106 protein-coding genes, 6 tRNA genes and 7 pseudogenes (2 of these 119 running past the window's edge) are annotated in these 111,162 nt (G+C 72.6%); 56 read left to right on the top strand and 63 right to left on the bottom strand.

Translation table 11 applies throughout. The features are described from left to right. Positions 1–819 carry the final stretch of a glycoside hydrolase family 9 protein gene (locus H1D33_RS15740; RefSeq protein WP_181572416.1) on the top strand. 2,061 nt of this gene lie to the left of the window's left edge, so only the last 819 of its 2,880 coding nucleotides appear in the window; its start codon lies off the left edge, out of view; the stop codon is at positions 817–819. A gap of 213 nt (positions 820–1,032) precedes the next feature. Then, a complete protein-coding gene (locus H1D33_RS15735) occupies positions 1,033–3,474 on the top strand; it encodes a non-reducing end alpha-L-arabinofuranosidase family hydrolase (protein ID WP_181572417.1) in 2,442 nt (813 codons plus the stop codon). Positions 3,475–3,519: 45 nt separating this feature from the next. Here the strand turns inward: H1D33_RS15735 and H1D33_RS15730 are convergent, their stop codons facing one another. From H1D33_RS15730 to bioB, 3 genes are read right to left on the bottom strand one after another with little or no spacing between them, the layout of a single operon-like run. After that, the gene (locus H1D33_RS15730) at positions 3,520–4,026 is read right to left on the bottom strand and encodes a GNAT family N-acetyltransferase (RefSeq protein WP_181572418.1); all 507 of its coding nucleotides are present in this window, start codon (positions 4,024–4,026) and stop codon (positions 3,520–3,522) included. Positions 4,027–4,029: 3 nt separating this feature from the next. After that, positions 4,030–4,281 carry a biotin synthase auxiliary protein BsaP gene (bsaP, locus tag H1D33_RS15725; protein ID WP_246412080.1) on the bottom strand — a complete coding sequence of 84 codons (252 nt, stop codon included), beginning with the start codon at positions 4,279–4,281 and terminating at the stop codon, positions 4,030–4,032. Between the two features lie 4 nt (positions 4,282–4,285). Continuing rightward, complete coding sequence (gene bioB, locus H1D33_RS15720; protein WP_181572419.1) at positions 4,286–5,281, bottom strand: biotin synthase BioB; 996 nt, start codon at positions 5,279–5,281, stop codon at positions 4,286–4,288. A gap of 120 nt (positions 5,282–5,401) precedes the next feature. Here bioB and H1D33_RS15715 point away from each other — a divergent pair, with 120 nt between their 5' ends. From H1D33_RS15715 to H1D33_RS15700, 4 genes are all read left to right on the top strand, one after another. Beyond that, complete coding sequence (locus H1D33_RS15715) at positions 5,402–6,538, top strand: 8-amino-7-oxononanoate synthase (RefSeq protein ID WP_181572420.1); 1,137 nt, start codon at positions 5,402–5,404, stop codon at positions 6,536–6,538. Beyond that, a complete protein-coding gene (bioD, locus tag H1D33_RS15710; protein WP_181572421.1) occupies positions 6,535–7,263 on the top strand; it encodes a dethiobiotin synthase in 729 nt (242 codons plus the stop codon). Before H1D33_RS15715 ends, bioD begins: the two co-directional genes overlap by 4 nt. A 137-nt stretch (positions 7,264–7,400) precedes the next feature. Then, a complete protein-coding gene (locus H1D33_RS15705) occupies positions 7,401–8,966 on the top strand; it encodes a sensor histidine kinase (protein ID WP_246412082.1) in 1,566 nt (521 codons plus the stop codon). Next, complete coding sequence (locus tag H1D33_RS15700) at positions 8,963–9,640, top strand: response regulator (protein WP_181572422.1); 678 nt, start codon at positions 8,963–8,965, stop codon at positions 9,638–9,640. The genes H1D33_RS15705 and H1D33_RS15700 overlap by 4 nt, the downstream gene beginning before the upstream one ends. Positions 9,641–9,661: 21 nt before the next feature. Here the strand turns inward: H1D33_RS15700 and H1D33_RS15695 are convergent, their stop codons facing one another. From H1D33_RS15695 to H1D33_RS15685, 3 genes are all read right to left on the bottom strand, one after another. Beyond that, positions 9,662–10,483, bottom strand: coding sequence for an ABC transporter permease (locus H1D33_RS15695; protein ID WP_181572423.1), 822 nt, complete (start codon positions 10,481–10,483; stop codon positions 9,662–9,664). Next, on the bottom strand, positions 10,480–11,412 hold the full coding sequence (locus H1D33_RS15690; protein ID WP_181572424.1) for an ABC transporter ATP-binding protein: 933 nt from the start codon (positions 11,410–11,412) through the stop codon (positions 10,480–10,482). Before H1D33_RS15690 ends, H1D33_RS15695 begins: the two co-directional genes overlap by 4 nt. Before the next feature lie 188 nt (positions 11,413–11,600). Further along, a complete protein-coding gene (locus tag H1D33_RS15685) occupies positions 11,601–12,269 on the bottom strand; it encodes a class I SAM-dependent methyltransferase (RefSeq protein WP_181572425.1) in 669 nt (222 codons plus the stop codon). Positions 12,270–12,449: 180 nt separating this feature from the next. Between H1D33_RS15685 and H1D33_RS15680 the strand changes: the two genes are divergently transcribed. Then, positions 12,450–13,289, top strand: a complete 840-nt coding sequence (locus tag H1D33_RS15680) for a hypothetical protein (RefSeq protein WP_181572426.1) — start codon at positions 12,450–12,452, stop codon at positions 13,287–13,289. Between the two features lie 6 nt (positions 13,290–13,295). On the opposite strand, the gene H1D33_RS15675 is transcribed toward H1D33_RS15680, so the two are convergent. Next, on the bottom strand, positions 13,296–14,645 hold the full coding sequence (locus H1D33_RS15675) for a glycosyltransferase family 2 protein (protein ID WP_181572427.1): 1,350 nt from the start codon (positions 14,643–14,645) through the stop codon (positions 13,296–13,298). Positions 14,646–14,931: 286 nt separating this feature from the next. On the opposite strand from H1D33_RS15675, the gene H1D33_RS15670 reads away from it, so the two are divergent. Beyond that, positions 14,932–16,146, top strand: coding sequence for an alkane 1-monooxygenase (locus H1D33_RS15670; RefSeq protein WP_181572428.1), 1,215 nt, complete (start codon positions 14,932–14,934; stop codon positions 16,144–16,146). Here the strand turns inward: H1D33_RS15670 and H1D33_RS15665 are convergent. Next, positions 16,067–16,669 (bottom strand): TetR/AcrR family transcriptional regulator, encoded by a 603-nt coding sequence (locus tag H1D33_RS15665; RefSeq protein WP_181572429.1) that lies wholly within the window; start codon positions 16,667–16,669, stop codon positions 16,067–16,069. The genes H1D33_RS15670 and H1D33_RS15665 overlap by 80 nt on opposite strands. A gap of 277 nt (positions 16,670–16,946) precedes the next feature. Between H1D33_RS15665 and H1D33_RS15660 the strand changes: the two genes are divergently transcribed. The 3 genes from H1D33_RS15660 (at position 16,947) to H1D33_RS15650 (ending at position 17,210) form a co-directional block, all read left to right on the top strand. After that, positions 16,947–17,019, top strand: a tRNA-Gly gene (locus H1D33_RS15660). Positions 17,020–17,053: 34 nt separating this feature from the next. Next, positions 17,054–17,124, top strand: a tRNA-Cys gene (locus H1D33_RS15655). 11 nt (positions 17,125–17,135) lie between these two features. Continuing rightward, positions 17,136–17,210, top strand: a tRNA-Val gene (locus H1D33_RS15650). Positions 17,211–17,260: 50 nt separating this feature from the next. Here the strand turns inward: H1D33_RS15650 and H1D33_RS15645 are convergent. Continuing rightward, the gene (locus H1D33_RS15645; RefSeq protein ID WP_220138754.1) at positions 17,261–18,241 is read right to left on the bottom strand and encodes an ArsR/SmtB family transcription factor; all 981 of its coding nucleotides are present in this window, start codon (positions 18,239–18,241) and stop codon (positions 17,261–17,263) included. Positions 18,242–18,310: 69 nt separating this feature from the next. Between H1D33_RS15645 and H1D33_RS15640 the strand changes: the two genes are divergently transcribed. After that, positions 18,311–19,129 carry an isocitrate lyase/PEP mutase family protein gene (locus H1D33_RS15640; RefSeq protein WP_181572719.1) on the top strand — a complete coding sequence of 273 codons (819 nt, stop codon included), beginning with the start codon at positions 18,311–18,313 and terminating at the stop codon, positions 19,127–19,129. Between the two features lie 89 nt (positions 19,130–19,218). Here the strand turns inward: H1D33_RS15640 and H1D33_RS15635 are convergent, their stop codons facing one another. Then, positions 19,219–19,467 (bottom strand): DUF6458 family protein, encoded by a 249-nt coding sequence (locus H1D33_RS15635; protein ID WP_181572431.1) that lies wholly within the window; start codon positions 19,465–19,467, stop codon positions 19,219–19,221. Between the two features lie 149 nt (positions 19,468–19,616). On the opposite strand from H1D33_RS15635, the gene H1D33_RS15630 reads away from it, so the two are divergent. From H1D33_RS15630 to H1D33_RS15620, 3 genes are all read left to right on the top strand, one after another. Continuing rightward, a tRNA-Gly gene (locus H1D33_RS15630) sits at positions 19,617–19,689 on the top strand. A gap of 13 nt (positions 19,690–19,702) precedes the next feature. Beyond that, positions 19,703–19,774, top strand: a tRNA-Val gene (locus H1D33_RS15625). A gap of 176 nt (positions 19,775–19,950) precedes the next feature. Next, entirely contained in the window at positions 19,951–21,594 is a 1,644-nt protein-coding gene (locus H1D33_RS15620; RefSeq protein ID WP_181572432.1) for a PKD domain-containing protein, read from the top strand. A gap of 53 nt (positions 21,595–21,647) precedes the next feature. On the opposite strand, the gene H1D33_RS15615 is transcribed toward H1D33_RS15620, so the two are convergent. Next, the gene (locus H1D33_RS15615) at positions 21,648–22,193 is read right to left on the bottom strand and encodes a hypothetical protein (RefSeq protein WP_181572433.1); all 546 of its coding nucleotides are present in this window, start codon (positions 22,191–22,193) and stop codon (positions 21,648–21,650) included. A 1,169-nt stretch (positions 22,194–23,362) separates the two neighbouring features. Between H1D33_RS15615 and H1D33_RS15610 the strand changes: the two genes are divergently transcribed. Continuing rightward, complete coding sequence (locus tag H1D33_RS15610) at positions 23,363–24,364, top strand: NAD-dependent epimerase/dehydratase family protein (RefSeq protein ID WP_307755196.1); 1,002 nt, start codon at positions 23,363–23,365, stop codon at positions 24,362–24,364. Positions 24,365–24,383: 19 nt separating this feature from the next. Here the strand turns inward: H1D33_RS15610 and H1D33_RS15605 are convergent, their stop codons facing one another. Then, the gene (locus tag H1D33_RS15605; protein ID WP_181572434.1) at positions 24,384–25,358 is read right to left on the bottom strand and encodes an Acg family FMN-binding oxidoreductase; all 975 of its coding nucleotides are present in this window, start codon (positions 25,356–25,358) and stop codon (positions 24,384–24,386) included. A gap of 182 nt (positions 25,359–25,540) precedes the next feature. On the opposite strand from H1D33_RS15605, the gene H1D33_RS15600 reads away from it, so the two are divergent. After that, positions 25,541–26,179, top strand: coding sequence for a response regulator (locus tag H1D33_RS15600; RefSeq protein ID WP_181572435.1), 639 nt, complete (start codon positions 25,541–25,543; stop codon positions 26,177–26,179). A 2-nt stretch (positions 26,180–26,181) separates the two neighbouring features. On the opposite strand, the gene H1D33_RS15595 is transcribed toward H1D33_RS15600, so the two are convergent. After that, on the bottom strand, positions 26,182–27,849 hold the full coding sequence (locus tag H1D33_RS15595) for a sensor histidine kinase (protein WP_181572720.1): 1,668 nt from the start codon (positions 27,847–27,849) through the stop codon (positions 26,182–26,184). 92 nt (positions 27,850–27,941) lie between these two features. Beyond that, a complete protein-coding gene (locus tag H1D33_RS15590) occupies positions 27,942–28,952 on the bottom strand; it encodes an Acg family FMN-binding oxidoreductase (protein WP_181572436.1) in 1,011 nt (336 codons plus the stop codon). A 168-nt stretch (positions 28,953–29,120) separates the two neighbouring features. On the opposite strand from H1D33_RS15590, the gene H1D33_RS15585 reads away from it, so the two are divergent. Further along, the gene (locus H1D33_RS15585) at positions 29,121–31,460 is read left to right on the top strand and encodes a heavy metal translocating P-type ATPase (RefSeq protein WP_181572437.1); all 2,340 of its coding nucleotides are present in this window, start codon (positions 29,121–29,123) and stop codon (positions 31,458–31,460) included. Between the two features lie 47 nt (positions 31,461–31,507). Here H1D33_RS15585 and H1D33_RS15580 read toward each other — a convergent pair whose 3' ends face one another. The 6 genes from H1D33_RS15580 to H1D33_RS15555 form a co-directional block, all read right to left on the bottom strand. Then, the gene (locus H1D33_RS15580) at positions 31,508–32,371 is read right to left on the bottom strand and encodes a universal stress protein (RefSeq protein WP_181572438.1); all 864 of its coding nucleotides are present in this window, start codon (positions 32,369–32,371) and stop codon (positions 31,508–31,510) included. A 3-nt stretch (positions 32,372–32,374) separates the two neighbouring features. Further along, complete coding sequence (locus H1D33_RS15575) at positions 32,375–34,768, bottom strand: phosphoketolase family protein (protein ID WP_181572439.1); 2,394 nt, start codon at positions 34,766–34,768, stop codon at positions 32,375–32,377. Positions 34,769–34,864: 96 nt separating this feature from the next. Then, positions 34,865–35,695 (bottom strand): universal stress protein, encoded by an 831-nt coding sequence (locus tag H1D33_RS15570; RefSeq protein ID WP_181572440.1) that lies wholly within the window; start codon positions 35,693–35,695, stop codon positions 34,865–34,867. Between the two features lie 66 nt (positions 35,696–35,761). Continuing rightward, on the bottom strand, positions 35,762–36,586 hold the full coding sequence (locus H1D33_RS15565; RefSeq protein ID WP_181572441.1) for an oxidoreductase: 825 nt from the start codon (positions 36,584–36,586) through the stop codon (positions 35,762–35,764). Further along, positions 36,583–37,146, bottom strand: a complete 564-nt coding sequence (locus H1D33_RS15560) for a TetR/AcrR family transcriptional regulator (RefSeq protein ID WP_181572442.1) — start codon at positions 37,144–37,146, stop codon at positions 36,583–36,585. Before H1D33_RS15560 ends, H1D33_RS15565 begins: the two co-directional genes overlap by 4 nt. A 64-nt stretch (positions 37,147–37,210) precedes the next feature. Then, positions 37,211–38,011 carry a PP2C family protein-serine/threonine phosphatase gene (locus tag H1D33_RS15555; RefSeq protein ID WP_181572443.1) on the bottom strand — a complete coding sequence of 267 codons (801 nt, stop codon included), beginning with the start codon at positions 38,009–38,011 and terminating at the stop codon, positions 37,211–37,213. A gap of 103 nt (positions 38,012–38,114) precedes the next feature. Between H1D33_RS15555 and H1D33_RS15550 the strand changes: the two genes are divergently transcribed. The 7 genes and pseudogenes from H1D33_RS15550 to H1D33_RS15525 all read left to right on the top strand — a co-directional run bounded on the left by H1D33_RS15550 (position 38,115) and on the right by H1D33_RS15525 (position 43,387). Beyond that, positions 38,115–38,351 carry an HTH domain-containing protein gene (locus H1D33_RS15550; protein WP_181572444.1) on the top strand — a complete coding sequence of 79 codons (237 nt, stop codon included), beginning with the start codon at positions 38,115–38,117 and terminating at the stop codon, positions 38,349–38,351. After that, positions 38,351–38,554: pseudogene (locus tag H1D33_RS30410) on the top strand (Clp protease N-terminal domain-containing protein); the annotation flags it as partial. The gene H1D33_RS15550 and the pseudogene H1D33_RS30410, both read left to right, overlap by 1 nt. Positions 38,555–38,725: 171 nt before the next feature. Next, positions 38,726–38,926 (top strand): annotated as a pseudogene (locus tag H1D33_RS30405) (Clp protease N-terminal domain-containing protein); the annotation flags it as partial. A 92-nt stretch (positions 38,927–39,018) separates the two neighbouring features. Continuing rightward, positions 39,019–40,026, top strand: coding sequence for a diacylglycerol/lipid kinase family protein (locus H1D33_RS15540; RefSeq protein WP_181572446.1), 1,008 nt, complete (start codon positions 39,019–39,021; stop codon positions 40,024–40,026). Next, entirely contained in the window at positions 40,019–41,020 is a 1,002-nt protein-coding gene (locus H1D33_RS15535) for a YihY/virulence factor BrkB family protein (protein WP_181572447.1), read from the top strand. Before H1D33_RS15540 ends, H1D33_RS15535 begins: the two co-directional genes overlap by 8 nt. A 76-nt stretch (positions 41,021–41,096) precedes the next feature. After that, positions 41,097–42,587 carry a phosphatase PAP2 family protein gene (locus H1D33_RS15530; protein ID WP_181572448.1) on the top strand — a complete coding sequence of 497 codons (1,491 nt, stop codon included), beginning with the start codon at positions 41,097–41,099 and terminating at the stop codon, positions 42,585–42,587. A gap of 5 nt (positions 42,588–42,592) precedes the next feature. Further along, positions 42,593–43,387 carry an endonuclease/exonuclease/phosphatase family protein gene (locus tag H1D33_RS15525; protein WP_181572449.1) on the top strand — a complete coding sequence of 265 codons (795 nt, stop codon included), beginning with the start codon at positions 42,593–42,595 and terminating at the stop codon, positions 43,385–43,387. Here the strand turns inward: H1D33_RS15525 and H1D33_RS15520 are convergent. Both H1D33_RS15520 and H1D33_RS15515 read right to left on the bottom strand, forming a co-directional pair. After that, entirely contained in the window at positions 43,384–44,019 is a 636-nt protein-coding gene (locus H1D33_RS15520) for a GAP family protein (protein ID WP_181572450.1), read from the bottom strand. The two genes, H1D33_RS15525 and H1D33_RS15520, sit on opposite strands and share 4 nt — an antisense overlap. Before the next feature lie 177 nt (positions 44,020–44,196). Next, entirely contained in the window at positions 44,197–45,159 is a 963-nt protein-coding gene (locus H1D33_RS15515; RefSeq protein ID WP_181572451.1) for a TIGR03557 family F420-dependent LLM class oxidoreductase, read from the bottom strand. A gap of 261 nt (positions 45,160–45,420) precedes the next feature. On the opposite strand from H1D33_RS15515, the gene H1D33_RS15510 reads away from it, so the two are divergent. Together H1D33_RS15510 and H1D33_RS15505 are read left to right on the top strand one after the other, a co-directional pair. After that, positions 45,421–46,827 carry a cellulase family glycosylhydrolase gene (locus H1D33_RS15510; protein WP_307755195.1) on the top strand — a complete coding sequence of 469 codons (1,407 nt, stop codon included), beginning with the start codon at positions 45,421–45,423 and terminating at the stop codon, positions 46,825–46,827. Between the two features lie 527 nt (positions 46,828–47,354). Further along, positions 47,355–47,924, top strand: coding sequence for a hypothetical protein (locus H1D33_RS15505; RefSeq protein WP_181572453.1), 570 nt, complete (start codon positions 47,355–47,357; stop codon positions 47,922–47,924). 93 nt (positions 47,925–48,017) lie between these two features. On the opposite strand, the gene H1D33_RS15500 is transcribed toward H1D33_RS15505, so the two are convergent. From H1D33_RS15500 to H1D33_RS15475, 6 genes are all read right to left on the bottom strand, one after another. Continuing rightward, the gene (locus H1D33_RS15500) at positions 48,018–49,262 is read right to left on the bottom strand and encodes an RNA polymerase sigma factor (RefSeq protein WP_220138781.1); all 1,245 of its coding nucleotides are present in this window, start codon (positions 49,260–49,262) and stop codon (positions 48,018–48,020) included. 2 nt (positions 49,263–49,264) lie between these two features. Continuing rightward, on the bottom strand, positions 49,265–49,657 hold the full coding sequence (locus tag H1D33_RS15495; protein WP_246412214.1) for a YciI family protein: 393 nt from the start codon (positions 49,655–49,657) through the stop codon (positions 49,265–49,267). Positions 49,658–49,760: 103 nt separating this feature from the next. Beyond that, on the bottom strand, positions 49,761–51,938 hold the full coding sequence (locus tag H1D33_RS15490) for an alpha-galactosidase (protein WP_181572456.1): 2,178 nt from the start codon (positions 51,936–51,938) through the stop codon (positions 49,761–49,763). Beyond that, the gene (locus tag H1D33_RS15485; RefSeq protein ID WP_181572457.1) at positions 51,935–52,819 is read right to left on the bottom strand and encodes a carbohydrate ABC transporter permease; all 885 of its coding nucleotides are present in this window, start codon (positions 52,817–52,819) and stop codon (positions 51,935–51,937) included. Before H1D33_RS15485 ends, H1D33_RS15490 begins: the two co-directional genes overlap by 4 nt. Further along, positions 52,816–53,772: a carbohydrate ABC transporter permease gene (locus H1D33_RS15480; RefSeq protein ID WP_181572458.1), complete on the bottom strand. Its 957-nt coding sequence runs from the start codon at positions 53,770–53,772 to the stop codon at positions 52,816–52,818. The genes H1D33_RS15485 and H1D33_RS15480 overlap by 4 nt, the downstream gene beginning before the upstream one ends. Positions 53,773–53,794: 22 nt before the next feature. After that, positions 53,795–55,126, bottom strand: a complete 1,332-nt coding sequence (locus H1D33_RS15475) for an ABC transporter substrate-binding protein (RefSeq protein ID WP_181572459.1) — start codon at positions 55,124–55,126, stop codon at positions 53,795–53,797. A gap of 228 nt (positions 55,127–55,354) precedes the next feature. Between H1D33_RS15475 and H1D33_RS15470 the strand changes: the two genes are divergently transcribed. The 3 genes from H1D33_RS15470 (at position 55,355) to H1D33_RS15460 (ending at position 59,268) form a co-directional block, all read left to right on the top strand. After that, on the top strand, positions 55,355–57,364 hold the full coding sequence (locus H1D33_RS15470) for a beta-galactosidase (RefSeq protein ID WP_181572460.1): 2,010 nt from the start codon (positions 55,355–55,357) through the stop codon (positions 57,362–57,364). 37 nt (positions 57,365–57,401) lie between these two features. Next, entirely contained in the window at positions 57,402–58,181 is a 780-nt protein-coding gene (locus tag H1D33_RS15465; RefSeq protein ID WP_181572461.1) for a DeoR/GlpR family DNA-binding transcription regulator, read from the top strand. A gap of 109 nt (positions 58,182–58,290) precedes the next feature. Next, positions 58,291–59,268 carry a sporulation protein gene (locus tag H1D33_RS15460; protein ID WP_181572462.1) on the top strand — a complete coding sequence of 326 codons (978 nt, stop codon included), beginning with the start codon at positions 58,291–58,293 and terminating at the stop codon, positions 59,266–59,268. 63 nt (positions 59,269–59,331) lie between these two features. Here H1D33_RS15460 and H1D33_RS15455 read toward each other — a convergent pair whose 3' ends face one another. Then, positions 59,332–59,709, bottom strand: a complete 378-nt coding sequence (locus tag H1D33_RS15455) for a hypothetical protein (protein WP_246412087.1) — start codon at positions 59,707–59,709, stop codon at positions 59,332–59,334. A 273-nt stretch (positions 59,710–59,982) separates the two neighbouring features. On the opposite strand from H1D33_RS15455, the gene H1D33_RS15450 reads away from it, so the two are divergent. Then, positions 59,983–60,405 carry a hypothetical protein gene (locus H1D33_RS15450; protein WP_181572463.1) on the top strand — a complete coding sequence of 141 codons (423 nt, stop codon included), beginning with the start codon at positions 59,983–59,985 and terminating at the stop codon, positions 60,403–60,405. A gap of 55 nt (positions 60,406–60,460) precedes the next feature. On the opposite strand, the gene H1D33_RS15445 is transcribed toward H1D33_RS15450, so the two are convergent. After that, positions 60,461–62,677, bottom strand: a complete 2,217-nt coding sequence (locus H1D33_RS15445; RefSeq protein ID WP_246412216.1) for a HelD family protein — start codon at positions 62,675–62,677, stop codon at positions 60,461–60,463. 241 nt (positions 62,678–62,918) lie between these two features. After that, entirely contained in the window at positions 62,919–64,043 is a 1,125-nt protein-coding gene (locus H1D33_RS15440) for a LolA family protein (protein ID WP_181572465.1), read from the bottom strand. Positions 64,044–64,138: 95 nt separating this feature from the next. On the opposite strand from H1D33_RS15440, the gene H1D33_RS15435 reads away from it, so the two are divergent. Both H1D33_RS15435 and H1D33_RS15430 read left to right on the top strand, forming a co-directional pair. After that, a complete protein-coding gene (locus H1D33_RS15435) occupies positions 64,139–64,795 on the top strand; it encodes a response regulator transcription factor (protein ID WP_181572466.1) in 657 nt (218 codons plus the stop codon). Next, positions 64,792–66,240: a sensor histidine kinase gene (locus H1D33_RS15430; protein ID WP_181572467.1), complete on the top strand. Its 1,449-nt coding sequence runs from the start codon at positions 64,792–64,794 to the stop codon at positions 66,238–66,240. Before H1D33_RS15435 ends, H1D33_RS15430 begins: the two co-directional genes overlap by 4 nt. Positions 66,241–66,244: 4 nt before the next feature. Here the strand turns inward: H1D33_RS15430 and H1D33_RS15425 are convergent. Further along, positions 66,245–67,791 (bottom strand): annotated as a pseudogene (locus H1D33_RS15425) (tetratricopeptide repeat protein). 93 nt (positions 67,792–67,884) lie between these two features. Further along, complete coding sequence (locus tag H1D33_RS15420) at positions 67,885–68,355, bottom strand: MarR family winged helix-turn-helix transcriptional regulator (RefSeq protein ID WP_220138782.1); 471 nt, start codon at positions 68,353–68,355, stop codon at positions 67,885–67,887. Between the two features lie 50 nt (positions 68,356–68,405). Here H1D33_RS15420 and H1D33_RS15415 point away from each other — a divergent pair, with 50 nt between their 5' ends. Both H1D33_RS15415 and H1D33_RS15410 read left to right on the top strand, forming a co-directional pair. Then, on the top strand, positions 68,406–68,927 hold the full coding sequence (locus tag H1D33_RS15415; protein WP_181572470.1) for a VOC family protein: 522 nt from the start codon (positions 68,406–68,408) through the stop codon (positions 68,925–68,927). Between the two features lie 48 nt (positions 68,928–68,975). Next, the gene (locus tag H1D33_RS15410; protein ID WP_181572471.1) at positions 68,976–69,875 is read left to right on the top strand and encodes a hypothetical protein; all 900 of its coding nucleotides are present in this window, start codon (positions 68,976–68,978) and stop codon (positions 69,873–69,875) included. Here the strand turns inward: H1D33_RS15410 and H1D33_RS15405 are convergent. Together H1D33_RS15405 and H1D33_RS15400 are read right to left on the bottom strand one after the other, a co-directional pair. Further along, complete coding sequence (locus H1D33_RS15405; RefSeq protein WP_181572472.1) at positions 69,841–70,359, bottom strand: potassium channel family protein; 519 nt, start codon at positions 70,357–70,359, stop codon at positions 69,841–69,843. The genes H1D33_RS15410 and H1D33_RS15405 overlap by 35 nt on opposite strands. Before the next feature lie 117 nt (positions 70,360–70,476). Continuing rightward, positions 70,477–70,650, bottom strand: coding sequence for a DUF4236 domain-containing protein (locus H1D33_RS15400; RefSeq protein ID WP_064498970.1), 174 nt, complete (start codon positions 70,648–70,650; stop codon positions 70,477–70,479). A gap of 182 nt (positions 70,651–70,832) precedes the next feature. On the opposite strand from H1D33_RS15400, the gene H1D33_RS30315 reads away from it, so the two are divergent. The 7 genes from H1D33_RS30315 (at position 70,833) to H1D33_RS15370 (ending at position 76,316) form a co-directional block, all read left to right on the top strand. Beyond that, the gene (locus H1D33_RS30315) at positions 70,833–70,973 is read left to right on the top strand and encodes a putative leader peptide (RefSeq protein WP_396767362.1); all 141 of its coding nucleotides are present in this window, start codon (positions 70,833–70,835) and stop codon (positions 70,971–70,973) included. 141 nt (positions 70,974–71,114) lie between these two features. Next, a complete protein-coding gene (locus H1D33_RS15395; RefSeq protein ID WP_181572473.1) occupies positions 71,115–72,146 on the top strand; it encodes an ABC transporter substrate-binding protein in 1,032 nt (343 codons plus the stop codon). Beyond that, positions 72,143–72,958 (top strand): ABC transporter ATP-binding protein, encoded by an 816-nt coding sequence (locus tag H1D33_RS15390; protein WP_181572474.1) that lies wholly within the window; start codon positions 72,143–72,145, stop codon positions 72,956–72,958. The genes H1D33_RS15395 and H1D33_RS15390 overlap by 4 nt, the downstream gene beginning before the upstream one ends. Beyond that, entirely contained in the window at positions 72,951–73,802 is an 852-nt protein-coding gene (locus H1D33_RS15385) for an ABC transporter permease (protein ID WP_246412089.1), read from the top strand. Before H1D33_RS15390 ends, H1D33_RS15385 begins: the two co-directional genes overlap by 8 nt. An 11-nt stretch (positions 73,803–73,813) precedes the next feature. Then, complete coding sequence (locus H1D33_RS15380) at positions 73,814–75,148, top strand: LLM class flavin-dependent oxidoreductase (RefSeq protein WP_181572475.1); 1,335 nt, start codon at positions 73,814–73,816, stop codon at positions 75,146–75,148. After that, entirely contained in the window at positions 75,145–75,708 is a 564-nt protein-coding gene (locus tag H1D33_RS15375) for a flavin reductase family protein (protein ID WP_181572476.1), read from the top strand. The genes H1D33_RS15380 and H1D33_RS15375 overlap by 4 nt, the downstream gene beginning before the upstream one ends. Then, positions 75,702–76,316, top strand: coding sequence for a malonic semialdehyde reductase (locus H1D33_RS15370; RefSeq protein WP_246412091.1), 615 nt, complete (start codon positions 75,702–75,704; stop codon positions 76,314–76,316). Before H1D33_RS15375 ends, H1D33_RS15370 begins: the two co-directional genes overlap by 7 nt. Here H1D33_RS15370 and H1D33_RS15365 read toward each other — a convergent pair whose 3' ends face one another. Then, a complete protein-coding gene (locus tag H1D33_RS15365; protein ID WP_181572477.1) occupies positions 76,317–76,772 on the bottom strand; it encodes an RrF2 family transcriptional regulator in 456 nt (151 codons plus the stop codon). A gap of 7 nt (positions 76,773–76,779) precedes the next feature. Further along, a complete protein-coding gene (locus H1D33_RS15360) occupies positions 76,780–77,694 on the bottom strand; it encodes a helix-turn-helix transcriptional regulator (protein WP_181572478.1) in 915 nt (304 codons plus the stop codon). 159 nt (positions 77,695–77,853) lie between these two features. Between H1D33_RS15360 and H1D33_RS15355 the strand changes: the two genes are divergently transcribed. After that, the gene (locus H1D33_RS15355; protein ID WP_181572479.1) at positions 77,854–78,630 is read left to right on the top strand and encodes a glucose 1-dehydrogenase; all 777 of its coding nucleotides are present in this window, start codon (positions 77,854–77,856) and stop codon (positions 78,628–78,630) included. A gap of 78 nt (positions 78,631–78,708) precedes the next feature. On the opposite strand, the gene H1D33_RS15350 is transcribed toward H1D33_RS15355, so the two are convergent. After that, complete coding sequence (locus H1D33_RS15350; protein WP_007457244.1) at positions 78,709–79,140, bottom strand: SsgA family sporulation/cell division regulator; 432 nt, start codon at positions 79,138–79,140, stop codon at positions 78,709–78,711. A gap of 273 nt (positions 79,141–79,413) precedes the next feature. Between H1D33_RS15350 and H1D33_RS15345 the strand changes: the two genes are divergently transcribed. After that, positions 79,414–79,914, top strand: coding sequence for a TIGR02611 family protein (locus H1D33_RS15345; RefSeq protein WP_246412093.1), 501 nt, complete (start codon positions 79,414–79,416; stop codon positions 79,912–79,914). A gap of 50 nt (positions 79,915–79,964) precedes the next feature. After that, positions 79,965–80,036: transfer RNA gene (locus H1D33_RS15340), tRNA-Val, on the top strand. A 496-nt stretch (positions 80,037–80,532) separates the two neighbouring features. Here the strand turns inward: H1D33_RS15340 and H1D33_RS15335 are convergent. Further along, positions 80,533–80,822: pseudogene (locus H1D33_RS15335) on the bottom strand (SMI1/KNR4 family protein); the annotation flags it as partial. A gap of 144 nt (positions 80,823–80,966) precedes the next feature. Here H1D33_RS15335 and H1D33_RS15330 point away from each other — a divergent pair. After that, complete coding sequence (locus H1D33_RS15330) at positions 80,967–82,193, top strand: RNA polymerase subunit sigma-70 (RefSeq protein ID WP_246412095.1); 1,227 nt, start codon at positions 80,967–80,969, stop codon at positions 82,191–82,193. 277 nt (positions 82,194–82,470) lie between these two features. Here the strand turns inward: H1D33_RS15330 and H1D33_RS15325 are convergent, their stop codons facing one another. The 4 genes from H1D33_RS15325 to H1D33_RS15310 form a co-directional block, all read right to left on the bottom strand. Then, complete coding sequence (locus H1D33_RS15325) at positions 82,471–83,055, bottom strand: dihydrofolate reductase family protein (protein ID WP_181572480.1); 585 nt, start codon at positions 83,053–83,055, stop codon at positions 82,471–82,473. A gap of 418 nt (positions 83,056–83,473) precedes the next feature. Beyond that, positions 83,474–84,712, bottom strand: coding sequence for an RNA polymerase sigma factor (locus H1D33_RS15320; RefSeq protein WP_181572481.1), 1,239 nt, complete (start codon positions 84,710–84,712; stop codon positions 83,474–83,476). Between the two features lie 64 nt (positions 84,713–84,776). Further along, positions 84,777–85,148 carry a YciI family protein gene (locus H1D33_RS15315; RefSeq protein WP_181572482.1) on the bottom strand — a complete coding sequence of 124 codons (372 nt, stop codon included), beginning with the start codon at positions 85,146–85,148 and terminating at the stop codon, positions 84,777–84,779. Positions 85,149–85,190: 42 nt separating this feature from the next. After that, positions 85,191–85,832 carry a DUF998 domain-containing protein gene (locus H1D33_RS15310; RefSeq protein ID WP_181572483.1) on the bottom strand — a complete coding sequence of 214 codons (642 nt, stop codon included), beginning with the start codon at positions 85,830–85,832 and terminating at the stop codon, positions 85,191–85,193. A gap of 149 nt (positions 85,833–85,981) precedes the next feature. On the opposite strand from H1D33_RS15310, the gene H1D33_RS15305 reads away from it, so the two are divergent. Continuing rightward, on the top strand, positions 85,982–86,407 hold the full coding sequence (locus H1D33_RS15305; RefSeq protein ID WP_181572484.1) for a hypothetical protein: 426 nt from the start codon (positions 85,982–85,984) through the stop codon (positions 86,405–86,407). A 273-nt stretch (positions 86,408–86,680) separates the two neighbouring features. Here the strand turns inward: H1D33_RS15305 and H1D33_RS15300 are convergent, their stop codons facing one another. Then, the gene (locus H1D33_RS15300; protein ID WP_181572485.1) at positions 86,681–87,040 is read right to left on the bottom strand and encodes a cyclic-phosphate processing receiver domain-containing protein; all 360 of its coding nucleotides are present in this window, start codon (positions 87,038–87,040) and stop codon (positions 86,681–86,683) included. A 128-nt stretch (positions 87,041–87,168) separates the two neighbouring features. Here H1D33_RS15300 and H1D33_RS15295 point away from each other — a divergent pair, with 128 nt between their 5' ends. The 3 genes from H1D33_RS15295 to H1D33_RS15285 all read left to right on the top strand — a co-directional run bounded on the left by H1D33_RS15295 (position 87,169) and on the right by H1D33_RS15285 (position 89,105). Beyond that, positions 87,169–88,053, top strand: coding sequence for a tyrosine-type recombinase/integrase (locus H1D33_RS15295; protein WP_220138756.1), 885 nt, complete (start codon positions 87,169–87,171; stop codon positions 88,051–88,053). A gap of 91 nt (positions 88,054–88,144) precedes the next feature. Beyond that, the gene (locus H1D33_RS15290) at positions 88,145–88,603 is read left to right on the top strand and encodes a hypothetical protein (RefSeq protein ID WP_246412097.1); all 459 of its coding nucleotides are present in this window, start codon (positions 88,145–88,147) and stop codon (positions 88,601–88,603) included. Positions 88,604–88,685: 82 nt separating this feature from the next. Beyond that, a complete protein-coding gene (locus H1D33_RS15285; RefSeq protein ID WP_181572487.1) occupies positions 88,686–89,105 on the top strand; it encodes a hypothetical protein in 420 nt (139 codons plus the stop codon). Here the strand turns inward: H1D33_RS15285 and H1D33_RS15280 are convergent. Together H1D33_RS15280 and H1D33_RS15275 are read right to left on the bottom strand one after the other, a co-directional pair. Further along, on the bottom strand, positions 89,098–89,409 hold the full coding sequence (locus H1D33_RS15280) for a hypothetical protein (protein WP_181572488.1): 312 nt from the start codon (positions 89,407–89,409) through the stop codon (positions 89,098–89,100). The genes H1D33_RS15285 and H1D33_RS15280 overlap by 8 nt on opposite strands. An 82-nt stretch (positions 89,410–89,491) precedes the next feature. Next, a complete protein-coding gene (locus H1D33_RS15275; RefSeq protein ID WP_307755194.1) occupies positions 89,492–90,052 on the bottom strand; it encodes a hypothetical protein in 561 nt (186 codons plus the stop codon). Positions 90,053–90,233: 181 nt separating this feature from the next. Here H1D33_RS15275 and H1D33_RS15270 point away from each other — a divergent pair, with 181 nt between their 5' ends. Next, positions 90,234–90,641, top strand: coding sequence for a YfbM family protein (locus tag H1D33_RS15270; protein ID WP_246412099.1), 408 nt, complete (start codon positions 90,234–90,236; stop codon positions 90,639–90,641). Positions 90,642–90,873: 232 nt separating this feature from the next. Here the strand turns inward: H1D33_RS15270 and H1D33_RS15265 are convergent, their stop codons facing one another. From H1D33_RS15265 to H1D33_RS15255, 3 genes and pseudogenes are all read right to left on the bottom strand, one after another. Beyond that, the gene (locus H1D33_RS15265) at positions 90,874–91,854 is read right to left on the bottom strand and encodes a hypothetical protein (protein ID WP_246412101.1); all 981 of its coding nucleotides are present in this window, start codon (positions 91,852–91,854) and stop codon (positions 90,874–90,876) included. A 502-nt stretch (positions 91,855–92,356) separates the two neighbouring features. After that, positions 92,357–92,782, bottom strand: a pseudogene (locus H1D33_RS15260) (tyrosine-type recombinase/integrase); the annotation flags it as partial. 215 nt (positions 92,783–92,997) lie between these two features. Next, positions 92,998–93,213: a hypothetical protein gene (locus H1D33_RS15255; RefSeq protein ID WP_246412103.1), complete on the bottom strand. Its 216-nt coding sequence runs from the start codon at positions 93,211–93,213 to the stop codon at positions 92,998–93,000. Positions 93,214–93,498: 285 nt separating this feature from the next. Between H1D33_RS15255 and H1D33_RS15250 the strand changes: the two genes are divergently transcribed. Continuing rightward, entirely contained in the window at positions 93,499–94,260 is a 762-nt protein-coding gene (locus tag H1D33_RS15250) for a DUF6928 family protein (protein ID WP_181572491.1), read from the top strand. Positions 94,261–95,406: 1,146 nt separating this feature from the next. Here H1D33_RS15250 and H1D33_RS15245 read toward each other — a convergent pair. Continuing rightward, entirely contained in the window at positions 95,407–95,592 is a 186-nt protein-coding gene (locus tag H1D33_RS15245; RefSeq protein WP_181572492.1) for a hypothetical protein, read from the bottom strand. A 458-nt stretch (positions 95,593–96,050) separates the two neighbouring features. Here H1D33_RS15245 and H1D33_RS15240 point away from each other — a divergent pair, with 458 nt between their 5' ends. After that, positions 96,051–96,617 carry an NUDIX hydrolase gene (locus tag H1D33_RS15240; protein ID WP_181572493.1) on the top strand — a complete coding sequence of 189 codons (567 nt, stop codon included), beginning with the start codon at positions 96,051–96,053 and terminating at the stop codon, positions 96,615–96,617. Positions 96,618–96,620: 3 nt separating this feature from the next. On the opposite strand, the pseudogene H1D33_RS15235 reads toward H1D33_RS15240, so the two are convergent. From H1D33_RS15235 to H1D33_RS15225, 4 genes and pseudogenes are all read right to left on the bottom strand, one after another. After that, positions 96,621–96,947, bottom strand: a pseudogene (locus tag H1D33_RS15235) (XRE family transcriptional regulator); the annotation flags it as partial. 6 nt (positions 96,948–96,953) lie between these two features. Beyond that, the gene (locus tag H1D33_RS30310) at positions 96,954–97,958 is read right to left on the bottom strand and encodes a hypothetical protein (protein ID WP_414685418.1); all 1,005 of its coding nucleotides are present in this window, start codon (positions 97,956–97,958) and stop codon (positions 96,954–96,956) included. A gap of 81 nt (positions 97,959–98,039) precedes the next feature. Beyond that, the gene (locus tag H1D33_RS15230; RefSeq protein WP_181572494.1) at positions 98,040–98,897 is read right to left on the bottom strand and encodes an RNA polymerase sigma-70 factor; all 858 of its coding nucleotides are present in this window, start codon (positions 98,895–98,897) and stop codon (positions 98,040–98,042) included. A gap of 9 nt (positions 98,898–98,906) precedes the next feature. Further along, the gene (locus H1D33_RS15225; protein ID WP_220138757.1) at positions 98,907–99,827 is read right to left on the bottom strand and encodes an NAD-dependent epimerase/dehydratase family protein; all 921 of its coding nucleotides are present in this window, start codon (positions 99,825–99,827) and stop codon (positions 98,907–98,909) included. 310 nt (positions 99,828–100,137) lie between these two features. Here H1D33_RS15225 and H1D33_RS15220 point away from each other — a divergent pair, with 310 nt between their 5' ends. Further along, positions 100,138–100,839, top strand: coding sequence for an SDR family NAD(P)-dependent oxidoreductase (locus H1D33_RS15220; protein WP_181572495.1), 702 nt, complete (start codon positions 100,138–100,140; stop codon positions 100,837–100,839). A 151-nt stretch (positions 100,840–100,990) separates the two neighbouring features. On the opposite strand, the gene H1D33_RS15215 is transcribed toward H1D33_RS15220, so the two are convergent. The 6 genes from H1D33_RS15215 to H1D33_RS15190 all read right to left on the bottom strand — a co-directional run bounded on the left by H1D33_RS15215 (position 100,991) and on the right by H1D33_RS15190 (position 104,889). Continuing rightward, positions 100,991–101,350, bottom strand: coding sequence for a nuclear transport factor 2 family protein (locus H1D33_RS15215; protein WP_181572496.1), 360 nt, complete (start codon positions 101,348–101,350; stop codon positions 100,991–100,993). 186 nt (positions 101,351–101,536) lie between these two features. Next, on the bottom strand, positions 101,537–101,983 hold the full coding sequence (locus tag H1D33_RS15210) for a group II truncated hemoglobin (protein WP_181572497.1): 447 nt from the start codon (positions 101,981–101,983) through the stop codon (positions 101,537–101,539). Positions 101,984–102,073: 90 nt separating this feature from the next. Continuing rightward, positions 102,074–102,736 (bottom strand): MOSC domain-containing protein, encoded by a 663-nt coding sequence (locus tag H1D33_RS15205; RefSeq protein ID WP_181572498.1) that lies wholly within the window; start codon positions 102,734–102,736, stop codon positions 102,074–102,076. 62 nt (positions 102,737–102,798) lie between these two features. Further along, positions 102,799–103,296, bottom strand: a complete 498-nt coding sequence (locus tag H1D33_RS15200; RefSeq protein ID WP_181572499.1) for a hypothetical protein — start codon at positions 103,294–103,296, stop codon at positions 102,799–102,801. Beyond that, on the bottom strand, positions 103,296–103,997 hold the full coding sequence (locus H1D33_RS15195; RefSeq protein WP_181572500.1) for an HAD family hydrolase: 702 nt from the start codon (positions 103,995–103,997) through the stop codon (positions 103,296–103,298). The genes H1D33_RS15200 and H1D33_RS15195 overlap by 1 nt, the downstream gene beginning before the upstream one ends. 133 nt (positions 103,998–104,130) lie before the next feature. Continuing rightward, on the bottom strand, positions 104,131–104,889 hold the full coding sequence (locus H1D33_RS15190) for a helix-turn-helix domain-containing protein (protein ID WP_181572501.1): 759 nt from the start codon (positions 104,887–104,889) through the stop codon (positions 104,131–104,133). Positions 104,890–105,066: 177 nt separating this feature from the next. On the opposite strand from H1D33_RS15190, the pseudogene H1D33_RS15185 reads away from it, so the two are divergent. Further along, positions 105,067–105,324: pseudogene (locus H1D33_RS15185) on the top strand (helix-turn-helix domain-containing protein); the annotation flags it as partial. 247 nt (positions 105,325–105,571) lie between these two features. On the opposite strand, the gene H1D33_RS15180 reads toward H1D33_RS15185, so the two are convergent. Together H1D33_RS15180 and H1D33_RS15175 are read right to left on the bottom strand one after the other, a co-directional pair. Beyond that, entirely contained in the window at positions 105,572–105,826 is a 255-nt protein-coding gene (locus H1D33_RS15180) for a hypothetical protein (protein WP_181572502.1), read from the bottom strand. 47 nt (positions 105,827–105,873) lie between these two features. Beyond that, complete coding sequence (locus H1D33_RS15175; protein WP_181572503.1) at positions 105,874–106,797, bottom strand: AEC family transporter; 924 nt, start codon at positions 106,795–106,797, stop codon at positions 105,874–105,876. A gap of 191 nt (positions 106,798–106,988) precedes the next feature. Between H1D33_RS15175 and zwf the strand changes: the two genes are divergently transcribed. Continuing rightward, positions 106,989–108,482 (top strand): glucose-6-phosphate dehydrogenase, encoded by a 1,494-nt coding sequence (zwf, locus tag H1D33_RS15170; RefSeq protein WP_181572504.1) that lies wholly within the window; start codon positions 106,989–106,991, stop codon positions 108,480–108,482. A gap of 27 nt (positions 108,483–108,509) precedes the next feature. On the opposite strand, the gene H1D33_RS15165 is transcribed toward zwf, so the two are convergent. Continuing rightward, on the bottom strand, positions 108,510–111,162 hold the 3' portion of the coding sequence (locus H1D33_RS15165) for an AfsR/SARP family transcriptional regulator (protein ID WP_181572505.1). 221 nt of this gene lie beyond the right edge of the window; the window shows 2,653 of its 2,874 coding nt (coding positions 222–2,874); its start codon lies off the right edge, out of view; the stop codon is at positions 108,510–108,512.

Here is a 111,162-nt window from a genome sequence, read left to right as displayed (position 1 = left end):
GGCGGCAGCGGCCTGGCCGGCTACGAGGTGACCCGGACCTCGACCGGCACCGATCCGGTGGTCACCGCGGCCACCGGCGCCACGCTCGCCGTCACCGGGCTGACGCCGGAGCGGACGTACCAGTTCACCGTGCGCGCGCTCGACGGCGCCGGCAACCGGTCGGCGGCGTCGACGGCGCTGACCGTCACCACGCCCGCCGCCCCGGCGCCGGACACCACCGCGCCCACCGCGCCCGGCACGCCCACCGCCTCCGCGGTCGGCGCCACCGGCCTGACCCTGGCCTGGGGCCCGGCCACCGACGCGGTCGGGGTCACCGGGTACCGGGTCTACCGGGGCGGGACAGCGCTGGTCGGCTCCACCACCGGCACCACGCTCGCGGTGACCGGGCTGACCGCGTCCACCACCTACACCTTCACCGTGGTCGCGGTGGACGCGGCCGGCAACGTCTCGCCGGCCTCGCCCGGCGTCACGGTCACCACCACGGCCGCCCCGACCGGCGGCGGCTGCGCGGTGACCTGGACGACGAACAGTTGGGACACCGGGTTCACCGCGAACGTCACCGTCACCAACACCGGCACCACGGCGCTCAACGGCTGGACGCTGGCGTTCACGTTCGGCAACGCCGGGCAGAAGGTCGGGCAGGCCTGGTCGGCGAACGTCACCCAGACCGGCACCGCGGTGACCGCCTCGAACCTGTCCTACAACGGCACCCTCGCCGCGGGGGCGTCGACGAGCTTCGGCTTCAACGGCACCCACACCGGCGCGAACCCGAGGCCGACGGGCTTCACCCTGAACGGGGCCGCCTGCACCGTCTCCTGACCGCCGATCGTCGGCGTGGCGAGGCCGGTCGCCCGAGTGCGGCGACCGGCCTCGCTACGCCCTCCGGTCCCAAAAAACATTTCCGAAACTTTTCCGAAACTCTTTGTCCGGGCCGAGGCCCGATGTAAGCATCGACACAGCTAGATATTCCAACCACGACGTCCAGTCGTCCTCGCCCAGACGGCTCGGGTGTTGGCCAGCAAGGAGGCCAAGATGGCAAGGAGCCCATCCGTCCAGCGCGGCGGGAGTTGGCGTCGGCGGTCGCCCGCCGTGCGAGCGGTGCTCGCCGGCGCGGTCAGCGCCGTGACCGTGGCCGCGGTGGCGGTGATGATGCCGTCCGCGAACGCCGCCGCGAGCACGCTGGGCGCGGCGGCCGCGCAGTCCGGTCGCTACTTCGGCACCGCGATCGCGGCCGGCCGGCTCGGTGACTCCACCTACAGCACCATCGCGGCGCGTGAGTTCAACATGATCACGGCCGAGAACGAGATGAAGCCGGACGCGACGGAACCCCAGCGGGGTCAGTTCAACTTCAACTCCGGTGACCAGATCTACAACTGGGCGACCCAGCGTGGCCTGAAGGTCCGCGGGCACACGCTGGCCTGGCACGCCCAGCAGCCGGGGTGGATGCAGAGCCTGAGCGGGAGCAACCTGCGGCAGGCGATGATCGACCACATCAACGGCGTGATGGCCCACTACAAGGGCAAGCTCGCCGCGTGGGACGTGGTGAACGAGGCGTTCAACGAGGACGGCAGCCGTCGTAACTCGAACCTGCAGGGCACCGGGAACGACTGGATCGAGGTGGCGTTCCGCACCGCGCGGGCGGCGGATCCGTCGGTGAAGCTCTGCTACAACGACTACAACATCGAGAACTGGTCGTACGGCAAGACGCAGGGTGTCTACCGGATGATCCAGGACTTCAAGTCGCGTGGCGTGCCGATCGACTGCGTGGGGTTGCAGACCCACTTCACCGGCGGTAGTTCGTTGCCGAGCAACTTCCAGACCACGCTGTCCAGCTTCGCCGCCCTCGGCGTCGACGTGGCGCTCACCGAGGCGGACGTCACCAACGCCTCCACCTCGCAGTACGCCGGGCTGACCCAGGCCTGCGTGAACGTGCCGCGCTGCATCGGCATCACGGTGTGGGGGGTGCGGGACAGCGACTCGTGGCGCTCCGGCGAGAGCCCGCTGCTGTTCGACGGCGGCGGCAACAAGAAGGCCGCGTACACCTCGGTCCTCAACGCCCTCAACGCCGCCGCCCCGACCTCGGGACCGACCTCGGGGCCGACCACCGGGCCGCCGCCGTCCGGCGGCAACGGCCGGATCGTCGGCGTGCAGTCGGGCCGGTGCGTCGACGTGCCCAACGCCACCCAGACCAACGGCACCCGGGTCCAGCTCTACGACTGCAACGGCCAGTCGAACCAGCAGTGGACGTACACGTCGAGCAAGCAACTCATGGTCTACGGCAGCAAGTGCCTCGACGCGAACGGCGCGGGCACCGCCAACGGCACCGGCATCATCATCTGGGACTGCAACGGCCAGGCCAACCAGCAGTGGAACCTCAACTCCAACGGCACCATCAGCGGCGTGCAGTCCGGCCGCTGCCTCGACGTCTGGGGCACCGGCAACGGGCAGCAGATCCAGCTCTACGACTGCCACGGGCAGACCAACCAGCAGTGGCGGACCGACTTCGGCGGCGGCACCACCTCGCCGTCCCCGACCACCTCGCCGACGTCCTCGCCGCCGCCCAGCGGCTGCGCGCTCCCGTCGACCTACCGGTGGTCGTCGACCGGCGCGCTGGCCAACCCGGCGAACGGGTGGGTCTCGGTCAAGGACTTCACCAACGTCGTCTACAACGGCAAGCACCTGGTCTACGCGTCGAACGTCAACAGCGGCGGCTCGTACGGCTCGATGAACTTCGGCCTGTTCACCAACTGGTCCGACATGGCCTCGGCCAGCCAGACCGGGATGAGCCAGGGCACCGTGGCGCCCACCCTGCTCTACTTCGCCCCGAAGAACATCTGGGTGCTGGCGTACCAGTGGGGGCCGACGTCGTTCAGCTACAAGACGTCGAGTGACCCGACCAACGCCAACGGCTGGTCCGCGCCGCAGACGCTCTCCACCGCCACCCTCCCCGACGCGCCGTACGGCGTCATCGACCAGACGCTCATCGGCGACGACCAGAACATGTACCTCTTCTTCGCCGGGGACAACGGCAAGATCTACCGGTCGAGCATGCCGCTCGGGAACTTCCCGGGCAGCTTCGGCTCCAGCTACACGACGATCATGACCGACTCGACGAACAATCTGTTCGAGGGCGTCGAGGTCTACAAGGTGCAGGGCCAGAACCAGTACCTCATGCTCGTCGAGGCGATCGGGAGCCAGGGGCGGTACTTCCGCTCCTTCACCGCCACCAGCCTGGGCGGCACCTGGACCCCGAACGCGGCCAGCGAGAGCAACCCCTTCGCCGGCAAGGCCAACAGCGGCGCGACGTGGACCAACGACATCAGCCACGGTGACCTGGTCCGCAACAACCCCGACCAGACCAAGACCGTCGACGCCTGCAACCTCCAGTTGCTGTACCAGGGCAAGAACCCCAGCGCGGGCGGCGACTACAACCTGCTGCCCTGGCGGCCGGGTGTGCTGACCCTCCAGCGCTAGCCGACCGGACGTGCCCGGCACCGCACGGTGCCGGGCACGCCCGACTCAGTCGGGCAGGTCCTCGGCGAGCAGGTCCATCAACAGGCCGTCGTGCCAGCGCCCGTCCGCGCCGCGCTCGTAACGGCGCATGATGCCCACCGGCCGGAACCCCACCTTCGCGTACGCCCGGATCGCGGCCGTGTTCGCCGCCGCCGGGTCGATGGTGAACCGGTGGTGGCCGTACTCGTCGGCCAGGTGCCGGACCAGCGTGCGGATGGCGTCCCCGCCCAGCCCGGCGCCGCGCGCCGCCGGGTCGAGGAAGACGTCCAGGCTGGCGTGGCGGTAGTCCGGGTCGGTCTCGGCGTACCACTGGATCGCCCCGACCAGCCGGTCCTCGTGCTCGATCACGTAGACGGTCAGCGAGTCGTCGGCCAGGTCGGCGCGGACCGCCCCGGCCAGGTCGTCGTCACCGCGCCACCAGCGGCGTACCTCCGGGGTGGCCCGGATCGCGGCCAGCGCCGCGACGTCGGCGTCCGTCGCCGGCCGCAGCGTCACCGCCCGTCCCCGCAGCACCGCTCAGCCCCGCCGCTCGCCGTGCTCGACGCAGACCGCCGACCAGCCGGCCGGCACGACCTGCACCTTCATCCGCCGCCGGCAGGACGGGCACCAGCGCGGCGGCTCCAGCGCCCGGGCCGCCGCGCACGCCGCGTGCGGGCCGTCGGCCACCGACTCGCCGCACCTGTCGCACCAGCGCGCCACCGGCTGACCGCCGTCGGCGGGCGCGGCGGGTCGGGTCAGCTCGGCGGGTCGGGTCAGCTCGGTCACCATCGCCTCACAGGGTCGCGGAGAGCGCCTTCACCGGCATCTTCAGCTCGGTCAGCAACTTCAGGTCGTCCGTTGCCGGCCGGCCCAGCGTGGTCAGGTAGTTGCCGACGATGACCGCGTTGATGCCGCCGAGCAGGCCGTCGCGGGTGCCGAGGTCACCGAGGGTCAGCTCGCGCCCGCCCGCGTAGCGCAGGATGGTGCGCGGCATGGCCAGCCGGAACGCGGCGATGGCCCGCAGCGCGTCCTTGCCCTCGACCACCGGGCGGTCGCCCAGCGGCGTGCCGGGGCGCGGGTTGAGGAAGTTCAGCGGCACCTCGTGCGGGTCCAGCTCGGCGAGCTGCGCGGCGAACTCGGCCCGCTGCTCCACCGTCTCGCCGAGCCCGAGGATGCCGCCGCAGCAGACCTCCATGCCGGACTCGCGGACCATCCGCAGCGTCTCCCAGCGCTCCTCCCACGAGTGCGTGGTGACCACGTTCGGGAAGTAGGAGCGGCAGGTCTCCAGGTTGTGGTTGTAGCGGTGCACGCCCATCTCCACCAGCTCGTCGACCTGCTCCTGGGTGAGCATGCCGAGCGACGCGGCGACCTGGATGTCGACCGCCTCCCGGATGGCCGCCACCCCGTCGCGCATCTGCTTCATCAGCCGGGCGTCCGGGCCGCGCACGGCGGCCACGATGCAGAACTCGCTGGCCCCGGCCGCGGCGGTCTGCTTCGCGGCCTCCACCAGCGCCGGGATGTCCAGCCAGACGGAGCGCACCGGCGAGGTGAACAGGCCGGACTGGGAGCAGAAGTGGCAGTCCTCCGGGCAGCCGCCGGTCTTCAGCGAGACGATGCCCTCCACCTCGACCTCCGGGCCGCACCAGCGCATCCGCACCTCGTGGGCGAGCTGGAGGGCGGCCGGCAGGTGCTCGTCCGGCAGGTTCAGCACGGCGAGGATGCCGGCCTGGTCGAGGCCGACGCCGTTCTCCAGCACCCGGGTCCGGGCCTGGTCGAGGATCTCTGGCATGGCCGTAACCTAACCCGGCGAGCCGGCACCGCGCCACGCCGGGGCTGCCTGGCCGGGTGGTAACTTCGCCCCGCGGAAGCGCCCGGGCGGGGCGGGAGGTCGGCGGGAGGGGACGGCACGGTGGCGGACTGGCTGGCGGCCCTGGACCGGGGCGCCGAACTGCGCGCCGAGGCGGGCCTGACCCGCACGCTGCGCCCGCGCGCCGCCGACGACGCCGTGGTCGACCTGGCCGGCAACGACTACCTGGGCCTGGCCGCCCACCCGGAGGTCACCGCCGCCGCCACGACGGCCCTGTCCCGGTACGGGCTGGGCGCCACCGGGTCGCGCCTGGTGCGCGGCTCCACCGACCTGCACCACGCGCTGGAGGACGAGCTGGCCGACTGGCTCGGCGTCGACCGGGCGCTGGTCTTCTCCTCCGGCTACCTGGCCAACCTCGCCGCGGTCCGGGGCCTGACCCAGCCGCGTACGCTGCTCGTCTCCGACGCGCACAACCACGCCTCGCTGATCGACGGCTGCCGGATCTCGCGGGCCGAGACGGTGGTGACGCCGCACGGCGACGTGGCCGCGGTGGCCGCCGCGCTGGCCGCCGCGCCGGGCCGCCCCGCCGTGGTGGTGACCGAGTCGGTCTTCTCCGTCGACGGCGACCTGGCCCCGCTCGCCGAGCTGCACGAGGTGACCCGCCGGCACGGCGCGCTCCTGCTGGTCGACGACGCGCACGCGATCGGCGTGACCGGCCCGGCCGGGGCCGGCGGGGTGGCCGCCGCCGGGCTGGCCGGCGAGCCCGACGTGGTGGTCACCGCGACCCTGTCCAAGGCGCTCGGCGGGGCCGGCGGCGTGGTCGCCGGGCCGGCGGAGTTCGTCCGGCACCTGGTGGAGACCGGCCGCACGTTCATCTTCGACACCGCCCCGCCGCCGGCGGTGGTGGCCGGGGTGCACGCCGCGGTGCGGCTCGCCCGGGCCGGTGACGCGCTGCGCGCCGAGCTGGCCGACCGGGTCGCGCTCGCGGTGCGCCGCCTCGGCGCGGCCGGGCTGTCCGTCTCCGCCCCCGACGCGGCGGTGGTCTCGGTGACCGCGCCCGGTCCGGAGGAGGCGACCGCCTGGGCGGCCGCCTGCCGGGACCGGGGCGTGGCGGTCGGCTGTTTCCGCCCGCCGTCCACGCCCGACGGCCGCTCCCGGCTGCGGCTGACCGTCGGCGCCGGGGTGGACCGGGCGGAGTTCGCCCGCGCGCTGGACGTGATCGTGGAGTGTGTCTCATGAGTGACGGCTGGACCGGGGCGGTGCTGGTGACCGGCACCGACACCGAGGTCGGCAAGACCGTGGTGACCGCGGCGGTGGCCGCCGCCGCGCAGGCGGCCGGCCTGCGGGTCGCGGTGGTCAAGCCGGGCCAGACCGGCACGGCCACCGGCGAGCCCGGCGACGTCGACTCGGTGACCCGGCTGGCCGCCCCGCTCACCGGCCGCACCCTGGCCAGCTATCCGGACCCGCTCGCCCCGCTGGCCGCGGCCCGGGTCGCCGAGCTGCCGCCGCTGGAGCTGTACAGCGCGGTCGACGCGATCCGCGAGGAGGCCGACAAGCACGACCTGGTGCTGGTCGAGGGCGCCGGCGGGCTGCTCGTACCGATGGGACTGCGCCCGTCCGGCGAGCCCTGGACGGTGGCCGACCTGGCGGTGTCGCTGGGCGCGCCGGCGGTGGTGGTGGCGCGGGCCGGGCTCGGCACGCTCAACCACACCGCGCTGACGCTGGAGGCGCTGGAACGGCGGGCCGTCCCGGCCGGCGTGGTGATCGGCGCCTGGCCGGCGGAGGCGGAGCTGGTGCACTGGCTCAACCTGTCCGAGCTGGTGCCGAACCTGCTCGGCGCGGTGCCGGCCGGCGCCGGCGGGATGGACCCGGGCGTGTTCCGCCGCTCGGCCCCCGGCTGGCTCACCCCCGCCCTCTACGGCGTGCTCGACGACTGGCGGGCCTGGGCCGAGGAGAGCGGTTAAGGCGGGGCCCCTTCTTAACGCATTCGGTAGAGGAGGGGGCCCCTTTTAACGCCGCCGCCGCCCCGGCTGATCGCGCCGGGTGCGCACCTGACCTTCGTCGGTGTCCGGGCCGGCCGGGCGTGGGTAGCGTGACTGCCGTGAACCTGCGCCCGCTGTCGTGGACGGCCCGTACCCGGACCGGTGACCTGCTGCTCTGGGCCGTGCTCGCGACGCCGGTGACGTACGCCCGGCTCACCCCGCCGTGGCGCTCGCACGAGGCGCCGCTGCTGGTCGGGATGCTGGCGCTGCTCGGCCTCGCGGTGGTGATGGGCCGCCGCCGGCCGCTCGCGGCGGTGCTGCTGGTGGTGGCGGGCTCCCTGGTGGACGGCAACGTGATGTTCGCCATCCCGGTCTTCGGCTACCTCGCCGGGCTGCGCGACGCGCGGGCCGCCCCGGCGGCGGCCGTGTTCGCCGCCATCGCGCTCACCGGCACCGTGCTCAACCTGGGCCTGCTCGACACCGAGCCGGCCGTCTGGTTCCAGCTCGCCTCGGTGCTGCTCTTCGCCGGCGTGTTCCCCTGGCTGCTGGGCCGGCTGCGACGGCAGCACCGGGCGCTGGCCGAGGCCGGGCGGCGGCACGCCGAGCAGGAGCGCCGGAGCGCGGCGGAACAGGTACGCCTGCGCGAGCGGGCCCGGATCGCCCAGGACATGCACGACTCGCTCGGCCACGACCTGAGCCTCGTCGCGCTGCGGGCGGGCGCGCTGGAGCTGGCGACCGGGCTGTCCCCGGCCCACCGGGCGGCGGCGGGGGAGCTGCGGGCCAGCGTCGCCGCGGCGACCGAGCGGCTGCACGAGGTGATCGGCGTGCTGCGCGAGGAGCCCACCCGGCGTCCGCCCGGCGAGACGGTCGCCGACCTCGTCGACGGCGCCCGCGACGCCGGGATGACCGTGCACCTGCGCGGCGGGACGTCCGCCGACGCCCCCGCCGGCCTGCCGCCGCTCGTCGCGCACGCCGTGCACCGGGTGGTCCGGGAGGCGCTCACCAACGCCGCCCGCTACGCGCCGGGCGCCCCGGTCACGGTCACCGTGGCCCGCGCCGCCGACGCGGTCACGGTCGAGGTGGTCAACCCGCCGGCCCCGGCGGACCCGCTGCCCGGGCCGGCGTCGCACGGCTCCGGGCTGCTGGCGCTGCGCGAGCGGGTACGCCTCGCCGCAGGCGCCCTGGACGCCGGCCCCCGCGACGGCGGCTGGGTGGTCACCGCCCGACTCCCGGTGCCCGCCGCCGTCACCCCGGGCGACGCCCCTCCGCCGGGCGGGGTCCGACCCGACGGCGACCCGGTGACGGTCGGCGACCCCGGCGAGGCGCACCACGGCGGGTGGCCCGCCGACGAGGCGCGGCGGCTGCGGGAGGCCCGCCGGCGGGTACGGCGCAGCGTGCTCGTCGCGTTCGGCGCGCCGGCCGGGCTGGCGGTGGCGCTGGCGCTGATCTACTACCCGCTGGCCACCGCCGGCGCGGTGCTCGACCGTCCCGGCTACGACCGGCTGCGGCTGGGCGAGCAGCGTGACACGCTCGGGCTGCCCCGGCGGCAGGCCGACCCGCCCCCGACCGGCGCGGCCCCGGGCTGCGAGTTCTACACCGACGGCAACTTCCCGTTCGCGGAGCCCACCTGGCGGCTCTGCTTCCGCGACGGCCGGCTGGTCAGCAAGGAGCGGATCGCGTCATGACCGACGACCACGGGCGGCCCCTGCGGGTGGTGCTCGCCGACGACGAGGCGCTGGTGCGGGCCGGGGTCCGGGCGATCCTGGCCGCCGACCCGGGCATCGAGGTGGTCGGCGAGGCGGGCGACGGCCCCGCCGCGGTGGAGCTGGTGCGTGCGCACCGGCCCCGGGTGGCGTTGCTGGACGTCCGGATGCCGCGCGGCGACGGGCTCGACGCGGCGGCGCAGATCCGTCGCCTGGTGCCGGAGACCGCACCGGTCATGCTGACCACGTTCGGCGACGACGACCTGATCGCCCGCGCGCTCGGTATCGGCGCGGCGGGCTTCCTGCTGAAGTCCGGCGACCCCAGGGAACTGTTGGCCGGGGTGCGCGCGGTGGCCGACGGCGGGGCCTACCTGTCGCCCCGGGTGGCCCGTCGGGTGATCGAGTTGAGCGGTGGGCGGCTCGCCCGTGGCCCGTCCGCCCGGGACCGGCTGGCCGGCCTGACCGACCGGGAGCGGGAGGTGCTCGCGCTGGTCGGGGCGGGCCTGTCCAACGCCGAGATCGCCCGCCGGCTGCATCTGGTCGAGGGCACCGTGAAGAGCTACCTGACCAGCGTCTTCACCCGGCTCGACGTGCGCAACCGGGTGCAGGCGGCGATCCTCGCGTACGAGGCGGGGCTGGTCCCGCCGGCAAGCTGACCAGCCCCGCCCCGGCGACGGTCAGGCGTCGCGCCGGGCCAGCGCCCACCGGCCGAGCGCCAGCGCGGCGACGGCCCAGCCGGCGAGCAGCAGCAGCCCCACGGCCGCCGGATAGGGCTCGGTGTCACCGGCCAGGAAGTGGGTGCCGGCGACGCCGGGGAACCCGTCCGCGATCCGGTTGAGCACGGTGATGTCCGGCTCCTGCAGGGACAGCGGCACGATGTAGAGCAGCGCGAGGAGCACGGTCAGGGTCAGCACCGGGCCGCGCAGCGCCGCGGCCAGCCCGAGCGCCAGCACGCCCACCATCGTCAGGTACGCGGCGCAGGCCAGCACGTCGGTCACCGTGGCGCCCCACGGCGCGCGCCCCCACTCGCCCAGCACCGGCCGGGCCACCGCCGCGCCGACGGCGGCGAGCAGCAGCCCGACGCCGAACGTCACCGCGCCGACCACGATCGCCTTGGCCGCGAGCACCCGGCTCCGCGACGGGGTGCAGCGCAGCGTGGTACGGATGGTGCCGGTGGCGAACTCGCTGGTGATCGCGAACAGGCCGAGGCCGAGCACGACGAACTGGGTCAGCTCCAGCGAGCCGGCCACCACGTCGCCGACGTCGAGCACGCCCGGGTTCACGGTCGGGTCGTCGTCGGTGTTGGCGTTCACCGCGTAGATGGCGAACTGGGCGGCGGTCGCCGCCATGGTGACCAGCGCGGCGACGAGCGTCCACCAGGTGGAGCGCACCGACCAGAGCTTGGTCCACTCGGCGGCCACCGCACCGGCGAGCGGGTGGCCGGCCGGCACGGGCCGGCGTACCGGCCGGGCGCGGCCGAGCGTGGGCGACGTGGTCATCGGGTGCCACCTCCGGTCGGGCCGGCGGCGAACTCCACGCTGCCGGCGGTCAGCTCCAGGAACGCCTCCTCCAGGGAGGGCGCGACCGGGGTCAGCTCGTGCAGCCGCACCCCCAGCTCGTACGCGAGGTCGCCGACCCGGCCGGCGGTGCTCCCGGCGACGGTGAGCCCGCCCCCGTCGGCGGTGACCGTGGCGCCCTCGGCGGCCAGCCGGTCGGCGAGCGTGGCGAGCGCCGCCGGCTCCGGCCCGTGGACCCGGACCGAGGCGGCCGGCCGGGCGGCGATCAGCTCGGCCAGCGGCGCGTCGGCCACCAGCCGGCCGCGCCCGAGCACCACCACCCGGTCGGCGGTCTGCTGCATCTCGCTCATCAGGTGGCTGGAGATCAGCACCGTGCGGCCCTCGTCGGCGAGCCGCCGGGTGAAGCCGCGGATCCAGCGCACCCCGTCCGGGTCGAGCCCGTTGACCGGCTCGTCGAGCAGCAGCACCGGCGGGTCGCCGAGCAGCGCGCCGGCGATGCCGAGCCGCTGCCCCATGCCCAGCGACAGCGCCCGGCCCGGCTTGCCGGCGGCGCGGGCGTCCAGGCCGACCAGGTCGAGCACCTCCGCCACCCGCCGGGCCGGTACGCCGTTGCTGCGCGCCATCGCCCGCAGGTGCGCCGCGCCGGAGCGGGCCGGGTGCACGCCGGTGGCGTCGAGCAGCGCGCCCACCTCGTACAGCGGGTGGCGCAGGGTGCGGTAGGGCCGGCCGCCGACCAGGGCCTCGCCGGCGGTGGGCCGGTCCAGCCCGAGCACCATCCGCATGGTGGTGGACTTGCCGGCGCCGTTCGGGCCGAGGAACCCGGTCACCTGGCCGGGGCGGATCTCGACGGTCAGGTCGTCGACGGCGGTCACCCCGCCGAACCGTTTCGTCAACCCACGAAGTGTGATCATGCGCCGACGCTAGGCGGCGAGCCGCACGCGCCACCGCCGCCGAACGGCACCCACCCACCCCCACTTTGGTAAGGCGGGGGCCCTTCTTAACGCATTCGGTAGAGGCGGGGGCCCCGCTTAACAGCGGCGTTAAGCGGGGCCCCCGCCTAACACGGGGGCGTTAAGCGGGGCCCCCGCCTTACAGGCAGTCAGCGGCGGGCGCCGGGTGGGGTCGGATCCAGCTCCCACACGGTGGTGCGCTTGACCCGGACGCTCTCCAGCGCCTCGGACACCGGCACGTCGTACGTCGCCAGGGCGTGGAAGCGTTCGCGCGGCAGGAACGCCCGGTCCGGGTCGCCCACCAGTACGCGCGCGCCGGCACGGGCGGCCCGGAGCAGGAAGCGCAGCATCCGCCGGGCCATCGCCTCGCTGTAGAACACGTCGCCGGCCAGCACCACCTCGGCGTCCCCGGCGTCGGAGTCGAGCACGTCGCCGAGTTCGGCGTCGACGCGTACCCCGTTGGCGTCGGCGTTGAGCGCGACCGCCGCGACGGCCCGCTCGTCCACCTCGACGGCCCGGACGGCGGCCGCGCCGGCCCGGGCGGCGGCGATCGCGACCAGGCCGGAGCCGGAGGCCAGGTCCAGCACCCGGCGGCCGGCGACCACCTCCGGGTGGTCGGTCACGTGCCGGGCGAGCGCCTGCCCGCCGGCCCAGGCGAAGGCCCAGAACGGCGGCGGCTGCGAGCTGCGGAACTCGCCCTCGGTCAGCTCCCAGAGGCCGATCGGCTCGTCGGCCTGGTGCAGCCGCACCTCGGGGACGAACGCGACCGGGGCGAGGCGGGCGTGCAGCCGGACGAACGCAGCGGACAGCTCGGACACCCGCCGATTGTGTCGTACGGCCGATTCCGGGCGTGTCGGCGGGCGGCGGTGACCGGTTCACCACCGTCGGTGAAAAGACCCCCCGATGTTGACGTTGGATGCGAACACGCCCGTCTACCGGGCCGCCCGGCCCGCTCCTAGCGTTGCCTGTGGACACGACCGACGTGAGGAGGGGCCCTGGTGAGCGGCTGGCGGCACGCGCTGCGGATCGGGCTGGTGCTGACCTGTCTGGCGGGAGCCGGCTACGGCGGGGCCGCGCCGGCCCGGGCGGCGGCGGCCTTCTCCACGGAGTTGAGCGGGCTGCCCGACGAGTTCACCGCCGGCAACCGGGTGGAAACGCTCTCCGCGGTGGTGTCCCGCTCCGACCGCGCCAACCGCGACGACTGCGTCAAGGTGCGCTGGTCGATGCTGCTGCGGGTGCAGGGCCTGCGGCTGGACCAGGTCAAGGTGGACCGGGTGGAGGAGACCGGCTCGTTCCCGTTGGAGATCCGCACCGAGGGGGACACCGCGCGGCTGACCGACCGGGAGCTGGATCCGGGCGTGCTCTGCCCCGGGCGCACGGTCACCGCCCGCTACCGGGTGGCGTTCGCCGAGGACGTGGGGCGTGGCCAGGTGAGCATCGCCGCCGAGGCGTACGACCCGCAGTTGCGGCTGCTGGCCCGGCGGACCGCCTCGCGCCAGGTGGTGGGCGAGGCGGCCGCGCCGACGCCGGAGCCGACGGCGACCAGCGCCGAGCCGACCGACCCGCCCAGCGAGGAGCCGGTCGCCGAGGAGTCGGAGACGGACGAGTCGACCGACCCGGCGGTGGTGGAGCCGCCGGCGAACGCCGCCGGGCAGCCGGTCGCCTCGACCGGGGGGTTCGGCGTGGTGCAGGCCGCGTTCCTGCTCGGCGGGCTGCTGCTCTTCCTCGGCGCGGGCCTGCTGTTCCGGATGCGGCGCCTGCTCCGTCCCGCCGGTGACCCGGACGGGGACCTTGCGCCGTCGTTCGAGCGGCGACGGACCCGGCGACGCGGGCGGTGACCGGCCTCAGCCGGCGGCGGCCTGCGCGTACGCGGGCGCGGCGTCGGCGGTCCGGGGCGGGCGCAGCGACAGCACGGCGCCCAGGCCCGGCACCTCCTGCCGGTCGACGGTGAACTGGGCGGCCAGCGACCGGCGCAGGTACGCCAGCGACTCCGGGTCGGCGGCGGACATCTCCGGCGCGCTGTCCCCGGTGGCGACCAGGTGCACCTCGCCGGCCAGCAGCAGCGACGAGTTGACGAACTGGCACAGCTCGGGCCAGAGCAGGTAGCGCCAGAAGTCCACGCTGACCACCGCGTCGAGGCTGCCGGGCGCCAGCGGTGGGGCGAGCCCGATGAGGTGCAGGTTGGTCGGCCCGACCGGCGCGGTGTGGTCGAACGTCAACGCCTCCGCGGGCAGCCCGGCGTCGGCGCTGCCGCTGCCCACCCAGAGCACCCGGGGGCCGGGCAGCCGGTCGGCGAGCCGTGCCACGGCGGGGCCGATCGCGCAGGTCGACCGCGCCACGCTGGCGCGCACCAGGGAGCGGAAGAACAGGATCCGCTTGACCGCCTCCGGGCCCACGATGACGCTGAGGAACTCCCACTCCAGGCAGGGGTAGAGCGCCATGATCGAGCGGGTGTTGGCCATCATCTCGGCCCAGTTGCGGCCCATGTCGCGGTGGTGCGGCAGGTGCACGACGCGGGCGTCGTCGTCGTAGGAGAAGGTCGCCCCGGCCCGGTCCACCCGGTAGAACAGCTCGATGTCCTCCATGCCGTAGCTGAGCGCGAACTCCTCGCGGAAGCCGTCGACCCGGTCGAACAGCTCGCGGGGCAGCGAGATGTTGTGCGTGTAGGCGACGGTCCAGCCGACCTCCAGCCAGTCCCGGCGCTCGTCCGGCACGCCGTCCGGGGGAAAGCGCATGTCACCGCCGTGCGGTGAGAGGCGGGGGATCGCCGCCGGCTCGTCGCGCAGCACGGCGGGCAGGTGGGCCAGCCCGATGTCGTCCCGGCGACCGATCAGCACCGGGGCGGCGTCCGGCGCGCGGTGGTGGGCCAGGTGCCGTTCCAGCAGGTCGGGCAGCGCCCAGGAGTCGGCGTCGAGGAAGACGATCAGGGGCGTGGTGGCGTGCCGTACGCCCTCGTTGCGGACGCCGGAGCGGCCACGGCGCTCGGGCAGCTCGATCAGCCGCAGCCGCAGGCCGGCGCCGGCGGCCAGCGCCGCCGGGTAGCCGTCGGGCGAGCCGCCGTCGCGCACCACGACGACCTCGAAGCGGTCCGGCGGCAGCGTCTGGCGGGCCAGCGCCCGCAGGGTCAGCTCCAGGCAGTGCGGGTCCTGGTAGGTGGGTATGACGACGGTCAACTCGGGGGTGGGCGACGTCATGCGTGATCTCCGTTCGTCGGTCCGCGGCGGACGTGCGCCGTCGGGGCCACCGGCGCGGCGGGTTCGTTGCGGATCGCCGACGCGGGCGTGCGGGAGGGGACCGGCCGGGGGGGGTGGAGGCCGGAGAAGCCGTGATGAGGATGATTCACGATAACCGTACGCATAGTTGACAGTCACTGAAGGTAGGGGGTTGGTAGGGGTGGGCCGCTTTACAAAAACTTTGCTCTTGTAAAAGAGTCGGACGACTGACACAGTCGGGGCAGGAGCAACCGATCGGAGTCCGACGATGCCCACCGACACCGTTCCGTGGCGGGACACCCGCAAGCCGCTCTGGCCCCTCGCCCTACTCGTGCCGGCGCTGCCGTTCGCGGGCTGGTCCCTCTGGCACGCCACCGGCTCGGCCTGGGCCTGGTGGCTCACCCCGGCCGTGGTCTTCGGCCTGATCCCGCTGGTCGACCTGTGGATCGGCGACGACCGGGAGAACCCGCCCGAGGAGGCGGTGCCGGCGTTGCAGGCCGACGGCTACTACCGCTGGCTCACCTACCTCTACCTGCCCGCCCAGTACGCCGCCCTGGTGCTGTGCTGCGCGGTCTGGGCCGGCGGCCGGCTCTCCTGGGTGGCCGCCGCCGGCCTGGTCGCCACCGTCGGGGTGGTGGACGGCATCGCCATCAACACCGCACACGAACTCGGGCACAAGCGGGAGCGGGCGGAACGCTGGCTGTCCAAGATCGCCCTGGCGCCGACCGGGTACGGGCACTTCTTCGTCGAGCACAACCGGGGCCACCACACCCGGGTCGCCACCCCGGAGGACCCGGCCAGCTCGCGGCTCGGCGAGACGTTCTGGGCGTTCTGGCCGCGTACCGTCGTCGGGAGCCTGCGCTCGGCCTGGCGGCTGGAGACCGCCCGGTTCCGGCTCCGCGGGCGCAACCCGTGGACGTGGCGTAACGAGGTGCTCAACGCCTGGGCGATGACCGTGGCGCTCTACGCCGTGCTGGCGGTGGCGTTCGGGCCCGGCGTGCTGGTCTTCCTCGTGCTCCAGGCGGTGGTCGGCTTCTCCCTGCTGGAGGCGGTCAACTATCTGGAGCACTACGGCCTGGCGCGGCAGCGCACCGCGGCCGGCCGCTACGAGAAGGTCGACCCGCGGCACAGCTGGAACAGCGACCGGACCGTCACCAACGTCTTCCTCTTCCAGCTCCAGCGGCACAGCGACCACCACGCCAACCCGCTGCGCCGCTACCAGACGCTGCGCAGCTTCGACGCCTCGCCGCAGCTCCCGGCCGGCTACGCCACCATGGTGGTCGCGGCGCTGGTGCCGCCGCTCTGGCGCCGGCTGATGGACCACCGGGTGCTGGCCCACTACCGCGGGGACCTGGCGGCGGCGAACGTCCACCCGCCGGCCCGCGCCCGCGTCGCCCGCCGGCTCAGTCGAGCTGGCTCGGCTCCAGGCTCAGCTCCCGCGCCGCGACCAGCCGGACCCACTCGGCGATCTGCCGGCGGGTGATCACCCGCTCGTGCACCGCGAGCTGCACGGCCAGGCCGTCCATCACGGCGCTGATCCGCCAGGCGGCGCCGGCCGGGTCGGGGCAGTCGAACGTGCCGTCGGCCACCCCGTCGGCGATCACCGTGGCGAGATCCTGCCGCCAGCGCAGGTCGAGGCGGCGGGAGAGCTTCTCCAGCTCGGGGGTGCGCATCGACTCGGCCCAGCCGTCGATCCACATCGACCAGGAGGTGGACCGGCCGGTCGGCGCGTAGAGGCGGAGCATCCGGCGCAGCTTGGCCAGCGGCGGCGCGGAGGAGCGGAGCACCGCGTCGAGCCGGGCCAGGTCCTGCTCGACGGCGTACGCGAAGGCCTGCGCGAGCAGGCGGTCCTTGGTGGCGAAGTGGTAGAAGACGAGCGCCTGGCTGACCCCGGCGGCCTCCGCCACGTCGGCGGTACGGGTGTTGGCGAGCCCTCGTTCCGCGATCACCTCGCAGGCGGTGCGCAGCAGCGCATCCAGGCGGATCTCGGCGGCTCGTCTCGTCACGCCCGTTACGGTAACCCATCCGAATGACCACGAGGAGTTACCGGACCGGCCGGTCGGCGGTAGCACAGTCGGATGCCGGACACTCCGCCCGCCGGCCAGGATCCGCAGGTGAGCACGCCTGCGGCGGCCCGACGGAAGCATGCCACCCAGGCTCCTAGGAAGCCGGCAGGTGGTCGCCCACCCCTCCGGGCGGACTCGCCGAAGGGGGATCCGATTTGGCAACCGTTCCTCCGCTCGGCTAAAGTTCTCATCCGTCACCGGGAAACGCCGGGGGCGTGCGGACGTAGCGCAGCTGGTAGCGCATCACCTTGCCAAGGTGAGGGTCGCGGGTTCGAATCCCGTCGTCCGCTCGGAGATGCCGCCACGCATGTCGGGGGCAACCTCGGTGGAGTGGCCGAGAGGCGAGGCAACGGCCTGCAAAGCCGTGTACACGGGTTCAAATCCCGTCTCCACCTCGCATTGACGAGGGCGATTGGCGCAGTGGGAGCGCGCTTCCTTGACACGGAAGAGGTCACTGGTTCAAACCCAGTATCGCCCACCAGCGAAGAAGGCCGTGCCGATCATTCGGCACGGCCTTCTTGGTCGTCCGGGTCACCCCGACGCGCCCACCAGCGCATCCGCCACCGCCGTCCGGCTGCTGAGCTGTGACCGGCCCTGCCGCCGGGTCACCACCAGGCCGGCGGCCCGCAACGCGGTGAGGTGCTGCGAAACCCCGGCCGGCGAGAGCCCGGTGCGCCGGGACAGCTCCGTGGTCGACCGGGGTGCGTCCAGCGCGGCCAGCAGCCGCGCCCGGCCTCGCCCCAGCACCGCGCCCAACGCGTCCGGCGCGCGCACCGGCGTCTCCCACAGGGTGCCGACGCCGCGCGCCGGGTAGGCGAGCTGCGAGACGTCGCCGGCCGCGATGCTCAGCACCGACGGCCAGACGAACACCGAGGGCACCAGCACCAGACCACCGCCGGCCGGCACGTCCGGCGCCGTGCAGTGGCGCTGGCCGACCAGCAGGGCGTCGCCCTCCCAGCGGACCCGTTCGTGCAGGTCGTTGAGGAGCCCGGCGGCGCCGTCCGTCGCCATCCGGCGGGCCCGGTGGAAGACGTCGGCGTCGAGCACCGCCCGGATGCGCGGCCAGTCCGGCGCGACGGCCAGCCGCCAGTAGGCCTCCACCTCGCCCGCCAGCCGGGCCAGCCCGGCGGCCGGGTCGGCGTACAGGGCGCTCACCGCCGCCGGTCGCGGGCCCGGCAGCAGGTCGAGGTCGGCGCGGACCGCCGCCGGCGGGGTGGCGCGCAGCGTGGCCAGTTCCTCGGCCAGGTCCGGGTCCAGGCCGGCCGGCGGCGGGGTGAGGAAGTCCGGCAGGTAGCCCGGCGCCGGCGGGACCAGCCGCCACAACAGGGCGTCCGCGCCGTCGAGCAGCCCCGCCTCGGCCAGCCTCGGCCGGACCCGGGCGACCCACGGCAGGTGGATCGCGTGCCGGCCGGGATCGCGGAGCACCCGGATGCCGGCCATCACCTCCCACAGGCCGGACAGCGCGAACCGGACCCGCGCCACCGCGCCCGCCGACAGCCCGATAGCGACCACGCCGCCCCCTTCGTTTCAGCCAGGACTGAAACATTACGGCGGGCGGCCCGGCCCACCGAGACTGGCCGGCTGAACGAGCAGCAGACCCTCGCCCAGCAATTCCGTAGCCTCCACCGACCCGGCGAGCCGTTGGTCCTGGTCAACGCGTGGGACGCGGCGAGCGCCCGGATCGTGGCCGCCGCCGGCGCCCGCGCGGTCGCCACCACCAGCGCCGGCGTCGCCTGGAGCCGCGGCGCGCCCGACGGCGACGCGCTCGCCCGCGACCAGGCCGTCGACGTGATCCGGCTGGTCGCCGCCGCGGTGCGGCTGCCGGTCACCGCCGACATCGAGGCCGGGTACGGCGACACCCCCGACGAGGTGGCCGAGACCGTGACGGCGGTGCTCGACGCGGGCGCGGTCGGGGTGAACGTGGAGGACGCGCGGCACGACGGGAACGGGCCGCTGCGTCCGGTCGACGACCAGTGCGCCCGCCTCGCCGCGGTCCGGGCCGCCGCCGACCGCGCCGGCATCCCGCTGTACGTCAACGCGCGGGTCGACACGTTCCTGCGCGGCGCCGGCGGGGTGCCCGAGACGGTGGCGCGCGCCGAGGCGTACCTGGCCGCCGGAGCGGACGGCATCTTCGTGCCGGGGACGGTCGACCCGGAGACCGTGGCGGCGCTGGTGGCGGCCGTTCCCGCACCGCTGAACGTGCTGGCCGGGCCGGGCGCGCCGCCGATCGCCGAGCTGGCCCGGCTCGGGGTGGCCCGGGTCAGCCTCGGGTCGGCGGTCGCCGAGGCGGCGTACGCGGTGGCCCGGCGGGCGGCGGCGGAGGCGTTCGGCGCCGGGACCTACGACGCGCTGACCGACGCCCTCGACTACGGCACGATCAACGCGCTGATGCGGGACTGACCCGGAAACCCGGACGGGGACGCCGCGGTGGCGTCCCCGTCCGGGTCGGTGCTCGGGGACCGATCAGCTCCGTCGGCCCCCGGTGCGGATCACATCGGCGGGGCGACGTCCCGGCGCTCCTCGACCCGGCGGTACTCCACCGGCTGCTCGGCGGCGGTGGTGGTGACCACCTGGCGGCGCCGGCCCCAGACCAGCGTCGTCATGATCAGGCCGAGCACGCCGGCCGCCATCAGGATCCAGCCGACGACGTCGAGGTCGACCCCGCCGACGCTGGCGTTGAGCGCGAACGTGAGGATCGCGCCGACCGCGATCAGGAAGATGCTCGTACCGATACCCACGACAGCCTCCTTCAGGGGGGTGGTTGTGCTGTCGTGTCGGTCAGTACCCCGGCGACGAGCAGCGCAATCCCGCCGCGCGGGGGGCTGTCGCGGGGCGATCTTGGCGTCGGGTAGAGTTCGTCCTGTCGCCGACGCGAGTCGGCGGCGACGCGGACGTAGCGCAGCTGGTAGCGCATCACCTTGCCAAGGTGAGGGTCGCGGGTTCGAATCCCGTCGTCCGCTCGCGAACTGCCCCGGGCGATTGGCGCAGTGGGAGCGCGCTTCCTTGACACGGAAGAGGTCACTGGTTCAAACCCAGTATCGCCCACCGAAGATCACTTCTCCGCCGCCGGATCGGCGAGCGTTCCCCGCCGGCCGGTGTCGGCACCGGCCACATCGGTCACCACACGGCACCGACAGCCGGCCACCCCTCCACCGTGCGGGTTATGGAGCCGTGGACCGCCGCGTGTCAGGGTGAGGCCCGATACGCAGGGAGGCGGTCACATGCGGACGATCGGGCAGGGACGATGGCGGCGGACGGCCGCCCGGCTGGGCGTGGCGGCGGTCGTCGCCGCGGCCGGGGTGACGGCGGGAGCCGCGCCCGCGCAGGCCACCGCGACCCGGACCGTGGCGTTCTGGAGCATGGACGAGCCGGCGGCGTCGACCGTGCTCAAGGACAGCAGCGGCAGCGGGCGGCACGGCACGGTCGGCGGCGAGGTGGTCACCGGCGCGATCTACGCCGGGGCGACCGGCCACCGCTTCGCCACCCACCTGCCCACCGACCAGGAGTACGTGCCGGGCCACGTGGACCTGGTGCCGCACAGCACCGACCTCAACCCGGACGCCGGCGACTTCTCGGTGACCATCCGCTACCGGACCACGTACTCCTTCGGGAACATCCTCCAGAAGGGACAGGGCAACACCACCGGCGGCTACTGGAAGTTCGAGGCGCCGGGCGGCAAGCCGAAGTGCCTGTTCCGCGGCGGCGACGGCGCCTCGCGCACCGGCTACACCGACGTGCCCATCGCCGACGGCCAGTGGCACACGGTCACCTGCAACCGCACCTCCGCCTACGTGGAGATGTACGTCGACGGGGTGCGCACCAGCCGGCTGAACGGGCCGACCGGCACCATCGCCAACACCTGGCAGCTCTCCGCCGGCGGCAAGAGCCAGTGCGACGGTACGAAGGTGACCTGCGACTACTTCGCCGGTGACATCGACTACGTGAAGATCCTCAAGGGGTCGGGCGGCCCGGCCAACCAGGCGCCGGTGGCCGACCTGGCACCCACCTGCGCCGGCCTGGTCTGCACGTTCTCCGCCGCCGGTTCCACCGACGCCGACGGCGCGATCCAGGACCACCGCTGGGACTTCGGCGACGGCTCCACCGCGGGCACCGTCTCCGTGCCGACCACCTCCCACACGTACGCGGCGGCCGGCACCTACCCGGTCACGCTCACCGTCACCGACGACCGGGGCGCCACCGGCGTCGTGACCGTCGACGTCACCGTCGCACCGGTGCCGGAGCGGATCTCCTTCGTCGGCCAGGACACCGCGAACGCCAACTGGACCAGCCACACGGTGACCGTCCCGCCCGCCGTGCAACCCGGCGACACGCTGCTGCTCCTGCTCAGCCAGAACACCCACACCGGCACCGGCGAGCCGACCGGGGTGACCGGGTGGAACCGCCTCGACCGGTTCGACGGCGGCTACGCCACCACCACCGCCTGGTGGAAGACCGCGACGGCCGGCGACGCGGGCACCGCGGTCCGGGTGGCGCTGGACAGTCAGGCGAAGGGCAACCTGGTGGTGGCCGCGTACCGGGGGGCCGCCCCGGGCGCGCCGGTGTTCGCCCGGGCCACCGACCCGGCCAGCACCGCCGTCCGGACCACCCCCTACGCGCCGGTGACCGCCGGGCAGAGCTGGGCCGTGTCGTACTGGATGCACGGTGACGCCGCCTCCACCGCGCTCACCCCGCCGGCCGGGGTCTCGGTCCGCAGCAACAGCTCGCAGACCGGCGGCGGCCGGGTGACCGGGCTGCTCGCCGACTCGGCGAGCAGCGTCCCGGCCGGCAGCTACGGCGGTCTCGCCGCGACCGGCGCGGCGGCCAGCACGACCACCACCACGTGGACGTTCGTCCTGGCCCCTTGACCGGGTACGCGTGAAGGCCGGCACCCGTTTCGGGGTGCCGGCCTTCTTCGCGCTTACTTGGTCCAGTGCTGGGCGACGAGGTCGGTGGCCTGCTTCTCCCACTGGGCGTAGGCGTCGGGGTAGGCGGAGACCTGCACGGTCTGCGCGGCGTCGGTCAGGGGCATGTCCTGCCAGCCGTCGACCTGCTTGAGGCCCTTGAGGAACGCGAGGGTGGAGTGCTCGGGGTCGGTGATCTGCTCCGGCGTGCCCCAACCACTGGAGGGGCGCTGCTGGAACAGACCCAGCGAGTCATGGTCGTTGCGGTCGCCGAGGTGGCCGAGGTTCTCCAGCTTCGACTCCTGCAGGCTGGTGGCGATCGAGATGACCGCGGCCCGCTCGGGCAGGCCGGCTTTCTTCGTCGCGGCGATGATCGCCTTCACGTTGGCGGTCTGCTCACCGTTGAGCGCGATGGTCGACTGCTCACCCTGCACGGTGGCCGTCACCGGCTTGCCGGCGGCATGCGCGGTGTCGGCGTGCGCGGCGATCGGACCGGCGAACACACCACCGGTGAAGGCCAGACCAGCAATACCCAGAATGCTCTTACGCAGGATCGTGTTCATGAGGGGGCTCCATTCGGGGTCAACACACCCTCGCGGGGCGGGGGTGCGGGCACCGTCAGGCGCTCAGAAAGGTCAGGGGTTTCCGGCGTGGGCGCGGAGCGCGGGGCTCGTCGCGGGGCCGGGAGTGTGTGTAACGACCGGCCGGCCACCGTCATTCCCCGAGGGCTCGGGGGTGCGGGGCTTGCCTTCCTCGGTCGTTCACCGGGTTACAACGCCCCGCACCCCGCCCCGATTCCGCCGCCAGAGTGCCACCCACCACCACCGAACCGGACACCCCGCCCACCCGACACACCCGGTCAGATCCCCGGGTGCCTCGCCCCCATCCGGTCAACCCGACGCGCAACCCGAACCCCACGGGCGCATCCCGGCCCGCCAGACACCCACGACGTCCCACCCACCAACCCGCCGGAAGCGTCACTGGAACACCATGGGCGCCTCAGGCTCGCGTTGACACCCATGGCGTTCCACTCACCGGCCCCTCGGAGCGTCACCGGAACGCTGTGGGTGTCTCAGGTCCGCGTTGACACCCATGGCGTCCCACCCATCAGCCCATCGGGGCGTCACTGGAACACCATGCGTGCCTCAGGCCCTGGCAGACCGCACTGGCGTTCCACCCACCAGCCGACCGGACGACCGCTGGAACACCAGGGATGTCTCAGGCCCGCGCAGACAGCCAGGACGTTCCACCCACCGGCCCATCGGAGCGTCACTGGAGCGCTATGGATGTCTCAGGCCCGCGCAGACAGCCGTGGCGTTCACTCGTCGACCCAGTGTGGCGTGACTGGAACGCTATGGGTGTTTCAGCGTCGTGCAGACAGCCGTGGCGTTCACTCGCCGGCCCAGCGTGGCGTGACTGGAACGCTATGGGTGTTTCAGGTTCGCGCAGACAGCCGTGGTGTTTACTCGCCGGTCCAGTGTGGCGTCACTGGAACACCACGGCTGTCTCACGCCCGCGCAGACAGCCATGGCGCTCCACCGCGCTCGGCCATCCTCGTCGATCTTGCAGTTGTGGCCCGTTCATATCGGGGCTGAACGGGCATTTCGTGGGCCGAAAGTGCAAGATCGACGGGGTGGGGGTGGGGAGGGAGGGTGGGGAGGGTTCTGCTGCGGGCAGATCTGCTCAGCGTGAACATGGGGGCGGGGCGGGTTTTGGGGGCAGGGTGGGGGCTATGCGACTGGTGATGCTGGGTGGGACGGGGTTCGTGGGCGGGGCGGTGGTGGCGGAGGCGGTACGCCGTGGCTGGGCGGTGACCGTCTTCAACCGGGGGGTGAGCGGGGAGGCGCCGGCCGGCGTACACCTGTTGCGGGGGGACCGGGACGCGCCCGGCGGGTTGGCCGCGCTCGCCGGCGGTGAGTGGGACCTGGTGGTGGACACCTGGGACGGCGCGCCCCGGGCGGTCCGGGACGCGGCGCGGGCGTTGGTCGGCGCGGTGCCGCACTACGTCTACGTCTCCAGCGGCTCGGTGTACGCCCCGCCGGTCGGCCTGGGCACCGGGGAGGAGGCGCCGACCGTCGCGGCGGAGCCGGACGCGGACTTCGGCGACTACCCGAGCAACAAGGCCGGCGGGGAACGGGCGGCGGTGGAGGTGTTCGGCGAGCGGGCGTTGCTGGTCCGGGCCGGCCTGATCCTCGGGCCGGGGGAGGACATCGGACGGTTGCCGTGGTGGCTGAATCGGGTCGCCCGGGGCGGTGACGTGCTGGCCCCCGGCCCGCGTGACCTGCCGGTGCAGTACGTCGACGTCCGCGACCTGGCGAGCTGGCTGCTGGACCGGGGTGTCGAGGGCGTCGGCGGGGCGTACAACGTGGTCAGTCGCAGCGGGCACACGACGATGGGTGAGCTGCTCGACGCGGTGGTGGCGGCGACCGGGTCGACGGCGACGTTGCGCTGGGCGGAGCCGACGTCGATCCTCGCCGCCGGGGTGGAACCGTGGAACGACCTGCCGATCTGGATCCCGCGCGGGCACGAGTACCGCTGGTTGCAGGAGCGGGACGTCGAGCGGGCGTACGCGGCGGGCCTGGTCTGCCGGCCGGTGGCCGAGACGGTGGCCGACACCTGGCGGTGGCTGCGCGAGGTGGGCCGGGTGCCGGCGCGGGCGGGCCGGCCGGCGCGCGCTCCGGTGGGCCTGACCCCGGAACGCGAGGCGGCGCTGCTGGCCACCCTGCCCGCCTGAGCCGGCGGCGGGAACGAGGTCAGGCCGGTACGACCGGCAGGTCGAGCACCTCGTCGACCGGGCGGCGGGGGGTGGCGCGCCCCGGCTGCCCGTAGCCGATCCGCATCACCATCTGCGGGGTGCCGAACCGGCCCAGCGACAGCCGCAGCGCCTCCCGCGCCGCCGGCACCTCGATCGGCTGGGAGAGCATCGACACGCCGAGCCCGGCGTCGGTGGCGGTGAGCAGCACCCGTTGCAGCGCCTGCCCGGCGACGACCTGGTCGGTGCCGGTGTTGCCGGGCGTGCCCAGCACCGCGACCAGCGGCTCCGGCTCGAAGTCGCGGCCGGGGGCGCGGTTGCGCCCGCCGAAGCCGCGCTGCGGCAGCAGGTCCTGCGGTTCGCTCTGTGGCCCGCCCGCGGTGGCGGGCACCCCGTCCGGGGCGGGCTCGGAGCGGATCCACTCGACCCGCTCGGCCACGTACGCCGGGTCGCGTTCCAGGACCCGGTGCGCGCTGCGGGCGACCTCGGCCAGCGCGTTGACCGGGCTCGCGCCGATGACCAGCTCCAGCCAGCATTGCTCGGCGCGGGCCGCCTCGCCGAGCCGCCAGCGGGCCTCGGCCGGCACCGGGTCCGGCCAGAACGGCGCGCGGTTGCTGAACCGGTGGGCGATCGCCCCGTACAGGCTCTGCTCGGTCGGGGTGGGCCGGCGCGGTACGTCGGGCAGCAGCCGGGCCACCACGTCCGGGTCGGCCGGGTACGGGCGCAGCCGGACCGTGGCCGGGGTGCCCGCCACGGCGAGCGCCAGCCGCAGGTTGAACAGCGCCGCCCCGCAGGCGATCCGGGCGCCCCAGCCGGTCGGGTCGGTGGCCGGCAGTCCGCGCAGCGGGTCGACGGCGACCTCGATGCCGCCGTCGCGCAGCCGGAACCGCCACGGCTGGGTGTTGTGCAGCGACGGCGCGCGTACCGCGTCGGCGACCGCGGCCCGCAACTGCCCGACGGTGTATCCGGTCGTCATGGTCGTGCTCCCTCCGTGCGGCGTCCCTCCGGTCGGTCCACCCCCACGGTGCGTCACCGGGACGGGCCGCGATCAGGGCCGGAGGTCCCCACCTGGGCGGGTCCGTCCGTCCCGGGCCGGCGCGCGACGGACGGGACCTTCGGCCCGTGCGGGAGGGCCGGTGCGGCGGGTAGAAAGGACGGATGATCCGGGTGTTCCTGCTCGACGACCACGAGGTCGTCCGTCGTGGCCTGGCCGACCTGCTGACCAGCAGCGGCGACATCGAGGTGGTCGGCGAGTCCGGCCTGGCCCAGGAGGCGACGCGGCGGATTCCGGCGCTCCGCCCCGACGTGGCGATCCTCGACGCCCGGCTGCCCGACGGCAACGGCATCGACGTCTGCCGGGACGTCCGCGCGGTGGACTCGTCGATCAAGGGCCTGATCCTCACCTCGTACGAGGACGACGAGGCGCTGTTCGCGGCGATCATGGCCGGCGCGGCCGGCTACGTGCTCAAGCAGATCCGCGGCACCGACCTGGTGGACGCGGTCCGCCGGGTGGCGGCCGGGCAGTCGCTGCTCGACCCGGCGATCACCACCCGGGTGCTGGAGCGCATCCGCAGCGGCGTGGAGCAGCCGCGCGAGCTGAAGTCCCTCACCGAGCAGGAGCGGCGGATCCTGGAGTACGTCGCGGAGGGGCTCACCAACCGCGAGATCGCCGGCAAGATGTTCCTGGCCGAGAAGACGGTGAAGAACTACGTCTCCAGCGTGCTGGCGAAGCTCGGTCTGGAACGGCGGACCCAGGCCGCGGTGCTGGCCACCCGGCTGCTCGGCAAGACCCACTGACCTCAGTCGAGCGGGACGCTCCAGCGCAGCTCGGTGCCGTGCGGCTCGACCCGGCGCAGCGTGAACCCGCCGCCCAGCCGTTCGGCCCGCTCGCGCAGGTTGACCAGGCCGCTGCGGGCCGCCTCCGGGTCGCAGCCGACCCCGTCGTCGGTGACCGTGACGTCGACCCGGCCGGCGTCCACCGCCACCCGCACCGCCACCCGGTCGGCGTGGGCGTGACGCACCGCGTTGGAGAGCGCCTCGCGCAGCACGGCGACCAGTTCGGGTCGCAGGTCGTCCGGCACCGCGCTGTCGATCGGGCCGACCAGCTCCAGGTCGGGCCGGTGCCCCAGCGACTCGGCGGCCACCTCGACCGCCTCGCGGATCTCGGTGCGCAGCGCCGCGCTCATCGGGGTGCGCAGCTCGAAGATGGTGCGGCGGATGTCGCGGATGGTGGCGTCCAGGTCGTCGACGGCCTGGTTGATCCGCTTGGCCGTCTCGGGCCGGGCGTTCATCGCCCCGCTCTGCAGTTGCAGGCCGGTGGCGAAGAGCCGCTGGATCACCACGTCGTGCAGGTCGCGGGCGATCCGCTCGCGGTCCTCCAGGACCACCAGCAGCTCCCGTTCCTCCTGCCCGCGGGCGCGTTCCATGGCCAGCGCGGCCTGGCCGGCGAAGCTGGCGAGCAGCGCGAGGTCGTCGTCGGCGGCCGGGCCGTGGTCGGGCCGGTGCGCGATCACCAGCACGCCGTGCAGCGTGTCGGCGGCGGCGAGCGGGGACACCACGGCCGGGCCGGCGATCACCGGGCGGGGCCAGGGCGCCGCGGCGGCGAGGTCGTCGACCTGCTCGTACCGGCGTTCGGTGGCCGAGCCGGCGAAGCTGGTCTCGGCGGCCGGCAGGACCGCCCCGACCAGCTCCCGGGCGATCGGGTCGGCGCCGTCGACCACCTCGACGGTGAACTGGGCCTCGTCCTCGTCGTAGAGCAGGACCAGCGCCAGCTCCGCCTCGGCGACCTCGCGGGCGCGGCGGGCCACCAGCGACAGCGCGTCGGTGCGGCGCACCTCGCCCAGCAGCACCGAGGTGATCTCGGCGGCGGCGGCCAGCCAGCGTTCCCGCCGGTGCGCGAGCGCGTAGAGGCGGGCGTTCTCGATCGCCACGCCGGCCGCGGCGGCGAGCGCGGTGACGATCTCCTCGTCGTCCTCGGTGAACTCGGCGGCGCCCTGCTTCTCGGCCAGGTAGAGGTTGCCCCACACGTGGTCGCGGATGCGCACCGGCACGCCGAGGAAGCTGTGCATCGGCGGGTGGTGCGGCGGGAAGCCGTAGGACCGGGGGTGCCGGGTGATGTCCGGCATGCGCAGCGGCTTCGGCTCGTCGATGAGCAGGCCGAGCACGCCCCGCCCGTGCGGCAGCTCGCCGATGCGCGCGTGCAGCTCGCTGTCGATGCCGTGGACGATGAAGTCGTGCAGCATCCGGTCGGGGCCGATCACGCCGAGCGCGCCGTAGCGGGCGCCGGCCAGCTCGCACGCCGACTGCACGATCCGTTGCAGCGTGCTGCGCAGGTCGAGGTCGGAGCCGATGCCGACCACCGCGTCGAGCAGCGCGCGCAGCCGTTCCCGGCTGGTGACCACCTCGCCGACCCGGTCGAGCATCTCCTGGAGCAGCTCGTCGAGGCGGACCCGGGACAGCGGACTCAGGCCGAGCGACGGCGTGACGTGCTCGTGCCGGGGGTTCGGTGCGGCGGCCACCGGGCGATGTTATCGCCCGGTGGCGCACCGCGACGAGACCGTCAGGCCGCGTGGTCGCGGACCGCCGAGGTGTCCACGGTCTGCGCGGCTTCCAGCCGCGGGGTGTGCGGCGGGCCGGCGTGCTCCGGGTCGGCCAGCCCGAGGCGCATGCTCAGGTAGGGGTGGCCGAGGCCGGCCAGCATCTGCCGGAGCACCTCCCGGGTGCCGTCGACCTCCACCACGCCGGAGAGCGGCACCAGGGACACCCCGTGCCGGGTGGCTTCGAGCCAGGCGGCGGAGAGCGCCTCGCCGGCGCGCAGCCAGCTCTCCGACTCGTCCTCGGAGCCCCAGAGGATGGCGTAGACGGCGGCCTTGTCGTGGCCGGGACCGATGGGCAGCGAGCCGGGGGCGCCGAAGTTCCGGCCCGGGACGGTGGTCTGCGCCGGCTGGTCGGGCAGCACCTCCGGCGGCAGGCCGGTGCCGGTGCCGGCCCGGCTGGTCCAGTAGGCCAGCTCCTCGCGCAGCTCCGGGCTGTCCGCCTCGACGGCGGCGGCCTGCTGCGCGGCGCCGGCCAGCTCGATCTTCTGCATGTCGTCGAGGAGTTGCAGGTTCACGCCCTCGCGGGTGGCGGCCCGGTCGATGTCGCCGAGCGCGGTGGCGGGGATCGGCTCGTCGCTGACCGGTCGCCGGTCGGTGTGCCGCACCCGCATGCACTGCACCAGGCGCATGGCGTCCGGGTCGGCGCCGGTGTGGCGCAGCCCGGTGAGCCGGGCCATCAGGTCGGGCTGGTGCGGGTCGGGCACGCGCTCCACCACCGGGGTCCAGCCCTCGGCGGCCAGCGCCACCCGGGCGTGGTGCAGCGCGGCGCCGCAGCTCACCACCAGCAGCCGGCCCTCCGGGTCCATGGCGCTGAGGTGCCGTTCCTTGACCACGCGCAGTTCCAGCGCGTCCGGCCGGACCGTCCAGTGCCACGGCTGGGTGTTGTGCACCGACGGGGCGTGGCCGGCCGTTCCGGCGGCCTCCGCGAGCGCGGTGGTCAACGGGCGATCGGTAGCCGGCGTCTCGTGGCTCATCGTCACGACCTTTCCTGTTTCTCCCATCGTGCCCCACGCCCGGGACGCTCGGGCAGGGTTGCCGCTCCATCCTCGGGGATGCCCGGGCGGCCCGCACGGGTCCTTCGGCCCTCCGGATTACCCGGAATCGCCCTACCTGTGCTGCTTCGGCGCTGAGACGATCCGTACGTGGGAACGGAACCGCGCGAGTGCGTACCCGAACGGCCGGCCCGCGCCCGGCGGGCCGTGACGGCCGAGTGGGCGCCGCTGGCGCTGCTCACGTTGGCCGTGCTGGGCGGCGCCGCGCTGTGGTTCGCGGGGGCGCGGGGCGCGGCCGACCTGATCTGGGCCGCCGTCACCGTGCTCGCGTTGGCGCCGGCCGCCTGGGCGGTGCTGCGCGAGCTGTGGCGCCGGCAGTTCGGGGTGGACGTGATCGCGGTGCTGGCGCTGCTCGGCGCGCTGCTGGTGCGCGAGTACCTGGCCGGGGCCGTGATCGCGGTGATGGTCGCGACCGGGCGGGCGCTGGAGGAGTACGCCCGCCGCCGGGCCACCCGCGACCTGCGGGCGCTGCTGGAACGCGCGCCCCGGCAGGCCCGGCGGCGCACCCCGGACGGCGGGATCGAGGTGGTCGCGCTGGACCGGGTGGCGGCCGGCGACCGGCTGGTGGTCGGCCCCGGTGACGTGGTGCCGGTGGACGGCACGGTCGAGGAGGCGGCCACGCTCGACGAGTCGGTGGTGACCGGCGAGTCCCGGCTGGTCGGGCGCGCCGCCGGGGAGCAGGTCGCCAGCGGCGTGGTCAACGCCGGCGCCGGGTTCGGGCTGCGGGCCAGCCGCAACGCGGCGCAGAGCACGTACGCCGGCATCGTCCGGCTGGCCGGCGAGGCCACCGCGCGCAAGGCGCCGATGGTGCGGCTCGCCGACCGGTACGCCGCCGCGTTCGTGCCGTTCACGCTGCTGCTCGCCGGCCTGGCGTGGCTGCTGTCCGGCGAGTTCGTGCGGGCGGTGGCGGTGCTGGTGGTGGCCACCCCGTGCCCACTGCTGCTGGCCACCCCGATCGCGGTGGTGTCCGGGCTGTCCCGGGTGGCCCGCCGGGGGGTGCTGGTGCGCGACGGCGGGTCGCTGGAGCAGCTCGGCCGCGCCCGTACCCTGCTGCTGGACAAGACCGGGACGCTCACCGCCGGGCGGCCCCGGGCCGCGGAGACCGTGGTGGCGCCCGGCGGCGACCGGGACGAGGTGCTGCGACTGGCCGCCTCCGTCGAGCAGCTCTCGCCGCACGTGCTGGCCACCGCGCTGGTCCGGCAGGCCCGCGAGCGGGGGCTGCCGCTGGCCGAGCCGACCGGGGTGACCGAGGAGCCGGGGCGCGGGGTGACCGGGCGGGTCGACGGCCGTACGGTCCGGGTCGGCCAGCTCGACGGCGAGCCGCCGCCGTGGGCGGACCGGGTGCGCGAGCGCGCCGAGCTGTCCGGTCGCTCCACCGTCTGGGTCGGTGACGAGCGCGGGCCGCTCGGCGCGATCCTGCTGGAGGACCCGGTGCGCCCGGACGCCCGGCGGACCGTGCGGCGGCTGCGCGAGGCCGGGCTGACCCGGCTGGTCATGGTGACCGGCGACCGGCCGCGCACGGCCCGCCAGGTGGCGCAGGTGGTGGGCGTGGACGACGTGATCGCGCGCTGCTCGCCGGGGGAGAAGGCCGATCGGGTACGCGCCGAGGCGGCGCGGGCGGTGACCGTGATGGTCGGCGACGGGGTCAACGACGCCCCGGCGCTGGCCGAGGCGCACGTCGGGGTGGCGATGGGCGCCACCGGGGCGACCGCCTCGGCCGACGTGGCCGACGCGGTGCTCACCGTGGACCGGCTGGACCGGCTCGCTGACGCCGTGGAGATCGCCCGGTACGCCCGGCGGATCGCGGTGCAGAGCGCCACGGTCGGGATGGGGCTGGCGGTGCTGGCCATGCTGGTGGCCGCCGCCGGCCGGCTGCCCCCGGTCGGCGGCGCGTTCCTCCAGGAGGGCATCGACGTGCTGGTGATCCTCAACGCGCTGCGCGCCCTCGGCGGCGGCCTGCGGCGGCGGGACGTGCCCCCGCACACCCGGGAGCTGCTCGACCGCTACCAGCGCGAGCACGGCGGGGTGCGCGACGTGCTGGCCCGGCTGCGGGACACCGCCGACCTGGTGGCGACCCGCCCGGACGACCCGGCGTGCGGGCCGGCGCTGCGCGACGTGCACCGGCGGCTGACCGAGGAGGTGCTGCCGCACGAGGAGGCCGAGGAACGGCAGCTCTACCCGGCGCTGGCCGGGCCGCTGGGCAGCGACGAGGCGACCTCGACGATGAGCCGGGCGCACGTGGAGATCGTCCGGCTGGTGGAGCGGATCGGCGGGCACCTGGCGACGCTGGACGGCCGGGTCCCCGCCGACGAGGCGCCCGACCTGCTGGCCGCGCTCTACGGCCTGGACGCGGTGCTGCGCCTGCACCTGGCCCAGGAGGAGGAGGACTACTTCTCCCTCAACCCCGCCGACGGGCCCTCCGGGCGTTAGGCGGGGCCCCCGGTTATGCAGAATGCGTTAACCGGGGGCCCCGCCTTTCACTCGCGGACGACGGCGACGGGGCAGTGCGCGTGCTGGATGAGCTGCTGGCTGACCGAGCCGAGCAGCATGCCCCGCAGGCCGCCCCGGCCCCGGCTGCCGACCACCACGAGCTGCGCCGGCCGGCTCGCCTCCACCAGCAGCGACGCCGCGCTGCCCGGCACCGCCGAGATCTCCACCGGCACGTCCGGGAAGGTCTCCCGCCACGGGGCCAGCTCCGCCTCGACGGCGGTCCGCTCGCTCGCGGCGATGTCCTCCGGGTCGAACTCCGGCGGCGACCACCGGTCGCCCGGCGGCGACCAGACCCGCAGCACCCGCAGCGGCACGTCCCGCTGGGCGGCCCGCTCGACCGCGAAGCCGAGCGCCCGTCGCGCCGAGTCGGAGCCGTCCGAGCCGACCACCACCGGCCCGGACGTGGCGGCCTGGCCGTCGCGGACCACCACCACCGGGCAGTGCGCGTGCGCGGTGACCGAGACCGCGGTGGAACCGGCGAGCAGCCCGCCGAACCCGCCGTGGCCCCGGCTGCCGAGCACCAGCATGCCCGCCTCGCCGGAGCGTTCCTGGAGCACCAGCGCGGGCGGGCCGTCGAACACCTCGCCGTGCACGGTGACGCCGGGCCGGTCCGCGGCGGCGTCCGCCGCCGCCTTGCGGACCAGCTCCTCGACCTGCCGCCGGGCGTTCTCGTCCGGCCAGATCCCCGGCGCCACGCCGGGACCGATCCAGCCGGCGACGGTCAGCCACTCGAAGACGTACGCCAGCCGCACCGGCCGGCCGGAGCGGCCCGCCTCGTCCAGCGCCCAGTCCAGGGCCACCGACGCGTCGGTGGACCCGTCGTAGCCGACCAGGATCTCGTCGTCACCCATGTGTCACCCCTCGGTCGGGTCGGTCTCGCGGATCCAGCGCCACTCGACGACCCGGGGGTCGTCCTCGCCGTACTCGCGGGTGTGGTCGCGGCAGGCCTGGCGGGTGTCCACCATCTCCTGACGCAGGTGCGCGGCGCGCGAGCGCAGCCCCGGCACCCGGTCGATGACGTCGATGACCAGGTGGAACCGGTCCAGGTCGTTGAGCATCACCATGTCGAACGGCGTGGTGGTGGTGCCCTCCTCCTTGTAGCCGCGCACGTGCAGGTTCTCGTGGTTGGCCCGGCGGTAGGTGAGCCGGTGGATCAGCCACGGGTAGCCGTGGTAGGCGAAAATGACCGGCTTGTCGCGGGTGAAGATGGTGTCGAACTCGTTGTCCGGCAGGCCGTGCGGGTGCTCCGACGGCGGTTGCAGGCGCATCAGGTCGACCACGTTGACCACCCGCACCTTCAGGTCGGGCAGGTGCCGGCGCAGCAGGTCGGCCGCGGCGAGCGTCTCCAGCGTCGGCACGTCGCCGGCGCAGGCGAGCACCACGTCCGGCTCGGCGCCGTCGTCGGTGCTGGCCCAGTCCCAGATGCCCAGGCCCCGGCGGCAGTGCTGGACCGCCTCGGCCATGGTCAGCCAGTTCGGCGCCGGCTGCTTCCCGGCCACCACCACGTTGATGTAGTGCCGGCTGCGCAGGCAGTGGTCCATCGTGGAGAGCAGCGTGTTGGCGTCCGGTGGCAGGTAGACCCGGACCACCTCGGCCTTCTTGTTCACCACGTGGTCGATGAAGCCGGGGTCCTGGTGCGAGAAGCCGTTGTGGTCCTGCCGCCAGACGTGGCTGGAGAGCAGGTAGTTCAGCGAGGCGATCGGCTCCCGCCACGGGATGTGCCGGGTCACCTTGAGCCACTTGGCGTGCTGGTTGACCATCGAGTCGACGATGTGGATGAACGCCTCGTAGCTGGTGAAGATGCCGTGCCGGCCGGTCAGCAGGTAGCCCTCCAGCCAGCCCTCGCAGAGGTGCTCGGAGAGCACCTCCATCACCCGGCCGTCCGGCGAGAGGTGGTCGTCGCCGGGCTCCCGGCGACCGACGAACGCACGGTCGGTGACCTCGAACGCGGCGCCCAACCGGTTGGAGGCGACCTCGTCCGGGCCGAACAGGCGGAACGTCTGCGGGTTGCGGGCGATCACGTCACGCACCCACGGGCCGAGCGTGCCGGTCGCGCCGGCCACCGTGGCGCCCGGCTCCTCGACCTCGACGCCGTAGCCGCGGAAGTCGGGCAGGTCCAGGTCGCGCAGCAGCCTGCCGCCGTTGGCGACCGGGTTGGCGCTCATCCGCCGGTCGCCGGTGGGCGGCAGGGTGGCCAGCTCGGCGACCGGGCCGCCGGTGGCGTCGAACAGCTCCTCCGGCCGGTAGCTGCGCAGCCAACGCTCCAGCTCGGCCAGGTGCGCCGGGTTGTCGCGTACCTCGGCGATCGGCACCTGGTGGGCGCGGAACGTGCCCTCGACCTGCTTGCCGTCGACGTCCGCCGGCCCGGTCCAGCCCTTCGGCGTGCGCAGCACGATCATCGGCCAGCGGGGCCGCTCGACCTCGCCGCCGGAGCGGGCCCGGCGCTGGATCTCGGCGATCTCGCCGACCGCCCGGTCCAGCGTCGCGGCGAGCAGTTGGTGCACGGTCGCCGGGTCGTCGCCCTCGACCACGTACGGCTGGTAGCCGTAGCCGCGCATCAGGTCGAGCAGGTCCTCGGCGGGGATCCGGTCCAGCACCGTCGGGTTGGCGATCTTGTAGCCGTTGAGGTGCAGGATCGGCAGCACCGCGCCGTCGCGCGCCGGGTTGAGGAACACGTTCGACAGCCAGCTCCCGGCCAGCGGGCCGGTCTCCGCCTCGCCGTCGCCGATCACGCAGGCGACCAGCAGGTCCGGGTTGTCGAACGCGGCCCCGTACGCGTGGCTCAGCGCGTATCCCAGCTCGCCGCCCTCGTGGATCGAGCCCGGCACCTCCGGCGCGACGTGGCTGGGGATGCCGCCGGGGAAGGAGAACTGGCGGAACAGCCGCTGCATGCCGGCCTCGTCGCGCGGGATGTGGTGGTACAGCTCGCTGTAGGTGCCCTCCAGCCAGGTGTTGGCGACCAGCGCGGGGCCACCGTGGCCGGGGCCGGTGACGAAGACGGCGGACAGGTCCTTCTCGACGATGACCCGGTTGAGGTGGGTGTAGAGCAGGTTGAGGCCGGGGCTGGTGCCCCAGTGCCCCAGCAGGCGCGGCTTGACGTGCTCAGGCTTGAGCGGCTCGCGGAGCAGCGGGTTGTCGAGCAGATAGATCTGCCCGACGGTCAGGTAGTTCGCCGCCCGCCAGTAGGCGTCCAGCCGGCGCAGCTCGTCGTCGGTCAGGGGGCTGTGCAGGTCCAGCGCGGTGTCCATGCTGCGTTAGCCTCTCGTGGCTCGGGGTCGACGGGTCCACTCTCGCCGCCGCGTGGGGGCGCCGGTCAGGGCCGTAGGTCCCGGGTCGCGCGGGCGTCATGGCCCGTCCCCGGCGCCCGGGTCGAGCCCCCGCACGACGATCAGCGGGGCCGGCGAGTGGTAGAGCAGCGCCTGGCTGACCTCGCCCAGGCTGGACTGCACCGGACCGTCGCCGCGCGCCCCGACCACGGCCAGTTGCGCCGAGCGGGATCGGTCGAGCAGGACGTCGCGGGGGTCGCCGCGCACGGTCTGGCAGTCGGCGGCGACCCGCGGGTGCCGGGTGGCGTGCCGGTTGACCGCCTCCTCCAGCACGCCGTCGTCGCCGTCGCGGCGCTCCGGCTCGACCACCCGGACGGCGAGCAGCCGGGCGCCCCGGCGTTCGGCGCAGTCGAAGGCGTACCCGAGGGTGGCGCGGGATCCGGGCGAGCCGTCCCAGCCGACCAGGAGCGGACCGGGCGGTGCGGGTTCGGAGCGGCCGACGAGGACCGGGCAGCCGGCCCGGGCGGCCAGTTCGACCGCCGGCGCGTCGGCCGGTACGCAGGCCGGGCAGGTGGCCATGCCGCCGTCACCGAGGGCGACCAGGAACGCGGCGTCGGCGGCCCGCAGCAGCGCCTCGACCGGTGAGCCCTCCACGATCTCGCCACTGACCGGCACCTGCGGCGCGGTGTCGGCGACGATCGTGCCGGCGTGCTCCAGCACGCTCTCGGCGTCGATGCGGGTGCCGCCGGCCGGGGCGGGCCCGGAGGTGGCCGCCCAGTTGAACGCGTGCACCAGGTGCAGCGGCCGGCGGTGCGCCGCGGCTTCGGCGGCGGCCGTGCGGACCACCGACAGGGCCTGCGCGGTCCGGCCGACGCCGACCACCACCGCGCCGTGGCTGGGTGCGGCCATGCCGGCTCACCTCCCGACCGCGCTCCTGACCCACGGTAGTCGGGCGGTCGGGTCGGCCGGAGCGGGTCAGCGGAACTGGAGGCGGTTGACCGCGTCGAAGAGCCGGGCGCCGAACAGCCGGCGGGTGTGCACCATGGCCCAGGCGGCGGCGGTGACCAGGTAGCGGGAGCGCGGCCGGCGGGCGACGACGGCCCGCTCGATCACCCGGGCCACCGCGTCCGGCGGGGCGGCCAGCATCGGGTTGCGGTAGGACTTCGCCATCGACGCGTCCACCGCGGCGACCATCGTGTGGTACGGGCCGGTCGGGTCGGCGGTCGCGCCGAGCGTGGACGCGGCGACCGCGCCGAAGCCGGTGCGGATCAGGCCCGGCTCGATCACCGCCACGTCGATCCCGAACGGGCGGGTCTCCTGGCGCAGCGCGTCGGAGACGGCCTCCACCGCGTACTTGCTGGCGTGGTAGTAGCCGCCGCCGGGGAAGACCAGCCGCCCGCCCATCGAGCTGACGTTGACGATCCGGCCCCGGCCGGCGCGGCGCATGCCGGGCAGCACGAGCTGGGTGAGCCGGGCCAGCCCGAAGACGTTCGTCTCGAACTGGGCGCGTACCCGCTCGATCGGGGTCTCCTCGATCGGGCCGTACTCGCCGTAGCCGGCGTTGTTGACCAGCACGTCGACCTGCCCGTGGGCGGCCTCCACGGCCGCGACGGCGGCGCGCATGGACGCCTCGTCGGTGACGTCGAGGGGGAGCAGCCGGGCGCCGGTGTCGGCCAGGTCGGCGATCGCGTCGACCTTGCGCGCGGTGGCGTACACGGTGAGGTCGGGGCGGCGGGCGAGGCGTGCGACGGTGGCCCGGCCGATGCCGGAGGAGGTGCCGGTGATCAGGACGGCGGTCATGCGGGGTCTCCCTGGTGGGGTAGGCCGGCGACGAGCAGCGCGACGCCGTCGCGTAGCCGCTGCCGGGGCAGGTCGGGGTCGGTGAGGTCGGCCTCCAGGCCGCGGGTGAGCGCGACGAGCACGTCGGCCACCACGCGGGCCCGGGGCCCGGCGGCGTCCGCCAGCGTGTCGGCCACCAGGCCGGTCAGCTCGGCGGTGTACGCCTCGACGAGGTCGCCGGTCAGCTTCCCGCTGGCGTCCAGCAGCTCGGTGGCGTGCGGGCTGTCCCGGTGCAGCGTGAGGGTGAGTTCCAGCTTGGCGGCGAGGATGTCGTGCAGCCGGGCGGCCAGGTCCGGGCCGCCGGTGGTGGCGGCGCGGCGGGCCCGGTCGAGCGAGTCGGCGAAGAGCCGCTCGGCCAGCCGCCGGTAGGCGTCGTCCTTGTTGCGCACGTACTGGTAGACCGCCGGCCGGGACATCCCGGCGGCGGCCGCGATGTCGTCCATCGTCGTGCGGCGCATCCCGTGCCGGGTGAAGCACGCGTACGCGGCGCTGAGGATCGTCTCCAACCGGGCCTCTGACATGCTGACAATCATTGCACAGAACGTCAGGATGTCACGGGTGTCCCCGGTCACGCCCCGGCGGCGGTCAGCGCGGGCCGGGGAAGGCGGGGTGGACGCGCAGCACCACGGCGGTGGCGTTGTCCTCGCCGCCGGCGGCGAGGCTGGCGTCGAGCAGGGCCCGGACGGTGCGCGCCGGGTCCCGCCGGGCGGCCAGCAGGTCCCGCAACCGGTGGTAGCCGAGCTGGTCGCTCACCCCGTCGGTGCAGAGCAGCCAGGTGTCCCCGCGACGCAGCGGCACGCAGAGCAGGTCCGGGTCCGGCCCGTCCGGGTGGCCCACGTAGCGCAGCAGTTGGTAACGGGCCCGGGTCGCCTCCGGGGAGCCGGCCGTCCACCAGCCGTGCAGCAGGCCGAGCCAGGCCATCGTGTGGTCGACCGTGACCAGTTCCAGCAGCCCCTCGCGCAGCCGGTACGCCCGCGAGTCGCCGAGCTGCACCAGCCAGCCCTGACCGTCGGCCGGCTCGACCACCAGCGCGGTGAGCGTGCAGCCGGTCAGGCCGGTCAGGGTCGCGCCGGCGCGGCGTACCCGTCGTTGCGCCTCGGTCGTGGCGGCCCGCAGCCCGGCCGCGTCGACGACCGGCCAGGCTGCGCGGACCTGGTCGACGAAGGCGCGTGCCGCGGTGGCGCCGGCCGCCCGGCTGCCCTCGCCCTCGCCCATGCCGTCGCAGACCACGGCCAGCGGCAGCTTCTCGTCGACGTGCAGCACGTCGTAGTTCTCCGGGTAGCGGTGCCCGACCACGCTGCCGCCGGCGATCTCCAGGGTGTGCCGCCCGACGGTCGACCGGCGGGCGGCCTCGACCGGCCGGTCCAGCGGACGGCGACGGAACACGTACGGAACGTAACACCGGCGCGGATCGCCGGCCGGCAGGCGGACGCGTGTCATCTGTCAACCAGGGTTGACGAACGGTGGCCTGTCAACCTACATTGACAGCATGAGTCATGCGACGGAACTCGCGGCGGCGGCCGGCAGCACCGACCCCAGGGTCGGCCTGCGCGCGGTGCTCGCCCTGCGCCGGCTGCTCGAACGGCTCGAGGTGGTCCAGGTGGACAACGCCCGGCGACAGGGCTGGTCCTGGCAGGAGATCGCCGACGCCCTCGAGGTCAGCCGACAGGCGGTCCACAAGAAGCACGCCGGGCGACCGGCGGTGCCCCAGAGCTGGGAGGCGTGATGTTCGAACGATTCACCGACCGGGCCCGGGCCGTGGTGCACCACGCGCTGGCCGAGGCCCAGACCGAGGGCCGGCGTCCGGTCGGCACCGAACACCTGCTGCTCGGCGTGCTCGCCGACCGCGACAACCTGGCGGTCCGGCTGCTCGCCGCCGACGGGATCGACGCGGACGGCCTGCGCGCGGCGGTGGCCCGGCACACCGCGCAGGGCGTCGACGGGCTCGGCGCGGCGGACGCGGCGGCGCTGCGCGAGATCGGCATCGACCTCGCCGCGATCGTGGCGCGGATCGAGGAGACCTTCGGCCCCGACGCGCTGCGCGAGGCGGCGCCGCGCCCGCGTCGCTGGTGGCGTCGCCAGCACGGCACCGGCCGGCTCTCGCCCCGGGCCCGGAAGGTGCTGGAGCTGTCGCTGCGCGAGGCGGTCCGGCTGGGCCACCGGCACATCGGCACCGAGCACATCCTGCTCGGCCTGCTCCGCGAGGGCGGCGGCCTGGGCGCGCAGGTGCTCACCGAGGCCGGCGCGGACCTCGACGACCTGCGCCGGCGGGTCGAGGCGGCGCTGCGCGAGGCGGCCTGACGCGCGGTCGGAATTTCAAACCTGTTTGCGGTCCACGCAACCACCCCGCCCGCCGGGTCGCCGCCACGCTCGACGTGCTGCACACTGACGCCGTGGACGGTGCAGACGACAAGCGCCCGGTGACCGCCGAGAACCGGACCCCGCGCTCCGCCGTGGTGGTCAACCCGGTGAAGGTGGCCGACCTGGACGAGTTCCGGCGGATCGTGGACGGCGCGCTCGACGCGGCCGGCTGGCCGGCCCCGACCTGGCACAAGACCACGGTCGAGGACCCGGGTCGCGGCCAGGCGGAGGAGGCGGTCAAGGCCGGGGCCGAGGTGGTCTTCGCCTGCGGCGGCGACGGCACCGTGATGGCCTGCGTCACCGCGCTCGCCGGCACCGACGTGGCGCTGGCCGTGCTGCCGCAGGGCACCGGCAACCTGCTCGCCGCCAACCTCGGCCTCTCCAACGACCTGGCCGCCGGGCTGGAGGTCGCCGTCGAGCGCGGGATGCGCCGGCTCGACGTCGGCGTGGTCGACGACCAGTGCTTCGCGGTGATGGCCGGGATGGGCTTCGACGCCCAGATGCTCGACTCCACCTCCGAGACCACCAAGAAGCGCATCGGCTGGCCGGCCTACCTGGTCGGCGCCGCCCGCCACCTGCGGGACCGGCCGATGCGCGTCTCGGTGCGCATCGACGGCCGGCCGCCGCTGCGCCGCCGCGCCCGCTCGGTCCTGGTCGCCAACGTCGGCCGCCTCCAGGGCGGGGTGCGCCTGCTCACCGACGCCGAGCCCGACGACGGCTGGCTCGACGTGGCGGTGCTGACCCCGCGCACGCTCGGCCACTGGCTCGCCATGGGCTGGGCGCTGGTCCGCCGCACCGGCAGCGTGCCCCGGATGGAGGTGTTCCGGGCCCGCACCGTCGAGATCGCCAGCAACCGGGCCCAGCCCCGCCAGCTCGACGGCGACCTCATCGAGCCGGGGCGCTCGCTCACCGCCACCATCCGGCCCGAGTCGCTGTGGCTCTGCGTGCCGCAGCCGGAGGACCACCCCGACCTCGCCGAGGACGCCAAGGCCGCCGCCGAGCGCGGCGAGCGCCTGGTCGAGGACGCCCGCCGTGAGTAGCACCAAGCTCGTCCCCGAGACGCGGCTGATGACCCAGAACGAGCTGTCCGCCGACGATGCCTGGCGCACGCTGCGCCGGCACGGCGGCTGGTGCCTGCTGCGGGACGCCTTCATCCGGTTCCGCTACGGCGACGGCTTCAGCCACTCCCGGGCCCTGGCGTTGCAGCTCTGCCTGGCCGTGGTGCCGTTCCTTATCGCGCTCACCGGCCTGATCACCGACCTCGGCGCGGACGAGGGCGGCAAGGTCGTCGCCGACACGGTGCTGGCCATCACGCCCGGCCAGAGCGAGACCGTGGTGCAGGATCTGCTGACCGACTCCGACCGCACCGAGGACGCCGGCGAGCTGGCGCTGACCCTCGGTCTGATCACCGGGCTGGTCGCGCTGACCACCACGATGGCTCAGATCGAGCGGGGCGCCAACCGGATCTACGGGGTCGAGCGGGACCGCCCGGCGTTCCCCAAGTACGTGCGCGCCGCCGTCCTCGCGCTGGTCGCCGGCGTGCCCGCGCTGACCGGGTTCCTGATCCTGGTCGGTGGCGGCGCGCTGGGTGACTCGGTGCGCGCGCACTACGAGTGGGGCGACCTCGCGACCGTGGTGTGGGACGTGGTGCGCTGGCCGTTGAGCCTCGGCCTGACCGTGGTCGCCGTCGCGGCGCTGTTCCGGCACGCGCCGCGGCGCAAGCAGCCCGGCCTGTCCTGGCTCTTCTTCGGCGCCGGCATCGCGATCGCGCTCTGGTGGCTGGCCAGCCTGCTGCTCGCCGCGTACGTCAAGTACAGCGGCGGGTTCGGCCAGACCTACGGCGCGCTGACCGGCATGATGGCGCTGCTGCTCTGGGCCAACCTCACCGGGATGGCGCTCTTCGGCGGGCTGGCCTTCGCCGCCCAGTTGGAGGCGATGCGGATCGGCGTGGAGGAGCCCGCCCAGCCGGACCTGTGGGAGCCGGAGGCGCAGCGCGAGGAGCTGCTGGACACCGGCGAGATGACCGCGCTCTGACGCCGCGCCGACGCGGCGTGTGAGAGCCACGCCGATCGGGTACAGCGCGCCTCGCAGAAGAAAAGGGAGGTGCGGTGTGACCGCGGTCAAGGAATCCGGGCGCCGGCCGCTCGGCCACTTCGCCGAGCGGAGCCTGGTCGGGCTGCTCGCGGTGGCCGGCGCGGGCGTCGCGTTCGGCGTGCTGCTGATGCTCGTCCGGTTCCGCTGGAGCCCGCTGCAGCACGCCGACCACGAGGCGGCCGAGTGGTTCAACAACCTCGTGGCGTCGCACGGTCCGCTGGTCACCGTGCTCAAGGCGATCACCGACCTGGGCGGCCGGCCGGTGCTGATCTGGCTGATCACCATCGCGGTGGTGGGCCTGCTGATCCGCCGCCAGTCCCGGCTGGCGGTCTACCTGATCGTCACCGGCGTGGGCGGGCTGATCCTCGACCCGTCGCTCAAGGCGCTGGTGGGGCGGCTGCGCCCGGTGGTCGACGTGCCGATCGCCAGCGCGCCCGGCAACAGCTTCCCCAGCGGCCACGCGCTCGGCTCGTTCGTCGCGTACGGCGCGCTGCTGCTGGTGTTCCTGCCCGCCATGGCGCCGCGCTGGCGCAAGCCGGCCATCGCCATCGCCGCCGTGCTGGTCTTCCTGGTCGGGCTGACCCGCATCGCGCTGGGCGTGCACTTCGTCTCCGACGTGCTCGGCGGCTGGCTGCTCGGTGCGGCCTGGCTGGGCGTCACCGCGTACGCCTTCCGGCTGTGGCGGCGCGAGCGCGGCCGGCCGGTCCCGCCGCTGACCGAGGGCCTGGAGCCCGAGGCGGGGGAGGAGATCACCCCGGCCCCGGCCGAGGAGAAGGTGCTGGAGCACCCCCGCTCGTCGGTGGCCGAGCTGCTGGTCGGCTGGGTGATCGTCTTCGGCGCGCTGTACGCGTTCGGCATGTACGTCAGCTACCACGCCAAGGGCACGATCTTCGACACGCTCGACACCGAGGTGCCGCGCTGGTTCGCCGCCCGGCACACCGACACGCTCACCGACCTGAGCTGGTGGTGGAGCAAGTTCGGCGACACCCACGCGATCCTGCTGGTCTCGCTGGTGTTCTGCCCGATCGTGCTGGCCGTGTGGCGGCGCTGGCGGCCGGTGCTGTTCGTGGTGCTGGCGATGTTCGGCGAGCTGAGCCTCTTCCTGGCCAGCGCGCGGGTGGTGGAGCGGCCCCGCCCGCCGGTGGAGAACCTGGACGGGCAGATGCCCACCTCGTCCTTCCCCTCCGGGCACATCGCGGCGACCATCTGCCTCTGGGTGGCCATGGCGATCATCGTGTTCCCGCGCACCGACCGGTGGTGGCGGTGGCTGTTCGTGGCGATGGCGGTGATCATGCCGGTGGGCGTGGCCACCTCCCGGATGTACCGGGGCATGCACCACCCGACCGACTTCATGGGCGCGATCATCCTGGGCACGCTCTGGTTGTCGCTGCTCTGGTGGGTGATCCGGCCGAACGCCGACGTGGCGCAGGGCAACCAGCCGGCCATCGAGTCCGAGCAGGTCGACGAGCTGGACGACGAGCTGGCCAAGGCCGGCCGGCCGGACTGACCGCGATGCTGCGGGTGATGACCTGGAACATCCGCACCGGCGGTCGGGACCGCGACGGCACCGACCGCCGGGACCGGATCGTCTCGGTCGTCACCGCGCAGCGCCCGGACGTGCTGGCCCTGCAGGAGCTGCGCGGGCTGGACGGCACGCTGGGCGGGCTGGCGCGGCGGGTGGACATGACGCCCCACCTGGCCCGGTCCTGCTTCGGCCAGCCGGTGGCGGTGCTGGTCCGCCCGCCGCTGCGGGTGCTGGCCGCCGGGTCGGTGCGCCGACCGTTCCACCACGCCGCCGCCCGGGTACGGATCGCCACGCCGGCCGGGCCGCTGACCGTGGTCAGCACCCACCTGAACCCGTACTCGGGACGGCGGCGCCGGATCGAGGCGGGCTGGCTGGCGGCGGCGGTGCGGCGCGGTGGGGGAGAGCTGGCCCTGCTCGCCGGGGACCTGAACACGCTGGAGCCGGCCGTCGACCACGCCGACCGGCTGGCCGGGCTCGCCGCCGCGTACCGGCGTCGGCACCTGCGCCGTGACGGCCGTACCGTGGACACCCGCGCGGTGGCCCGGCTGCTCGACGGCGGTCTGGTCGACCTGTGGCCGCGGGCCGGGGGCGACGCGACCGGCGGGCTGACGGTGCCGACCGGCCACGGCGGCGCGGAGTTCGCCGGCATGCGGCTGGACTACCTGCTCGCCACGCCGGCGCTGGCCGACCGGGTACGCGCGGTGCGGGTGATCCGCGGCGGCGACGCCGAGACCGCCTCCGACCACTACCCGGTGCTGGCCGAGCTGGACCTCGCCACCTAGGCCAGGTCGGACCCGACGATCGCCACGAAGATCAGGATCACCAGTTCGCTGATGATCCAGGAGTGCGCGTTCGACCAGTCCCGGATCCTCGGCAGCAGCCGTTCGGCGCGCGCCCCGAGCAGCACCAGCGCGAGCAGCGGCAGCGCCAGCAGCAGCACGGTCAGCACCAGGAACGGCAGCAGGTGCCACCACGGCTTGTCGTGCCCGGCCAGGCTGCCGGCGACCGAGGCCATGGTGACCTCGTCGCTGGGCATGGCCAGGAAGAGCAGCACGCCGAGCCCGAACGCGAAGCGCGGCCGGGGGTCCTCCAGCCTGCGCATCCAACCCGGCGGCTGGCTCCGCTCGCGCCGCAGGAACGTGATCACCATGAGGACGAGCAGCAGCGCCAGCACGATCCAGTCGATCAGGTGCCGGCTGCCGCTGTCCTTGGTGCCGTTGCCGGCGGAGTGGCGCACCAGCCGGAACACCGCGTACCAGACGGTCAACGGGACCAGCGTGCCCAGCGCCGCGCCCGCGAGGTAGGCCACCGAGCTGCGCCTCGGGTCGCGGCTGGCGGCCAGGAAGACCGCGCTGATGAGCTGCGGCCCGGCGACCATCACGACCGCCAGCGGCAGCACCGTCAGCAGGTTCATGGCCTCATTCTGTTGCCGCCCGGGAGGCGGCGCGGCCGGTTCTAGAGGATCAGGTTGAGCAGCACGGTCAGCACCACCGACGCGACGATCGAGAAGAGGATCATCAGCAGGCAGCCGAACCCGCCGCCGGCGGGCCGGATCTCGGTGTTCCCGATACGCATGTCGTCGACCCTCCCGTCACAGCCCGCGCAGCCGGGGCAGCAGCTCCTCCTGGGCCCAGTCGAGGAACATCGGCTGGCTGTCGCCGCCCACCTGCACCAGCGCCACGTGGGTGAAGCCGGCGTCGACGAACTTCTTGAACGCCTCGACGTGCCGGTCGGTGTCCGGGCCGCAGGAGATGCCCTCGGCCACGTCCTCCTCGCGGACGAACTGGGTGGCCGCCGCGAACGCGTCCGGGTTCGGCAGGTCGGCGTTGACCTTCCACCCCATCCCGAACCAGCGGAACTGGTCGTGCACGATCTTGCGGCACTCGTCCTCGTCCGGGCCGTAGCAGATCGCCACCTGGCCGTAGCGGGGGCGGCCCGCGCCGCCGGCCTCCTCGTACATGTCGACCAGGTGTGACAGCGGGTCGGTGGCGATCATGGCGTCGGCGTACTCGGCGGCGAGGGTGGCCGACTGCCGGCCGGACGCGGCCACCGCCATCGGCACCGGGCGCTCCGGCCGGTCCCACACGTACGCGTCGGGCACGTCAAAGTGGTTGCCGGAGAACGTCAGCGTCTCGCCGTTGAGCAGCGGCCGGATGATCTGCAGCGCCTCCTCGAACATCTCGTGCCGCTGCTGCACGTGCGGCCACCCGCCGACCACGTGCTCGTTCAGGTTCTCCCCGGCGCCGAGGCCGAGCGTGAACCGCCCGTCCGAGAGCACGCCGATGGTGCTGGCCTTCTGCGCCACCACCGCCGGGTGGTAGCGCCGGATCGGGCAGGTGACGAACGACAGCAGCTCGGGCCGGGTGGTGGCGTGGGCGACCGCGCCCAGCACCGACCAGGCGTACGGGGAGTGGCCCTGCGACTCCAGCCACGGGTAGTAGTGGTCGGACATGACCAGGTGGTCGAAGCCGGCGGCCTCGGCGCGCACGGCGTGGTCGACCAGGTCCTTCGGGCCGGCCTGCTCGCACATCAGGGTGTAGCCGACGTTCACCATGGCGCCGCTCCTTTCCGGGTGGATCATTCAGGGATACCCTGCGCGACGCGGGTCAACCTTGACGGGCGGGTTGATGCTGCCTACAGTCCGCCTTAACCGGTTCAGACCGGGGAGGCGCACCATCCTGTGGTGGGGATGACCGCCCCTGCGGCGGCCCGTGACAAGGCGGGCCGCCGCAGGACTTAACCGGTTGCTTTCGGCGTTCCATCGGCCTACGCTGATGCCGGCGTCCGGGACCGCCGCCACCTTTCGAGGACAGCCATGAAGAAGATGCTCTCCGTCGCGGGCGTCGCCCTGCTGACGGCCCTCACCGCCGTCTTCGCCTTCGGGCAGCCGGCGCAAGCCGCCACCGGCTTCTCCGTCTCCAACGGCCGGCTCTACGACGCCAACGGCACCGAGTTCGTGATGCGCGGCGTCAACCACGCGCACACCTGGTACCCGCAGCAGACCAGCTCGTTCGCCAACATCAAGGCGCTCGGCGCGAACACCGTCCGGGTGGTGCTGGCCACCGGCGACCGCTGGACGAAGAACAGCGCCGCCGACGTGGCCAACGTGATCTCCCTGTGCAAGGCCAACCGCCTCATCTGCGTGCTGGAGGCGCACGACACCACCGGCTACGGCGAGGACGGCGCCGCCACCACGCTGGCCAAGGCCACCGACTACTGGCTGAGCATCGCCGACGTGCTCAAGGGCCAGGAGAAGTACGTCATCGTCAACATCGGCAACGAGCCGTTCGGCAACCAGGGCTACGGCGCCTGGACCACCGACACCTCGAACGCGATCAAGCGACTGCGGGCCGGTGGCCTCACCCACACGATCATGGTGGACGGCCCGAACTGGGGTCAGGACTGGTCGTTCACCATGCGCGACAACGCCGGCACCGTGTTCAACGCCGACCCGCAGCGCAACACCGTCTTCTCCATCCACATGTACGGCGTCTTCGACACCGCCGCGGAGATCACCGACTACCTGGGCCGGTTCCGCACCGCCGGGCTGCCGATCGTGGTCGGCGAGTTCGGCTTCAACCACTCCGACGGCAACCCCGACGAGGACACCATCATGTCCTACGCCCAGGCCAACAAGATCGGCTACCTGGGCTGGTCGTGGAGCGGCAACGGCGGCGGCGTCGAATACCTCGACATGACCACCGGCTTCAACCCGAACCAGCTCACCAGTTGGGGCCAGCGCATCTTCGCCGGGGCCAACGGCATCACCGCCACCTCCCGCGAGGCGTCGGTCTACTCCGGCAGCTCGCCGAGCCCGACCACCAGCCCCAGCCCGACCACCAGCCCCAGCCCGACCACCAGCCCCAGCCCGACGACGAGCCCCAGCCCGACCACGCCGCCGACCACCACGCCCCCGCCGGCCGGTGGCTGCACCGCCAGCTACACGGTCGTCAACTCGTGGCAGGGCGGCTTCCAGGGTGACATCAAGGTGACCGCCGGTTCCGCCGCGATCAACGGCTGGACGGCGAAGTGGACGTTCGCCAACGGCCAGACCGTCAGCCAGTCCTGGAACGCCACGGTCAGCGGCAGCGGATCCACCTACACCGCCCGCAACGTCGACTACAACGGCCGGCTCGGCGCCGGCGCCAGCACCACGTTCGGCTTCATCGCGAGCTGGAACGGCACGAACGCGACGCCCGCGGTGACCTGCACCGCGAGCTGACCGACCAGCACATCGGTGGCCGGGTCCGCACGGACCCGGCCACCTTTCTCGGGGTACGCCCTCAGCCCGGTCGTCGGTGGCCCACCGGTTCGCCTGCCGTCGGGGCCTGTCGAGCTGAGGGCAGGGACGACTCAGCCATCCGCCGCCCAGCTTCGACGTCTCCGGGCTCCGACACACCCGTGGCATTCCCGTCGCAGGCCGGGTAAGGCATGGGTGGAACGGTATGGGTGTCTCCGGCGCCCTGACACACCCATACTGTTCCACTCACCGGCCAGATGGTGCGTGGGTGGAACGGTATGGGTGTCCCGGCTGCGGTCGGGAGCACCAGCGCGAAGCTGGCACGCCAGCCAGATCTTCCTTCGACAGCCGGCCGGGCGCACCGTCGCACGTGCCGTGGACACTCTCGAGGCGCACGGCGGCGTGGTGGGCCGACCACCGGGTGAGGTGCGGACGTACTGGCCGGGCTGCCGTACAGTCTGGCGCGCGTCGCGCCGACCGCCGGCGCGCGACCGTCGGAAGGGGACGCGATGAGCACGCCGGGGACCAGGGGACGGCCGTCGGGGCTGGTGATCGGCTCGCTCGTGGCCATCTCGTTCGGGACCGTCTTCGTCATGGTCAACAGCGGTGGCCTGCCCGCGCCGTGGCCGCTCGTGGTGCGGATCGCCGGTCTGCTGGTGGCCGTGCTGCTCCTGGTCGGCGTGTTCCGGGTGGCCCGGCAGGCCCCGCCGGCCGCGCAGGGGCCGGAGGCGGCCGGCTTCATGGACCGCCGCTACTGGATCGTGGTGGCGCTGGAGGCGGTCGCGCTGTTCGGCGGCCTCGCCGTGATCAACAACGTGTTCGACCGGCCGGAGGTGTCGGTGGCCTGGGTCGCGGTGGTGGTCGGCGTGCACTTCTTCGGCCTGGCCGCCGTCTGGCGGATGCCCCGCTACCACTGGCTCGGCGCCGTGATGACCGCGCTCGGCCTGGCCGGCTTCCTCACCTACGCCCTCGGCGGTGACGCGGCGGCGGTCGCCCTGGTCTCCGGCGTCGGCTGCGGCGCCGCCCTGTTCGCCACCGTCGCCCTGGCCCTGCGCGACACCACCCGCCGCACCGCCTGAACCCACCCACCCCGCGTGATCAAGGAGTTTGTGTCCTCAGCCGCGCCGCTGGTCGGCACAAACTCCTTGATCATCGGGCTGGGGCTAGGCGGGTTAGGCGGAGGCCAGGCGGGCGGCGCGGGTCAACAGGTACTCCTGTTCGGGACGGCTCGTCGTCCGCGCGGCGGCGGACCGGTAGTGGGTCACCGCCGCGTCGTGGTTGCCGGCCATCTCGTGCAGGTGCGCGCGGGCCGCGTCGAGCCGGTGTGAGCCGGCCAGCCGGGGGTCGGCGGCCGGGCCGGCGAGCGCGTCCAGCCCGGCGGCCGGCCCGTGCACCATGGCGGTGGCGACCGCCCGGTTCAACGCCACCACCGGGCTGCCGGTGAGGCGTTCCAGCACGCCGTAGAGCGCGAGGATCTGCGGCCAGTCGGTGTCCGCCGCGCTCGCCGCCTCGTCGTGCAGCGCGGCGACCGCGGCCTGGAGCTGGTACGGCCCGACCGGCCCCCGCCGCATCGCGTCGGTGACCAGGGTCGTGCCCTCGGCGACGGCGGCGGCGTCCCAGCGGGACCGGTCCTGCTCGGCCAGCGGGATCAGCTTGCCGTGCGGGCCGGTGCGGGCGGCGGCGCGCGCCTCGGTGAGCAGCATCAGCGCGAGCAGCCCGGCCACCTCGCTGTCGGAGGGCAGCAGCCGGTGCATCTCCCGGGCCAGCCGGATCGCCTCCTCGCAGAGGTCGACCCGCCGCAGGTCGTCCCCGAGGGTCGCGGTGTGCCCCTCGGTGAAGATCAGGTAGAGCACGTGCAGCACGGCGGCGAGCCGGGCCTGGCGGTCGGCCGGCTCGGGCAGCCGGAACGGCAGGCCGGACTCCTTGATCCGCTGCTTGGCCCGGCTGATCCGCTGCGCCATCGTGGCCTCGGGCACCAGGAACGCGCGGGCGATCTCGGCGGTGCTCAGGCCGCCCACCGCGCGCAGCGTCAGTGCGATGGCCGACGGGGTGGTCAGCGTCGGGTGGCAGCAGAGGAAGAGCAGCACCAGCGCGTCGTCCCGGTCGCCGGTCAGCGGCTCGTCGGCGGCCGGCGCGGTCCGCCGGTCGTCGCCGGAGCGCCGGGCCGCGCGTTCCTCCCGGTCCCGCCGGGCCGTCTCGGCCCGCACCAGCTCGATCATCCGCCGGTACGCGACCTGGGTCAGCCAGGCGCGCGGATGCTCCGGCAGCCCTTCGGCGGGCCACTGGCGGGTGGCCGCCAGCAGCGCCTCCTGCACCGCGTCCTCGGCGGTGGCGAAGTCACCGAACCGACGGGCGAGCACGCCGAGGACCTGCGGCGCCAGCTCGCGCAGCAGGTCCTCGACGGCGTGGTCGGCCAGGGTCACATCTCCTGCGGCGGGCCGGACATCACCGGGTGCACCTCGATCGGCATGTTCAGCGGCCGACCGCCGGGGCCGGGCGCGGTGGAGATGAACGCGGCGATCTCGACGGCCCGCTGCGGGCTCTCGCAGTCGACGATCCAGAAGCCGGCCAGGAACTCCTTGGTCTCCGCGAACGGCCCCTCGGTCACCACCGGCGCGCCGTTCTCGCCGGCCCGCACGATCCGGGCCTGCGGCGGCCCGCCCAGCCCCTCGCCCTGCACGAACTCGCCGTCGGCCATCAGCTTGGCGTTGACCTCGCCCATGAAGTCGATGTGCGCCCGGAACTCCGCCGGCGTCCAGGTGTCCACCGACGGGAACTCAGCTCCGGCGGCGCTGAACTGCATCAGCAGCATGTACTTCACGATTCGCTCCTCACGCCCGAGCACCGATTGTCGGTGCTTCCACCCTCCGGTAGAAGCCGCCACCCCGGTTCTCGACATCCGCCAGCGGAGATCCTCAGGAAATTTCGGTGACCTCCAGCAGCAGCGCCTGCTCCGGGTGCAGCGCGGGCAGTTGCAGGCCGACCGAGGCCAGCACCGACCCGGGCAGCGTCACCCCGGCGTCGGACGCCAGCCAGGCCGGCGGCGTCAGTTCCAGCAGCGCCGGTTCCGGCACCCCGGCCGGCGGGCGCACCCGGTAGCGCCGGGCCGGGTCCAGCCCCGGCAACCGCACCATGCCCGGCACCTGGGCCGCCGAGGTGGTGAGCCGGCTGACCGCGTACACCGCTCGGGAGCGGTCGTGGGCGACGACGCCGTGGGCCTGCACGGCCTCATCCGGGTGGTCGACCCGGACCACCCGGCCGCCGTGCAGCAGCGGGCGCAGCCGCTTGTGCAGCGCCACCCAGGCGGCGAGGTCGGCCCGCGCGGACGCGTCGATCGCGGTGATGTCCCACTCGATGCCGTGGTGGCCGAAGAGCGCGGTGACCGCCCGGAAGCCGAGGTCGTGCACCCGGTGCGTGGTGTGCGAACGGTCCGGCCCGATGTGCGTGCCGACCAGCTCCGGCGGGAGCAGCAGGCCGGTCCAGCGTTGGATGGACAGGCGTTCCAGCGCGTCGTTGCAGTCGCTGGCCCAGACCCGGTCGGTGCGGCGCAGGATCTCCAGGTCGACCCGGGCGCCGCCGGACGAGCAGCTCTCTATCTCCAGGCCGGGGTGGTGGGCGCGCAGCTCGTCCAGCAGCCGGTAGACGGCCCCGGTCTGCGCGTGCACCCCGGGCCGGCCGCCGTGCCCGGCCTCGGTGAGGTCCCGGTTGTGGTCCCACTTCAGGTACGCGATCCCGTCGTGCTCGGTCAGCACCGCGTCGAGCCGGCCGAGCACGTACGCGTACGCGTCCGGGTGGGCCAGGTCGAGCACCTGCTGGTGCCGCCACGTCGGGGGCAACCGGCCGGGCGCCTGGAGCACCCAGTCCGGGTGGGCGCGGAACAGGTCGGAGTCGGGGTTGACCATCTCCGGTTCGACCCAGAGCCCGAACTGCATGCCGTGCGCGCGTACGTGGTCGATCAGCGGTTGCAGGCCGCCCGGCCAGACCTGCTCGTCGACCCACCAGTCGCCGAGCCCGGCGAGGTCGTGCCGCCGGCCGCGGAACCAGCCGTCGTCCAGTACGAAGCGTTCCACGCCCACCTCGGCGGCCCGGTCGGCGAGCACCCGCAGCCGGTCCAGCTCGTGGTCGAAGTAGACCGCCTCCCAGACGTTGAGCGTCACCGGCCGGGGCGTGCGCGGATGGCCCGGCCGGGCGCGCAGGCTGGTGTGCAGCACGTCGCTGAGCCCGTCCAACCCGTCGGCGGAGTGCGCCGCGTAGAGCAGCGGGGTGGCGTACTCCTCGCCCGGTTCGAGCACGATCTCGCCAGGGGCGAGCAGCTCACCGCCGCCGAGCGTGGCCTCGCCGGTCGGGCGCCGCTCGGCCACCGTGACGTGGTCGCCGCTCCACGCGGTGTGCACCGCCCACACCTCGCCGTGCCCGAAGCCGAAGCCGGGCGTACCGGCGACCAGCAGCAGCGTGGCGTCGTGCCCGGTGCGGCCGTGCCGCCCCTCGCGCACCCAGGCGCCCATCGGCCAGGGGTGCCGCTGCGGCGCGCGTTCCCGGCACCAGCGCCCGGTCAGGTCGAGCAGTTCGGTGGCGACCGCCGGCACCGGCAGCACCGGGGTCAGCTCGCGCAGTTCGTAGCGGCCGTCGCCGTCGTTGCGCAGCCGGTGCCGCAGGGTCAGCAGCCCCGCCGCGTCCAGCGTGATCTCCACCGTCAGGCTCAACCCCGCGCCGGCGTCCGCCGCCCGCACGGTGGTGAGGAGGGGCCCCCGGTTAACGCCTGGTGCAGGTGAAGGGGCCCCTCCTAACAGTTCGTCGGGCACGTCGATGCCGGTGAGGCGGAACGCCGTGGACCAGTCGTGGCCGGCTCGGTGGCCGGCCAGGCCGGGGCGGCCACCCCAGCCGGCGCTCGCCTCGGGCAGCAGCGACAGCGCGGTGGGCTCGTCGAAGCTGCTCGGCACCACCGGCGGGACGGTGGCGTCGACCAGTGCGGCGAGATCCTCGGTGGAGATCGACCCGAGGTCGGCGCCCCAGTGCACGACCCGGGGCAGCCCCGGGCCGCGCGCGTCGAGCACCAGGCTGGTCCGCGCGCGGCGCAGGTGGACGATCGTCATCCCTTGGAGGCTCCCAGCGTCAGGCCCCGGACGAACTGCTTCTGGAGCAGGAAGAAGATCACCAGGGTGGGGATCGCGACCAGCACCGAGCCGGCCGAGACGAGGTTGTTGTCGGTGAAGAACTGGCCGCGCAGGTTGTTCAGCGAGCTGGTCACCGGGAACTTGTCGCCGCTGCGCATCAGCACGGTGGCCCAGAAGAACTCGTTGTAGATCCAGGTCACCTCCAGGGTGGCCAGCGCGGCCAGGGCCGGCCGGCACAGCGGCATGGTCACCTGCCAGTACTGCCGCCACACGCTCGCCCCGTCGACCATCGCCGCCTCGTACAGCTCGTGCGGCAGCGCCTTCATGTAGTTGCTGAGCACGAAGACGCAGAAGCCGCACTGGAACGCGACGTTGACCAGGATCAGCCCCCAGTAGCTGTCGTACAGCAGCTCCGAGTCGCTCATCCAGAGCGGCAGCGGGATCTCGGTGAACATCCGGAACAGCGGGATCAGCAGGGACTGCTGCGGCAGCAGGTTCGCCGCGGTGAAGAGGCCGAGCAGCGCGATGTTGAGCTTCCAACTGAACCGGGCGATCACGAACGCCACGCACGAGGCGAGGAAGAGCGTGAGCAGCACCGCCGGGACGGTGATGTAGACCGAGTTGAGGAAGTGCTTGCCGAACTCGGCGGTCTGCCACGCGGTGACGTAGTTGTCGATGGTCCAGCCGCCGAACGACACGTAGCCGTGCACGGCGGTGTACTGGTAGGAGCGGAACGAGGTGAGCACCGCCCAGAGCAGCGGGAACAGCCAGCCGACGGCGACCGTACCCAGGAAGACGTGCAGGACGACCCGGGCGGGCCGCACCGGTCGGCGGCGCCGGGGGGAGACGGCGGTGGTCATCGCTTGCCCTCCCGCATGACGGTCCAGAGGTAGATGGTGATGAAGACCAGGGAGACGGCCAGCATGATGGTGGCCAGCGCGGAGCCGAAGCCGATCCGGCTCGCCTCGCCGACCACGTTCTGGGTGACCAGGGCCGAGATCAGCTCCAGCCCGTTGCGGCCCTTGTTGATGACCCAGACCAGGTCGAACGCGCGCAGCGACTCGATCACGGTCACCACCAGCACGATGATGTTGATCGGGCGCATCACCGGGAAGACGACCCGGAAGAACGTGCTGGTCTCCGAGGAGCCGTCGACCGCGGCGGCCTCCCGCAGCGACGGGTCGACGCCCTTCAGGCCGGCCAGGTAGAGCAGCATGATGTAGCCGACGTGTCGCCAGCCGGCGGCCACCAGCACCGCCCAGATGTTGACGTTCGGGTCGCCGTACCAGTCGGTGTCGCCGCCGAACACGCCGTTGAGCAGCCCCTGGTCCCGGCTGTAGATGAGCTGCCAGATGAAGCCGACCAGCGCCAGCGAGAGCACCACCGGCAGGTAGAGCGCGGTCTGGTAGAACCGGCTGCCGCGCAGCTCCTTGTCGAGCAGCACGGCGAGGAACATGCCGAACGGGGTGGCCACCACGAACAGCGCGGCCAGCCAGAGCAGGTTGTTCTGCACCGCGGGGACGAACGGCGGGTAGTTGTTGACCACGTCGTCGTAGTTCTTCAGCCCGACCCAGTCGATCTCGTTGAGTGGGCCGATGCCGTCCCAGTTCGTGCCGGAGAGCAGCACGGTCGCCGCCGCCGGCAGCCAGACCAGGCCGAGGACGAGCAGTAGGGGCAGCAGCACCATCAGCGTGATGACCACGCGGTCGGTGCGGGAGAGGAGCCGTAGCCGGCGACCGCGACCACCGGTGGTGGTGGTCGCGGCCGGCGGCGGTACGGCGCGATCCGCTTGGATCAGGGGCAGGTCGGACATGACGTCCTTCCCCTTTCCGCCGTCAGCTAGTGAAGATCGACTTCTTCTGGTTCTCGACGCTGGTGAGCATCCCGCTGATGTCCTTCGGGTTCTTGATGAACTGCTGGAGCGCCGGGATGATCACGGTGGAGGCGAAGTCCGGCCGGGTGTCCCGGTCGAGGAACTGCGCGATCTCGGTGGCCGAGCCGACCAGTTCGGCGGCCTTCTTCTGCAGCGCGGTGTAGCCGGCGGTGTCCGCGCCGCTGTTCGCCACCAGCGTGCTCGGGTCGTTCTTCACCGTGACGTTCGCGGCGTCCTTCGAGCCCAGGTAGGTCAGCAGCTTGGTGGCCGCGTCCTTGGACTTCGGCTTGCGGGCCATCATGTAGCCGTCGATCGGCGCGTCCAGGGCCTTCGCCCCGATCGTGGAGTCGACCTCGGGGAACGTGAAGAAGTCCAGGTCCTCCAGGTCGGCGCCGCTGAACTGCTGGCCGACGAAGAGGCCGAGCAGGTACATGCCGCTCTTCTTCTGCTGCAACGACTGGGCGGCCTCCTGCCAGGTGCGGCCCAGCGAGTCGGGCTGGTGCAGGGGGAGCAGTCCGGCCCAGGTGTCGAAGACCTTCTTGACCTTGTCGGAGGTCCAGGCCTCCTTGCCGGCCATCAGGTCGACGTGGAACTGGTAGCCATTGATCCGCAGGTTGAGGATGTCGAACGTGCCCATCGCCGGCCAGCCGTCCTTGTCGGCGAACGCGATCGGGTTCAGCCCGTCCTTCTTCATCTGCGCGCCGAGCGTGTTCAGGTCGTCCAGCGTCTTGGGCACCTGGTAGCCCCGCTGCTGCCAGACCGACTTGCGGTAGAAGACCGCCCACGGGTAGTACGACGCCGGCACGAAGTACTGCTTGCCGTCGTCGCCGGTGGACGCCTTCTTGAACGCGTCGGTGTAGCCGTCGAGCTTGCCCCAGACGTCGCTGAGGTCGCCGGCCAGGCCCTTGGCCGCGAAGAACCGCATCCGGTAGCCGGCGAACCAGGTGAACACGTCGTCCGGCTTGCCCTGGAGATAGTTGTTGATGTTCTCCTGGAACGTGTTGTGGTCGACCGTGTTGATGTTGACGGTCACCCCGGACGACGTCTTGAAGCCGTCCATCACCTTGGCGACGACGTCCTTGGGCTTCGGGTCCGACTGGTTCGAGCCGAGCGACACGCTCTTCGCGTCGCCGCCGGAACCGGAGTCGGAGTCGCCGCAGCCGGCGAGCGCGCCGGTGCCGAGCAGCGCGCCCGCGCCGGCCGCGCCGGCCAGCAGCGAGCGCCGGTTCAGGCCGGCGACGGACGGGGGTACGAGCCGGGCGAGGTACTCGGCCTGGGAGCGGGGACGGGACATTGCGCCTCCTGCGTGGAGAGGTGTGCTACGAGATCCACCGAGAATCCACACGTCCGAACAGAAATAGCCGGTGGCGGTTGAAGCTACCCCTTGGTACGGCGGTGTCAAGAGGGCAAAAGGACGGTGATAACCGAGGTGTGACAGGGGAAAGAGCCGGTAAACGTTGTAATTCGAGTCGATGTTGGAAAGTGTTGACTTGGCACCCGGACCGGGGCACCCTCTGCTCTCATGCGGAACTGGCAGGGCGACGGAATCTTCTACGGCGCGGACTACAACCCCGAGCAGTGGCCCGAGACCGTCTGGGCCGAGGACATCGAGCTGATGCGCCGCGCCGGGGTCAACCTGGTCTCCGTCGGCATCTTCTCCTGGGCCCTGCTGGAACCGGCCCCCGGCGCGTACGAGTTCGGCTGGCTGGACCGGGCACTCGACCTGCTGCACGACGGCGGGATCGACGTCGACCTCGCCACCGCCACCGCCAGCCCGCCGCCGTGGCTGGCCCACCGGCACCCGGAGACGCTGCCCCGCCGCGCCGACGGCACCGTGCTGTGGCCCGGCGGCCGGCAGGCGTACTGCCCCAGCTCGCCGGTCTTCCGCGAGCGCTCCCTCGCGCTGGTCGAGACGATCGCCCGGCGGTACGCCGACCACCCGGCGGTGGTGATGTGGCACGTCTCCAACGAACTGGGCTGCCACAACGTGCACTGCTACTGCGACGTCAGCGCCGAGGCGTTCCGGCGCTGGCTGCGCGAGCGCTACCGCGACCTGGACGCGCTCAACGCCGCCTGGGGCACCGCGTTCTGGAGCCAGCGCTACCACGACTGGGCCGAGGTGAACCCGCCGCGCGCCGCGCCGACCTTCGCCAACCCGACCCAGCAGCTCGACTTCCTGCGCTTCTCCTCCGACGAGCAGCGCGCCCAGCTCCGCGCCGAACGGGAAGTGCTGGCGCGGCACGTCCACCAGCCGGTCACCACCAACTTCATGGTCGGCACCGGCATCAAACACATGGACTACCACTCCTGGGCCGACGACGTCGACGTGGTCGCCAACGACCACTACCTGAACGCCGCCGACCCGCGTCCCGAGGTCGACCTCGCGTTCGCCGCCGACCACACCCGCGGCGTGGCCCGCGGCGCGCCCTGGCTGCTGATGGAGCACTCCACCAGCGCGGTCAACTGGCAGCCCCGCAACGCCGCCAAGACGCCCGGGCAGATGCGCCGCAACAGCCTCGCGCACGTGGCGCGCGGCGCCGACGGGGTGCTCTTCTTCCAGTGGCGCGCCTCCCGCGCCGGCGCGGAGAAGTTCCACTCCGCGCTGGTGCCGCACGCCGGGCCGGACACCAAGGTGTTCCGCGAGGTCTGCCGGCTCGGCGCCGACCTGCGGGCGCTGGCCGAGGTACGCGGCAGCCGCGTCGACGCCGACGTCGCCGTGCTCTTCGACTACGAGGCGTGGTGGGGGGTGGAACTCGACTCCCACCCCAGCGTCGACGTCACCTACACCGACCGGGTGACCGCGCTGCACGGCGCGCTCTGGCGGGCCGGCGTCACCGCCGACGTGGTGCACCCGACCGCCGACCTGTCCGGCTACCGGCTCGTGCTGGTGCCTACGCTCTACCTGACCCGCGACGCCACCGCCGCCGCGCTCCGCCGGTTCGTCGAGGCGGGCGGCACCGCGCTGGTCACCTACTTCAGCGGCATCGTCGACGAGCACGACCACATCCGGCTCGGCGGCTACCCCGGCGCGTTCCGGGACCTGCTCGGCGTCCGCACCGAGGAGTTCTTCCCGCTGCGCGACGGCGAGACGGTACGCCTGGACGACGGCTCGCACGCCGACGTGTGGACCGAGTGGCTGCACGCCGAGGGCGCGGACGTGCTGGCCGCGTACGCCGACGGGCCCCTGCCGGGCGTGCCCGCGCTGACCCGCCACGCGGTCGGCGCGGGCGCCGCCTGGTACGTCGGCACCCGGCTCGACGACGCGGCGACCGACGGGCTGGTGGCCCGGCTGCTCGCCGAGGCCGGCGTGCGCCCGGCGGCGACCGCGCCGGTCGGGGTGGAGGTGGTCCGCCGCCGCGCGGCGGACCGGAGCTGGCTGTTCGTGGTCAACCACACCGGCGAGCCGGCCCGCCTGCCGGTCACCGGGGTCGAACTGCTCGGCGGCACCCGGTGCGACGGTGAGCTGACGGTGCCGCCCGGGGAGGTGGCGGTGGTCCGCGAGGACGTCGCATCCGAACCCGCGACCACCTGACCGGTATCCTGCCGCTCGCGCCGCCGAGGAGGTCCCCATGCTCGCCCAACAACGGCAGAGCGCCATCCTGGAGCTGATCCGCCAGCGCGGCGGCGTCCGGGTCAGCCACCTGGTGAGCCGCTTCGGCGTGTCGGACATGACGATCCGGCGGGACCTGGAGGTGCTCGCCGACCGCGGGCTGATCGACAAGGTGCACGGCGGTGCGACGCTGGCCGGCCCCGGCTCCACCGAGGAACCCGGCTTCGCCGCCAAGTCGGTGCGGCAGCAGGCCGAGAAGCAGGCCATCGTGGAGCGGGCCGCCGGCCTGGTCGAGCCGGGCATGGCCGTCGCGCTCTCCGCCGGCACCACCACCGCCGCGCTGGCGGCCCGGCTCGCCGAGGTACGCGGGCTGACCGTGGTCACCAACTCGATCCCGGTCGCCGACGCGCTCTACCAGAACCCCCGCCCCGACCAGACCGTGGTGCTGACCGGCGGCATCCGCACCCCGTCGGACGCGCTGACCGGCCCGGTCGCCGAGGCGGCCATCGCCGCGCTCAACGTCGACCTGCTCTTCCTCGGCGTGCACGGGATGAGCCGGCGTACCGGTTTCACCACCCCGAACCTGCTGGAGGCGGCGGTGAACCGTCGGCTGATCGGCGCGGCCCGTCGCCTGGTCGTGCTCGCCGACCACACCAAGTGGGAGACCATCGGCATCGCCACCATCGCCCCGCTGGGGGAGGCCGACGTGCTGGTCACCGACGCCGGCCTGTCCGTCGACGCCCGGCGGGAGCTCGGCGAGCAGGTGGGCGAGCTGATCGTGGTCGACCCCGCGGCCTGACGCCGGCGTACCCGTGCCTCTCAGGCACTTCCCAGCGACGACGGTTAGGGTCCCCTCACCACGCGTCCGACGGTCCATGTCGGAACGCTGTCCCCCACGGGAGTGACCGATGGTCTTCAAGAAGATGTTGAGCGCGTTCGGTGTGGGCGGCCCCAGCGTCGACACGGTGCTCGCCAACCCGAACACCCGGCCCGGGCTCGCCCTGGACGGGCACGTCAACCTGGTCGGCGGCGACGCGCCGGCGCGCATCGAGCAGATCAGCGTCGGCCTGGTCACCCGGGTCGAGATCGAGGGCGGCGACACCGAGTACGCCGGCGTCATGGAGTTCCACCGGATGCCGGTCAGCGGCGCGTTCGAGCTGGCCCCGAAGCAGCAGCTCGCCATCCCGTTCCAGCTCCCGGTGCCGTGGGAGACGCCGGTCACCGACGTCTACGGCCAGCGGCTGCACGGCATGACGATGGGCCTGCGCACCGAGGTCGCGGTGGCCCGGGCGGTCGACAAGTCCGACCTGGACCAGGTGTCGGTGCACCCGCTGCCGATCCACGAGCGCATCCTCGACGCGTTCCAGGCGCTGGGCTTCCGGTTCAAGCACGCCGACCTGGAGCGCGGCCACATCTACGGCGTGCCGCAGACGCTGCCGTTCTACCAGGAGATCGAGTTCTTCGCCGCCCCGCAGTACGCGCAGACCGTCACCGAGGTCGAGCTGACGTTCGTGACCAGCCAGCAGGGCGTCGAGGTGATCCTGGAGTGCGACAAGCGCGGTGGCTTCCTCAGCGCCGGGCACGACGTCTTCGGGCGATACTCCGTCCCGCACAGCGACGCCGCCCGCACCGACTGGACTCCGGTCGTGGACGGCTGGCTGCGGGAGACCACCTCGCGCTACGGCGGCCTGCGCGCCCAGGGCTTCGGCGGCCACCACGGTCACGCCGGCCACTACGGCGGTCATGGCCGGCGCGGCCCGGGCATGGGCGGCATGGTGGCCGGTGCCGCGCTGGGCGTGGCCGGCGGCCTGGTCGCCGGCGAGATGATCGACGACGCGTTCGGCGGCGACGACGGCGGGGACTTTGGCGGCTTCGGCGAGGAGTGACGGCACGCGACGACGCCCCCGGGACGGATCCCGGGGGCGTCGCCGTCGGCGTGCGGCGTGGGGTCAGTGCCGGCCTCGACGCTCCTTGCCGGAGCGGCGCGCGCTGCCTGCCTTGGACAGACCCCGGCTGACCAGGTACGCGCCGGTCAGCGCGGTCAGGTACCACCAGGCCTGGTTCGGGTTGTTGATGTTCAGGCCGTTGGCGGTGGTGCCCTTCCAGAACGCGGCGATCACGACGACCGCGGCGGCCGCGGCGTACACCCAGAACTCGGTGGTCAGGAACGCCTGCTTCGTCTCGGTGCCCGGGCTGGGCATCTGCTCCCGGTGACCGTCGTGCATGGACGGCATCTGCCGGGTCGACATGTCCTGCATGCTCGACCGGTTCTGGACGTCGGACATCGGCCGGTTCATCGGCCTGGTGGATGCAGCCTGCGTGCTCATCTGGTCCTCCTCAGGATTTGATGAGTCGGTATCTGCACACCCTCGCCCCGCTACCGCGGGTCGGCCACGGCACGGTTCGCGCTCTGTGGCGGGGGCACCCTCCGTCTACCCGGCGCCCGAGACAAGGTAACCGCCGGATGCCGGCGGCATCCGGGCCCGCTCGTCGTTCCGGACATCGGGCGCTCTCCGTCGGAAACACCGCCGGGTTTCAGCCCCCGGCCCACGGGCACGCCACACCGATACCCACATCACGAGAGCGGCGAGGTGGTTGACGTGCGTGAGGACGACATGCGGCAGGACGCCGCCCGGCAGGCCGAGCAGCGGATCGCCGGCGGGGTGTACGGCGAGGGCGCCCTCGACGAGGTCACGGTGCCGCGGACCGACGAGGAGCGGATGATCCAGGAGTTGGATCCGGACGACCCGGCGAACGTGCCGGTGGACCCGACCGTGCTGCGCGACGGCGGCCCGACCCGGGGCCAGGGCGCGGTGACCACGACCGGTGGCACGGCCGGCCCGGCCAGCGTGCGCCGGGTGGCCCGGCAGCCGGAGCGGCACCCGGGCAAGGTGGCGCCGACCACCACCGGGGACGCCACCACCGGCGGCATGAGCACCCCGGCCGGCGGCTCCACCAGCGACGCCTCCGCCCCCGGCGCCCAGGTCGCCAACGTCACCGACGAAAGCGCCAACCCCGGGTGACAGTTGTTAAAAGGGGGCCCCTCCTCTACCGAATGCGTTAAGGAGGGGCCCCTCCTTACCTCCGGAGGATGCCGAGGCGCTGGGTGGCGCGCGTCAGGGCGACGTACAGGTCGCTGTGCCCGCGCGGCGACTCCGCGACGATCCGGTCCGGCTCCACCACCAGCACCGAGTCGAACTCCAGCCCCTTGGCCTGCTCGGTGGTGAGCACCACCACCCGGTTCGCCAGCTCCGGCTGCTCGCCCACCGCCGCCTCGGGCAGCGCGGCGACGACCGCCGCACCCAGCTCCGCCACCCGCCCGGTCGGCACGATCACCCCGAGCCGGCCGTCGGCCAGCCCGGTCGCCTCGCGGGCGCTCGCCTCGACCAGCTCGGCGACGAGCCGGTCCGCCGGCACGGTCCGGTCCCACGGCGGTACGCCGGTGGCGCGTACCGAGCGGGGTGGGCGCAGCGCCGGGTCGATCTCGGCGAGCACGTCGGCGGCGACCGCCATGATCTCGGCGGGGGTGCGGTAGCTGACGGTCAGCTCCTCCAACCGCCACCGGTCCGCCACGTACGGCGCGAGCGCCTCGCCCCAGGACGGCGTGCCGGCCAGCGCGCCGGTCTGCGCCACGTCCCCGACGATCGTCATCGACCGGCTGGGGCAGCGGCGCATCAGCAGCCGCCACGCCATCGGCGACAGCTCCTGCGCCTCATCCACGATCACGTGCCCGAACGCCCAGGTGCGGTCCGCGGCGGCGCGCTGCGCGGTGGTGAGCCGGTCGGACTCCTCCTGCCGCTCGGAGAGCCGGGCGGCGTCGATCAGGTCGGTCACGCCGAGGATCTCGCCGCCGTCGGCCTCGTCCTCCACGTCGATCGAGCGGGAGCCGCGCCAGATCTCCAGCACGCCCTCGGCGTACTCGCGTTCCATCGCGCGGATCCGCTCGCGGCGGGCGGCGGCGGCGCGCTCGTCCTCGCCGAGCAGCTCGGCGGCCTCGTCGAGCAGCGGCACGTCGGCCGGCGTCCAGCCGCCGGGCTCCCGGTGCAGGGCGGCCCGCTCGTCGTCGGTGAGCATCGGCGCGGCGGTGGCGATCCGCTCCGGTGAGGCGAACAGGTCGGCGAGCAGGCGCTGCGGGGTGAGCACCGGCCACAGCTCGTCCAGCGCGGCCCCGATCTCCGGCTCCTCGCGCAGCTCGCGGCGGATCTCCGCCCGGTCGGCCTCGGAGAGCAGGTTGTCGCCGCCCAGCGGGTCGGCGCCGATCCGCTCGGCCACCTGGTCGGCGAGCGCGTGCACCACCTCGATGTCGAACAGCGCCCGGGCCAGGTTGTGCGGGCGGCCGGTGCGGCGGACCCGGTCGCGGGCCTGGCGCACCGTCTCCGGGTCGAGCGTGAGCACCTCCCGCTGGGGCAGCTCGATGGTGATCGGCTCGGCCGGCACCCACTGCCGGTCGCGCACCGCCGCGGCGAGCACCTCGGTCAGCACCGCGCGCCCCTTGAGCGCCGCGGTGGTGGCCGGCTCGACGCGCCGGGCGTGCACGCCGGGGAACAGGTCGGCCTGGGTACGCAGCAGCACACCGGTCTCGGCCAGCGCCGGCAGCACCTGGGAGATGTAGCGCAGGAACGTGGCGTTCGGGCCGACCAGCAGCACGCCCCGGGTGGAGAGCTGCTGGCGGTGCGTGTAGAGCAGGTACGCGGCCCGGTGCAGCGCCACCGCGGTCTTGCCGGTGCCCGGCCCACCCTGCACCACCATCACGCCGGGCAGGTCGGCGCGGATGATCCGGTCCTGCTCGGCCTGGATCGTCTCGACGATGTCGCGCATCCGGCCGGTGCGCCCGGCGTTGAGCGCGGCCAGCAGCGACGCCTCGCCGGTGACCTCCTCGTGCGCGGTGGGGGAGGCGGCGGTGATGTCCAGCACCTCGTCGTTGAGCCCGGTGACCTTGCGCTCGCGGGTGCGCAGGTGCCGCCGGCGGCGGACGCCCTGCGGGTTGGCGGCGGTGGCGAGGTAAAACGGGCGGGCGGCCGGGGCGCGCCAGTCCATCAGCAGCGGATCGTAGTCGCCGGAGGTGTCGAAGATGCCGATCCGGCCGATGTAGCGGCCGGCGCCGTCGTCGCCGTCGAGGCGGCCGAAGCAGAGGCCGGACTCGACCGCGGAGAACTGCTCGACCTGGTCGGCGTACATGGCGACGGTGGCGTCGCGCTGCGAGCGCGCCTGCTGGGTGCCGCCGGTGTGGCGCAACTCCTCGTCGAGCCGGCGGGCGGCCTGGTCCCGCATGCCGTCCAGCCGGTCGTAGAGCATCGAGACGTACTCCTGCTCGCGACCGATCTCGTCGTCCTGGCGCAGGTCACCCGACACGTCGGAGTGCGTTGACAAGCCGGCTCCTCATTGACTAGAATTGCAGCAGGAATGGCATTGAATGCCATTCCTTTTGTGTGTCTGAACTGAGAAAGATAGCGCGCCGCCCGCCTTCGCACCAAGCCCGGACACGGCTCGGGGCCCGGTCGGCGTCCGCCGACCGGGCCCCGAGCCCGATGATCGATCAGCCCTTCGCGGCCTGGTAGAGCCGCTCCGGCGTGACCAGACCGGCCACCACCCGGCCGTCGTCGGTCAGCAGCACGCTGAACAGCTTGCCGCTGAGCAGCCGGCCGCTGCCCCAGTCGCCGCTGACCTTCGGCAGGTCGCCGAGCACCTTCGCCAGCATCGCGGCGTCCGGCGCGTCCGCGCCCGCCTTCGCGCCGGCCGCCTTCGCGCCGCCGGCCCCGGACATGTCGCCGAGCTTGGCGACCACCACGGTGGTCCAGCCGGTGCCGACGGTACGCACGTCCGGCCGCTGCCCGTCGGCCTTGCCGGGCGCCCTGCCGGCCGGGCCGGGACGCGCGTCGGTCGTCTCCTCGGTGACCTTCACGCCGGGCGGCGGGTTGAACCGGAACTGGTCGGCGTCCGGGGTGCGGAAGTCGACCTGGGTGAACGCCACCTCGAACGCCGGCTCGTCCTGACCGTCGGCGAGCACCTCGAAGCGCAGCGGCACGTGCTCCTTCGCGTCCAGCGCGATCCGCACCTGGTGCACCAGCGACGCCTTGTCGCGCGGCGTGAGCACCAGCTCGTACGCGTCCCGCCCGGCCACGGTGGCCGAACGGCCCACGGTGACCGCGGTGGTCGGGTCGATCGCGGCCAGCGCCTGCTGCGCGGCGTCGGCCGGGGTGGCCGGCGCGGACGCCAGGTCCTTGCCGTCGGCCGGCAGCTTCCGGTGGACGGCGGTGTTCTCCCGGCTGCTCCAGGTCCAGACGTCGCGCCCGTTGCGCAGCACGTCCTGCTCGCCGAGCGTGTCGACGAGGGCGAGCCGCTGCCGGTCCTCGCCGCCGTACCAGACGCGCAGCGTGTGCGTGCCGGTGACCAGGCCGGCGAGCTGGTTGCCGCTGGCCTGCCCGGCGAGCGCGGCGATCGGCGGCAGGCCGAGGTCGGCGCGCTGCACGACGGTGCCGGACAGCCCGTCCAGGCGGGACGTTCGCAGGTCGTCCAACAGTTGGGCGGCGCTGCGCGGTGGCAGGGCCGGGTCGGCGCCGGCGGCGAACGTGCCGACGGCGGCGCCGCCCCCGATCACGGCGACCCCCGCGGTCACCGGGACCAGCCAGCGCAGCACGGCGCGGTTCTTCATCACGGACATAGTGTGCACCTCCTGCGCTCCATGCTGCGGGATCGTCGCTGTGAGGACGCTGAGCCGATCCCCTACGGGTGACCCGGTGGTGGCACCCTGGACCGGTGCGGTTGCTGGTGGTGGAGGACGAGACGCGGCTGGCCGGGGCGTTGCGCCGGGGCCTGTCGGCGGAGGGTTTCGTGGTGGACGTGGCGGCCACCGGCCCGGCCGGGCTGGACGCCGCCCGGCACGGCGACTACGACGCGATGATCCTCGACGTGATGCTGCCCGGCCTCTCCGGCTACGAGGTGGTGCGCCGGCTGCGCGCCGAACAGCGCTGGCTCCCGGTGCTGATGCTCTCGGCCAAGGACGGCGAGTACGACCAGGCCGACGGCCTCGACTGCGGCGCCGACGACTACCTGACCAAGCCCTTCTCGTACGTGGTGCTGCTGGCCCGGCTGCGCGCCCTGCTGCGGCGCGGCGCGCCCCGGCGGCCGGCCGTGCTCACGGTCGGTGACCTGTGCCTGGACCCGGCCCGGCGACGGGTCACCCGCGCCGACGCCGAGGTGGTGCTGACCAGCCGCGAGTACGCGCTGCTGGACTACCTGATGCGCCGCCCCGGCGAGGTGGTGTCGAAGACCGAGCTGCTGGACCACGTCTGGGACGCGTCGGTGGACACCGCCCCGAACGCGGTGGAGGTCTACGTCGGCTACCTGCGCCGCAAGATCGGCCGGGAGCGGTTGGAGACGGTCCGCGGCGCCGGCTACCGGCTGGCCACGTGAGCCGCCCGTGGTCGCGCGCCGGCCTACGGGCCCGGTTGCTCGCGCTGGGCGTGCTCGGCCTGGTGCTCGGGTTCGCGCTCGGTGGCGCGCTGCTGCTCGGCGCGCTCGGGTGGACGTTGCAGCGGTCGGTGGACGCGGAGGCGTTGCGGACCGCGGACGCGGTGGCGCTGCTGACCGCCGAGGACGCGCTGCCGGATCCGCTGCCGGTGGCCGGCGGGCAGCTCCGGGTGCAGGTGGTGGACGCGCAGGGGCGGATCCGGGCCGCCTCGATCGACGCGGACCGCCTGGTGCCGATGCTCGGCCCGGACGAGCTGCGGCCCGGTCAGCGCCAGCGGCTGGTGGTGGACGGCCGGCGGGTCGGCATGTCCGGGCCGGTGCGGGTGGTGACGGTGCCGGCCGGCACGCCGGCGGAGCCGCGTACGGTGCTGGTCGCCAAGTCGCTGTCGGACGTGCGGCACAGCCTGCACGTGGTGCGCAACCTGCTGCTGGTCGGCTTCCCGCTGCTGGTGGCCGGCTTGGCGGTGGTGGCCTGGCGGGTGGTAAGCGCGACGCTGCGCCCGGTGGAGGAGCTGCGCAGCGGCGCCGCCGAGATCACCGGGCGGGCCGGGGCGGAGCGGCTGCCGGTGCCGGCCGGGCGGGACGAGATCCACCGGCTCGCGGTGACGCTCAACGACATGCTGGACCGGCTGGCGGCGTCGCGGGACCGGCAACGGGCGTTCGTCGCGGACGCCGCGCACGAGCTGCGCAGCCCGCTGACCAACATGCGCACCGAGTTGGAGGTGGCCCGCCGGCTCGGCGACGACACCGATTGGCCGGCGGTCGCCGACGACCTGCTCGCGGACACCGAGCGGCTGAGCCGCCTGGTCGACGACCTGCTGCTGCTGGCCCGCCTGGACGAGCAGGCGCCGGCCGACCGCCGTCGCGACGACGGGCGCCGGCGCGGCCCCGACGACGGGCACCCGGCGCGGCCGGCGGCGGTGGGCCCGGTGGAGCTGGGTGAGCTGCTGCGCGGGGTGGCCGCGCGTTATCCGTCGCCGCCGCTGCGGCTGGTGTCGCCGGCCGGGGCGTGGTGGGTCGAGGGGGATCCGGGGGAGCTGCGCCGGGTGCTGGTCAACCTGGTGGAGAACGCGCTGCGGCACGCCGGGACCGCGGTGGAGCTGGCCGTGACCGGTCCGGTCGGGGCGTACCACCTGGTCACGGTGACCGACGACGGGCCGGGCATCCCGGCGGCGGACCGGGAGCGGGTGTTCGCCCGGTTCACCCGGCTGGACGACGCGCGGGCCCGCGACGCGGGCGGCGCCGGCCTGGGCCTGGCCATCGTGCGGGAGCTGGTGCGCCGGGCCGGCGGCACGGTGGAGCTGGCCGACGCGACCCCGGGCGCCGCCGCGCCGGGCCTGCGGGCGACGGTACGCCTGCCGGCGCTGGCCGAGCCGGACGTGGAATGAGCGGTCAGCGCCGCCGTTTGGTGCAGGTCGGGCCGGTGCGGGCGACCGTGTCGGTGGACCAGACCAGCGCCACGGTGAAGCAGTAGTCGGTGGTGCGGTCGAGCCCGTAGGCGATGTAGTCGGCCGAGCCGGCGGGCAGCGTCGCGAACGTGCGTTGCGGTTGCCCGGCCCGGCCACCGGCGACCACCACCGGGCCCTCCGCGCCGGGCGGGTAGGTCCAGCTCAGCACGATGCTGTCGCGCCGGTCGGTGAGCGTGAAACGGCCCGGCGGGGTGCCCGGGGAGGCGGCCGGCTGCGCGCTGCGGGTGGGCCGGGCCGAGGCGGGCGGCCCGCTCGACGCCGCGCCGGACGGGGCGGCCGGGTCGTCGCGGTCGCCGTCCACCCGGGACACCCCGGCGATGACCGCGATGGTGCCGAGCAGCAGCGCGACCACCACGCCAAGCACCGCCAGCGGCAGCCAGGCCCGTTCGCGCCGGGGCGCGGCGGGTGGCCGGGGCACGTGCACCGGCAGGTAGCGCGACGGCGGCTCCGGGGGCGGCGACACCCGGCGTACGCCGGCCGGGTCGTCGTCGGCGAGCCCGACCACGGTCGGCGGCAGCGCGTCCTCGCCGGGTCGCCAGGGCTGCTCCGCCGGCCCGTCCGGCCGCCAGGGCTGGTCGACCGGCTCGTCCGGCGGCCACGGGTAGTCGTCGTAGGCGTCGCCGTCGGCCTCCGGCGGGGTGCGGGGCGTCGGCACGTGCGCGGGGTCGGCGGCCCGGCCGGGCGGGTGGTAGAGCGGTGTCTCGACCGGGTCGTCGAGCGCGGGCGGGGTGTAGGGCGGCAGGTCGGGGGACCCTCGACGGTCGGGGGGACCCGGGCGGCGGGCACCACCGGCGCCGGGCGCGCGGGCGGCTCGGGCGCGGGGCAGACGTGGTCCGGGTCGGCGGCGGCCCGGGCCAGGCCGGCCACCTGGACGGCGAGCGGGTCGTCCACGGCCAGGTGCTCGCGGCACAGGTCCTCGGCGAGCGCCAGGTGCTCGTGCGCCTCGGCGTAGCGGCCGCAGTCGCGTTCCATCGCGCCGAGCTTGGCCAGCATCTTGATGCCGCTGGGGTGGCCGTCGCCGTAGACCTCGCGGTGCAGCTCCCAGGCGTCGGTGAGCCGGTCGCGGGCCACCTCGCACTGGCCGCGCGCGTATTCCACGGTGGCCAGGTCGGCGTGCGCGGCCAGCACCCGCTGCGACTCCGGCCCGTCGCGGGCGGTCAGCTCGATGATGACGTCGGAGTAGAGCCGGGCGGCGCGGGCGTCGCTGCCGACCCGGTGCAGCACCGCGGCGAGCGTCGCGGCGGCGGTGACCGTGCGTTCGTCGGAGCGCCCGAACAGCCGGGTGGCCGCCGCGTACGCGAACGCGGCCCAGCCCCGGGCGGAGTGCGGCTCGCCGAGCGCGACGAGCAGGCGCGCCTGGAGGCCGGCCGCCTCGGCCAGCTCGGGGGAGGCGTTGCCGGGGCGGGGGTCGGCGTCGCTGAGCGCGTCGGCGAGCAGTTGCTGGGCGCCGGTGAGGTCGCCTTCGGACACCAACTGGTGCGCCTGGACGGTCAGGTCAGCGAAACCGGAGGACACGCCCCATCGTGCTCATCCGGCGACGGTAAGTACAACCCCCGGAGTGGATCAGTTTGGTTCCGATCCGGTCAGGTGGTCGGCGAGCGTCTCGCTGATCCGGCGGAGCTGGTCGACCTGGGCCGGGCTGAGCGCGTCGAACAGGTGCCGGCGTACCCCCTCGACGTGGCCGGGCGCGGCGGCGGCCAGGGTGGCGAAGCCGTCGTCGGTGAGCACGGCGAGCTGGCCGCGCCGGTCGGTGGGGCAGTCCTCCCGGCGGATCCACCCGGCGGCCTCCAGCCGGGCGGCGGCGTGCGAGAGCCGGCTGCGTGACGAGCCGGTGGCGTCGGCGAGGTCGCTCATCCGCAGCCGCCGGCCGGGCGCCTCGGAGAGCCGGACCAGGATCTCGTAGTAGGCGTGCGGCATCCCGGCGTCGCGTTGCAGCTCGCGGTCGAGCGTCTCCATCAGGGTGCGGGAGGCGGCGAGGAAGGCGCGCCAGGTCCGCTGCTCGTCGGGGTCCAGCCACCGGGTCATGACGCCCATCATAGCGCCAATGGTTGAACGCTCAACAAAATCGCGCTACCGTCGGTGTCATGGGAATCCACCGGCTCAACCACGCCGTCCTCTACGTCAGTGACCTGGAGCGCAGCGTCGCCTTCTACCGCGACGTGCTGGGCTTCCGCCGGGTGGAGATGACGCCCGACGGCTTCCGCGGCGCCGCCTTCCTCCAGGCACCCGACTCCACCAACGACCACGACCTCGGTCTCTTCGAGATCGGCGCGGCGGCCGGGCCGTCCGAGGCCGGCCGGCGCACCGTCGGCCTCTACCACCTCGCCTGGGAGCTGGACACGCTCGACGAGATGGCCGCCACCGCCGAGCGACTGTCCGCCGCCGGGGCCCTGGCCGGCGCGTCGGACCACGGCACCACCAAGAGCCTCTACGGCCGCGACCCGGACGGGCTGGAGTTCGAGATCGTCTGGATCGTCCCGGCGAACCTGCTGGACGACGCCGCGCTCGCCGCCCGCAAGCGCATCGGCCGGCTCGACCTCGACCGGGAACGGCAGCGCTACGGCGGGCAGACCCGGGGCGGCGTGGGCGTCTCCGTGTCGGCCTGAGCGGGGTTCCCGGGCGGGCGGCTCGCGCGGTGCGGTAGAAACGGCACCATGCCGACCGACGCCGTCCTGCGCGAGCTGCTCGTCCGCCAGCTCGACCACTGGCTCCCCGCGGCGCTGCACCGCGCGCGCCGGGCCACGCTCGCGCTCGCGTACGCCGGGGACGCCGCCGCCGGCGCGGAGGCGGCGCTGGGCGTGGTGGGGGAGTTCGCCGACCGGCTGCGCGGGCGGCGGCTGACCGTGCTGGTGCTGGCCGACGGGGACGCGGAGCTGCCGACGCGGCTCGGCGCCGCCGAGGCCGCCCTGCCGGCCGACGTCGCCGTGCACGTGGTCCCCGGGCGGCCCGACCGGCTGCCGGTGGCGCTCAAGGCGGCCGGCGCGGCCGGCGCGCCGCTGCTCGCCGTGGTCGACGGCGGCGAGCCCGACCCGGCGCTTCTGGCCGCCGTCGCGTCCGGTCGCCCGGCCGAGCTGCTGCTGGTCACCGACTCCGGGCGGTCGTCGCGCGCGGCGCTGGCCGCAGCCGGCTTCCCGCTGGTCACCGAGGTCGAGCTGGTGCCCGAGGACGGTCCGGCCCGGCGGCTCGGCTACGGCACCGGCTCGGACCGGGGCCTGGAGGCGCTGAAGGAGGCGCTATGGGCGGTCGACGAGTTCGCCGGGGTGCGCTACCGCGACCCGGCCGACCCGGCGGGCAGGCTGCTCGACATCAGCCTCGACCCGGAACCCGGCCCGCTGCGCCGCGAGCTGCTGGCCGAGCTGGCCCGCTCCGGCCCGCGCACGGTCACTGAGCTGCGCCGGTTCGCCGCCACCGAGACGGTCTACCGGGCCGCCGACGCCAACCGCGCGCTCGCCTCGCTGCTCGACGGCGGCGCGGTGACCCGCGACCCGGAGCCCGGCCGGCTCGGCGGGGACGTGGTGATCAGCGCCGCCCCGACCGCTGGGTCATCTGCTTGACCACCACCGACGCGCCGGTGGCCACCACGCCGATGCTGAACACCATCTGGGCGCAGACCGCCACCCGGGCGATCTGCCCCTGGGCGTGCACGTCGCCGTAGCCGATGGTGGTGAGCGTGGCGAGCGCGAAGTAGAGCGCGTCGACGCGGGTGTGCAACCCGACGAACTCACCGGGCCGGGTGTTCGCCACCACGTAGTCGGCCAGCGCGAAGACCAGCAGCCCGGCGATCAGCGCGATCGCGAGGCGGGTGAGCGCGCGGTCCTCCGCCTCGCCGGTCGGCTGTTCGCGGCTGATCTGGCGGCGGACCTGGCCGGTGACCAGGAATGCGACCAGGGCCACCAGCAGCAGCGTGGCGACGGAGCGCAGGGCCAGCCGCAGGCCGTTCGGGTCCGCCTCGACCGGCACCAGGAAGTAGCCGGCCAGCATGAGCGCGCAGGCCGCGACGGACCGGCGCCGTATCCGCCGCAGGGTCAGGTCCGCCATGTCGCGATTGTCCGCCGTGGCGGCGGTGCCGTCGGCGGAACGGCGAAGCCGGCCGGACGACGAGCGGGGCACCGGCGAATCGCCGGCGCCCCGCCCGTCGTAACGGTCCTCGGACCGTCAGGCCTTGTCCTGCTTCCAGGAGAGCGGCCCCGGAAGGTCCACGCGGTGGGCGCGGGTGTTCGAGTTCCAGGACCAGCGACCGATCTTGATGCTCCACGAGGAGAACCCGTTCTGGGTGAAGTGGAGGATCAGCGGGCCGTACTTCTTGCGCTTGCGGAACTGGACGCCCATCGGGGGTGCCTCCTTCGTCTCCCTGCCTCTGCGGGATCGAACATGCCCGGATCGGCGATTCGCGAAACCCGATCGGGTCTGGTCTGGACGGTGGGTGTACCGCCCCGGCACAATCTCTATTCAACGGGTAGGTGTTAAGGGGTGGTAAATGCTGGTGGGGGCGGGTCGTAACAAAGCCAGCGATGAAAGTCTCACTGAGTGGAAGAGCGTTGACCGGCGTGGAGAACGGTCGGCAGCATGAGGACATGTCGCAGCGGGACGAGCTTCTCCTCACCGCTCGCGTGCACGTCGACCTGGTCCGGCACGCGAGCGCGCTCTGTTGAGCCGAACGCTCGTCGTTCCCCCTCCTCCGCAGCTCGTCCGTTCCCGCCGCCGGCGCATCGTGGCCCGGCGCGGTGCGGCGTGCGCTCCGGCCCCACGCGGGCCCCCTCCACCGCTTCGTGGACAGATCAGGAGACACCGCCATGCCCTCGACCCGATCGCCGCGGCGTGCCCTCGCCGCCGCCGTCGCCCTGCTCGCCCTCACCGCCGCCACCGGGTGCGGCGCCGACGCCGCCGCCGGCGGCGCACCGACGAAAACCCTGCGCTACCAGGGTTCGGTCGGTCAGGTGACCCTCCCCGAACTCGCCGCCGACCTCGGCTACCTCGGCGACGTGAAGCTCGACTGGATCGGCAACGTCACCGGCGGCCCCGCCGACATCCAGGCCACCGCCACCGGCCAGAGCGACTTCGGCGGCGCGTTCAACGGCGCGATCGTCAAGCTCCAGGCCGCGAACGCCCCGATCACGGCGGTGGTCAGCTACTACGGCTCCGACGCGCAGACCTTCCAGGGCTACTACGTGCTCGACCGCAGCCCGATCCGCGGACCCCGCGACCTGATCGGCAAGCGGGTCGGCATGAACACGCTCGGCGCGCACGCCGAGGCCGTGCTGCGCACCTGGCTCGCCCGGGGCGGCCTGACCGCCGACGAGATCGGCCGGGTCGAGCTGGTCGCGCTGCCGCCGGTCAACACCGAACAGTCCCTGCGCGCCGGGCAGATCGACGTCGCGGTGCTCGGCGGCGTGATCCGCGACAAGGCGGTCGCGGGCGGCGGCATCCGCACCGTGTTCACCGACTACGAACTGCTCGGCGCGTTCAGCGCCGGCAGCTACGTCTTCCGCGACGACTTCATCGCCCGCAACCCGGACACCGTCCGCGCGTTCGTCACCGGTGTGGGCAAGGCGATCGAGTGGGCGCGTACCCAGCCGCGCGAGACGGTGGTGGCCCGGCTCAAGGCCGTCATCGGCAAGCGTGGCCGCAACGAGGACGCCACCCTGGTCGACTACTGGAAGTCCAGCGGTGTGGCCGAGGCCGGCGGCGTGATCACCGACCGGGAGTTCGCCACCTGGATCGACTGGCTGGCCGACGCCGGCGAGCTGAAGGGCGCCCGGCCGAAGCCCGGCGACCTCTACACCAACCGGTTCAACGCGTTCGCCAACCCCGGCGGTGGCGCATGAGCACCGACAAGATCCTCTTCGACCGGGTGCGCAAGGTCTTCCCCGGCCGGCGTGGCGGCGGCGCGGTCACCGCGCTCGACGAGGTGACCCTCGGCGTACGCCCCGGCGAGTTCCTGGTCGTCGTCGGCCCCAGCGGCTGCGGCAAGTCCACCCTGCTCGACCTGCTCGGCGGGCTGGCCACCCCGACCGGCGGGCAGGTGCTGGTCGACGGCCGCCCGGTGACCGGGCCCGGCCTCGACCGGGGCATCGTCTTCCAGCAGTACGCGCTGCTGCCCTGGCGCACCGCCGCCGGCAACGTCGCGTTCGGCCTGGAGGCCAAGGGCCTGCCCCGTGCCGAACGCGCCGAACGGGTCGCCCACCACCTGGAACTGGTCGGCCTCACCGGGTTCGCCGACCGCTACCCGCACGAGCTGTCCGGCGGCATGAAGCAACGCGTCGCCATCGCCCGCAGCCTCGCGTACGACCCGGACGTGCTGCTGATGGACGAGCCGTTCGCCGCGCTCGACGCGCAGACCCGCGACTCCCTCCAGGACGAGCTGGTGCGGATCTGGCAGGCCACCGGCAAGACGATCGTGTTCATCACGCACGGCATCGACGAGGCCGTGCACCTGGGGCAGCGGGTCGCCGTGATGACGTCGCGCCCCGGCCGGATCAAGCAGGTCATCGACATCGAACTCGGCGACCGGGAGGCGGAGGAGGACGTCCGCTCCACCGACGCGTTCCGCCACCACCGGCACCAGATCTGGACGTTGCTGCGCGACGAGGTCCGCGCCGCGCAGTCCGCCGTCCGCGAGGAGGCCCGCGTTGGTTGACGTCGCCGAACGACCCGCCGTGACCCGGCCCGCCCCGTCCCCGGCGGCCGTCGTGCCCGCCCGGTCCGGGCGGCTGCTCGCGCTCGGCGGCCGGGCCCTGCACCGCAGCGTCGCGCTGCTGGCGCTGGCCGCGATCTGGGAGACCGTGCCCCGCACCGGCCTGGTCGACCGGGTCTTCCTGCCCCCGCTGTCCGAGGTGCTCGTCGCCTGGTGGGAGCTGCTGCGCAGCGGGCAGCTCGCCGAGCACGTCGGCGCCAGCCTGACCCGCTCGCTCACCGGCCTGGCGCTCGCCGTGGTCACCGCGATCCCGGTCGGCCTGCTGATCGGCTGGTACCGACCCCTCGCGGACCTGCTCAGCCCGCTGCTGGAGGTGTTCCGCAACACCGCCGCGCTGGCCCTGCTGCCGGTCTTCGTGCTCATCCTCGGGCTCGGCGAGACCTCCAAGATCGCCCTGGTGCTCTACGCCTGCTCGTGGCCGATCCTGCTGAACACCGTCGCCGGCGTGAAGGGCGTCGACCCGCTGCTGGTCCGCTCGGCCCGCTCGATGGGCCTCAACCACCTGCGGCTGTTCCAGAAGGTGATCCTGCCGGCGGCCGTGCCGACCATCTTCACCGGCGTCCGGCTGGCCGGGGCCTACTCGATCCTGGTGCTGGTCGCCGCCGAGATGGTCGGCGCCAAGGCCGGCCTCGGCTACCTCGTGAACTACGCGCAGTACAACTTCGCGATCCCCGACATGTACGCCGGGATCGTCACCATCTCCGCCATCGGGCTGGTGGTCAACCAGCTCCTCGTCGCCGGGGAACGCCGCTTCTCCACCTGGCGCGTCGACGTCACCACCGCCTGAGAGGACCCGCCATGACCCGCACCCTGCACCTCAACGCCTTCCTGATGGGCGTCGGCCACCACGAGGCCGCCTGGCGGCACCCGCTCACCGACCCCGCCCGCCTCGGCGACGTCCGCCACTTCCAGGAGCTGGCCCGCATCGCCGAGCGGGGCACGCTCGACTCGGTCTTCCTCGCCGACGGGCTGGCCGTCGGCCCGGCCGTCCGCCACAACATCCAGGCCGTTTTCGAACCGCTCACGCTGCTCGCCGCGCTGGCCACCGCCACCGAGCACATCGGGCTGATCGCCACCGCCTCGACCAGCTACACCGAACCGTTCAACCTGGCCCGCGCGTTCGCCTCGCTCGACCACCTCAGCGGCGGCCGGGCCGGCTGGAACATCGTCACCTCCGCCCAGGCGCGGGAGGCCCGCAACTTCAACCTCGACGACCATCCCGCGCACGCCGACCGCTACCGCCGGGCCGCCGAGCACGTCGAGGTGGCGATCAAGCTCTGGGACAGTTGGGAGGACGACGCGCTGGTCCTCGACACCGCCGCCGGCGTCTTCGCCGACACCGACCGGGTGCACGAGATCGCGCACGCCGGCGAGCGGTTCCGGGTGGCCGGCCCGCTCAACACGCCCCGACCGCCGCAGGGCCGGCCGCTGCTGGTGCAGGCCGGCTCGTCCGCCGACGGCATCGCGTTCGCCGCCCGCTACGCCGAGGCCGTGTTCACCGCGCAGCAGACGCTCGCCGACGGCCAGGCCTTCCACGCCGCGCTCAAGCGGGCCGTCGCCGACGCCGGCCGCGACCCGGACCTGGTCAAGGTGCTGCCCGGTATCGCGCCGGTGATCGGGGGTACGGAAGCCGAGGCCCGTGCCCTCGCCGACGAACTGGAGGCGCTGATCGTGCCCGAGCACGCCCTCGCCCAGCTCTCCGGCATGACCGGGCTCGACCTGACCGGCCTGCCGCTGGACGGGCCGCTGCCCGACCTGCCCGACGCCACCGCCGTGCAGTCGCACCAGAGCCGCTACCAGCTCGTCGTCGACCTGGCCCGGCGCGACCGGCTCACCCTGCGGCAGCTCATCGGCCGCCTCGGCGGCGGACGCGGGCACCGGGTGGTGGTCGGCACCCCGGAGCAGATCGCCGACCAGATCGAGCTCTGGTTCACCCAGGGCGCCGCCGACGGCTTCAACGTCATGCCACCGCTGCTACCCCACGGACTGGAGGCCTTCGTGGACCACGTCGTACCCCTGCTGCGCCGGCGCGGGCTGTTCCGGTCCGCCTACACCGGCCGCACGCTGCGCGAGCACTACGGCCTGCCCCGCCCGGCGAGCGTCCACGCCGTCCGAGAGCTGGTGGCGTCGTGACCACCGTGGACCGGCCGGCCACCGGCACCGTCGAGCTGCGCCCGGTCGACGTCGACTCGTTCCGCGGCCTGCTGCGCCGCCAGGCGTCCACGGTCACCGTGGTCACCACGCCCGGCCTGCGCGGCGACCGGCTCCTGCCGACGCTGCCCCCGGCCGGCTTCACCGCCACCTCGTTCACCTCGGTCTCGCTGGACCCGCCGCTGGTGTCGGTCTGCCTCGGCCGCGCGTCGTCGAGCTGGCCGACCGTCGCGCACGCCGAGCACGTGGCCGTGCACCTGCTCGCCTCCGGCCAGCAGGAGATCGCGCGGATCTTCGCCACCAGCGGCATCGACCGGTTCACCGCGCACCCCGGCTGGAGCACCGGCCCGTTCGGGGTGCCGCTGATCGGCGACGCGCTGGCCGTGCTGCTGTGCCGGGTGGTCCGGCAGATCGAGGCCGGCGACCACACGATCGTGCTGGGCGAGCCGCTGGCGCTCGGCGCCGGCGAGGACGGCGACCCGCTGCTGCACCACCGGGGCCGCTACACCACGACGGTCGAGGACTGGTCCGAGTCGTGGTGACCGCCCCCGCCGACGAACTGCTCGCGCTGGACCGGGCCGCCCAGGACCTGCTGTTCCGGGCGGCCCGCACGGCCCACGCGTTCACCGCCGAGCCGGTCGACGACGCCCAGGTCCGGGCCGTGCACGACCTGGTCCGCAACGGCCCGACCGCGATGAACGCGCAGCCGCTGCGGGTGCTGCTGCTGCGCTCGCCGGCCGCCCGGGCACGGCTGCTGCCGCACGTCAGCGCCGGCAACCGGGACAAGACCGCCGGCGCGCCGCTGACCGCGGTGCTCGCCGCCGACGTGGACTGGCACGACCGGCTGCCCGAGCTGTTCCCGCACCGCCCCGGCGCGCGGGACTGGTTCACCGGCGACCCGGCCGGTCGGGAGGCGCAGGCCCGGTTCAACGCCGCGCTCCAGATCGGCTACCTGGTGGTCGGCGTCCGCGCGGCCGGGCTGGCCGCCGGGCCGATGGCCGGCTTCGACCCGGCCGGGGTGGAACGCGAGTTCTTCCCGGACGGGCGGCACCGGGTGCTGCTGCTGATGAACATCGGCCGGCCCGCGCCGGGCGCCGAGCGGCCACGCCTGCCCCGGCTGGCCTACGAGGAGGTGGTCACCACCCTGTGATCAGCGCGGCTCCCACGCGTCCGGCTGGGTGGTCAGCTTGCGCACGTGCGCCGGCAACCGGCCACTGACCAGCTCGTCCAGGCTCACCTCGTCGACCACCCGCCGCACCGAGGCGCGCACCGCCACCCAGAGCCGGGGCAGGTTCTCCGCCGCGCCCTCGTACTTCGTCTCCTCGGGTCGCATCCCGCGTACCCCGGCGAGCGGACCGTCGACGGCGCGCAACACCTGCCCGATGGTGACCTCGCGCGGCGGCCGGGACAACGTGTAGCCACCCTCCGCGCCGCGCTGGGCCCGGACGATCCCGGACCGGCGCAGGTCGGCCAGCACCGCCTCGAGGAACTTGCGGGGCATGTCCTGCTCCGCCGCGATGGCCTGGGTGGACAGCAGGGTGGGGTACGCGGTGGCCAGGCTCAGGGCCGCCCGGACCGCGTAGTCGCCGCGCGCGGAGATCTGCACAGTGCCATCATGCCCGGCCGGCCGGCACGGGGGAGTCGGCGGGCGGGCGCGGACGCACCGGACGGACGGGCAACGGCTGTTCCCGGGCCGCCCGGAACGCCCCCGGGCTCACCCCGACCTCCCGGGTGAAGAACCGGCCGAAGTTGGTCGGCTCGGGAAAACCGAGCCGCCGGCCGATCCGGGCGATCGGGTCGTCGGTGGCGGCCAGCAGCCGGCAGGCCTGCAACGCCACCCGCTCGTCGATGACCTGCTTGGCGCTGCGGCCGGTCACCGCCAGGCAGGCCCGGGTGAGGGTACGCACCGAGCAGCCGAGCTGGGCGGCGTAGTCCTCCACCCGGCGGGTCTGCCGGTAGCCGCGTTCCACCTCCCGGCACAGCCGCCGGAACGTCTCCGCCTCGGCGCGCGGCGTCGGCGCCTGGCCGGCGTGCGGCAGCAGGCTCAGCCGCAGCAGCAGCACGGCGAGCTGGTGGCGCAGCAGCGCCGCGGCGGCCGGCACCAGCGCGTGCCGGTCGGCGTCCACGGCCAACTGGGTGACCTCGCTGATCACCGCGTCCTCGTCCTCGCCGGCGAGCTGGCGGTGGGTGGGCACCGCGTCCGGGTCGACGTCGAGGCCGCGCAGCGCGTCCGGCCCCCAGCTCACCACCGTGGCGTCGAGCTGCGTGCCGACGCAGCGCAACACCTGGCCGGGACGGGCGCGCAGCAGCGTGCCGGGGCGGCACGGCACGGCCCGGAAGTCCAGCTCGGCGGCGCCGTGTCCGTGGGTGACCAGGACCAGCAGGTCACGATCGAGGAGCACCGGCCGGGGCCAGCCCGGCGCGGGGGTGAGGTCGTCGAGCGCGCCGGTGACGATCTCGTCGGGGTCGAGGCGGGATTCCGACAGGCCGGTGCGGGTGGCCGGCGGGGGCTGACCGGTAGTGACCATCTCCTCGACGGTAACCGGCCGGACAGCACGTTGCATCTCGGCGGTTTCGCCCCGGCCGGGCGCTCTTGTCGACGCACACGACGGACGGTTACGTTACCGGTCGGTAAGGCGCGGGCCGGCCGACGGCCGCGACCGGCGGAAAACGGCGATGGGATGGGCATGACGGATCTGTTCTCGGTCGACGGCAAGACGGTCCTGGTCACCGGTGGCTCCCGGGGCATCGGGCTGATGATCGCGCGCGGATTCGTCCGGGCCGGCGCCCGCGTGATCATCTCCTCGCGCAAGGCCGACGTGTGCGAGTCGGTCGCCAAGGAACTCTCCGCCGAGGGGCACTGCGAGGCCATCCCGGCCGACCTGAGCAGCGACGCCGGCGCGCTGGCGCTGGCCGAAGCCGTCCGGCAGCGCCACGACCGGCTGCACGTGCTGGTCAACAACGCCGGCGCCACCTGGGGCGCGCCGCTGGAGGAATACCCCGAGGGCGCGTTCGACAAGCTGTGGGCGGTCAACGTCAAGGCCGTCTTCCGGCTCACCACCGCGCTGCTGCCGGCGCTGCGCGCCGCCGCCGACGCCGACGACCCGGCCCGCGTCATCAACATCGGGTCGATCGACGGGCTCCGGGTGCCGTGGATGGAGGTGTACGCCTACTCCGCCACCAAGGCGGCCGTGCACATGCTCACCCGCGGCCTCGCCCACCAGCTCGCCGGCGAGGCGATCACGGTCAACGCGATCGCGCCCGGCCCGTTCGAGAGCAAGATGATGGCGTTCGCGCTGGACGACCCGGAGTCGCGGGCGGCCATCGAGCAGCAGGTGCCGCTGGGCCGCATCGGCCGCCCCGAGGACATGGCGGGCACCGCGATCTACCTCGCGTCACGCGCCGGCGCGTACCTCACCGGGGCGGTCATCCCGGTGGACGGTGGGATCACCACGCGCGGCTGACCCGCGTACCCCCTGGGGTGAGACGACCCGGGGCCGCGCGGACTCGGCAGATCCGCGCGGCCCCGGGTGTGGTCGTGCTCAGCGACCGGCGAGCAGCCGGTTCACCGCGGTGTCGACGTCCAGGTGCTCGGCCTCGCGGCCACGCGGGACGACGACGTAGGTCCGGCGCAGGAAGCGCACCAGCACGCTGCGCGGGACCTCGAACAGGGCGTTGCCGTCCGGGGACGACAGCGCCAGCGCGACGAAGTCGCCGCGCGGGGTGGCCCACGGCCAGACCCGGACGTCACCGATGCCAGCCGGTTCGTCGAGACCGGTGACCAGCAGTTCGCGGGCGAACGACCAACTCACCGCCTCGCCGCCGGCGGACTCGGCATGGAACAGGACATGGACCGCATACGGGTCAGCAGGGTCGTAACGCAGGCTGGCACGCACCGGCAAGGCGGTGGCGTCAGGCGCGACGAGCCTTAGCGACGTCTCGACCTCTACGGTCGTCGGTCGGATGACACTCATGGACGTTCTCCCCCCGGCACCGCTGCGGAACGCGCGTGTCCCGCTTTTCCCATACTCAGGTGCTGCTCCTGGCTACGCTCCGCCATACGCTGACTTCACCCAGTGGTGGGAAGGGGGTCGGAAAGCCCGCAGGACCATGGGATCCCGCGTAGAATTTCCGGTTCCGCCCACTCCGTCGTTCCGCCCGGCAACGGGTGGTTCAGTCGTCGACTTACTCCGGTAACGTCCAGTCGTCAGCAGGGGTGACGGTCGCGGGCGACACTGGGGGTGGAAATGGTCACGAGGGACACCTCGGTGGCGACCAGGGCCGCGGCTGATCGGGGGTGTGAGGTGCCGGTCGACGGGCGTTCGCCAGGCGCTCTCATTCCGCGCCGGCGGCGCGGCTGGCGAGGTCGGGTGCACAGCACGCTCGACCTCATCCGCGCCAACCCCACCGGCCGGGTCGCCCTGAAGATCTTCATCGGCATCCTCGGCGCCCTCGTGGTCACCGTCGGCATCGCGCTCATCCCGCTGCCCGGCCCCGGCTGGCTGCTCGTCATCGCCGGCCTCGGTGTCTGGGCGGTCGAGTTCCACTGGGCCCGCCGGCTGCTCGCCTTCACCCGCCGCCACGTCAACTCCTGGACGCGCTGGGTGACCAGCAGATCGCTGCCGGTGCGCTTCGCGCTCGGCCTCATCGGGCTCGTCTTCGTCTCCGTCGTGGTGTGGCTGTCGCTGAAGTACAGCCTCGGCATCGACGTGGTGGCGCGGGCGCTGCACTACCTCGCGACGCACTGAGACCCGGTTTTTGGTCCGGGCCGGCGATCGGGTAGAGTCATGCGCGCTGAGGGCGATTAGCTCAGCGGGAGAGCGCTTCGTTCACACCGAAGAGGTCACTGGTTCGATCCCAGTATCGCCCACGCAGGTCAAAGGCCACTTCCCGGCTTCGGGAGGTGGCCTTTCTGCTTGCGTACAGCAGCTTTGTACAGCAGTTCTCGTCAGTGGCTCAGGGAGTCGCCGAGGCGCCCAGAACTTACAAGCGAGAGGTCAGGGGCAGACTGGACCGGAACGCATGATGTGTCAGTCCTTCGGCTTCCACCAAGCCGCCAGGAGCCCTACGCCGGCGAGAAGGAAGAGGCAACTGCACCCTGCGCACGCGGCCAGGCCCAGGGGAGCGAAGGTTCCGTATTCCACCGGCCGAACATAGATGAGCTGGCCTGCGCCCAGGCAAGGAGGCGGTCGGGGCACACAGGGGGCACAAGACGCCGTCAAACGTCGTCAAGCGGTGGCCAATCATCGCAGCCTGAGACGGCGTGCGAGCAGGTATCAGCAGTCGTAGCCGCTGATAGACCCGCTGGGCTCATAGTTCCGCTTCAACGTCTGACCGGCTCAATCACACCGTCGCGGATCCGGCGATCAGTCGTCGATGTCGTACTCGGACTGCTCGACGGGACCTGCCACGAAGGTTTCGAAGTCGGGAGCAAGGACAGTGAGTGGTAGTCGAGGGCGATCAGGTCGTGACCCGCCGACGGGCAGTCGGCGATGTAGATGCCGATGGCGGGGTAGCCCCATTCGGCTACCCAGAACGTGCTGCCGAGATCGCCGCAGAGGCTGAAGTCAGCAGTTCGACCGATCGCCGCGAGCGTGTACACGCCAATGTGGTTTTCAGCCCATGAGGTTCGGCTGGGTGCAGGGTGTTCGGGCCGCTACGCACCTTCGTGATCGCCGGCTCGAACCACCCTAGCCTGACCCCAACACCTCGAACGCTCATGATCACGGCACAACTAGCCGCGTGAAGTGCGAGACCGCTGACGTTGGCGTGGTGGAAGGCATGAGGCTCTGGCCCGGCGATGCTGATGTGGGCGCTGGACGAGGTGTTCATCGGCTACCGCGGCGACCCCACCTCGGCATCGAGGGTGTGCCTGCCCCGGAGCGCCTCCCCTGGATCGACCCTGCCCATCCGCTCCGACGAACGGCTCGGTGTCAGCGGCTTTTACCGATCAGAATTCTTCCGCCACGTCGTCGCTTCTGGTAGCTCGCTCGAACCGGTGGAAGGATTAAAGACCATGACCGACGCCAGACGGCTGGGCGCCGACGAGGCCACGTTCATCGCGGCGGTACGCGCGGAGGATTCCGGGCGGTTCGCGCTCCTGACCGAGCGCCACCGGCGTGAGCTGCAGGTGCACTGCTACCGGATGCTCGCGAACTACGCGGACGCTCAGGACATGACGCAGGAGACGTTCCTGCGAGCGTGGAACAAGCGGGAGTCGTTCCAGGGTCGCGCTGCCCTGCGGACCTGGCTGTACCGGATCGCGACGAACGCCTGCCTTGATTTCCTGGAGAAGCGCAACGACCGCACACCCGTACCGTCCGGGCTGCCCGGCTCCGATTCCGAGGTGCTGTACCTGCAGCCGTACCCCGACCGGATGCTCCCCGAGGACCCGCAGGAATCGGTGGTGGCGCGGGAGACGATCGAGCTGGCGTTCATCGTCGCCGTCCAGCACCTGCCGCCGCGGCAGCGGGCGGTGTTCATCCTGCGCGACGTCCTCGGCTGGCCGGCGTCGAAGGCCTCCGACGCCCTCGAGCTGACCGTCGCATCGGTGACCAGCGCACTGCAGCGGGCCCGTGTGACGATGCGCGAGCAGTTGCCCGAACGCCGCCTCGACTGGCGGAGCCCCGCCACCCACGAGCTGTCCGATGACGAGCGCGGCGTGGTGAAGTCGTATATCGACGCCCACGAGCGCAACGACCTCGACGCGCTGACGGCTCTGCTGCGCGACGACCTGCGCTTCGCGATGCCGGCCGAGCCGGGCACCTCGGTCATGACGGCCGACGACGCGATGGACGGCTGGGTCTCCAACGGGCTCTTCAAGCCCGGCTACGACGACTGGCGCTGTGTCACCACGACGATCAACCGCATGCCAGCCGCCGCGCTGTACCTCCGCACCCCCGACGACCCGCAGTACCGGCTGTTTACCGTCGCGGTCCTGCACATCGTCGACGGGAAGATCGCCGAGCTCACCGGATTCGACGCCACCGACAAACCGTGGCTGGGCCTGCCTCCGGCGCTGTCATAAGACAAAGGCCCCATCGTCGACGAGTCCAGCGCACCGGCCGCCGTCACCGTCGAACGAGCACTCCGACGAGCTGAACACCAACGCCGGAACGCGAACACCGCCCCGCTGACGGGCCGGCGTTAAGCCCGAACTGCACCGTCACAATCAACGACGCCGCTGTCCCTCATCTCCAGCAAGTCGGTCCACAGCTCACTCGGAACGCAAGGAAGGGCCAGGGGAAGGTTTCCTCGTAGCCGAGGGTCACGGTGGCCTCACGAGCCGAGCGTCTGGCCCGTACTCATCGCCTCGTCTCGTACCGGGTCAGCACGACGCCACCGGGAAACGTCCGCGTCTCCACCAGGTTCAGGCTCACCCAGCTGTGCAGGGCCGTGAAGAACGGCGTGCCGCCGCCCACCAGGACCGGGTAAGTGACCAGCACGTACTCGTCGATCAGCCCGGCCCGCATGGCCGCTGCGGCAAGTGTGGCGCCGACGATGTCCATCGGGCCGCCGTCCTCGGCCTTGAGCCGGGTGATCTCGGCGACCGCGTCGCCGGTGACCAGGCGGGTGTTCCAGTCGACCTGGTCGATCGTCGAGGAGAACACCACCTTCGGCATGTCCCGCCAGCGGCGGGCGAACTCGATCACCGCCGGGGTGGCGCCGGGCTGCTGGTCGGCGGTCGGCCAGGGGGAACTCATCGCCTCCCACATCTTGCGCCCATACAGCGTCAGGCCTGTCGCCCCCACCCGGTCGGACCACCACTGGAACAGCTCGTCGCTCGACGACGAGTCCGGTCCCTCACCCCCACTCCAGCCGAGGTCGTCGCCGGGCGCGGCGATGTAGCCGTCCAGGGTCACGTTCATGGCGAAGATCAGTTTCCGCATCGTGCCAGCCTCCTGTGAGTCGATCTCACACGTACAGACGGGCACGGCGCGAAAACCTAATCGGTGCGCGATCTGCGTCCGCAGGTAGTCCTCGCGTTCCGGACTGAAGCACCGCAGGCCAACGGCGTGTCAGCCAACACCGTGAACGTTCGTAGTCAGGGCACTCGATGGTCTGGCCCTGCACTTGGGAGCAGATCGGCGAAGTGGTCACCGCTCCCGAAGTGCTCACCGACACCGGACAGGGGACGACGCTTTGACGTGCGGTGATGCGGTCGAGCGGTGCCGCGTGACCTCCCAGAGAACACCGATGTGGTCTTCGCCGGCTTCGGCGTGCCCGAAAGCGTCAGCACCCGCGGCTCGAGTTCGCAGGCCGACGACGTCCGCTCATGCCGATGTCCGGGTGCCGGCCGACGATCGGTCAGCCGAGGCGGTGGGCTCGGCGTTGGAGGTATCGCTGCTCGACCTGGTTGTGGGTTAGGGCGGCTGCTTCGCGGTACAACGCCGCCGCGCCGGCTGTGTCACCGGTCATCTCAAGCAGATGTGCGCGGATCGCGCGTTCGCGTTGCCGGGTCAGCGGTTCCTCGTCCAGGTGGTAGCCCCGGTTGAGGTCGTCGAGCAGGGCCAGCCCCCGGGCCGGCCCGTACGCGTGCGCGACTGCGACCACCCGGCTCAGCCGTACCGGCGCGGTCGGACTGAGCCGTTCCAGTCCCAGGTACAGCGCCGCGATCTGCGGCCAGTCCGTCCGGTCCGGCGCCGCAGCCGCAGCATGCACGGCCGCGATCGCCGCCTGCAGCTGGTACGCGCCGACCTCGCGCCGCCGCCAGACGCTGTCGATAAGCTCCGTGCCCTCGCGGATCAGCTCGGGATCCCACCGTGTCCGGTCCTGCTCGTCCAGCGGCACCAGTTCGTCGCCGTCAGTACGGGCAGCGCGCCGCGACTCGGTGAGCAGCATCAGGGCGAGCAGCCCGGTCACCTCGGGGTCGTCCGGCAGGGAGGCGCGGAGCATGCGGGTCAGCCGGATCGCCTCGCGGGTCAGGTCCACGCGGGTGAGTGCGTCTCCGGTGGAGGCGGTGTAGCCCTCGTTGAAGATCAGGTAGAGCACCTGCATGACAGCGTTCATCCGGCTGTCGCGGTCGGCGTCGGTCGGCGGGGTGAACCGGGCGCCGGCCCGGGCCAGTTGCTGCTTGGCGCGGCTGATCCGGGCGCCCATGGTGTTCTCGGTCGTCCCGTGCGCGTGTGCGATCTCCGCCGTTGTCAGGCCGCCGACCGCGCGCAGCGTGAGCGCCACCTGGGAGGTGGGGCTCAGCGCGGGGTGACAGCAGAGCAGCAGAAGCGTGAGACTGTCGTCGGTCTCCAGCGCAGGGCCCGCCTGGCGGGTCGGGTCCCGCATCGCCAGCTCGCTCATCCCGGCGTGCCGCTCACGGCGGCGGCGGGCCTGGTCGGTACGGAGCAGGTCGACCATCCGCCGGTACGCGATCCGGATCAGCCAGCTGCGTGGGTTCTCCGGCACACCGTCCGTCGGCCACACCCGGCTCGCGACGAGCAGTGCCTCCTGTACCGCGTCCTCGGCGATATCGAAGCGGCCGAAGCGCCGCACCAGCGCGCCGAGAACCTGCGGCACCTCGGTGCGCAGCAGGTGCTCGACATCCGGTGTCACGCCGGTACTGCCGTTCGGGTGCCCTCCCGGCCTGCCGCCGTCCGGCGAGGCTGGACGCGGCGGGTCATGCCGCGAAGTCCGCGCCCACTATCGGCCGGATCTCCATCGGCTCGCCCAGAACCTCGACCATCCGCGAGACGATTTCGACGGCCCGCTCCTGGTTGTCCACGTCGATCACGGCAAAGCTGGCCAGGACCTCCTTGAGCTCGACGAATGGGCCGTCGGTGGCCACCACGCCGGTCGGGGTCTTGCGGACCGTGGTGCTGACCGCCGGGTGACCGAGTCCCTCGCTGCTGACGAACTCGCCGGTCTCGATCAGCTCCTGTTCGAACCGCTGGTACGCGGCGAACGCGGCCAGCGCCTCCTCGGACGGGGTGTCGGCGGTCGCGGCGTCCCAGGCGGCGGCCGGCGTGTAGCTGAGCAGCAGATACTTCATGATCATCCTTGTGTTCGCGGGGATCGGGTCACGCTACGCCGATCAGCTCGAACGGCGCAGAGAGAGGGCGACGACCGTCGTCCAGGTGAAGGCGACCAGGCCGTTCACGGCGATCTGGATACTCATGTGGCTCGGCGACATCGGCATCAGCAGGATGAGCGCGGCGAGGCCGTTCAGCGCCGCCGGCAGGGCGGCCCGACGGCGGACGTACCGGATGGTCAGCGCGATGGCGGCGACGGCCAACGCGGTGAAGGCGACAGCAGCCGCCGCCGAGTGCGCGATGCTGTGCCAGGACATCTCGTCGACGGGCCGGTCAGGGGTCCCCACCGGGAAGCCGTACTCCGGATCCATCGTGAACACCCCGGCCGCGACGAGCCCGGCACCGAAGATCCCGATGAAGATCGGCAGCACACGCCGGCCGGTGCCCTCGGTGAGCACACGCCGGACGCCGACGGCGAGGGCGATCCCGCCGAGGCCGGCGAGCACGAACGTGGTGATCTGGATCCAGCCGAGACTTCCGGTGGCCAACTGGCTGATCGGGTGCCGCGTGATGTCGTAGCCCTCCCGCGTGAGCATCTGCGTCACGGCCGAGGCGAAGAAGACCGGTCCGGCGAGGGCGCCGGCGAGGAGCAGGCGGTCGGACGAGCGGCGGGCAGCGGGAACGGTGGCGGGGACGGTGGCCATGACTTCCTCCTTGGCGGATGCTTGCCGCTACCTCGTGGCCGCACCGCGAACTTTGACGTTCTCCAGCGTGAGCTGGATCACGCAACGTCGAAGTCAAGGCACGGACGTCGCCTCCGACGTAGCGGCGAACACCTACCGAGGGGGACGCGATGTCTGAGAACACCCAGCCGAGCGCCGAACTGACCGCACTGGACCGTCTGGTCGGCACCTGGTCGGTGACCGGCGGCGCCGAGGGAACCGTGCGGTACGAGTGGATGGCCGGCCGGTTCTTCCTGCTCCAGCACGTCGAACTGAGCCAGTTCGGCCAACCCGTCACCGGTCTGGAGGTCATCGGCAATCTGCACCCGTTCGGCGAACCGGTCGGCGCGGATGTGGTGTCGCGGTTCTACGACACGGCCGGCAACACCTTCGACTACGTCTACGAACTCGTCGGCGACAAGCTGACCATCTGGGCCGGTGCGAAAGGCAGCCCCGCCTACTACGAGGGCACATTCAGCACCGACGACACCACGGTCACCGGCGAATGGACCTACCCCGGTGGAGGCGGCTACACCTCCACCATGACCCGGATCTGAGACCTGAAAGCCGCACCGACCCGGTCACCCGGAGCCATCGTCTCCTCGAAAAGACAATGCGCTCCGGGCGTGTCGTCCTGCCCTTGCGGACCTCATGGTCGTCGGGGCATCCGGATCGAGAGCCAGCAAGTACCGCGTGCCCAACCCGATTCGCTGCCGACGCTGTGTGCGGAAATCGAATGACTGCCCGACCGAACACTAGTGCTCCTGGACCGGACGTCCGGATCTGCCGCCATCCGAGCGTGATGGCCGTCGGGTTGCTGGGTCAGCTCGTTACGGGGCGTCGAGGTAGCCGACTTCCGGGGAGCCTGACGCGACGTGGACGCGATAGCCCCAGTGCCGTAGGACCTGCACAATCTTCGCGGCGCCGCTCGGGTTGGCGGAGTGAACCTTGATGACGCCGATGTCGAGGGGGCGCTTCTCGAACGCGGCCTGTTCCAGGATCTTCACGACCGGCCAGATCGTGTCGTCGCCACCCAAGTCGTGGTCCAGCCACAGCTCGTCCAAGCGCCCGTTTTGGTATCGGCTGAGAAGCTCGACTCCGGCAGCGCTCGTCCGGGCCACCTCGGCGTTGCGGCCGTCCACGAACGAACGGAGGTCATCGACCAGAACGACCGATCGGCGGGCATCCACGCAATGATCATGCCCCCGCACCATCAGGACCCGCCATCCGAATTACCGCTTCAGGTGGGCTGGTATTCATCGCAGGTGGTGACGCACGGTGATGTATGGCTATCTCTCCTGCTTCCGCTTCTCCTGTCGTGCTGGCCGATCAACTCGTTGTGCGCGCTGCGGTGTCGGCCTTCCTCGGCCGTTACCGTGGTCAGACTCGCGTCCACACCGAGTCCGATCTACGGGTCTTCCTGCGCTGGTGCGCCGAGCACGGCCTTGACCCGCTGGCTGCGGCGAGCGTGGATATCGAGCGGTACGTGCGCTGGCTGCAGGACGTCCGCCGGTGCCAGCCCTCGACGGTGTCCCGCCGGCTGTCGGTCGTGGTCGGCTTCTATCGGGTCTGCGTCATCGACGCGATCCTGGAGCACTTGCCAGCCGACTACGTCCGCCGACCCACCGTGCCGGCCGAGTCGCCGACCCTCGGCCTGGGGCACCTGCAGTTCGAAGCCCTGATCACCACCGCCCGAAAGTCCTCGAACCCGAACGACTTCGCCCTGGTCGCCCTCCTGGGCCTGCTCGGCCTGCGGATCTTCGAAGCCTGCGGGTCGAACATCGCCGACCTGGGCGAGGAACGCGGCCACCGCGTCCTACGCGTATACGGCAAAGGCGGCAAGATAGCCCTCGTCCCGCTACCACCTGCGGTGGCCCGAGCTATCGACCGGGCCGTCGACGAGCGCACCGCCGGACCGATCCTTCGCAACATCCATGGTGGGCGGATAGATCGGCACGCCGCCACCCGCCGGCTCAAGCACCTCGCCCACACGGCGGGGATCCGGATGCCGAGGATGCACCCCCACATGCTGCGCCACACGTTCGTGACGACCATGCTCGACGCCGGCGTCAGCCTGCGCGACGTGCAGATCGCCGCCCGCCACGCCGACCCCAGAACCACCATGCGCTACGACCGAGCACGCAAGAATCTCGACCGGCACCCCAACTACATCCTCGCCGCCTACATGGCCTCCGGAACATAGCCAGCGCTCACGGCTCTGCCGATGAGCGGACGTCGGCGCCCCGTCGTATACCGGTCGATAGAAGTGCCGCTGTTCGCCGTACCCTCACCAGGTGGCAGAGGCCGACGTTGCAGCTGGTGTCATCGATCGACTGCTTTCAGCGCTGGCTGCGCAACTTGCCCTGTCGGACGAGCAGGCCCTGTCCGGCGGCGCGGCCGAGGCGCTCGCCGATCTGAGCAGAGCCGAGGCCGAGCACATCTTCGGCCACGCCGGCCATCTCGTCCACTACGGCGCAGACACTGAACCGCTGGAGTCCCTCATCCACGCGATCTCGGCCGTCCTCCGCACCGAGGCCCCGGCAGACGCTCCATTCAAGCCGGGCGACGAGGTCCGACTCGTGGGCGCATTGCCGGAAGCTCTCTCGGAATACGACGAGACGTGGCTCCGGCAGATCAGCTTCACCGTGCGCTACGCCGGCCGAGGCCCGATGATCGACGTGCAGTCGGATCTGACCGAGGATTACGTAGTCGCGACTGTGCCTGCGGCTGCGGTCGAACGCGTCCCGGGGTAGCCGACGCCGCATCCACTCATGCCGCGTCGTGTGCTTTAGGGCGGGGATCTTGTTCGATCGACTGGTGGTCCACACTTGGCGGGTGGTGGACCAGGAGTTGGTGTCGGCCCGTCGTCCTCGGGACGTGGTCGACGCCGCTGGAGCGTGGATCGGTGACGCGTTGGCGGCGGACGGCTTTGGCTGGCTCAAGGCTGTCCGGTCGGTGCAGCGCCAGGCTGGCGCTTTGGTTCAGCAGATCGTCTTGCAGCCCAGTTCGCATAATCGCGCCGACAGGTTGATCACGATCTCGACCCATGTGTCAGTGCGGGATCCCGGGCTGCGGCAATGGAGACTGGCGAATGCGGGCCTGGTGGTGCCTCCCTCGGATGGTGACGTCGTGTGCGGTCATCCGCTGGGCTACGCGTCTGGCCGCGCCAATGGCTATCGGTACGGTGACGCGCAGGACGGCGACGGGGCGCGGTTACGGGGCCTGCTGCGCCAGGGACCACGGAGCCTCAGCTGAGGGGTGGCCGGTCGATGACTTCGACGTACATGATCAGGTTGTCGACCACATCAAGGACGAGCATGCCCGGTCGGTCCGGGCTGAGTCCGACGTTTCGGTGGCCGGGGCCGTAGGCGCCGTCCGGTGGAGGCTGCGTGTAGAAGCTCTGGCAGAAGGCGTCGCGGCAGTCACATTGCTGGAGAATCCGGAGTTCGGCGACCTGCCCCGCCAGGTCGTCCTCGTCGGCTTCGCGGAGCGCGCCGGTAAGTTCCGCTGCGAGTCGCGGCCATCGATCCTTGATCAGTGCGGATCCTTCGTGCGTCATTGCCGGCGACGGTAGTCGCCGAAACCCTCTTCGTCGCTCTCGTTCCTGCCGCGCGTGTGCGGGTGCCCGGCGTTGTTCACGCTCAGCCGGCCGCCGGCTCGGCGTCCGCTCCGTCGAGGCGCAGCTCGGCTACGAACTCGGAGAAGGTTTCGGCGACCGTTCGCCAGGTGTAAGGCGCAGAGTTGGTCCAAACATCGCTGGCAACGACTCGTGGATCAGCCGAACTCGTTCGGTAGTCGAGCGCGAGCGCGGTGTCGTCACCGGCGTACTGCGCCATGGCGATGAAGAAGGCGCGGTCGACGTCAAGCCACGGGAGTTCGACCGGACCGGTTGCCGTCGGTTCTCGCGCCAAGTGGAACAACTCCGCCATTTCGTCATCCTGGATCAGGCGGTCGAGCGACTGTGACTCCTGCTCCATCTGCTCGGTGCTGCCGAGAAAGTCCAGCGGATCGTGGAACCAGGGCATGAGCCGAGCAACGGCAGGCTCGCCCGGATGGTTCCACCTGCCCTCCCGCAGGAGAACGAGGAGCAGGGCGGGAACAACGAGACCGCGGACCCGAACCGTCGCCGGATAGTCGTCCTGCACGCTCGTCCCTTCGTGGTCGGTACGGACTCCTCGTCGTCTCGTCGAGTATCCGCTCATGCCGCCGACCGTGCGAACGGGCTCAGCCGAGGTGCTCGCCTTCGGTGGTTAGTTTCCTACAGGCAACGTCGCCACGGCGGGCTCTTGATCATCAAGGGAAGGGCGGTTGCGGCACGTTGCCGACAAACGAGAGCCACCGACCGGGCTGCTGGAACAGCGCCAATCGGAAGGGTGCCGCGGTATGAGCATGGTGTTGATCGGGCGCCGGTTGTCGTCCGAGGAGTTTACGGCGGTGCTCACCGACCCGACGGCCGTCGACAGGCTGCTGTACGGCGACCTCGACGACGATGACGCCGAGATGCCCGAGCCGGAGCTGGACCTGGACAAGTCGTGGCACGGCATCCACTTCCCGTTCACTGGCACTGCCTGGCAGGTCAGTGAGGGCGCCGAAACGGCGATCCTCGGCGGCGTCGAGATTGGCCAGGACGGTGGCTACGGTCCGCCTCGGCTGCTCGACCGGGACACCGTCCGCGCTGTGGCCGCCGCGCTTGACGCCCTGGGTGTGGAAACGCTGCGCGCCCGCTTCGACCCGGGCGCCATGGCTGCGACCGATATCTACCCGGACATCTGGACTATTGGCACCGGCTAGCTCGACTACCTTATATCGCGCTTCGCCCGGTTATGCCGTTTCTATCATGCCGCAGCGGTGAACAGTCATGCAGTTCTGGTGGCCATCACCTGATGTCGAGACCCGCCTGCGTTCGATTGCCGACGGGCATCAAGCACCCGTTCCAAGCGGAGACGCCAGCAAGCCGCCGACACCTCGGCGCCCGCGAACTTCGTGGAGCCACGGGCTCACGAGCAGGTAACACGCTAGGCGTCTACGGCGCTGCGGCGAACTTCAATCGGTCGAAGTCCTCGACGTAGACGAGCCGCTTGCCGTCAGGCGAGAAGCTAGGGGCATACGCGTTCCCGCCGTCGGCGATCCTCGTCTTCTTCCCGGTGCCGACGTCGACCGACCAGACCCCGCCTCCGTCATCCGACGAGACGGCAGCGATCACCGACTGGCCGTCCGGTGACACTGCGAGATCGGCGAGGCCCGGAAGTTCGGTGAGGAACCTGGCTGTGGCCGATTTCCCATCCCACTCGGTCAGGTGCCAGGTGAAGTCGTCCGGACTCACCTCGGGAGGCAGCGGCAACCTGCCGAGGGAGTCGGGTGCGGTGATGAAGAACAGCCGGTCGCCCACGGCTGCCGGCGACCGCACCAGCACGATGGACTCGCAGCCCGTATCACTGCCACTGAGGTTGAAGGTTCTCCCGTCGATCGTTACCGGAGCGGGGAACTCAGATGCCGTCCCGTCAGCGAATATCTGGATGCCCCCCGGGCCGCACTCCCGGGGCGCCTCTACGTATCCCCTGCCGTCACCGTTCACGAGTGCGGCGCCGGCAAGGAAGCGCGTCAGCGCCAGAGGCGCGAACGTCTTCTCGTCCGGGGAGTAGCTGAGCAGCTCAGTGCGGCCCCAGCCGCACTCGAGTGCAACCCCGACATCGCCGTCGGAGCCGGCGAAGAGAAAGCTGAACCCAGTCCCCTCATCGCAGGCAGACCCCTGTGGGGGACCTTTAAGGAGGCGTTCTGCCTTCCCGTGATCAGGCCGCTGCCGCCACAATTCGGCCCAATCCGAGGACACCTCTCGCAGGTAGTAGACCCAACCATCGGCGGCCCAAACGGGATTGAACACGGAGACCGGCTCCACGAGCCCCATGATCCGGCCACACCCGCCGAGCATGACCACGGCCAGCACGACAACCGGCAAGATGAACATACGCAGCGCACGTGACCTTCCGGCGTTCATCTGCCTCATTTCGTCCGTCCCTCGGCGGACTCACTTTAGACACCGCCACGACCCGGCGGTTGGGGTCAGGTCGGGGAGTTGGCGACAGACGCCCTCCGGGAGGGGGTATGGGAGCCGCTGGACGCGGTGGGAAGAGGCAGCGATCGCATCGCATCTGATGGCCTCACACCGGCATCCCGCAGCCACACCGGCCTCGGCCTAGGCGGCAAGCAGACCGCATCCGTCCGTCAGCCGCCGGCCGTGTCGTGCCGAGATTGGGGAGCGGGATGGGAGCAGATGGTGCACTGAACGACGTTCAACAGCGCTTTACGGCCCTGAACGGCATCCAACTGCACCCACCGCGACCTGCTAGTTCTCGTTTCCGCAGGTCAGAGTCGGTACGGCGTCCTGTTTCACACCGAAGAGGTCACTGGTTCGATCCCAGTATCGCCCACGCAGGTCAAAGGCCACTTCCCGGCTTCGGGAGGTGGCCTTTCTGCTTGCGTACAGCAGCTTTGTACAGCAGTTCTCGTCAGTGGCTCAGGGAGTCGCCGAGGCGCTTGAGTGCTTCTCTGGTCTTTGTCGATGTGACCTGCGTGTAGATCTCCATCGTTACCGCGAAGCGGGCGTGTCTGAGCACCTGCATGGCGACTCTGGGGTGGACGTCGAGGTCGGCCAGGAGGGTGGCGCAGGTTCTTCTGGCGTCATGGACGGTGATCGGCGTGACGTCTGCCTTCTCGCACCTCGTCTGCCAGGAGCGTTGGAAGTTGCGCGGCTCGATCGGTGTGCCGAAGCGGGTGGTGAGGACGAGTCCGCTTTCGTGCCATGCCTTGCCGGCGGCTGCTTCGGCCTCGTTGCGTTGTTGCTGTGTGAGATTGAGGGCGGTCAGGCAGATGTCGGGCAGGAAGAGGGTCGCGTCGGACGCCTGGGTCTTGGTGTCGCAGTGTCTCCTGGCACCGCCGAGAGGGCGGCTGGCGCCGGAGGGCGGAATCGTGGCGTCGCCACTTCCCGCCGATGGGTCATGTCCTTTCACGCTCGTGGACCTGGTGATGAGGGCCGGCACGTGTGGGGAGCCTGGGATATCGGCATCCGCCAGCTTGCCGCAGGCTGCCCCCACCCGTGGAGATCAGCGAATCCGGGCCATCGTGGATGGCAGGGAAGGCCGTGCTGGGTTCAGTCAGGACCGGTGTACTCAGTGAGGCTGAAGCGGCGAAGCCCATCCGTGGGTTGCACGGTGACGGCGAGAACGCTTCCGTCTTCGGATCGCAGCGTGAAGACCGGATCGAGTTCGCAGAGGAACGCAAACGCCTCGCGGTCCTCGTCGCTCGCGTCGACCAGGCGACCGTCGGCCTCCCAGTCGCCGGTGACGGCGGCAATCACGATGGCCACCTCGACGCTGCCGAGGACGGTGGATGAGTTCGCCCACCAGTCCAGCCAGCACCGGCCCTCGAAGCGGTCTATGCCGTCATCTTTGCAGGGCGGCGGCGAGATGGTGGGGCGGCCTATGCGACGAGGACCCCGTTGTCGTGCGAGGCCGAGGCTGGCTGCCGGCTTTGTCAGGTCTCAGGGCCTTGGTTGCAGATCGGTCTCAGGACATCTGTGACACCTTCGGCTAGACGATCATGTCCGCCAGGTGGCATGCGGGGGGCCTGGCACAGAACTAGGAGGTGCGGCGTGGGCGCGAAGACAGCGCTACTGGCGTTTACCGACGGCGACATCCGTCCGGCGCTGCGTGGCGCCACGAGGTCGGAGCGAGCCGAGACCGAGGCGTTGGTGCGTCAAGTCCACCCCGGCTACGTCACCGAACCCGCCGATGACAACACGCTGCTCGATGGCACCTATCCGCCAGATGACCTCACGTACGCCACCGTGCTGGCCGGGACCGAGCTGTATTGCGACCGACGGCTCGTGCTCGATCGCCCATCCGAGCTACCGGAGCACCTCCACCGAGCTGGAGCGGGCCGGCGAATCATCATGCACGGGATGCACTCGGTCGTGGACTGGCTCGGCTTTGCGGTGTGGGAGGACGGCGTTCTGATCCGATCGCTGAGCCTGTCGCCCGACGGCGGCATCCAGGAGAACATCGGCAAGCCATACGACTTCGAACTGCCGTACTGGGCCGGTGAGCATCCCGTCAAGCCCGTACCAGGCTGGCACAACCAGGACCCCTACCCGCTGCCGTTCCATCCCCTCGACCTTGGCGAGGAAGCGTTGCGTGCGCTGTTCGGCTTCATCATCGAGGGCCTTCCCTCCCCCGACGACATCGACGCCGACTCTGTCCACCTACACGGCTTTCGCGTGACCGACCCGTCCGGCGAGGAACAGGCCGCCCGTGAGGCCGCCTACGTGGAGGCACTACAGAACATGGGACCCCCGCGGAGGTACCGCCTGGGACCAGGCGGAACGATGCACGAGGTCAGCCCCGACAGCTACTGATCCGCCTACCCGCAGGCCAGCAGGAGTGTCACGCAGGTCCGGATACCGATGTGTCACCCAGCTCCCGAGACCGGACAGCCGGCGTGTGATCCGAGTGGGAGGACTTTCCTTACGTCTCTCAAGGCGGCCCTGAACGGGCCGTACGCGCCGCCGCCTGGGCGCGCGTCCGTCGCTCCGCTGGCGCTCCGACTCCGGCCACGCAACACGCCCGGCGGCTGGCGCGGAAGCGGGAGGCCCAGGGGGCCGCCGCAGAACGACAGGCCGTTGAACGCGATGTGGCGGGCCGGCAGCCAGCCGGGCCGCGCGGCCACGAGCCCGCGCGGCGTAGTAAGCGCACGCCGGCCGCGTCGGCGAGCTGGCGGCGGTCGCGGGGTTGCGGTCACTGCGCCTCCGGCGGGGGCGCTCCGGCTCCAGGATGCCTGCGCAACGCCGGCGGTTCCAGGTTCGTGGGTGGTTGCGGAGGGCCATCCCGCCTGCCATCGACCCGGGCAAGCCGAGCAGACCACCGCCCGACCCGCCAGCGTCCGCACGTGCGTCAAGGTCCGCTTGACGCGGCAGCCCGCTCCCAGAACGGCGGGTCGATGGCAGACGGGATGAAGCGCTTGTGTCGTATTGTCGACTACCGCAGCCCTCGGAATGCTCCGCGCAGCACTGGCGGAACCGTTAGCACGTAATCACACTAGAACAATGTCTAGCGAGTCGGACAACGAGTCACAGCAGAAGTCTTATCGGCGACAGCGGATGGACTTCGCTGACATTGTTAACCCAGGGTTGAAGAGGCTCGACCACGGTGTTCATGTTAATGCGCGATTAGCGGAAAAGCGTCACTTTTTCTTGAGGATTCTGGGTCATCTGGAGGAGGATTTCAAAGACACTTTTGTCTTATTGCGTTTGACTAGAGCGGAAGATCCGAAGGCTGTTCTCTTGACGCTCCCAGAATGGTATCTAAAGTCAGTCAAAAACTGGGTTCTAGAGATGGAACCGGAAGTCCTCGGATTGCCACTCGATGTTGACCAGCGGTGCCTAATGGTGATTGTCGATGCACATTGTTTGCCCAGCTCAAGCGGGTAATAAACAACCTTTTCCGGATCGCCTGCCTGCCGGCGACAGTTCAACGCCAAGTGTTGGCCTGAATCCCTAACGCAGCTAGTCTCGCCGCCGCCTGTTGCCGTCGCCGTGCAGGAGGCGAGTCCAGACGACTAAGCCGGTCAGGAAAGCCACGGCGGCAGCGCCGACCAGCATTAGCAGCCGCCCCAACCAGAAGTCGTCCCGGAAGGCTTGGATCAGCAGGACTACCAAGAGCAGGCAGTTGATCCCGACGGCGACGATCACACCTCGCCGGCTCCTGATCATCAGCTCGTCACCCCATCGACCCATGCGACAGCCCTACCCCGTGTTCATGACATTTAGTCGATCCCGCCAAGGGAGGCCGGTGGCAGGCGACTTGGTCGGAGAAGCGAGTAGCCAACGCAAAGCATCCAGAGGGACACCCGGGACCTCGGAGGACACTACCGCACGGCCGGGCCCCGTCTGTTCGATCCAATCTGGGTGAGCGCCGATACGCGGCTCTTCCCATACAGCCCACCGACAAGCCGTTGACAGCAGCGCTGACAGCAACCGGCTAGTACGACGGCAGCCGGCAGCGGCCTTACCCAGACAGTCGCCCGAGGCCCGCACATGCACGGATGCAGCCGGACCGAGCGCCCAGAACTTACAAGCGAGGGGTCGGATGGCCGTCCAGTATGTGCGCCTGCCGAGCATGGCGAGGGGCGGGTGCGGATACTGGCAGCGTGGTGGAGGAACAGGCGGCGGAGTTGACCCGGTGGACCATCCACGGCGAGCGGGTCGTGGACGACACCCGCCGGGCGCGGCTGAGCATTGCCGAGGTCGAGTTGCCTGACGGGGTTCGGTTCGAGCAGTACGTGATCCGGGCTCCCCGGTCGGCCATGGTCGCCGTGCTCGACGACCAGGAGCGCCTGCGGTTGATGCGGCGGCACCGGTTCGTGTTCGACCGGTGGGTGTGGGAGTTGCCCGGCGGCTATGTCGACGGCGAGGAGCAGCCGGCGGCGTGTGCGGTGCGGGAGGTTGAGGAGGAGACCGGCTGGCGCCCTCAAGGCGTCGAGCCGTTGCTGTCCTTCCAGCCGTGGGTCGGTACTGCCGACGCCGAGAATCTGCTGTTCCTAGCCCGGCAGGCCGAGCACATCGGCACGCCCGTGGATGTGAACGAGGCTGAGCAGGTCGCCTGGATTCCGCTAGAAGAGGCGTACCGGCTTGTGGCTCAGGGGGAGATCGTCGGTGCTGGCACCGTAATTGCGGTGCTGGAGCTGGTCGCGCGCAAGGCCAGAGGAGAGCTGTGACGGTCAGCGTCGTGGGCCGAGGGTGGCGTCGATGCGACCGATAAAGTGCCGGACGGTGGGTAGCCGCCGCTGTGGGGCGAGATGAGTTTGCAGGTCGCGAAGGTAGCGGACGGCTCTGGCGGAGCGTAGCTGCTTGGTCAGAGCCAGAGCCTCCGCGCCTATGGCGCAGGCGCGGTCAGTTTCGCCCTGTTGGGCGTGGATGCTGGCGAGCAGGGCGAGGTTGAAGGCTCTGCCGCGTACGTAGCGGTTGTCCATGCGCAGGGATCGGACCGCGAAGCGTTCGGCGTGGGTGTTGCGGCCGAGGGCGTGGAAGCAGTGGCCGAACTTGGCCAAAGATCATTGAGCCTGCGACGCGTGGGCCTGGAACACGCCCTCGATCACTCGGTCCGCCTCGGCCCGGTTGACGCATGACCGGGAGTGGGTGAGGGTGCTCGGTAGCGTCCCGTAGCGCCAGACCGAGCGCAGTAGCTCGGCGAAGGCCTCGGGGGTGTCGCCGTGAAGCCACCACGTCGATACGCTGCCGTCGGGTGGGTCCGTGGTCACGGTGAGGACGCATCCGTGTGGCTGCCACCGGTAGGAAGCCGCACCGCCGGCCAGCGACCGCCGGGACGGCTGCCCATACCGGGCGGTCAGTTCGGCGATGGCCACCGTCGACGTCGGCTGGTCGATCGCGGTTGCCCATAGCCCGTTGCGGTAGGGCTGCATCGGCCATTGCTCAAGGGACTCCCAGTCCGCGTCCGGCCCCTCGAACGACAACGGCAGGTCGCGCTCGTGGTAGAACGACGCGAACCAGTCCAGCAGCCAGCCGCTGAACGACTCACCGTCGCGGCCCCAGCCCAGGCCCCATTGCGCCGTAGACGTTCTGGAGTAAGCCCAGACCACCGGATCTTCGGCCCCGCCGAGCTCGAAGCAGTTGAGGTACGCGGCGTAGGTCTCCGTTTCGAACCACACCAACGGCCCGCACCGATCCTGCACCGGCTCCACCAAGTAACTCGCGAGAAAGGGATCGCTGCCCACCTGGGCCCGCTCGACTCCCGCGAGGATCTCCTCCACGGAGAGCAGGCGGTTGTCGTAGGCGAACTCGCGCCACAGCTCGGGCAGCGGCAGAGTCCAGTATTCCCCGTCGGCCACGACGCCGGAGTCGTTGACCAATGGGATGCGAACGACGGTGGTGTAGAACTCGAATACTGCGGCGGGTAGCGCGCGCTGTGTCCGGCGACCCCATTCGTTGATCAGCTCAACCATCCGTGGGTCCTGCTCAGCCTCGGCGCACATCAGGTCGTAGACGCTCTGCAACCACGGGACGGCACGCGGCGACCGGCTGGAGACGTCGATTGACATCGGCTCAGCCTAAGTCGCTGGTACGAGCAGGCCAGCGGCGTGGTCGTGCGCCCCGCTGTCGAGATCAACGGTGGTCGTGAGTCAGAGGGCGAGGCCTCGGAGCTTGTCCGGGTTGCCCTGCATGCGTACACCGGTGATCCTCTCACCGTCGAAGTCGAAGCAGATCGCCCCGGCCGGTTGCCCGTCGACCAGGCCGAGGACGCCCGGTCCGCCGTTGATCTCGGTGATCACGAGCCGTGTGTCCTGCGTCCCCGGCTTGGCGAAGACCCCGAGCAGCCAGCGGGCGACGTTGTCGGCGCCTTCCAGCGGCCGGCGGGCGGCGGTCACCTTGCCACCGCCGTCCGACCAGCAGATCACCTCGGGCGCCAAGAGTTCCATCATCGCGTTCAGGTCGCCTCCGGCGCAGGCCTTGCGAAACCGGTCCACTGCTTCTCGGCGTACGCCCTGGTCGACGTCGAAGCGAGGCCGGCGGGCCGCGACATGCGCCCGGGCCCGGACCGCGGTCTGCCGCACCGCGACCTCGGACCTGTCCAGAATGGAGGCGATCTCGGCGTGGTTGTAGCCGAAAACGTCGTGGAGCAGGAAGACCGCGCGTTCGGTCGGGGTGAGCGTCTCCAGGACGACGAGCATCGCCATCGAGATCGATTCGGCCATCTCGGCCTCCTGACCCACGTCGGGCGTGGTGAGCACCGGCTCGGGAAGCCAAGGCCCGACGTACGTCTCGCGGCGAGCACGGGCCGAGGTGAGCTGGTTGAGCGAGAGGTTGGTGACGGTCTTGACCAGGTACGCCCGTAGGTTGGCGACCTGGTCGCCGACGTCGCGGCACCGCAGCCACGCCTCCTGCAGGATGTCCTCGGCATCGGCGACGCTCCCCGTCATCCGGTACGCGACGTCGAAGAGCAGCCGCCGATGCTGGGCGAAGACCTGGTCATCGATCATGGAAGCAGGCTAGACGTGCGCCAGCGCCTGGGCGCGCAGCCCGTCCAGCACCGTCGGGTAGGCGGGCTGCCACCCGAGCTCGCGGCGGGCCTTCTCGCTCGAGACCCGCATGCTGACGCCGAGCATCAGATGCATGTACGACGCGGCCCCCATCGTCCACGTGGGCACGGTGAACGGCTTGGGCGTGCCGAAGGTCTCGGCGATCGCCCGGATCATCTCCCCGAAGCCCATGTGGTCGTCGACGACGTTGTACGCCTCACCGGGCCGACCCCGATCGATCGCCGCGACGACGGCGCTGGCCGCGTCCGCCAGGTGCGTCCACGGCGAGACGCGACCGTGGTCGTTGAACGTCGGCAGCCGCCGCTTCCGCAGCATGTGCACCATGGTCTCGGTGCCTCCCGGCCCGTAGAACAGACCGAATCGCAGCGAGATCGCCTCCAGCCCCGACTGCCGGGCCAGGCGCTCCTTCTCCCGCATACCCTCCAGGTGCCGGTTGACCTTCGGGTCGGTCACGGGCGTTGCGAACTCGTCGGCCTCGGTCAGAACACGGTCGCCGAAGTCGCGGTAGCCGTAGCCGATGGCGATGTTCTCGCCGATGAAGCGGCGTACGCCTGCGATCTTGGCCGCCTCTATCAGGTTCGCGGTCCCGACGACCCGCAGGTCGTCGGTGCCGAACATGCCCTTGTGCGTCATCGGCGGCTTGCGCAGCGCGGTCGCGGCGTGCACCACGACGTCGGCCTTGATCCCCTCGAACGCCCGCAGCAGCCCGTCGCGGTCGAGCAGGTCGCCGCAGATCTCGTTGCCCTTCCCACGGCCCACACCCAGCACGGTGTGCCCGGCGTCGCTCAGCGCCTGACGGATGTGCCGGCCGAAGACACCACTGGCTCCGGCGACGATCACGGTCTGGTTCTTCATCCTCGTCATGGCCATGGGACAAGATGACCTCCCGATCCGTGACACCACCAGGCGTGACCCCCGTCACACACCCCAGCTCGTCATGTGGCGGACTGGTACCGATCGAGCTTCCTCCCATGCCGCTGACAGACGCGGCATACCTGAGCATGTCGGGTTGACACTGTCTGGTCAGCGGAGCAGCGGCGAGCGGTTGCCGCACTCGTCGCGTTCGGCTCCGAGGCTGCCTGAGCACCGGCCTCCTGTGCCCATCGGTCCTGGTTGGAGTATGCGGCCAGTGGAGGTGACCGATTGACCTCAACCGGAGTTCAGATGCTTCACTTCGGCCATGAATCTTGACGGCCTGCGCGTCGCCATCACCGGTGCCGCACGGTACACCGGACGACTACTGGCCGAAGCCTTCGCCGAGCGCGGTGCACAGATCTTCCTCTCGGCCCGCGACCTGGCTGCGGCCGAGCATGTCGCGGATGCGATCAGCCGGCGGGGGCCAGGTCGGGCTGATGCATTTCACTGCGACCTCGCCGTACCGGAGTCGGTACGCGCGTTCGCCGCCGCCGTGGCCGAACGGACGAAGCACCTCGATGTACTGATCAACAATGGTGCCCCGTACGTCGAAGGTGACGACCTGGGAGATGTCTCGAACGACAAGATCGAAAGCGTGATGGCTGCGGGGACCGGCACCATGTTGTTGACCAAGAATCTACTACCGCTGCTACGGGCATCGTCGCGGCCCGACATCGTCAACATGATCTCCGCATGCGGCGAGGTGGGACACCACCGATCGAGCGCACATCCCGCCTTCTACGCGGCGAAGCGTGCCCACGCCGGATTCGCCGAGATCCTGTCGCACCGACTCCGGCCGGAAGGGATCCGAGTGATCTCACTGTTTCCGCCGGACTTCGTTCAGGATGGGCCGCGCCAGGTCGACAGTGACCTCACCGCGCGATCTGTCATCGACTGTGTGCTTTTCGCGGTCGGTCAACCAAGAGACTGTTTCATCCGCGAGTTTCGTTTCGAGCAGGTGCGGTAGGCGCCCACCCGTTGAACCGCTCACTGCAAGGAGCAGCCCGCGCTCGGTCGAGGGTCGTCGGGCCTTGGTGAGGGCGGCCCGGATCTCGCTGTAGTCATCCGCTACCTGATTCCCGACGTCCGCGCCAATCGCGGCAGGTCAGACGTACGCGTCACATGCCGAGGGAGCTGAACTGGATGCCGGCCAGGCGCCAGCCCTCGGACAACTCGACCCAGGTTTGACTGACCCGGACGGTCAAGGCCATGTCCTGTCCTCGCCAGGTCGACCGGCTTCGCTGGACGCACCGGACGATTGCTGCGTGTCCGTAGAAGGACACCTCTACTTCGCTGCTCTCCAGGCTGGTGTAGGCGAACTCGGTGAACTTTCCGAGCCACTGTGCCTTGTCAAGCACATAGCCTTGCTCACCGATCGACCGAAAGTCATCGGCCAGCAGTGCGTTCAGCACGTCGGTGTCGGCGCGTAGCTCGGCCTCGTCGAAGGCACGCTGGAGTCGATGAACGTCGGAGATCACGAACGGATCCTGCCCGACCATCCGCGCCGGTGGAAGCCGACGCCGCGAATCCGGTCAAGCCGCCCCAGCCGGCACGGCAGGGTGCCCACTCATCGCCTGTTCCGCGGCCTTACGCCCTCTCTACCTGCCATCAGGCCTCGGACGTTCCGGCAGATCATCTGGCGGGCGCGTGTCGCCGGCCGTGGGTCAGCGCCGCAGGCCGTCCCACGACCAGCGGGGGATCGTCAGCCCGGCGGGCACGTCGTCCGCGGACGCGTGGTAGCGGGCCATGGCATCCGTCGTGGCCCAGGCGAAGTAGTCGTGCAGCACGGTCCGGAGTGGATCGGCGGTCAGGCCGACGTCGTGCAGGGCCGCGTCGAAACAGGCGATAGCGCGACGGTCCATCTCCTCGTGCCGGCCGTTGCCGCTGTGCATCCGTACGACGGAGGATTCGTCGCCGTAGCGGTCGGAGAAGGTGGTGGGGCCGCCGAGCGCCTCCGCCCAGTAGGCGGCCAGCCGCTCGGTGTGCCGGGGATGGACGCCTCCGGTGAACGCGTGGCCGACGACCTCGTCGGCCAGGACCCGGGAGTGCCAGGCCTCGGCGAGGCGGAGCAGGCCGGCGGCGCCGCCGGCCGCCTCGTACACGCTCTGCATGGGCCGAGGGTGCCAGACCGACGCCGCCGCCGCATCGGTTTCCGGGCCCGGCCGGCGGGTCCGCACGCCGGCGGCCGGGCCGACGCGGGGTCAGCGGCGCCGCGGAAGCCGTTCCGCCAGGGTCGCGCGGAGGCCGTCGGGCAGCCCATCGAGCGCCAGCAAGCCGGGCAGCAGGCGCGGTGCGGTGAGGTACGCCTGGAACGCCCGCGCGATCGTCACCCCGTGCGCCGGGCGCTCCTCCACGGTCACCGGGTCACCTGCGCAGATGTCACCCGGCTCCAGCACCCGCAGGTACGCGCCCGGCCGGTTCGCCCGGGTGAAGGTCTTCACCCACCGCGGCTCGCCCATCCGGTGCTGGAACGTGACGCAGGGGATGCGGCCGAACGTCGGCTGGAGCACCAGTCGCGGGCCGACGCGCCACCGCTCGCCGATCACCGCGCCGTTGACGTCGACTCCCTCGGTGGTCAGGTTCTCGCCGAAGAGCCCGTCGGCGAGCGGGCGGTTCAGCCGCGCCTGCCACCAGTCGTAGTCCTCCCGCGCGTACGCGTAGACGGCCTGGTCGTCGCCGCCGTGATTCTCGACGTCGAAGATCTGGTCGCCGACCAGGCCGCTGTGCAGCCCGGTGGTCTTCGGCCCCGGGGCGCGTACGTGGACCAGGCGGTCGACCGGCCGCTTGTCGGCACCCGTGAACCCGACGCCCTTGGCCGGGTTCGGCTGTGGCACCGCCAGGTTGACCGAGAGGATCCTGCTCACGCTCCGCAGGGTAGCCACGCCCGCCGCCGCGCGTCGCGCCGTTTCCGCCCGACTGGAACTCCTCACCCGGGCGGGGGCGGCCTGGTCGGCTGAGCGTCCAGCAGATTCGCCGCTTCCTCGACGGTGGCCACGAATTCCTCCAGCGGGATCCTGGTGACGAAGACCGTGCCCAGGTCCTCGGGGAAGGGATGGTCCTCCCGCCAGAACACGAAAGCGATCACCAGATCGTCGTCCAGGTAGGCGTACGTGGAGGCGTTGTCGACGGTTTCCCCCCACTGCATGAACCAGAACCGTTCCCGGAACTCCGTGTCGTCAGCGTGAAGCAGCCGGAAGACCTCCTCCGGGGCGCGGCCCGGGAAGGGGCAGGGCTCGACGTCACGTCGGCGTACCTGTGCCGCGCTCGACCGCATGGCGCGGATGAAGAACGGGAGGAAGGCCCAGTTGTCGTCGGTGGTCAGCCTCTTGCCGGCGGCCCACAGGTCGACGACGCGGAGTTGCGGCGACCGGACCTCACCGACCTCCACCGCGAACGTGGCCCGGTCGCCGAAGCGTCGTGTCATCAGTCTGCGGGCGCAGTCATCCGGAAGGGGCCGCCCGGCTGGGCAAGCCTGAGCACGTGTTCGAAGCCGCGTTTCTGCGCGGGCGAGTACACCATGGGCAGGATCAGCGCTGGTATGCCGGCGGAGACCGCCCCGCCGTCGCCGGCGGGATGATCACCGATCATCAGGGTCTGGTCCGGTGCGGCGTGGAGGGCTTCGAGGGCGGCGCCCCAGATCCGAGGGTCCGGTTTGACGAAGCCGACCTCGTAGGACAGCACGAACGCATCGACATAGCCGTCGAGTCCGTGCCGGGCGAAGCATGTGCGAATGTCCCAGCCGACGTTGCTGACGACGCCGATGCGAACACCGCTGTCACGCAACGCGGACAGGGTGGCGGCGGTGTCGGCGTACGGCTCGACCGCTTCGGCGTGTGTTCTGTGCAGGACCGATGCCAGCGGCTGGTCCACTCCAGGAATCTGTTCCAACACGGCGAGGATCGCCCGATCCCAGACTCGCGGATCCAGATCTCGGGCGATGTGGGCCGGATCCGTGGCCGTCTTCCGCAACAGGTCCGCGAAGTCGCCGGCAATGCGGTGCGCCTCGCCGGCAGCCAATGTCCGGTCGATCGATGCCGCCGCGTTGCCCACCCAGCGCTCCGAGTCGCGGGCGAACAGAGTCCAGGCGAAGTCGAACAGTACCGTCGTCACCGGCCTGGCGGTCATCGCATCACCCTAGATCAACACGACGGGTTCTGTGGGCCGGCGACGCAGCGAGCTGTTCCGAGCGAACGCGGCCATCGCTGTCGGCGATGGCCGACGGCCGGGCGGCATCAAGGGGTGTCGTGCGGCTCCTGGGCTACGTCGCCGAGGTGTTGTAGCGATCGAGCGTCGCTTTCGAGGTCGATGCATCCCGGAAGACAAGCTCCCACGGGCCGGTGTTGACGTCCATGTCCTTGCCGAAGCCGATCCACTTCCCGGCCATCCGCCGTCCGGTCGGCTCGGCGATGAGTTGGATTGCCCCGTGATACCTGGCGCCCCGGTAGTAGCCGGTGGGGTCGGTCTGCTCGACCCAGGTGCCGGTGACGACGGCACCGTCCATGGTCAGGTCCAAGGACAGCGACGATGACGCCGATCCAGGCAAGCTTCGCGCGGTCAGCCTGTCCCCGTGCTGAAGCATCACGACGAAGTGCTGTCCGGCGAAGGAGTCTTCCCGGCCGCTGGAATAGAACTGGTAGCGGCTGAGCCACACGCCCTCGTACGACCGGTGGGCCGTGGTGGGCTTGGGCGTAGGTGTGGGCGTGGCCAGGTTGGACACGGGAGATGCCAGGTCGTGGCCGCCGTGGTCGTCGTCGCTGACATGTCCGCCGGGCACCGCGGCGAAGCCGAGTAGTGAAATGGGTAGCCCGGTGACGACTTCCAGCGCGCGGGCGTACACCGGGCGCGGCGCGGCGATCGCGCCGGACTCCCATCGCTGGACGAGTCGCTTGTTGGCGTCGTTGGGCTCACCGACGCGGTGGCCGGCGGCCTGAAGCGCGCGAGCGAAATCGTCCTGGCTCATCCGCATCCCGGTGCGGACGGCACGCAACGCGGTGTTGGGGGCGGTCATGACCGTCACCCTAGCGCCATGTCGCCTAAATGTCGCCGGCCATGTGGTCGAGTTGTCGGTTCCTGTGCCGTCGCGGTAGGTGACATCTCGACGTCACTGTGGATCTGCGACGGTCAGCGTGCCGCCGCTTCTACAGGCGGAGGTAAGGGATGCCGGGTAAGGGCGACGAGCCGGCGGTGAGCCGGGGTGAGCGGATCCAGGCGGCCGAGCGGGAGGCCGCGAGGCGGCGGCTTCTGGCCGAGGCGGAGGCCGACCGCATTCCGGTGGAGGAGACCACTCGGGCCGTACCGGATCGGCGGTGGCGCCGTGGGCAGCGGTGAGCGGGTGCCGGTGGGGCGGCGGGTGGCGTACTGGCGGGGTCGGCGGAAGCTGTCGCAGCAGGTGTTCGCCGACCGGCTCGGCAAGTCGAAGAGTTGGGTCGACAAGGTCGAGCGGGGCGTCCGGTCGCTGGACAAGCTGTCCACACTCCAGGACATCGCCCGGGTGCTCCGGGTCGACACCGCCGCCCTGGTCGGCCGGGACGCCGCACCGTCGAGGCGGCGGGTCGCGACGAGGGCGTCGAGCGGATCAGGGCGGCGTTGTCCCGCTACGAGATCCCGCTGGGCAGGCCGGCGGGCCGCCGACCGGCGGTGCCGGTGGACCGGATGCTGTGCGACGTGGGGTACGCGTGGACGACGTTCCAGTACGCCCGCTACCGCAGGCTGTCGACCTGGCGCCGGACCTGCTCACCGGTGCGCAGCGCACCCACGCCGAGGCGCCGGTGGCGGGTCGGGTGCCGCTGGTCGAGGCGTACCGGATCACCGCTTCTCTGGTGCTCAAGCTGGGCGACGCCGAGCTGGCGTGGCTGGCGGTGGATCGGGCGATGCTCGCCGCCACCGGCGACCGGGAGCTGGTGGTCGCCTCGGCCGTGCAGCTCGCCGACCACGATCGCGGCGCTCGCCGGCACGCTCGGGGTGGGCTGACCGGACCGCCGTGTCCGGTGGGACGCATCGGCTATCCGAGCAGGGCCGCCGCCGCGGCCAGGGTGGCCAGCGACAGCGTCGTGGTCACCACCACCGCCCGGTTGGCGACCGCCTCGCCGACGCCGTACTCCTGGGCGAAGATGAACGTGTTCTGCGCCGTCGGCAGGCCCGCGCACACCACCACGGCGAGCACCTGCGGCGCGGAGAGGTGCAGGGCCAGTCCGGCCGCGTACCCGACGAGCGGTTGGGCGACGAGCTTCAGCGCGGTGATTGCGGCCAGTTCGGCCGGCCGGGCCGGCTCGGCCCGCGACGGCGCCGTGCGGTGCAGCGACGCGCCGAGCGCGACCAGGGCGGTGGGCACCGCGGCGGCGGCCAGCAGGGTGAGCGACGCGTCGACCACCGCCGGCGGGTGTAGGCCGGCGGCCGAGCACGCGACGCCGAGCAGCGACGCCAGGATCACCGGGTTGCGTACCGGCAGGGAGGTGATCCGGCCGACCCGGACCCGCCCGGCCGGGTCGCGGCGCCGGTCCAGGACGACCAGGATCACCGGCGCCACCACCAGCACCTGGAGCAGCACCACCTCCGCCAGGAACGAGACGTCGCCGAGCACCTGCGAGGCGATCGGGATGCCGAGGTTCGCCGAGTTCACGTAGCCGGCGGCCATGCCCCAGACCGGCCGTTCGCCGGGCCCGCGACCGAACAGCCGGCTCGCGCCGGCCCACCCGGACCCGACGACCGCGACCGTGCTCACCGCGAAGGCGAGCAGCGCGCGGCCGGCGAACCCGGACAGCGGCATGCGGGACAGGGTGAGGAACAGGGCCGACGGCATCGCCAGGTGGAACACGAACCGGCCGAGCACCGACGCCGCCGCCTCGCCCAGCAGGCCCCGACGGCAGGCCGCGTAGCCGACCGCGGTGAGGATCCAGATCGGTACGAACGCCGACACCAGGCTCATGCCGGGGATCCTGCCCGCTCGCCCGGGCGGGCCGTCTCGGACGACACCGCGCGTGGTGCTCCCACAGGCTGGGACGCGGGTCGTGGGGGCGAGCGTCTGAGCTGGGCCGCACCGACGGATCGCACCGAACCGTTCACACGTCGGTCCGGCATGCGACGCTCAAGCTCCGCCACCGAGGAGGAACGCACCCCATGGACCACGCACCTCAGCTCATCCAGGAGCGGAGTGCTCCACCGGCCACGCTGGTGATCTTCGGCGCTTCCGGTGACCTGACCCGGCGCAAGCTGCTGCCCGCCGTGGAGAGCCTGGCCCGGCACGAGCGGCTTCCGGACCAGTTCGCGCTGGTCGGCGTCGCGCGTACCCCGATGACCGACGAGCAGTTCGCGGAGAGCGCCCTCGGCGGGCGCGCCCTCGCCGGCCAGCGCCAGCTCCGCGGCGGCGTCCGGTACGTGGCCGGCGGCTACGACGACCCGGGCACCTACAAGCGGCTCGTGGAGACGCTCGACGAGCTGGACGCGCAGCGGGGCACGGCCGGCAACCGGCTCTTCTACCTGTCGACCCCGGCCGGGGCCTTCGAGCCGGTCATCAACGGGCTGGCCGGGGTCGGGCTCAACCAGCCGCGCGAGGGCTCCTTCTCCCGGCTGGTCATCGAGAAGCCGTACGGTCGGGACCTGGCCACCGCGCGCGAGCTGGACGGTGTCGTGCACGACGCGTTCGACGAGCACCAGGTCTTCCGGATCGATCACTACCTGGGCAAGGACACCGTCCAGAACGTGCTGGCGCTGCGCTTCGCGAACTCGATCTTCCAGCCGATCTGGGACCGCTCCTGGGTCGACCACGTGCAGATCACCGTCGCGGAGACCCTCGGCGTCGGTTCGCGCGGCGGCTTCTACGAGGACGCCGGCGCCATGCGGGACATCGTGCAGAACCACGTGCTCCAGGTCCTCGCGCTGGCGCTGATGGAGCCGCCGGCCTCGTTCGAGGCGGAGGGCCTGCGCAACGAGAAGGTGAAGCTGCTCCAGGCGATCCGGCTCCCCACCGACCGCGACATCGCCGAGGCCGCGGTCCGCGGGCAGTACACCCGGGGCGGCACCCGCGAGGAGCTGATGGCCGGCTACCGCGAGGAGGCCGGCGTCGACCCGCTGTCGCGCACCGAGACGTACGCGGCGATGCGGCTCAACGTGGACAACTGGCGGTGGGCCGGGGTGCCGTTCTACGTGCGGACCGGCAAGCGCCTGCCGGCGCGGCTCACCGAGGTGGCGTTGCAGTTCCAGCGCCCGCCGCACCTGCCGATCCCGACCGACCAGCTTACCGGCCTCGAAGCCGACGCGCTGATCCTGCGGATCCAGCCCAACGAGGGCATCTCGCTGCGCTTCGGCGCCAAGGTGCCGGGTCACTCCTTCCGGGTCCGTACGGCCACGATGGAGTTCTCGTACGACCAGACGTTCGTCGAGGAGTCGCCGGAGGCGTACGAGCGTCTGCTCCTGGACGCGTTGATCGGGGACGCGTCGCTCTTCATCCGCAGCGACGAGGTGCAGCAGTGCTGGCGGATCGTCGACCCGATCATCGAGCACTGGGCGAAGGACCACTCGCCGATCCCCACCTACGAGGCCGCCTCCTGGGGGCCGACCGACGCCGAACGGCTCATCGGCCGGCACGGCCGCAGGTGGCGCAACTCGGCGTGACGTGTGACGGCCGGCGGGGAGCGGCCGTCACGTGGCTGCCCGGCTGTCGGGACGCGCCTGCCGCGACCCGGCTGCTCGACCGGGCGGCGCCGTGGCGGCCAGCTTGCCGCGCGGGCGGTCGGCGTCCGGATGGCGCAGCTCGTCGAAGATCACCAGCGCCTCCCGCCAGGCCCGACGCGCGGCGTCGAGGTCACCGGCCGCCCGCAGGGTGTCGCCGAGGTTGTCCAGCACCTCCGCCTCGTCGTACCGGTCGCCGAGGTCCCGGTGCAGCGCCAGCGCCCGCCGGTAGCAGTCCGCGGCCCGGTCGTGGTCGCCGAGGCCGTGCCGGACGTAGCCGAGGCTGTCCCAGGTCAGCGCCGCGCCGTGCCGGTCGCCGGTCTCCTCGTGCACCCGCAGGGCCGCCCGGCAGCAGCGCAGCGCCGCCTCCGGCTCGCCCAGCCGGGCGTGCATCCAGCCCAGGTTGTTGAGCGCCTTGGCCTGCCCGACCCGGTAGCCGCCGGCCCGGTACAGGTCGAGGGCCAGCCGGGTCTCGTCGAGGGCCGCCCGCAGCCGGCCCTGCCGCGCCAGCACCCAGCTCACCCCGAGGTGCGTGTGCGCGCGACCGGTGTCGTCGCCCATCTCGCGATACAGCTCCAGGTCGCGCCGGTAGTGCCGGTGCGCCGCCTCGTGCTCGCCCGACCAGGTGCAGGCGATGGCGAACCCCCGGTGCGCCAGCGCCTGACCGGCCAGGTCACCCCGGCGCAGCGCCGCCGCCAGGGCGGTCCGCTGCGCGGCGGCCAGCTCCGCCCAGTGCCCGCTGCGATCGAGGTACGTGGTGAGCGCCGCCGCCAGCGTCCACGCGTGCCGGTCCAGGCCGGTACGGGCCGCCTGCTCCACGCACGCCAGCAGGACGTGGTGCTCGGCGGCGAACCAGGCGGTCGCCCCCGCGTGCTTCGGGTGGTCGCCCACCGTCACCCCCGGCTCGGGCGGCGGCAGCGCGGCCGGTCGCGCCAACCGGTACGGGTCGAGCAGGTGGTCCGCCGCGTGCGAGGCGTGCAGGTAGTGGTCGAACAGGCGGCGCCGGGCCGCCTCCCGCTCGGCCGGGGCGTCGGTGCCGTGGCACAGCTCCGAGGCGTACGCGCGGAGCAGGTCGTGCATCGCGTACCGGCCGGGAGCGCGCTCGGTGAGCAGGTGCGCCCGGGTCAGAGCGGCCAGCAGCGGGCCGACCCGGGCCGGTGGCAGGCCGACGAGGCTGGCCACCGCCACCCGCCCGGCGTCCGGGCCGGGATGCAACCCGAGCAGCCGGAACAGCGTGGCCGAGTCGGCGTCCAACGCCCGGTACGACCAGGAGAAGACGGCCCGTACGTCGGTCGCCGGGTCGCCGGTGGCCAGCGCGGTGAGCCGGTCCGGGTCGGTGTCCCGCAGTTCGGCGGCGAGCGCCGCCAGCGGCACGTCGGGCTGCCCGACGGCGCGGGCCGCGACGACGGCCAGGGCCAGCGGTAACCCGGCGCAGCGGCGCACGATCTCGTCCAGCGCCGCCGTCTCGCGCCCCGCGCGACCACGCCCGAGTCGACCGGCCAGCAGCTCCCGGGCCTCGGCCGGCGGGAGCAGGTCCAGCGTCACCGGGCGGGCCCCGTCGCTGACCACCAGGCCGGTGAGCCGGTTGCGGCTGGTCACCACGACCAGGCTGCCCGCTGAGCCCGGCAGCAGGGGCCGCACCTGCTCGTCGTCGCGGGCGTTGTCGAGCAGCACCAGGATCCGGCGGCCGGCGAGCAGGGTCCGGAACAGGGCGGCCCGTCCGAGCAGGTCCGGGGGCACCCGCTGGGGCGGCACGTGCAGCGCCTCCAGGAAGCCGCGCAGCGCCTCGCCCGCCGGCATGGCCCGGCCGTCGAGGTCGAAGCCGCGCAGGTTGACGTAGAGCTGGCCGTCCGGGTAGCGGTGCGCGACCCGGTGGGCCCAGTGCACCGCGAGCGTGGTCTTGCCGACCCCGGCGGTGCCGGCGATGGCGGAGATGACCACCGCCCGGCCCGGCGCACCCGCGCCGCCGTCCCGGGCTTCACCGGCGGCGGGCAGCAGCGCGTCCAGTTGCCGCAGCGCCGCCGCCCGGCCGGTGAACCAGGCCGGCTCGCCGGGGAGCTGCGCCGGGGGCGGCGCGGCGGGTGGCGCGGGCACGGGCTCGGCCGGGGGGTGCCCGCGCAGCACCCGCAGGTGGGCCCCGCTCAACTCGGGGCCGGGCTCCACACCCAACTCGTCGACGAGGTGGCGGCGGGTCTCGGCGTAGAGCCGCAGCGCGGCGGCCTGCTGACCGCAGCCGGCCAGGGCGAGCAGGTAACCGGCCACCAGCGGCTCCCGCAGCGGATGCTCGGCCACCAGGGGCCGCAGGGCACGCGCGGTCGCGGCGAACCGGCCGAGGTCGAGTTCCACGGCGGCGAGCCGCTCGTACGCGAGCAGCCGCTGCTCGTCCAGGCCGGCGGCGGCCGCCTCGACGAAGGCGCCGGCCGCGCCGGCCAGCGCCGGCCCCCGCCACAGCGCCAGGCCGTCGCGCAGCAGCCGCGCGGCCTCCGCCCGCCGACCGGCGGCCTCCTCGACGCGGGCCCGCTCGACCGCCCCGGTGAACTCGGCGAGGTCCAGCTCGGTCCCGCGTACGGTGAGCCGGTAGCCGCCGCCCTGGGTGGTGAGCAGGCCGTCCCCGCCCGCGTCC

It is taken from the genome of Micromonospora ferruginea, from assembly GCF_013694245.2.
Taxonomy (GTDB): Bacteria; Actinomycetota; Actinomycetes; order Mycobacteriales; family Micromonosporaceae; genus Micromonospora; species Micromonospora robiginosa.
Note: the sequence above shows the minus strand (reverse complement) of the source record. Positions and strands in the feature narration are given on the sequence as shown.

Excerpts from the sequence above, each read along its gene's own strand:
- H1D33_RS15280 (WP_181572488.1), bottom strand. The coding sequence starts at position 89,409 with ATGACGCACGAAGGATCCGCACTGATCAAGGATCGATGGCCGCGACTC.
- bioD (WP_181572421.1), top strand. The coding sequence starts at position 6,535 with ATGAGTGACGGCTGGACCGGGGCGGTGCTGGTGACCGGCACCGACACC.
- H1D33_RS15460 (WP_181572462.1), top strand. The coding sequence starts at position 58,291 with ATGGTCTTCAAGAAGATGTTGAGCGCGTTCGGTGTGGGCGGCCCCAGC.
- H1D33_RS15265 (WP_246412101.1), bottom strand. The coding sequence starts at position 91,854 with ATGAGGCAGATGAACGCCGGAAGGTCACGTGCGCTGCGTATGTTCATC.
- H1D33_RS15605 (WP_181572434.1), bottom strand. The coding sequence starts at position 25,358 with ATGACGACCGGATACACCGTCGGGCAGTTGCGGGCCGCGGTCGCCGAC.
- H1D33_RS15350 (WP_007457244.1), bottom strand. The coding sequence starts at position 79,140 with ATGAGTGTCATCCGACCGACGACCGTAGAGGTCGAGACGTCGCTAAGG.
- H1D33_RS15570 (WP_181572440.1), bottom strand. The coding sequence starts at position 35,695 with ATGGCCGCACCCAGCCACGGCGCGGTGGTGGTCGGCGTCGGCCGGACC.
- H1D33_RS15305 (WP_181572484.1), top strand. The coding sequence starts at position 85,982 with ATGTCTGAGAACACCCAGCCGAGCGCCGAACTGACCGCACTGGACCGT.
- H1D33_RS15735 (WP_181572417.1), top strand. The coding sequence starts at position 1,033 with ATGGCAAGGAGCCCATCCGTCCAGCGCGGCGGGAGTTGGCGTCGGCGG.
- H1D33_RS15400 (WP_064498970.1), bottom strand. The coding sequence starts at position 70,650 with ATGGGCGTCCAGTTCCGCAAGCGCAAGAAGTACGGCCCGCTGATCCTC.
- H1D33_RS15700 (WP_181572422.1), top strand. The coding sequence starts at position 8,963 with ATGACCGACGACCACGGGCGGCCCCTGCGGGTGGTGCTCGCCGACGAC.
- H1D33_RS15565 (WP_181572441.1), bottom strand. The coding sequence starts at position 36,586 with ATGACCGCCGTCCTGATCACCGGCACCTCCTCCGGCATCGGCCGGGCC.
- H1D33_RS15580 (WP_181572438.1), bottom strand. The coding sequence starts at position 32,371 with ATGGGTGACGACGAGATCCTGGTCGGCTACGACGGGTCCACCGACGCG.
- H1D33_RS15445 (WP_246412216.1), bottom strand. The coding sequence starts at position 62,677 with ATGCTCTACGACCGGCTGGACGGCATGCGGGACCAGGCCGCCCGCCGG.
- H1D33_RS15195 (WP_181572500.1), bottom strand. The coding sequence starts at position 103,997 with ATGACCGCCAGGCCGGTGACGACGGTACTGTTCGACTTCGCCTGGACT.
- H1D33_RS15515 (WP_181572451.1), bottom strand. The coding sequence starts at position 45,159 with ATGGTGAACGTCGGCTACACCCTGATGTGCGAGCAGGCCGGCCCGAAG.
- H1D33_RS15575 (WP_181572439.1), bottom strand. The coding sequence starts at position 34,768 with ATGGACACCGCGCTGGACCTGCACAGCCCCCTGACCGACGACGAGCTG.
- H1D33_RS15275 (WP_307755194.1), bottom strand. The coding sequence starts at position 90,052 with ATGAGCGGATACTCGACGAGACGACGAGGAGTCCGTACCGACCACGAA.
- H1D33_RS15360 (WP_181572478.1), bottom strand. The coding sequence starts at position 77,694 with ATGGTCACTACCGGTCAGCCCCCGCCGGCCACCCGCACCGGCCTGTCG.
- zwf (WP_181572504.1), top strand. The coding sequence starts at position 106,989 with ATGGACCACGCACCTCAGCTCATCCAGGAGCGGAGTGCTCCACCGGCC.
- H1D33_RS15225 (WP_220138757.1), bottom strand. The coding sequence starts at position 99,827 with ATGGCCATGACGAGGATGAAGAACCAGACCGTGATCGTCGCCGGAGCC.
- H1D33_RS15455 (WP_246412087.1), bottom strand. The coding sequence starts at position 59,709 with ATGAGCACGCAGGCTGCATCCACCAGGCCGATGAACCGGCCGATGTCC.
- H1D33_RS15510 (WP_307755195.1), top strand. The coding sequence starts at position 45,421 with ATGAAGAAGATGCTCTCCGTCGCGGGCGTCGCCCTGCTGACGGCCCTC.
- H1D33_RS15485 (WP_181572457.1), bottom strand. The coding sequence starts at position 52,819 with ATGACCACCGCCGTCTCCCCCCGGCGCCGCCGACCGGTGCGGCCCGCC.
- H1D33_RS15675 (WP_181572427.1), bottom strand. The coding sequence starts at position 14,645 with ATGACGTCGCCCACCCCCGAGTTGACCGTCGTCATACCCACCTACCAG.
- H1D33_RS15420 (WP_220138782.1), bottom strand. The coding sequence starts at position 68,355 with ATGGGCGTCATGACCCGGTGGCTGGACCCCGACGAGCAGCGGACCTGG.
- H1D33_RS15220 (WP_181572495.1), top strand. The coding sequence starts at position 100,138 with ATGAATCTTGACGGCCTGCGCGTCGCCATCACCGGTGCCGCACGGTAC.
- H1D33_RS15395 (WP_181572473.1), top strand. The coding sequence starts at position 71,115 with ATGCCCTCGACCCGATCGCCGCGGCGTGCCCTCGCCGCCGCCGTCGCC.
- H1D33_RS15410 (WP_181572471.1), top strand. The coding sequence starts at position 68,976 with ATGCCGACCGACGCCGTCCTGCGCGAGCTGCTCGTCCGCCAGCTCGAC.
- H1D33_RS15390 (WP_181572474.1), top strand. The coding sequence starts at position 72,143 with ATGAGCACCGACAAGATCCTCTTCGACCGGGTGCGCAAGGTCTTCCCC.
- H1D33_RS15230 (WP_181572494.1), bottom strand. The coding sequence starts at position 98,897 with ATGATCGATGACCAGGTCTTCGCCCAGCATCGGCGGCTGCTCTTCGAC.
- H1D33_RS15495 (WP_246412214.1), bottom strand. The coding sequence starts at position 49,657 with ATGCTGCTGATGCAGTTCAGCGCCGCCGGAGCTGAGTTCCCGTCGGTG.
- H1D33_RS15520 (WP_181572450.1), bottom strand. The coding sequence starts at position 44,019 with ATGAACCTGCTGACGGTGCTGCCGCTGGCGGTCGTGATGGTCGCCGGG.
- H1D33_RS15330 (WP_246412095.1), top strand. The coding sequence starts at position 80,967 with ATGCTGATGTGGGCGCTGGACGAGGTGTTCATCGGCTACCGCGGCGAC.
- H1D33_RS15490 (WP_181572456.1), bottom strand. The coding sequence starts at position 51,938 with ATGACGATCGTCCACCTGCGCCGCGCGCGGACCAGCCTGGTGCTCGAC.
- H1D33_RS15615 (WP_181572433.1), bottom strand. The coding sequence starts at position 22,193 with ATGAACACGATCCTGCGTAAGAGCATTCTGGGTATTGCTGGTCTGGCC.
- H1D33_RS15200 (WP_181572499.1), bottom strand. The coding sequence starts at position 103,296 with ATGACACGACGCTTCGGCGACCGGGCCACGTTCGCGGTGGAGGTCGGT.
- H1D33_RS15315 (WP_181572482.1), bottom strand. The coding sequence starts at position 85,148 with ATGAAGTATCTGCTGCTCAGCTACACGCCGGCCGCCGCCTGGGACGCC.
- H1D33_RS15440 (WP_181572465.1), bottom strand. The coding sequence starts at position 64,043 with ATGTCCGTGATGAAGAACCGCGCCGTGCTGCGCTGGCTGGTCCCGGTG.
- H1D33_RS15560 (WP_181572442.1), bottom strand. The coding sequence starts at position 37,146 with ATGTCAGAGGCCCGGTTGGAGACGATCCTCAGCGCCGCGTACGCGTGC.
- H1D33_RS15415 (WP_181572470.1), top strand. The coding sequence starts at position 68,406 with ATGGGAATCCACCGGCTCAACCACGCCGTCCTCTACGTCAGTGACCTG.
- H1D33_RS15405 (WP_181572472.1), bottom strand. The coding sequence starts at position 70,359 with ATGGCGGACCTGACCCTGCGGCGGATACGGCGCCGGTCCGTCGCGGCC.
- bsaP (WP_246412080.1), bottom strand. The coding sequence starts at position 4,281 with ATGGTGACCGAGCTGACCCGACCCGCCGAGCTGACCCGACCCGCCGCG.
- H1D33_RS15590 (WP_181572436.1), bottom strand. The coding sequence starts at position 28,952 with ATGAGCCACGAGACGCCGGCTACCGATCGCCCGTTGACCACCGCGCTC.
- H1D33_RS15670 (WP_181572428.1), top strand. The coding sequence starts at position 14,932 with ATGCCCACCGACACCGTTCCGTGGCGGGACACCCGCAAGCCGCTCTGG.
- H1D33_RS15505 (WP_181572453.1), top strand. The coding sequence starts at position 47,355 with ATGAGCACGCCGGGGACCAGGGGACGGCCGTCGGGGCTGGTGATCGGC.
- H1D33_RS15175 (WP_181572503.1), bottom strand. The coding sequence starts at position 106,797 with ATGAGCCTGGTGTCGGCGTTCGTACCGATCTGGATCCTCACCGCGGTC.
- H1D33_RS15600 (WP_181572435.1), top strand. The coding sequence starts at position 25,541 with ATGATCCGGGTGTTCCTGCTCGACGACCACGAGGTCGTCCGTCGTGGC.
- H1D33_RS15610 (WP_307755196.1), top strand. The coding sequence starts at position 23,363 with ATGCGACTGGTGATGCTGGGTGGGACGGGGTTCGTGGGCGGGGCGGTG.
- H1D33_RS15470 (WP_181572460.1), top strand. The coding sequence starts at position 55,355 with ATGCGGAACTGGCAGGGCGACGGAATCTTCTACGGCGCGGACTACAAC.
- bioB (WP_181572419.1), bottom strand. The coding sequence starts at position 5,281 with ATGCCAGAGATCCTCGACCAGGCCCGGACCCGGGTGCTGGAGAACGGC.
- H1D33_RS15345 (WP_246412093.1), top strand. The coding sequence starts at position 79,414 with ATGGTCACGAGGGACACCTCGGTGGCGACCAGGGCCGCGGCTGATCGG.
- H1D33_RS15695 (WP_181572423.1), bottom strand. The coding sequence starts at position 10,483 with ATGACCACGTCGCCCACGCTCGGCCGCGCCCGGCCGGTACGCCGGCCC.
- H1D33_RS15270 (WP_246412099.1), top strand. The coding sequence starts at position 90,234 with ATGAGCATGGTGTTGATCGGGCGCCGGTTGTCGTCCGAGGAGTTTACG.
- H1D33_RS30310 (WP_414685418.1), bottom strand. The coding sequence starts at position 97,958 with ATGTCAATCGACGTCTCCAGCCGGTCGCCGCGTGCCGTCCCGTGGTTG.
- H1D33_RS15210 (WP_181572497.1), bottom strand. The coding sequence starts at position 101,983 with ATGCAGAGCGTGTACGAGGCGGCCGGCGGCGCCGCCGGCCTGCTCCGC.
- H1D33_RS15550 (WP_181572444.1), top strand. The coding sequence starts at position 38,115 with ATGAGTCATGCGACGGAACTCGCGGCGGCGGCCGGCAGCACCGACCCC.
- H1D33_RS15325 (WP_181572480.1), bottom strand. The coding sequence starts at position 83,055 with ATGCGGAAACTGATCTTCGCCATGAACGTGACCCTGGACGGCTACATC.
- H1D33_RS15525 (WP_181572449.1), top strand. The coding sequence starts at position 42,593 with ATGCTGCGGGTGATGACCTGGAACATCCGCACCGGCGGTCGGGACCGC.
- H1D33_RS15465 (WP_181572461.1), top strand. The coding sequence starts at position 57,402 with ATGCTCGCCCAACAACGGCAGAGCGCCATCCTGGAGCTGATCCGCCAG.
- H1D33_RS15310 (WP_181572483.1), bottom strand. The coding sequence starts at position 85,832 with ATGGCCACCGTCCCCGCCACCGTTCCCGCTGCCCGCCGCTCGTCCGAC.
- H1D33_RS15380 (WP_181572475.1), top strand. The coding sequence starts at position 73,814 with ATGACCCGCACCCTGCACCTCAACGCCTTCCTGATGGGCGTCGGCCAC.
- H1D33_RS15690 (WP_181572424.1), bottom strand. The coding sequence starts at position 11,412 with ATGATCACACTTCGTGGGTTGACGAAACGGTTCGGCGGGGTGACCGCC.
- H1D33_RS30315 (WP_396767362.1), top strand. The coding sequence starts at position 70,833 with ATGAAAGTCTCACTGAGTGGAAGAGCGTTGACCGGCGTGGAGAACGGT.
- H1D33_RS15480 (WP_181572458.1), bottom strand. The coding sequence starts at position 53,772 with ATGTCCGACCTGCCCCTGATCCAAGCGGATCGCGCCGTACCGCCGCCG.
- H1D33_RS15475 (WP_181572459.1), bottom strand. The coding sequence starts at position 55,126 with ATGTCCCGTCCCCGCTCCCAGGCCGAGTACCTCGCCCGGCTCGTACCC.
- H1D33_RS15620 (WP_181572432.1), top strand. The coding sequence starts at position 19,951 with ATGCGGACGATCGGGCAGGGACGATGGCGGCGGACGGCCGCCCGGCTG.
- H1D33_RS15355 (WP_181572479.1), top strand. The coding sequence starts at position 77,854 with ATGACGGATCTGTTCTCGGTCGACGGCAAGACGGTCCTGGTCACCGGT.